This window comes from Corynebacterium incognita, from assembly GCF_014217255.1.
Lineage (GTDB): Bacteria > Actinomycetota > Actinomycetes > Mycobacteriales > Mycobacteriaceae > Corynebacterium > Corynebacterium incognitum.
Genome location: NZ_CP059404.1, coordinates 401868 through 517210, shown reverse-complemented (window position 1 = coordinate 517210; position 115343 = coordinate 401868). Strand labels below are relative to the sequence as shown.

The window sequence follows — 115343 nt, the reverse complement described above, 5'->3', positions numbered from 1 at the left end:
GGCGGGCGCTCCATCGGCGAATTTCTCATGAGCGTGGACGCGGACACCCCGCGCGGCATGGCACTCATGCGCGAGACCCTACACTTGCTGCGCGGCGCGGACTACGCGCGCGTGGGCAGCGAGGAGGAGGCCGTGCACGCGGGCATCGGCGGCTACTACGCCCACGTCACCGCGCCGCTGCGTCGGCTTGTGGACCGCTTCGCCACCGAGGTGTGCCTGGCGCTGGCCAACGACCAGGAACCGCCGCAATGGGTGCTCGAGCGTATCGACGCCGTGCTGGAATCCATGCGGCGCACCACCCAGCTGGCGTCCACCGTGGACAAGGCCTGCCTGAACCTCACCGAGGCCACCGTGCTGCAGCCGTGGGTGGGGGAGAACTTCCACGCCACGATCCTCACCAGCGATGCGGAGAAGCACAAGGCCCGCATCTTCGTGCCCGAGCCGCCCGTGCTCGCCAATTGCGTGGGCGCTCCGCAGCAGGGCGGGGAGGAGAGCGTGTCCTTGGTCAAGGCGGACACCCAGGCCCGCGACGTCCTGTTCGCCTGGCCGGCGGATTAATCCAGGCCCGCCGGGGTTCCGGCTGTGAGCGCGACGACGGTGAAGCCGTCCTCCGCGGCGTCGGCGGCGAAGTTGGGAGCCTTGGCCGCGGGGACGTAGGCCACCACGGCTGCTGACGTCCCTGCGGTGAGCGCGCGGGCCGCTACGGCGCCGCGCAGAGTCAGCAGCTGCGCTAACTCCTCGGTGCCGCCTAGCTGGTAATCCACGTCCACGCTGCGCTGCGAGGCGGCGAGCAGCGGGAAGAGATCCGCGCCGCGGCGCGAGCGCAGGGCCTTGGCAAAGGACTCGGCGCGCTCGGTCTCGGCCTCGTAGAAGTTCAGCCAGCTCGCGGCCTCGTCGGTGCGTGGGGTGCCCTCGGTGCCGTGGACGCGGTGCACGGCTTCGAGCCACTCGACCACGCGCTGCGGGGCATCGGGGAGCAGGCGCAGAGATTCCGCGCCGAACGCGTGGCAGGCCTGGCTGACAAAGCGCTGGCGGCGGCGGATATCGCGGGCGGCCTCCAGGCGCTGCGCGACGGCGGAGGCGTCTCCGGAGCTAGGCGGCGGCACCACCACGAACGCTGCGAGCTCGTCGGTCAGCGGGTGCGGGGCGTGAGTGACCGAATTGTCTGCGTAGTCCACCACGGTGATGTTCTGGCCGTCGCCGCGCAGGGCGGCGGAGTAGCGGGTGCGCAGGGCCGGAAACTCGGAGAAGGTCTCGGCTGAGGACGCACAAATGTCGGCGAGGCGGGCGCGCAGCGGGGCGTCGGAAAGCTCCGGCGAATCGCCCAGCAGCGCCAGCGCCACCGCGGTGTCGACGGCCGCGGCGTTGCCCAGGCCGGCATCGTCCGGGATGTCCGTGACTACCGTGATATCCAGGCCCGCGGTGTCCCGGGAGAGCAGCTGGCGGTTGACCATCGAGTACACCATGCCCGCCAGGCGTTGCACGATGCCGCCGGTGGGATCCGGCGGGGTGATGGTCTGGCCGTTGTCATCCAGCTCCGGCTGCTGCGCGGCGGCCAGCTGTGCGGCCTCCTCCAGCGAGGAGCTGCCGTGGGTGACCTCCGGCTCGACGTCCTTGCCACTAGGATCCACGCGCTGCTGGTGGCAGACGATGGAAATCACGTCATCTTGACGTGGGCTCACCGCGGCCGCCGCGCGCAGATCGCTGAGCCCCACTAGGGTCAGGCCGCCGAAGTGATCCACGTGCTCACCGATGAGCGGCCAGGTGGCAGGGGCGCTGGCCACGTGCGCCGGCGCGGTGCCGGTGTCCTCCTCGTGGGCGCGGGTGACGCGCTGGGCGGCCGATTCTTGCGCGGTGTGCCACAAAGGCATGTGTGACCAGTCTCCTTCAATGTATGTAGGTGCGGCGGTGAGGCAACAGCGGGCGGCGGGGCTAGGCGACCCGGTTTTTTAAGTACCCTAGGACAACACGGGTTGGTGAACACGAGCCGCGCCCAGCGATGGCCCGCGGAACGCAACATCGACCAATATAACCCATATCCCTGAACCGACAGTCTTAAGGAGTCACGACCATGAACGCGATGAACGACGATCAAAAGTGGTACTACAACCCCTCTACCGGCGAGGTTACCCAGGGCAAAGAGGGTTCGTGGGATGACCGCATGGGCCCGTACGATTCCGAGGCCGAGGCGCGCAACGCCATCGACATCGCGCAGCAGCGCAATAAGGCCGCGGAAGCAGAAGAGGAGGCCGACGACAACTGGGGTGAGCCGGCCTCCTGGGAGAGGTAGTGCGCGCCGATGCGCGCCGTTGATTACTTCTTCAGCTTCTTCTTCAGCGGCTTGAACGCCGACTTAATAGCCTTGACGTCCTCGTTGTAGTCCTCCAGCGCCTGCAGGCCAATCTGGCGCTCGCGCTGGTACAGCAGGCCGTAGCCGAAGGTGTCCTCGCCGCGGCGGCGTGCCTGCTCGGTGAGCTCTAGCAGCTTGTCGCGCGAGGTGACGGAGTCCTGGAAGTCGCCCAGCGTGGACTGCAGCTGTTTGCACGCGGCGTAGAGGCGCTTGGTCTTGAGCTTCGTGGCCGAGCCCACGGCCTCCGCAGCGTAGCGCAGCTTCTTCGCCGCCTTGCGCATGTCGTGATAGTACTCCTCGCGCTCGTGCAGCGTGAGCTCCTCGTTGTCCCAGTTCTTCACCGCCTTCTCGTGGCGCTTGAGCAGCTTGGTGTAGGCCTCATTGAGGTGCTGCGCCAGCACGGTCTCCATGTCCGCCTCTGGCTCTGGCTTCGCCTCGGGCTTCTTGTCGTCCTTGGCTGCTGCCTCGGTCTCCGGCTCATCCGTGATGCCCGCTTCGTCCGCGACGCCCGCCTCGGCGACGACGGCGTGCTTCGGCTCGTAGTCGGAAGAGGTTTCGGCGGCGTCCGTCTCTGGGGCGTCGAGGGGCTGCGGCAGCTCGGCGTCCTTCTGCATCACGGGCGGGTTGACCAGCACGCGGTCCAGGGACTCCAGCAGCTCCAGGTAGCGCTCGGAGTTCAGCGCGGCCACCACGTGGCGGTGCGCGCGGCGGTACTCGTCGCCCATGTCCGTGGCGATGTGCTGGCGGGTCTCCTCATCCAGCACCCCGGAATCCTCCGCGGCGAGCAGGGACTGCCAACGTTCCTCCACGACCTCCGCGTCGCGCGCCTTGCCCAGCATGCCGGCCAGCAGCTTGAGCTCGGACTCGATGTGGTCGATGTCCTCGCCGCCGATGACGCCGCGGAACGTCTGCATGTGGCTGCGCAGCTCGCGGGTAGCCACGCGCATCTGGTGCACCGAATCCCATTCGTCGCGGCGCACCTTCGGATCGTATTCCACGAGCTTGTCCCGGTTCGCGCTCAAAGCCGTGATGACCGCCGCGGCGGGGGAGTCCTCGTCCACCTGTGCCACCTGTAGTGATGATGGCAGCGGCGCGGACTGCGCCGAGTCGCCGAGCGCCTGCGCCAGCTTGGACGGCGACGAGGACAGGCGCGCGCCCGCGCCAATCAACAGCGACGTCGCCGCGCGCAGCACCACGTTGCCCTCCTCGGAGCCGTTGTACTCACCGGCCAGTTCCACCTCCCACTCGCGCCAGGTGGTCTGCTGGCCGTCCGGCAGGAAGGACCACGCGGTCACGCGGTCGTCGCAGAACTCACACACCGGCTTGCCCGCGGCGTTCGCGAAGTCGCTTTCAATCCGGTTGTTGTCCACCTGCGCCACCGGGACGAGCGGCTGGTTGCGCACGACGGCGCGGACCTGGGAGAGCAACTCCTCCGGGACCTGGTACTGGCCGTCGACAGGCTCGCCCATCTCCGCGTGTAACTCCACGCGGCCCTGGGTGCCCGGCAGCTTGATGTGCCAGCCGTCGTCCTTGCCGCCCGTGCGGCGGCGCAGGGTGATCTTGTTGCGCGTCAGGCGCAGATCCTCGGTGTCGTAGTAGATGGCCGAGAGCTGGTGAGTGCGGATGGTGGTGACCGCCTCGACGGCGGCCAGGGAGGTGAGGTCGGGAACGATGGTATCTTCAGCCACGCTGAATTTCGCTTCAATTTCCAACGCAGTCTTCAGTGCCATGACGGTGAATGCTCCTTATAGAAAAAGACCGGGTACTCAACGCGATGTTACCTGGCTTTGAATTCCCCTAAGGTTGGAAGGTATGAACAGCCAACACGAATTTGTGCTCAGCACCGTGGAAGACCGCGATATCCGGTTCATCCGCCTCTGGTTCACCGACATCATGGGCTCGCTTAAGTCCGTGGTGATGAGCCCGTCCGAGCTGGAATCGGCCTTTGAAGAGGGCGTTGGCTTCGACGGCTCCTCCGTGGAGGGCTTCAGCCGCATCTCCGAGTCCGACACCATCGCGTTCCCGGACCCGTCCACGTTCCAGATCATGCCTTTCGACGCCGACGAGCCCGACCTGCAGTCCGCGCGGATGTTCTGCGACATCGCCATGCCGGACGGCCAGCCGTCTATGGTGGATCCGCGCAACGTCCTGCGCCGCCAGGTCACCGCCGCCGCGGCGGACGGCTTTACCTGCAAGGTCTCTCCGGAGATTGAGTTCTACCTCATTCAGGCCGGTGGCGGCATCGACAAACTGGTGGCCACTGACAACGGCGGCTACTTCGACCAGGCCACCTACAACGAGGCGCCGCGCTTTCGCCGCCAGGCCATGCGCAGCCTCGAGGCCCTAGGCATCGCCACGGAGTTCTCTCACCATGAGACCGCGCCGGGACAGCAGGAAATTGACCTGCGCCACGGCGACGTGTTGGACATGGCGGACAACATCATGACCTTCCGCTACGTGATCAAGAAGGTCGCCGCGGACCAGGGCGTGCGCGCGACGTTCATGCCGAAGCCCTTCCAGGAGCACTCCGGTTCCGGCATGCACACCCACATGTCCCTGTTCGAGGGGGAGTCCAACGCCTTTCACGACCCGGACGACGAGTTCTCCCTGTCCACTACTGCAAAGCAATTCATCGCGGGCATCCTGGAGCACTCGCTGGAACTCACCGCGATCACCAACCAGTGGGTGAACTCGTACAAGCGCTTGGTGTTTGGCAACGAGGCCCCGGGCGCCGTGACGTGGGGAGTGTCCAACCGCTCCGCGCTGGTACGCGTGCCCACCTACCGCCTGCACAAGGAAGAATCCCGCCGGATCGAGATCCGCAACATCGACTCCGCCGTGAACCCCTACCTGGGCTACGCGGTGCTGCTCGCCGCGGGGCTCAAGGGCATCCGCGAGGGATACGAGTTGGGCGAGCCCGCCGAGGACGACGTTCACTCGCTCACCCGCCGCGAGCGCCGCGCCATGGGGTACAAGGACTTGCCGTCCTCGCTCGATCAGGCGCTGCGCGAGCTGGAGCGCTCCGATTTTATGGCGGATGTCCTCGGCGAGCACGTTTTCGAGTACTTCCTGCGCGCCAAGTGGGACGAGTGGCACGCCTACCAGGAGCAGATCACCCCCTACGAGCTGCGCTACCACATCGACTACTAGACCTTCACGGATTTCTACAGGAGCTGGATTTTCATGGCCGGACGTTCCTCCACCCCGTCCCCGGCGACCCTCGGGCTCAGCAGCCCGCACGCCGCGGCGGATCTTGAGACGCTGGGCTGGACCAGCGCGGACTACCGCGACGTCTTGTTCTGCCTGGCTGCCGCCGGCGATCCCAACCTTGCGCTGAACACCACCTACCGCATCCGCGAGGGCCTCGGCGAGGGCTTCGCCCAGGTCAACGAGAAGCTCCGCAACAACCAGGGCTTCCGCGCCCGCTTCTTCTCACTCCTCGGCGGCTCCACGGCGCTGGGGGATCATCTGGCTGCGAACCCGCACCTGTGGGAGGAGTTGTTGGGCCCGCTGCCCAACGAGGTGGAGATGCACCAGGCGATGTTGGGCGCCATCGACGCCCACCCGGCGGAGTTCGCTGACGCCGGGGAGGGGGACGTCGATAAGCCAGCAGACACCGCGCGCGCGGACCTGTCTACTCCCGGCACCTACGTCTCCACGATGGACGAGACGGAGGCCAAGAAAACCCTGCGCATGACTTACCGCACGCTGATCATGCGCGTGGCTGCCCACGACCTAGCCGGCACCTTCATCTCCCGCAAGGGACTGAGCGCCACCCAGCCGCGCCTGTCGCTCACGCAGGTGACCAAGCTCACCAGCGCGCTAGCCGACGCCGCGCTCACCGCCGCGCTCGCCCTCGCCAACGGCAAGGTCTACGGCACCGAGCCTATCGACGCCCGACTGACCGTCATCGCCATGGGTAAGTGCGGCGCCGAGGAGCTGAATTACATTTCGGACGTGGACGTCATCTTCGTGGCCGAGGACGCCAGCTCCGCCGCCACCCGCGTGGCCGCGGAGTTCAACCGCATCGGCACCGCTTGCTTTTTCGAAGTGGACGCCAACCTCCGGCCCGAGGGCAAATCCGGCGCCCTCGTCCGCACCCTGGAATCCCACATCAAGTACTACAAACGCTGGGCCGAGACCTGGGAGTTCCAGGCGCTGCTCAAGGCGCGCCCGCAGACCGGCTACGTGCCGCTGGGCCAGGACTACCTGGACGCAATCGGCTCCATGGTGTGGTCCGCTAGCGAGCGTGACTCGTTCGTGGAGGACGTCCAGGCCATGCGCCGCCGGGTGCTGGACAACGTGCCCAAGGAGCTCAAGCACCGCGAGCTCAAACTCGGCGTGGGCGGGCTGCGCGACGTCGAATTCGCCGTCCAGTTGCTCCAGCTGGTCCACGGCCGCTCGCACGAATCCCTCCGCGTGCTTTCCACGGTGGAGGCCCTGGACCGGCTCGTGCAGGAAGGCTACGTGGGCCGCGAGGACGGCCACCAGCTCATCGACGCCTACGAATTCCTGCGCCTGCTCGAGCACCGCCTGCAGCTCGAGCGCTTCCGCCGCACCCACCTCATGCCCGCCGACGACGACGAGGACGGCCTGCGCTGGTTGGCCCGCATCTCCGGCTTCGCGTCCACCAACTCGGCCTCCGCCGCCCAGCTCATGCTGGCGGAGCTCAAGACTGTGCGCGTGCGCATCTCCGAGCTGCACTCGCGCCTGTTCTACCGCCCGCTGCTCAACTCCGTGGCCTCCATGTCCGCCTACGAGCTCAAGCTCTCCCCGGAGGCCGCCAAGCTGCAGCTGGCCGCGCTCGGCTACGGCGACCCGTCCCGCGCCTTCGAGCACCTCACCGCGCTGGCCGCCGGCACTTCCCGTAAGGCCCGCATCCAGGCCATCTTGCTGCCCACCCTCATGGAGTGGCTGGCGGGCACCGCCGACCCGGACGCCGGCCTGCTCAACTACCGCAAGCTCTCCGAGGCCGCATACGACCGCAGTTGGTTCCTGCGCATGCTTCGCGACGAAGGCGTGGTCGGCCAGCGCCTCATGATCATCCTGGGCAATTCGCCCTATACCTCCGAGCTCATCATCGCCGCGCCGGACGTGGTGAAGCTGCTCTCCGACGGCGCGCTGCGCCCGAAGTTCATGGAAACTGCCCCACACCAGGCCAACCAGGCGCTGGTCAACTCGTCCAAGCGGCACAAGGACCCGGACAAGGCCGTGGCCATCGCGCGCTCCCTCCGTCGGGTGGAGCTGGCGCGCATCGCCGCCGCCGACCTGCTGGGCTTCATGCCGGTCAGCCAGGTCTGCCGCGAGCTGTCCCTGCTGTGGAACGCGGTGCTAGAGGCCAGCCTCCGCGCCGAGGTGCGCGCCTGGCTGCTGGACGCGGGCGTCGACACGCCGCCGGCCCGCATCGCCGTCATCGGAATGGGCCGGCTTGGCGGCATGGAGCTCGGCTACGGCTCGGACGCCGACGTCATGTTCGTAGCCGAGCCCACCGGGCTGGACGGTTTTGATGACAACGCGGCCATCAAGTGGGCCGCGGGCATCGTGGACTCCATGCGCTCGCGGCTGTCTAAGCCGTCCGGCGACCCGCCCTTGGAAGTCGACCTGGGGCTGCGCCCCGAAGGCCGCTCCGGCGCCGTCGTGCGCACCGTCGCGTCCTATGAGCGCTACTACTCCCGTTGGGGCGAGCCGTGGGAAGTGCAGGCGCTGCTGCGCGCCACCTTCGTCGGCGGCGACGTCGAGGTCGGACGTGCATTCCTGCACGCCATTGACCCGTTCCGCTACCCGGAAGACGGCGCCAGCGAATCCCTGATTCGCGAGATCCGTCGCATGAAAGCCCGCGTGGATAACGAGCGCCTGCCCCGTGGCGCGGACCGCAACACCCACACCAAACTCGGACGCGGCGCGCTCACGGACATCGAGTGGACCGTGCAGCTGCTCACCATGATGCACGCCCACGAACACGAGGAACTGCACAACACCTCCACGCTGGAGGCGCTGGACGTGATCGAAGACAAGGAGATCATTGCGCCGGACAAGGTGCGCACGCTGCGTGAGGCGTGGCTGTTTGCCACCAACGCCCGCAACGCCCTAGTGCTCGTGCGCGGCAAGCGCACGGACCAGCTCCCGCAACCGGGACCGCAGCTCGCGCAGGTGGCAGGCGCGGCGGGCTGGCCGCCGGAGGACAACCAGGAGTTTCTCGATGCGTACCTCAAGACCACACGCCTGGCGCGCCGGGTGGTGGACGAGGTGTTCTGGGGCGAGGCCGAAAGCTTCGAGCACGCCCACTAACGCGGCTTTTCCCTAGACTGGGTGGGGACCGCCGCACCAGCTGCTTGAAGGAGTCCACCATGTCCTACGAGATGTCCATCGACCTGAACACCGCTACCTTCGCCGACCTCGCCATCTTCATGAACGACGCCCAGGAAAACGGCGCGGACCCCCACGAGGAACTCACCATCCGTGACGGCCGACTGACCGTCACGATCTCCACCACCGCCGAGGACCACATCGCGGAAAACCCGTGGCTCTATGACACCGGTGCGGACGAGGACTTCGTGATGCCGGAGGAGTTCATGGACACCCCGTCGTCCCCGCTATCGTCGCCACTGCGAGGGCTGTTTGATTCCTTCGGCGTCACAGAATCCACCAGCCGGCTCTCTGACGAGCTGAGCCGTCTCTCCGACGTCGGCCGCGAGTTCGTGCGCGAGTTGCGCACGGACCTGGACAACGCGGCGTCGGCAAGCAAGCACGGTCACCATTCCGCCTTCCGGGACTTCGATGCCAGCAACTTTGACGAGCGGCTGAAGGCCACCAACTTCGACGACGCCGCCGACGAACCAGAAACCCCCGATACCCAGGACGACCGCGACCAAGAGCAGTGATAATCTATTTCCATGCCTTCCCGTACGAGCGATAAACGCGACGCCACGCGCCTGCCGTACGGAATGATCGCAGCTGGAGTCGTGCTCATCGGAGTGGCTGGTGGCATGGCGATTGACCGTATGCCACCTGACCTGGAAAACCAGCGCACCGTGGGCGACGCCATCGGCACGGGTGCCTATCCGGGGGAGGCCCAGGCGCCCGACGCCCCGGAGAAATCCGCCGGCTCCAAACTCATCGACCTGGCTAATTCTCTGGGCATCCCCACGAAAGACCTCCCGCCCGAGGCGGTCAACAGCGATGACCGCACGGCGCTACGCGAGCTGCTCGCGGACGTCTTAGCCAAACAGGTGGCCAACGGTGAGCTCACCAACGCCGAAGCTGACGCGGTACTCAAAGCCTATGATCTGGGCATCATCGATGTGCCCTTTTTGCAAACCGACACCAAATAAAAAGCCATGTTCTATTCCTCCGCCCGCATCCGAGACCTCAAGCCAGGGGAGCGCGCGGAGGAAGACTTTTCTTTTTCTCTGCCCGCCGTGTGCCACCTCCGCGCGCGGGGGCTCTTGGAGTTCCGCACCCCGGTGACCGTTTTTGTGGGACCTAACGGTGCCGGGAAGTCCACGCTGCTGGAGGCCCTGGCTATTAGTGCGGGCTTCCCCGATGCTGGCGGCCCGCTGGCGGACGGACCCGCGGGATTGTCCGGCCTGCAGTCGAGCCTGCACAAGCGCACGGTGCTGCGGCCGGTGTACCCGGTGCGCCCGCCGCTGCGTGGGTTCTTTCTACGTGCGGACACGCACTCGGAACTCGTGGGCCGCATGGTGAGCCCCAAGGCTCAGGCGGGTTTCAACCGGCTGCCGCCGTCCCACCACCTGCAGCACCGCTCTCACGGAGAGTCCGTGATGGACATCCTCGCCGAACACGTTGACGGCGCCGGGATCTACTTCTTCGACGAGCCCGAATCCGGCCTCTCCGTCATCCGCCAGATGGCGCTGCTCGCGGAGATAGATCAGGCCGTGACCCGCGGCGGGCAGTTCTTCATCGCCACCCATTCGCCGATCTTGCTGGGCATCCCGCGCGCGACGATCCTGGAGGTGGGGGACGACGGCATCGTGCCCATCGCGTTCGAGGACACCGAGGCCGTGCGCGCGACGCGTGAGTTCCTGGCGGACCCGAGCGGCGTTGTGAAGTATGTGACCGCCCCGGACGTGGAATACCTTGGGGATTGACCTGATACTTTGCGTGCACCGGTATAAGATGTGGTGATGGACTACATCTCGACCCGCGATCCCCAGGCCACTCCCGCGAAGTTCACCGACATCCTCTTGGGCGGACTCGCCCCCGACGGCGGCCTCTACGTTCCCGTCGAATACCCCCAGCTGGACGCGGAAGTCTTGGAGACGTGGCGCGAGCTGCTCCACGAACGCGGCTACGCTGCCCTGGCGGCCGAGGTGCTCAAGCTTTACATCGATGACATCCCCGCCGCGGACCTCGAGGCCATCACCGCGCGTGCATATACCCACCCCACGTTCTCCTCACCCGAGATCGTGCCCGCCACCCAGCTTGGCGACGCCCTCTGGGTCGGCCACCTCTCCGAAGGCCCCACCGCTGCCTTCAAAGATATGGCCATGCAGCTTCTAGGTGAGCTGTTTGAATACGAGCTGGGCCGACGCGGGGAATCCCTGAACATCCTGGGCGCCACGTCAGGCGACACGGGGTCCTCCGCGGAATTCGCGATGCGCGGACGCGCGGGCGTGCGCGTGTTCATGCTGACCCCGGCTGGGCGCATGACCCCGTTCCAGCAGGCGCAGATGTTCGGGCTGGACGACCCAAACATCTTCAACATCGCGCTGGACGGCGTGTTCGACGACTGCCAGGACGTGGTGAAGGCGGTCTCCGGTGATGCTGATTTCAAGGCCACCCACCGCATCGGTGCGGTCAACTCCATCAACTGGGCCCGACTGCTGGCGCAGGTGGTCTACTACGTGGCGCTGTGGATCCGCGTGACGGACAAGCTGGGGGCGGCGCAGCCCGTATCCTTCGCGGTGCCCACCGGAAATTTCGGTGACATCTGCGCCGGCCACATCGCCCGGCAGATGGGCCTGCCCATTGACCGCTTGGTGCTGGCCACAAACGAAAACGACGTGCTGGACGAGTTCTTCCGCACCGGCAACTACCGGCCGCGCCCGGCGGCGGAGACCTTCAAGACGTCTTCTCCATCCATGGACATCTCCCGCGCCTCCAACTTCGAGCGCTTCGCTTTTGACCTGCTGGGCCGCGACGCTTCATTGGTAGGGGAGCTGTTCGGCGAGAAGGTCCGCGCCGGCGGCTTCTCGGTGGAGCAGGACGCGGTGGACGCGGCAGCGCAGCGCTACGGCTTTGTATCTGGTTCCTCTACGCACGCGGATCGCCTGGCCACCATCAAGGACGTGTACGAGCGCTATGGTTACTTGGTTGATCCGCATACCGCGGACGGCATCAAGGTGGCGCGCATGGCGCAGGAGGAGGGCGTGCGCTCGGAGATCGTGTGCCTGGAAACCGCGCTGCCGGTCAAGTTCGCGGAGACGATCCGCGAGGCCATCGGCCAGGAACCGCCCGTGCCGCCCCGGTTTGCCGACGTCATGGACGGTGGCCGCTTTGTCACGGACCTGCCCAACGACGCCGCGGTGGTCAAGGACTTCATCGTCCGCTCGATTGAACATAGCGCCTAGACTGAACACCATGTCTACCCCGGAATACATACTGAAACTGCGCGAAAAGATTGGCCACGACGAGCTGTTCCTCCCCGCGGTGACCTGCGTGATTGTCCGCGACGTCCCTGCGGGTGCCCCGGTATTTGAGGTGCCGAGTACGCTGCTGGCCCGCCGCGCGGACAACGGCAACTGGGCGCCGGTGTCTGGCATCTGCGAACCCCACGAAGACGTGCAGGTCACTGCGGTGCGCGAGGTGGAAGAAGAAATTGGACTCAAGGCGCACTGCGAGGCGCTGCTCGGCGTGGGCAAGGTCGGACCAGTGGTGTTTGATAACGGGGACCAGTGCATGTTCATGGACACCGCACTGCGCCTGAGCGTGGATGCGGACGCTGAGCCGCGCCTTAGCGACGACGAGAACACCGACGTCGCGTGGTTCAACGTCTCGCAGCTGCCCACCAGCCTGGCCCCGCGCCACCGCGTTCTCATCGCTGATGCCATCGCGCAGATGAAGCATCCCGCGGGTTTCAAGCCGCGCATGGGCTTTGGCAAGCGCGGCTAGCGCGGCTAGCGCGGCTAGCGCGCTGCGCTTCCAATCCGCTTAATGATGTAAAAAGTTGCTAATGATGCACTGTGCTTACAGAAAAACACTAAGCAAAGTGCGTGATTTGTAGCCTTTTATGCCATTAGCGATTTTCGGGGTTGAACAACTCTTTGAGCTCCGCCGCGAGGGGAGCGTCGCAACCCAGCGCGTGCATGACCGTGGAAAGCGCCTGGAGACTCATCACCTCGCGATACCCAAAGCGCAAGACCGTCAAACCCGCGCTGTTCTGCAATGCATCCGCGCGCATCTTCTCGGCCTCCAAGTTATAAAACTGTTCAGGCCCCTTCTCCCCGTATTTTGCGCGACCATCCAGTTCAATAGCCAACCCAGCATCCCGGACCAAGAAGTCCACGCGGTACCGCATCCCGCCCACCTCGACAACTGCCTGCGGCTCCACCACAAAACTGCCCTGCACCAGCACTTGTGCCAAGAAGATTGCCTCCAGCGCGGAGTCCAAACACAATGGCACCTGGCACACCAGTGAATCGAAGCCCTTGATGCGCCGAAGCTTCAGTTCGCGGGCTTCAGCGAATACCTGCAACGCGTCCGAGGGCGTACATTTTCCCTGCTTAAAGGCTCCGCTCGCGGCCACGAAAGTCGGAAGAAACCCGTAGTAGCGGTAAATATCTAGCAGGGTCCGTGGGATCGTGGTGGCCGTCGCTTCCCCAACATCACAGGTGTGGTGCTCCAGTAGTGCACCATTGAGAGCCTTCTCATTCGGCAGGGGCTTATGACGACCTCCACGTGCTCGCGTATAGGACTCAACGGGGATGTGGGAGTAGTGAACCAGCCACAGTCCCCATGCCACGGCCGCAGCGAAGCCGCCAAGGATTCGTCCTGGGCGAAGTCCCAGCCCGAGCGCTAATAGCCGGTATCTTTCCCACGGCTGCGGCGGTATGTCCGAGGTTCGGATAAAGACTCCGGGGAACAGCTTGAATAGGTCTCCCTGTTCCGTATAGCGGCTAACATGGACTCGAAGGTGAGGAATGTGAGTATTGTTGGCCAAGGTAATAAGGCCTGCAGACGTTGTTTTTAAGGCATCAAGATAGGTCTTCATACCCCGCACGCTAGCCAGCTCCCGCGCCGCGCAACAGACACAAGCACCGCGCCTGTGGACAACCGCACCCGCCGGTCGCCACGGAAGCCGGGTTATTCCACAGCCGCCAAAAATTCGCGCAGCGCGGGAACCGAATCGCAGCGCACCGCAGTCGAACCATAGGTGTCCGACAAGTCGGCCTCCACGCCGCACAGCAGGACCGTCGACTCCCACGTCAGCACCAGCCGCCCCCGCGTACACAGCGCAAACAACAACTCTGCGTCCGCCGCTGACCAGCGCCACGCCGTCGCGTAGAAGTCCGCCGCGCCCGCGCCCACATAGGAAGTTTCCAGCAACAGCGTCGCCCCGCGCACATAGATTCCTTCGCGGGGCAGCGGCGCCAGCACGTCACGCACCGCCGCCACGTCCGCGCGGTCCACCGACACGAGCGTTAGGGGCGTTCCCACGGCTCAATCTCCCCATCAACCACCGCAAACAGAGGGTGCGCAGCAGGCTTATCGACGCCCAGGTGTTCCGCGCACCACTCCGGCGTCCGGGCCGCAGACTTGGCGCGCAGGTGCTCAAGCTCGAAGGCCAACTGCCCAGTAGTCACCGGCAGCGTCCCCGGAAAGTTCGCGTCCACAATCAGCGAGCGGTTGAAGGCATAGCCTCGCCGGTCTGCCTCATCCGCTAGCCCCGTCAAGTAGCAGCCCACCGCCGCCACCGGGTCCTCTGTGGCGCGGAAACGCTCGAGCTGCGGGTGCTGCGTATAGCCCTTGGTGAGCCCACGCAGCACCTTCTGCGCGAGCAGCGTCTCCCGCCAGCCCGCGACCAGCGCGTAGCGGTCCAGCAGGCGGGGATGTAGCGACCAGATTCGCACGGCCTACTTCGCGCGGCCGAAGCGGGAGGAGTCCGCGCGCTCCCAGTCAGCACGCCACTCTTGCGGCGCGGTGCCGTCGAGAAGCGCGCCGTCGTCCAGCCACTGGTACATCTCCGCATATGACGGGTTCTCGGACGTCGAGACGCGGCGGCGCAGCATGTCTGGGGTGAGGTCCTTCGGGTCCGTCACGCCCATCGACGCCATGAGCGCCAGCGCCGAGCGCACCGTGTTCTTCTGGTAGTAGTACACGCGGTCGCCCTTGTCCGCCACGTCCAGGGAGCGGGTGAAGCGCGGGTTTTGCGTCGCGACGCCCACCGGGCACTCGCCCGTGTGGCACACCTGCGCCTGGATGCAGCCGACGGCCATCATCATCGCGCGGGCAGACATCGTCGCGTCCGCGCCCTGGATGAGGCGGGCCACGATGTCCTTGCCGCGGGCAATCTTGCCGGCCGCGGTGACCACGACCTGGTCGCGCAGGCCCGCGCCCTTCAACGCGTTGTGCACGGTGAGCAAGCCCTCGGTCAGCGGGAGGCCCACGTAGTCCGTGAAGTCGCGGTTCGCCGCGCCGGTGCCGCCCTCGCCGCCGTCGACGTCGATGAAGTCGGGGCCGTCGTTAAGCTCGACCATGGCCTTGCAGATAGCCAGCACGTCCACGCGGTCGCCCACGCAGAACTTGATGCCCACCGGCTTGCCGCCGGAGAGCTCACGCAGCTCCGCGCAGAAGCGCACGAGTTCCTCCGGGGTGGAGAATTCCTTGTGGTAGGACGGCGAGATGCAGTCCACGTCCTGCGGGATGCCACGGATGTCCGCGATTTCCTGGGTGATCTTTTCCTTGGGCAGGTGGCCGCCCACGCCCGGCTTTGCGCCCTGGGACATCTTGATGGCCACCATCTTGACGTTGGGGTGCTGCGCCTTCTCCGCGAACAGCTCGCGGTCCAAGCGGCCGTCCTCGGTACGGGCGCCGAAGTAGCCGGAGCCAATCTCCCAGATGAGGTCGGCGTCGTACTTGAGGTGGTACTCGGTGAGTCCGCCCTCGCCGGTGTTGTGTGCGAAGCCGCCCTTGGCGGAGCCCTTGTTCATGGCCAGCACGGCGTTGGCGGACAGGGAACCGTAGCTCATCGCGGACACGTTAAGCAGCGACAAGTCATAAGGTTGCGTGCAGTGCGGGCCGCCGACGCGCACGCGCGGGGCGATCTTGGGTGCGTCGACAGGCGCGAAGGAGTTCACCAGCGTCTCGTGGCCAATCTCCTCGAGCTGGCGCTCCGTACCGAAGCCCGCGACGGAGTCCAGGTCCTTCGCGTTCTCGTAGATCGCGGAGCGGGTCTCGCGGTCAAACGGGCGGCCGTCATAATCCGGCTCGATGAAGTACTGCTGAATCATCGGGCGGGCGTGCTCCATCATGTAGCGGGCACGGCCCACGACGGGGTAGCTACGCAGGATGGAGTGCTTCTTCTGGGTGAGGTCGTAGGCGGTGAGCCCGCTCAGGCCGGCGGCCGCGGCGCCAGCAACGTACTTGAAGATCTTCGAGCTGCTAGAGCCCTTAGAGCTTTGTCCCATGAGTATCGTCAGTGTCCTTGTTTCGGGTGAGAATGGGGGGAATGTCTCGCACTATGGTAGGACAGATTGTTCAACTTGGACGAACTCGCTGCCGATAAAGCTAATTCCACCCCTCAACACACATGTAGACCTGTCCCTTTAGTGGGCACAGGGGCTAATTCGGGGGTAGGTTCAGCGGCGCGATCTCCTCGTCCCGCACCCGCAGGTCATGCCCCGGTTCCAGGGGGCCCACCAGTACGTCGTTGATGGCGTAGTCCAGCGATTCCAGGGCGTCCTCGCCGGCGCTGACTACCTCAATCTCCCCGCTTTCCGACGCCCCGATATACGCCCCGCCCAACGACACCACGTCCCCGTCCGTCGGGTGCGCCGCCCGCAACGCCGACCACAGCCGCGCCGACCAACGCGGGCTCGCCAGCACCACCCGGTACACCACATCGCCCGTCGCGTGCGCGGCCGTCCACTCGTGGCGTGGGGTCCAGGGGTGGTGGGAAGGGGAAGATGGAGAATCGGAAGGAGGCAGGTAAGAGTCGTCCATGAAGGAAAGTATGGCACAGTGTAAAGGGACGGAATGGAGGCCCACGTCACCAGACACGGCCACGATTCACCTCGACATCGTTGGCGAAGTTGAGTAACAAGCAGGGAGCAGTGCGGAATGCCCGTGACCAGGCTGCTAACTTGAGGAAGCCCTTGGGCGCGCGATACCTTCAAAATAGCCAGGTGTTTCGGCGATGAGACCTAAACACTCATCAAGAAAGCCCTCGTGCAAACCCGTTTTGAACAGAAAGTCATCGAGGGCCGCAATAGCCACCAGCACCGAGTTACCGTCGTACTGCCCACACTGCTTTGTGGCCCTTTCTTGATATTCGGTGGTATCGATGCCTGATCTTGGATAAACAGGTTCCACATTCTGGAGTGATGAGTGCATCTGTTTCGGAGAAAAGTAAAAGATTTGAGGTGCCCCGCGAGGTGCGTCTGTTTTACCCCTACGAGGTCACAGGCGTTCTTATAGACTTTGCCTCCGTCATTGCGATAGGCGATGGCTTTGGACAACGTGCCAAAAGACACAACTTCAACCGCTGCCCAAACCGGTACTTGCTTGACAATAGCAAAGCGCCCCTCACATCTTGCGCTGAACTGACGAGAAGCTCGGAGGGGGTATCTGTTAAGTCCTAATAAAACCCAACTTGCGCAATGTGAAATGCGTGATTCGCAGTAATTCAGAGCCGGCGCGGGCTACTTTTGACCGCCCGAAAGTGAGAGTCGTGTGGGAGTGCGCGAAGGCAAAACCCCTCGACGTCACAGGGGAATCGTCGAGGGGTTGCTTGACTTCTAGCGACTAGCAGTCGTAGTACAACTCAAACTCCAGCGGCGTCGGGCGCACGCGCTGGGGCTCGATTTCGCGGTCGTACTTGAGCTTGATGTAGGAGTCGATGAGGTCCTCGGTGAACACGTCGCCCTCGGTGAGGAAGTCCATGTCGGACTCCAGCGCGTTGAGGGAAGCCTCCAGGGAGGTCGGGGCCGTCGGGATGGACTTGGCCTCCTCCGGCGGGAGCTCGTAGAGGTCCTTGTCCACCGGGGCGTGCGGCTCAATGCGGTTCTTCACGCCGTCCAGGCCAGCCAGCATCATCGCGGCGAAGCCTAGGTACGGGTTACCAGAGGCATCCGGGGCGCGGAACTCAATGCGCTTGGCCTTCGGGTTGGAACCGGTGATCGGGATGCGCACTGCGGCGGAGCGGTTGCGCTGCGAGTAGACCAGGTTGATCGGGGCCTCGTAGCCCGGCACCAGACGGTGGTAGGAGTTCAGCGTCGGGTTGGTAAACGCCAGCACCGCGCCGGCGTGCTGCAGGATGCCGCCGATGTAGTAGCGGGCGATGTCAGACAGGCCCGCGTAACCCTCCTCGTCGTGGAACAGCGGCGTGCCGTCCTTCCACAGCGACTGGTGGGCGTGCATGCCGGAGCCAGCCTCACCAGCAAGCGGCTTAGGCATGAAGGTGGCGGTCTTGCCGTTGAGGAAGGCCGTCTGCTTCACGATGTACTTGAAGGTCTGGATGTCGTCCGCCGCGTGCAGCAGGGTATTGAAGCGGTAGTTGATCTCCTGCTGGCCGCCGGTGCCGCACTCGTGGTGGAAGCGTTCCAGCTCAAAGCCAGCCTCAGCGAGGTTGAGCGCCATCTGGTCGCGGACCTCCACCGTCTGGTCGTGCGGTGCGGTGGGGAAGTAGCCGCCCTTGACGCGGTTCTTGTAGCCGCGGTTGAGGCCGCCGTCCAGGTCGGTTTCCTTGCCGCGGTTCCACCAGCCCTCGTCGGAGTCCACGTGGTAGAAGGAGGAGTTCAGGCCGGCCTCGTAGCGCACGGAGTCGAAGAGGTAGAACTCGGCCTCAGCACCGAAGAAGCAGGTGTCTGCAACGCCTGTCGACGCCAAGTATTCCTCAGCCTTGCGGGCGATGTTGCGGGGGTCGCGGCTAAACGGCTCGCGGGTGAACGGATCGTGGACGAAGAACTTGATGTTCAGCGTCTTGGCCGTGCGGAACGGGTCCAGCATGGCGGTCTTCGGATCCGGCAGCAGCATCATGTCGGATTCTTCGATGGTGGTGAACCCGCGGATGGAGGAACCGTCGAAGGCGAAGCCTTCTTCAGCAGTTTCTTCGTTGAACTGCGATGCGGGGATGGAAATGTGATGTTCGGTGCCGGGTACGTCGGTAAAACGCACGTCAACGAACTGGACATCTTCGTCCTTAATGAACTTGACGATGTCCTGCACGGTCTCGAAGGCCACGGGAAGTATCTCCTCTAGGTTTGTGTTGCCAGTCGGTTTTACCCCTCCTAGCCTACAAGGTTGCGGGTTGTGGTTGGGGTAGTCCCTCAAGTTTTGGTGTGGCTCATCCCACAGCTGTGGAGTAGTGGTGGGCGTTCTTTGCCCCGGGGTGTGAAACGGCTAGATTGTTAATCATGTCTGAACACAAGCGCAGTTGGCTCGACGGCCCGGCCATCCCCGGCGAGCATGATGACGGCACCCCGGGCCGGTGGCCGGGGGAGAAGCTCGGTGTGCCGAAGTCGGGCTCGGGGGCGCTGGCGCCGGTGGGTCGCCGTGCGTTCGGCGTTCTCATTGACTGGCTCATCGCCGCCGGCATCGCTGCGGTGATCGTGAACTTCACGGGCGCGCTAGGTGATGTCTACACGGCTACGTACCTTATCTGGCTCCCGCTCGGCATCCTCTCCGGTTGGTTGTTCGCGCGTACCCCGGGCATGGCAATGCTGGGCATGGGCGTGGCGCGTGTCGACGTCCCGTCCGAGCGCGTGGGCTTCTGGCGTGCGGCGGTGCGCACCGTACTCACCGCGTTCTTCTTCCCGGCCGCGATGGTGGATCACGACGGCCGCGGCGTCCATGACCGCGCTACGGGTACTGCGGTCATCTTGTCCTAGCTCTTACTTGTCATTCAAACGATCGCTTGTTTAACAAGCGTTCGTTTGATAATGTCGGGGGCATGGTTCAATCTGCAATCTTTCACCTGCCTTTATCCGATTTAACTCCGCTGGAACAAGCGAAGTTGCTAGCTCCAACTCTCGCGGCCTTGTCCGATGAGAAACGCCTCGGCATCGTGTTGACGCTTGCGGAGCGCCCAATGACTAACCGGGAGGTTCACGAGGTCACCGGAATGAGTCAGGCACTGGTCAGCCACCATCTGGCAGCGCTGCGGAAGTCGGGGGTCGTCGAGTCCGTGCCGAAGGGCCGCGCAACGCTCAACTCGATTTGCTGTGAACAGCTCGCGGAGCCGGTGAAATGGTTGGCTCACATTGCCACATTGACTCCGGAGGGGCAGAAAGCCTGCTGCGTCGAGACGCCCGCTTCGTCGAACTTAGGACCACACAATGTGGCCATGGGGAGCGACGATGCTTGAAGTCGTTCAGACCTTTGCCGTCCTGTTCGCCGAGCTGTTTGTTCTCTTCCTCGGGGTGTCCTTCCTCGTTGCCTTAGTGAATCGACGGTGGGGGCCGCAGCGGATTCAATCATGGCTCGCTGGAGGGAAAGTTCCTGCGGAGGTTAAAGGGCTAGCCTTGGGAATGATTACCCCATTCTGCTCGTGCTCGACGATTCCTATGTTCGTTAACATGCTCAACTCTGGCGTCGGTTTTCGCACAGCAGCGACCTTCCTGATTTCGTCCCCTTTGCTCAACCCCATCATCGTCTCTGGCATGTGGGCGTTGTTCGGTGGGCGAATTGCACTCAGTTACGCGGCGATCATGGTTATTGTTTCTCTGATCATCCCGGTCCTGTGGTCGGTTCTGGGGCTGGAAGGCCACATGAGGCGCGTCAAGGTGCAGGGAGGCAAAGTCGGCGACGACGCCCCCTGGCAGGGCGTGCGGAAAGAATCGCCCGTAGCGCTGCGTACTGCGTGGGAGGATCTTCGCCCGCTCTTGCTGCCCATGACGATCGGCGTGGCAATTGGTGCGTTTATCTACGGGGCAGTTCCCGCGGAATCCCTTCAGTTTTTGGTCGGCGATGGAATCTGGTGGCTCGTTCCGCTCGCTGCCGTAGTAGGGATTCCTCTCTACGTCCGTCTGGAAACCATGCTGCCGATAGGAATGGCGCTTTCTGGAGCCGGGGTTGCTGTAGGACCAATCTTTGCCCTGATGGTCGGTGGGGCGGGGGCCTCGCCGCCGGAGCTGTCCATGCTCTCGGCCGTCTTCAAACCGAAGCTATTGGTCGGCTTTGTGGCATCTATCGTGAGCGCCGCCGTCATCGCAGGCTACGCCATGACGTTGCTTGCGTAACTATGTCAACGCGAAAGAATACGGAAAGGATTAACAAGAATCATGGGATTTAAAGACCTATTCAAAAAGAACCAATCACAGGATTGCTGTGCCGTAGAAATCGTTCCCGACGAAGGGGAGGAACAGGAGACCGGCGGGCAGGCGACTGATTGCTCGACAGAGGAATCAAAAGGCTGCGAATAACCGCTAGGTTGTTGGGCTTTCATGCTCCCATGAAAGATGCACAAAGCCGCAGGTATTCCCGGCGGCTTTGTGTTGAGCTGGTGCGAAGGCGCTTTGGCGCCGTGACGCGCTACTTCTTCTTGCGGTCGGCCATGCGGCGCATGCGGCGGTTCATGCCCGCCATGTTCTGCGCCTGCTTCGGCATCGGGCCCTTTGGCATGCCTGGGGCACCACCGGCGCCCGGCAGGTTGTCCATGGCCTCGATCTTGCGGGCAATCTCGTAGGTCTGGTCCTTGCTGTAGTTGCGCGGCAACTTCATCAGGTGGCGCTGCAGTTTGGAAATCGGGACCTCGTCCTCGCCGGAGCCGACGTAGACCTCGTGGATGGGCACGCCGCCGGCGATGCGGTCAATGCGCTTGCGCAGCTGGCCCATAGTGGGGGCCAGGCGCTTGCGGTCGCCCTCGCCGACCAGGATGACGCCCGGGTTACCGATGACGCGGTGCACCAGGTCCTGCTGGCGGGTGGCGGCGATGCCGGACTTGGCGATCCATACGATGCCCACCGTGTTGCGCATGTTCTCCAGCGCCCAACCAGCCGCGCCCGGCTGGTCTTCGACGCGCTTGTACATGTCGCGCTCCAGGCGGCGGGTGAAGATGAACATAGCCAACACTGCGCCGAGCAGCAGGCCGACGATGAGCATGACCCACTGGCCGTTGAACAGCAGGCCGATGAGGAAGAAGAGAAGTCCCAGGCCCAAAAACGCCAGCAGCATGAGCGGGATGAGCGCCTTGTCCTGCTTGCGTTGCAGGTTGAACGCCTGCCACATCTGGGAGCGGGTCTGCTTGCCTTGCGCGCGCTTCGCGGCGCGCTGTTGCTTCTTGGCAGCCTTTGCTGCTGCCTTGTCATCGCCTTGTGCCATGCGTCCTACTTTAGGCGGTCAGCGGCCGAAAGCAACAACCGCCACCTAGGCGCGTGCGGCGCGGGTGGTGACCGGGGTCTCCTCGGACGGGCCGTACTTCTCCAGCAGGGTGGATGCTTCCTGCGCGGTGGCGCCCTGCGAGGTCTCCTTCAGGTGGCTCAGGTGCTCTGGGATCTCCAGGCCGCGGGCCTCCATCGCCTGGGTGTACAGGCGGCCGGCGCGGTAGGAAGAACGCACCAGCGGGCCGGACATGACGCCGCCGAAGCCCAGCTCCTTGGCGATCTCGGAGTACTCGATGAACTCCTCCGGGCGCACCCAGCGCTCAATGGGGTGGAAGCGCGGGCCCGGGCGCAGGTACTGGGTAATCGTGATGATGTCCGTGCCGGCGTCGCGCATGTCCTTGAGCGCTTCGATGACCTCTTCGCGGGTCTCGCCCATGCCGAGGATGAGGTTGGACTTGGTGATCAGGCCAAAGTCGTGCGCCTGGCGCAGGACGTCCAGGGAACGCTCGTAGCGGAAGGCCGGGCGGATGCGCTTGAAGATGCGCGGCACGGTTTCCAGGTTGTGGGCGAAGACCTCCGGGCGGGCCTCGAAGACTTCCTGCAACAGGTCCGGCTTGCCGGAGAAGTCTGGGGTGAGGTTCTCCACGCCGGTGTTCGGGTTGCGCTCGTGGATCTTGCGGACGATTTCCGCGTACAGCCACGCGCCCTCGTCGGGCAGGTCGTCGCGGGTGACGCCGGTGATGGTGGAGTAGTTGAGGTTCATCTCGCGGATTTCCTCAGCCACACGCCGCGGCTCGTCGCGGTCCAGCAGACCCGGCTTGCCGGTCTTGATGTCGCAGAAGTCGCAGCGGCGGGTGCAGGTGTCGCCGCCGATGAGGAAGGTGGCCTCGCGGGACTCCCAGCATTCGTGAATGTTCGGGCAGCCAGCCTCCTGGCACACGGTGTGCAGTCCCGCGCCCTTCACCTTCTTCTTCATGTCTTCGTATTCCGGGCCAGTCTTGACCTGGTTACGAATCCAGCGTGGCTTGGACTCGATAGGAGTTTCTGCGTTGCGCTTTTCCACGCGGAGCAGCTTGCGTCCCTCAGGGGCTACAGTCACTGGTGCTTCCTGCCTTTAGACAACAATGGTTAAAGATTTTCGGTGTATCGCTTCTTGCAACGCTATCAAACGCCGCGGTATTTCTTTATTTATTCTTCCGGGGGATTTTCGTCGGATCCGGGGCGGAGGCGAACGTATGGTCTGCTACCTGGCGACGGCCCTCGAGGGTCTCAATGAGGGCGTCGAGAAGCGGGTCCGTGGCCGCGTCCACGGTGACGTCGCGGCCCAACTCCAGGGCCAGGGTGGTCACGTCGGCGTCGTCGATGCCGCAGGCCACAATGTGATCGTAGTAATCCAAGGTGTTATTGCAGTTGAGCGACAGCCCGTGCATGGTTACGCCCTGCGTGATGCGGATGCCGAGGGCGGCGAGCTTGCGATCGCGTGTCGACGCCGCGGGGTCCGCGGCCCGGGTGGTGCCCGGGACCCAGACGCCTGAGCGGCCGTCGATACGCCCGGCGGTGGTTACCCCCAGCTGGCGGACGGTATGGATGAGGGCCTCTTCGAGGCGGCGGACGTAGTCCACGACGTCCACGGGGTTGGCGAGCTTGATGAGCGGGTACATGACCAGCTGGCCCTCGCCATGCCAGGTGATGCGGCCGCCGCGATCGACGTCGACGACCGGAAGGCCGTTGGTGGGCCGGTCCTCCGGCTGGGTGCGCTTGCCCGCGGTGTAGACGTTGGGGTGCTCCAGCACCAGGATGGTGTCCGGAATCTCGTCCGCGGCGCGCTGGGCAACCAGGTCGGACTGGAGGGTCCACGCCTCCTCGTAGTCGACGCGGCCGAGGCGTCTGATATCAATCTCGCCGTGCTTAGCGGCAGCGCGGATGGACTTGTCCGCAGGGAAGAAGGGATCGCGGGGTGCAGTCATGGCATCCATCATAGGAGCCTGCACGGCGTGGCTTTGCCCCGGATACACCAAAGCCACCCAGCAGCACGGTGAGCTGGGTGGCAGTGGTAAAAGGAAAGCGGATTAGACGCCGTTGGCGGCGGCGTACTCGTCAGCGGACATGACCTCGCCCACCTCGGAGACCTCCACCTCGAAGAGCCAGCCCTCGCCGAAAGGATCGTTGTTGATAACGGAGTAGTCATCGTGCACGCCCTCGTTGACGGCGGTGACGGTGCCGGTGACCGGGGAGTACAGATCGGAGACCGACTTGGTGGACTCCACCTCGCCACAGGTCTCGCCGGCGGTGATGGTGTCACCTACGGCAGGCAGCTCGGCGAAGACAACCTCGCCCAGGCGCTCGGTGGCCACGGAGGTGATGCCGATGCGAACGGTCTTGCCCTCGATGGCGTCAGCGGCGGCGTTGATCCACTCGTGGTCCTCGGAGTAAGTGAAGTCTTGTGGCAAGGATGCCATGGCGGTAGTCCTCTCTATGAAAGTAAGGGGGATTTCTCTTTTAGGGTAGCAGCGCGGGCGCGCCCGGGCTGCTATTTCTCGCGGGAGTAGAACGGGGTCTGCGCCACGGTGAACGGGTAGCGCTTACCGCGGATGTCCACCTCGACCTCCGCGCCGGGCTCCAAGCCCGCGGAGGTCTCCAGGAGAGCCAGGGCCACCGGGTAGCCCAGGGTCGGCGATGGCTGACCGGAGGTCACGGTGCCCACCAAGGTGTCGCCGACGTAGACCTCGGCACCCGCGCGGGCGGCGCGGCGCTGCTCGGAGGTCAGTCCGGTGATCGTTACCTTCGGCCCCTCCTCCGCGCGCTGGCGCAGCACCTCGGCACCCACGAAGTCCGCTTCCTTCTTGGCGAAGGCGCGGGCCATACCGGCCTCCACCGGGGTGATGCCCCGGGATAGCTCGTTGCCGTAGAGCGGCATGCCGGCCTCCAGGCGCAGGGAGTCGCGCGCGGCCAGGCCACACGGCAGGATGTCGTACTCGGCACCAGCCTTAAGCAGCTCGTTCCACACGGTGGCAGCGACGTCCTTGTAGACGTAAATCTCGAAGCCGTCCTCGCCGGTGTAGCCGGTGCGCGCGATGATCGCGTGCTCCTTGGCCACCTGACCGGAGGTGGCGGCGTAGTACGGCAGCTCCGCGACCTCTTCCTGCTTGGCGTCGTTGACCAGCGGCACGAGGACCTCCATGGCCTTCGGCCCCTGCACGGCGATGAGCGCGACGGTCTCGTTCTCGTTGTTCAGTTCTACGTCGAAGCCCTCGGCGCGGGCGTTGAGCTCGTCCCAGACCACCTGGGCGTTGCCCGCGTTGGGGACCACCAGGAATTTGTCTTCCTTGAGGCGGTAGGAGATGAGGTCATCGATGATGCCGCCCTCGGCGTCGCAGATCATCGAGTACTTAGCCTTGCCCACCTTCAGCGGCTCCAGGTTGGAGATGAAGCAGTAGGACAGGAACTTGGCGGCGTCGGGTCCGTTGACCCAGATCTCGCCCATGTGGGACAGGTCGAACAGACCCACGGAATTACGTACCGCGCGGTGCTCGTCCAGTTCGTTGCCGTACTTCAGCGGCATGTTCCAGGGGCCAAACGCGGTGAAGGTGGCGCCCAACTTCTCGTGCTCCGCGTGCAGCGGCGAGTTCTTGAGCTCGGCGTTGTCGGTGTTGTCGGTCATGTGTTTCTCCTCAGTTGTGGTGGGTAGGAGCGGGAGCGGAGGCGGTGGGGCCCGGTCGCTTAGGCGTCCATCTCGAAGGCCTCTGGCGGCGGGCAGGAGCAAACCAGGTTACGGTCGCCGAAAGCCTCGTCCAGGCGGCGGACCGGCGGGAAATACTTGTTGCCGCGCAGGGACGCCACCGGGTAGGCGGCCTGCTCGCGGCCGAAGGAGTACTCCCACTCGTCGCTGGTCACGGACTCGGCGGTGTACGGCGCGTTGTGGATGACGGATGCCTCGTACTCGACCTTGCCGTCGATGATCTCCTGGATCTCCGCACGGATGGAGCGCATCGCTTCAATGAAGCGATCCAGCTCGCCCAGGTCCTCAGACTCGGTGGGCTCCACCATCAGGGTGCCGGCCACTGGGAAGGCGAGGGTGGGGGCGTGGAAGCCGTAGTCCACCAGGCGCTTGCATACGTCCGCGGCGGTGACACCGGATGCGTCAGTCAGCTCACGCAGGTCCAGGATGCACTCGTGGGCCACCAGATCCTCGTTGCCGGTGTAGAGCACAGGGAAGGAGTCATTGAGGCTGCGCGCGATGTAGTTCGCGCCCAGGATGGCGTGCTTCGTGGCGTCGGTGACGCCCTCGGTACCCACCATGGCCAGGTAGGCCCAGGAGATGGGGAGCACGCCCGCGGAGCCGTACTTGGTCGCGGTAATCGGAACGCCGGTGCCCACAGCCGCCGGGGTGGCGGGGTCGACGTCCGCGGATGCGGCGTCGGTAGGCAGGAACGGAATGAGGTGCTCAGCCACGCCGACCGGGCCCACACCCGGGCCGCCGCCACCGTGCGGGATGGTGAAGGTCTTGTGCAGGTTCAGGTGAGAGACGTCGCCGCCGAACTTGCCCGGCTGCGCCAGGCCAGTCAGCGCGTTCATGTTCGCGCCGTCGATGTAGACCTGGCCGCCCGCGGCATGCACCTTGTCGCACACCTCGCGGACCTCGGGGTCGAACACGCCGTGGGTGGACGGGTAGGTGATCATGATGCCGGCCACGTGCGCGCCGTGCTGCTCCAGCTTGGCATCCAGATCCGCCATGTCGATGGAGCCGTCGTCCGCGGTGGCCACGACGGCCACGCGGAGGTTCGCCAGCGTCGCGGACGCGGCGTTGGTGCCGTGCGCGGAGGCCGGGATGAGCACGACGTCGCGCTCGTTGTCGCCGTTGGCCACGTGGTAGCGGCGAATCGCCAGCAGGCCGGCCAGCTCGCCCTGGGAACCGGCGTTCGGCTGGATGGAGACCTTGGCGTAGCCGGTCAGCTGCGCCAGCCATTCCTCCAGCTCAGCGATGAGCTCGCGCCATCCCGCGGTGGTGTCCTCCGGGGCGTACGGGTGGATACCCGCGAACTCCGGCCAGGAGATCGGCTCCATGGCCGCGGTGGGGTTGAGCTTCATGGTGCACGAGCCCAGCGGGATCATGGTGCGGTCGAGCGCCAGGTCGCGGTCGGCGAGCTTGCGCAGGTAACGCAGCATCTGGGTCTCCGAGTGGATGGTGTTGAAGATCTGGTGGGTGAGCACCTCGCTGGTGCGCTGTACGGATTCGTCCAGGCCCGCGGTTGCGGCGTCGGCAGGCACGAGAGCGCCGGCGGCGTCGGCGTTGAGCTCGGCGCCGAACGCACCGGCCAGGGCGGCGACGTCCGCGGCGGTGGCGGACTCGCCGAAGGCGACGGAGACCTTGTCCGCGCCGATCGCGCGCACCAGGTAACCCGCCTCCTGGAGCGTGGCGACGATCGCCTGCGCATCCACGCCGGTAACGGTCACGGTGTCAAAGAACTGCTCGGCAACGACGCTTACGCCCGCACCCTTGACGGCCTCCGCGAAGGCGACGGCCAGGCCGTGGACGTGGGAAGCGATCTGCTTCAGGCCTTCCGGGCCGTGGTAGACGGCGTACATGGACGCCACGTTGGCCAGCAGCGCCTGCGCGGTACAGATGTTGGACGTCGCGCGCTCGCGGCGGATGTGCTGCTCACGGGTCTGCAGCGCCAGGCGGTAAGCCGGACGGCCCTCGGCATCCTTGGACACGCCGACAATGCGTCCCGGGATCTGGCGCTTGAGCTTCTCCGTCACGGCCATGAACGCGGCGTGCGGGCCGCCAAAGAACATCGGCACGCCGAAGCGCTGCGAGGAACCCACCACGATGTCGGCCCCCAGCTGGCCCGGGGCCTCGAGCAAGAGCAGAGACAGCGGATCAGCCACTACGGAGACCTGCGCGCCGCGGCCGTGGACCTCCTCAGCCAGCTGGCGGAAGTCAAACACGTCGCCCTCGGTGGAGGTGTAGGCCAGCACGACGCCGACGATGTCCTCGCCGACCAAGCCCTCGGTGAGGTTGGTGATCTCCACCTCGAGGTCAATCGCGCGGGCACGCTCGGACGCCACGGCCAGGATCTGTGGGTGCAGACGGGAATCCAGGACGACGCGGCGGCCCTTCTTCACGGTGCGGGACATCAGCCCCACGGCCTCCGCGACGGCGGACGCTTCGTCGAGAAGCGAAGCATTAGCGATAGGAAGGCCGGTCAGATCCTCGATCATCGTCTGGAAGTTCAGCAGCGCCTCCAGGCGGCCCTGCGAGATCTCCGGCTGGTACGGGGTATACGCGGTGTACCAACCAGCGTCCTCCAGCAGACCGCGGCGAATGACGGCGGGGGTGAGGGTGTCGTAGAAACCCTGGCCGTAGAAAGACTTCAGCACCACGTTCTTGGACGCGTACTCCCGCAGGCGGGCCTGCGCATCCGCCTCGGACAGTGCGGGCGGCAACACCGGGGCTTCCTCGGCGCGGATGGACTGCGGGATGGCCGCATCCACCAGGGCGTCAAGGGAAGAGTAGCCAACCGTTTCCAGCATGGTGGCCTGCTCAGCGGCATCGGGGCCAAGATGGCGGGAAATAAATTCCATGAATTGTCTCCTTGGATAAGGGGTGCGAAAGCCGTACTAATGCTCCAGTATATGGGTGCAGAGGGGTGCGTAAATCAAAAGTTCAACATTTGGCATTTTTGGGTGTGGCACCCACGGTGGGGGCAGTGCCTGAATGCATAAAAACCGCCCTCCAAGCCCCCACGAATGCGAGGTCTTGGAGGGCGGTTTCAGCCACGGACTGCGTTTAGAGGTCCAGGTCGGACTCGAAGTCCGCGGTCTCCAGACGGTCCTTGATGGTGGTGATGAAGCGGCCGGCGTCGGCGCCATCAACCACCTGGTGGTCGTAGGTGAACGGCAGGTAGCACATCTGGCGGATAGCGATGGCGTCCTGGCCGTCCTCGGTAACCACTACCGGGCGCTTGGTGATAGCCGCGGTGCCCAGGATGCCGGCCTGTGGCGGCACCAGGATCGGGGTATCGGACAGCGCGCCCTCGGAGCCGATGTTGGTGATGGTGAAGGTGGCACCCATCAGGTCGTTCGGCTTCAGCTTGTTGTTGCGGGCCTTGTCAGCCACCTCGACGATAGCCTGAGCGATCTCCGGAAGGGTCATGTCCTGAGCCTTGTGGATGACCGGGGTCAGCAGACCACGCGGGGTATCGACGGCGATGGCCACGTTGACGTCCGGGTGGTAGGTCATCTCCTTGGTCTCCGGGTTGTAGGACGCATTCACGTTCGGGTGGGAGACCAGGGCCTCGACCGTTGCCTTCACGAAGAACGGCAGGTAGGTCAGGTTGGTGTTGTACTTGTCCATGAAGGCCGGCTTGGACTTCTTGCGCAGCTCTGCGACGGCGGTGACGTCCACCTCCTGCACGTGGGTGAGCTGTGCGGAAATCTGCAGCGCCTCAACCATCTTGGACGCGGTGATCTCGCGGATGCGGTTGACCTTCTGGGTGGTGCCGATGAGCTCAGCCTTGGCCGGATCCACGGACTTGGTGGACCAGTTGGCGCGGGCGCCCTTCGGAGCCTGCTCGGAATCAGCAGCGGTGTCGCCGCCTTCGATGGCAGCCAGCACATCCTGCTTGCGGATGCGGCCGCCCAGGCCGCTGCCGCTCACGGAGTTCAGGTCCACGCCGTGCTTGTCAGCCAGCTTGCGTACCAGCGGGGTGACATAAGGAACGTCGTCGCCGTTGTTGACCTTGGAGGACGAAGCAGAAGCAGCGGCCGGTGCGGACTTCTCCTCAGCCGGGGCCGCTTCCTTCTTGTCTTCGGCAGGCTTCTCTTCGGCCTTAGGTGCTTCTTCCTTTGGCTCTTCCTTAGTTTCTTCCTGCTTCGGAGCTGCGGCGTCGCCGGAGCCGACGCGGGCGATGACCTGGCCGACGTCGACGGTGTCGTCTTCTTCGGCGAGGATTTCAAGCAGGGTGCCGGCTACTGGGGAAGGCACCTCGGTGTCGACCTTGTCGGTGGAGACCTCGAGCAGTGGTTCGTCGACCTCGACGGTGTCGCCGACGGCCTTGAGCCAGGTGGTGATGGTGCCTTCGGTGACGGATTCGCCGAGTTCCGGCATTTCTACGTCGGTGGCATCACCGGAAGCGGCCGGGGCCGCTTCCTTCTTGTCTTCGGCAGGCTTCTCTTCGGCCTTAGGGGCTTCTTCCTTTGGCTCTTCCTTAGTTTCTTCCTGCTTCGGGGCTGCGGCGTCGCCGGAGCCGACGCGGGCGATGACCTGGCCGACGTCGACGGTGTCGTCTTCTTCGGCGAGGATTTCAAGCAGGGTGCCGGCTACTGGGGAAGGCACCTCGGTGTCGACCTTGTCGGTGGAGACCTCGAGCAGTGGTTCGTCGACCTCGACGGTGTCGCCGACGGCCTTGAGCCAGGTGGTGATGGTGCCTTCGGTGACGGATTCGCCGAGTTCCGGCATTTCTACGTCGGTGGCATCACCGGAAGCGGCCGGGGCCGCTTCCTTCTTGCCCTCGGCAGGCTTCTCTTCGGCCTTATCCTCGGCTGGCTTTTCCGCAGCCTCAGCAGGCGCAGCATCGTCCGCAGAAGCGGCCGCGGAGCCACCGGTGGACTCGCCTTCCTCGCCCACGATGGCGATAACCTGGCCGACATCCACGGTGTCGTCCTCTTCCGCCTTGATCTCGAGCAGGACGCCCGCGACCGGAGACGGAACCTCGGTGTCTACCTTGTCAGTAGACACTTCGAGCAACGGCTCATCCACCTCGACGGTGTCGCCGACGGACTTCAGCCACGTGGTAATCGTGCCTTCGGTGACGGATTCGCCCAGTTCGGGCATCTCTACGGAGTGCGCCATGAGATAAAGACTCCTTGATAATCGATAAATACTTGAGAAAGCTTCGCTCCCAGCCTACCGCGTCGACGCAAACTTTGAGTCACTTAGACCCCAAAACGTAGTAGTGCGGTCTGGCGGGCACATATAGAATGGTAAACCGTGTTTAACCCATTCCGTCGCAACAGGTCCTCGTCCACCCTCCGGCCACCCCGTGCGCCCGGCGAGACCATCAGACAACCCGACGCCGTCGCGCTGCAGGAATGGGCAGCCGGACGCGTCATGCTTGAGGCCTTCGTCGAGCCCGAGACCGTGGTCAACGAAATGTCCGTCGTGGTTGTCGACGCCAACGGCGAATTCATCCGCCGCCCCATCGGCGGGCCAAAGGGTATCGACGCCGTCGCCACGCTGCTGGGCTGCCCCATCTACGACGTCGAGGACACCGGCTACCCGCAGCGCATGCGCGACCGCCTGGAGCGCGAACGCATCCTGCGCAAGCGAGAGGAACAAAAACGGCGCCGCGAACGCTTGGAGCGTGGCGACGCCGACTAGCGGCGTTGCCCGCGCGGGGGCGGGCAACGCCGCAGATGACTGCGGTAGAGACTACGCCTGCGCGGCGATGTCCTCCAGCGTGGCAATCATGGTGCGGGTAGGTACGCCAGTGGAGCGCGGCACGGTGTAACCGCGGGCGCCGGAGCCGTTCCAGGACGGTCCCGCGACGTCGATGTGCACCCACTCGATGCCCTCGCCCACGAACTGGGAGAGGTACGTGCCCGCGAACTCCATGCCGCCGTCGCGGCCGATGTGGATGTTGCGGATATCCGCGGTCTTGGACTTGATGTCCTCATCGTGCTCCGCCAGCAGCGGCATGGCCCAGGCGTTCTCGCCGACCTCGCGGCCCAGCTCCGAGACGCGGTCGCGGAACTCGTCGGTGCCCATGACGCCCGCGGTGCGGTTGCCCAGAGCGACGATCTGCGCGCCGGTGAGCGTCGCGGTCTCGATGAGGTAATCCGGGTTGTCCTCGCTCGCGCGCGCGATGGCGTCCGCGAGCACGAGGCGGCCCTCGGCATCAGTGTTCAACACCTCGGAGGTCAGCCCGCCGTAGTGGACGATGACGTCGCCCGGGCGGGTCGCGGAGCCGCTCGGCATGTTTTCTGCCAGCGGCAGGGTAGCGGTGACCTTGATCGGTAGCTCCAGCTGCGCGGCGGCGAACACGGTGGCCGCCACGGCAGCGGAGCCGCCCATGTCAGAAATCATGTCCCACATGCCGTTGCCCGGCTTCAGAGAGATGCCGCCGGTATCGAAGGTGATGCCCTTGCCGACCAGGGCGACGGACTTGGCGTTTTTCTTCAGTTTCTTCGGTTCCCAGGTCAGGCGCACCAGGCGAGGTGGGCGCTGCGAGCCCTTGCCCACAGCCAGGATGCCGCCGAAGCCCTGGGCTTCCAACTCGTTTTCATCCAGAACCTCAACCGCCAGGCCGAGCTTGCCCGCCTTGGCCACCAGGGCATCGGCGTAGGACTCCGGGTACAGGAAATTGGAGGTGGTGTTGACCAGGTTGCGCGCGAACGCGGTCTCGGTGGCGATGATGCGTGCCTTATCGACGACTGCCTGCGCCTCCTTGGCATTCTTGCCCTTGGCGCCCGTGGAAGCAGAATCAAGGAACACCACCTTCGCGGCGGGGCCCTCGCCCTCGCCGGCCTCGGCGGAGCGCACACCGCGATGGGTATAGCCGCCCAGGATGAATCCCTCAACCGCGGCGCCGAGGCCGAAATCGCCCAGGGTGGTCACCACTGTGTCCGCGCCCTTGACCGCCCGCGCTGCGGTGCCGGCCGCGCGGCGAACCGTGTCCTCGGCCAAATCCTCGGCGTCACCCAGGCCCACTGCCACGAGGTAAGAAGCGTCTGCCTTGGACGGAGCGGGCAGCTTGGTGATCTCTTCCGCCTTGCCGGTGGCGCCGACGGCGGTGAGGGCGTCGAAGACCTCGCGGGTCGCCGCGGCGTCGAGAAGCGCGGTGCCCGGGAGCTCCAGGTCTTCCTCGCCCTTGGTGACAGCCACGACCAAGGCGTCGGCGCCCGCAGGAGCGGCCGTGGCGAACTCGACCTCGCTGGTCAGGCCCGCCACGGGAACGGCGACCTCGGAGGGCTGAATTACGGTGCGCTGCGCGGCGGCGTCCTGCTTCTTGTTCTTCTTCATGAGAGCCATGAGTGTGAACTGTCCTTTCTGAGAAAGATTATTTCGTCTATATCACTTCTACCAGTTGTCACGAGGGCGTATGGTTTTTGGTATGACTTTCCCGAACTTTGAGATTAACCGCACCGATTCTCCCACCCCCGCCGAGCGCCGCGCCGAGATACTAGACAACCCCGGGTTCGGCGACTTCTTCACCGACCACATGGTGACCATCGACTGGAACGAGGAAGAAGGCTGGCACGCGCCGCAGGTTCGTCCCTACGGACCATTGGAGCTGGACCCCGCCTCCAGCGTCCTGCACTACGGCCAAGCCATCTTCGAAGGCATCAAGGCCTACCGCCAGCCCGACGGCACCATCAAAACCTTCCGGCCTGACCACAACGCCCGGCGTCTCCAAGACTCCTCGCGCCGGATGGCCATGCCGGAGCTGCCGGAAGAGGCCTTCCTGGAGGCGCTCAAGCAGCTCGTAACCATCGACGCCGACTGGGTGCCCGCCGCCGGCAGTGAGGCCGCTCTCTACCTGCGGCCCTTCATGATCTCCACCGAGGTGGGCCTGGGCGTGCACCCGGCCAACGCCTACCGCTTCGTGGTCATCGCCTCGCCGGCCGGTTCCTACTTCACCGGCGGCCTGAAGCCCGTGTCCGTGTGGCTGTGCACCGACTACGTGCGCGCGGCGCCCGGCGGCACCGGCGCGGCGAAGTTCGCAGGCAACTACGCTGCCTCGCTTCTGGCGCAGCAGCAGGCACAAGAGAAGGGCTGCGACCAGGTGGTGTGGCTCGATGCCATCGAGCACGAATACATCGAGGAAATGGGCGGCATGAACCTCATGTTCGTCTACGGTCAGGGCGACTCCGCTCGCGTGGTCACCCCAGAGCTCTCCGGCTCGTTATTGCCGGGCATCACCCGACTGTCGCTGCTGCAGATTGCCCAGGACATGGGGCTGGAGGTGGAAGAAACCCGCATCTCCACCACGCAGTGGCGCGAGGACGCCGCCTCCGGTGCGATGAGCGAGGCCTTCGCCTGCGGCACCGCCGCGGTGATCACCCCGGTAGGCACCGTGAAATCCGATAGTGGCGAATTCACCGTCGGCGACAACGTGTCCGAGGGCGCCAGCTGGGCGCTAAAGTTGCGTGAGCAGCTTACCGGCATCCAGCGCGGCACCGTGGAAGACACCCACGGCTGGCTCTACACGCTGGTGGCAGAAGCCTAAAGCCGCTGGTTGAGTACTAGTCCGCCAACAGCTCGATGCCGGTGCGCAGCAGCGGAAGTGCCAGCAGCGCGCCGGTGGCCTGGCCGGTGCGCAGCTGCAGATCGAGCAGTGGCTCCAAGTCCATGTCGGCGAGCGCGAAGCGCTGGGAGTGCTCCGGGCCCATGCTCGCGGCCAGCGCCCAGCGATGGACGCCGGGGTACAGGCGATCCGCAATCAGGAGCGCGGCGGTGACAAAGGCGCCGTCGATAAGCAGGGGAGTGCGGCGCTGCGCGGCGCGCACGCACAGGCCCACCAAGGTGAGGAAATCCGCCGAGCCCGCGAGGCGCGCCACGTTCCAGGGGTCGTCGGCAAAATTCCGGACGCGGAACATGGCGTCGCGCAACGCGGACACCTTGGTCTTCCACATCTCATCGTCCGCGCCCGAACCGGGGCCGACGATGGCCACGGGCTCCTTGCTGAGAATCGTGCCGACGATCGCGGCGGCGACGGTGGAATTGCCCACGCCGATATCGCCGGGGATGAGCAGATCGCAGCCGCCGTCGACCTCCTCATCCGCGATGGCCAGACCGCGCTCGAAGGCTTCCTGGGCGGCCTCTTCGCTCAAGGCGTCTTCACGGGTGATGTCCCCGCTTGGAGGCGCCGCCGCATCCGCCACCACCCGCACGGATACGCCCGCGGCCCGCGCTGCCGTAGCCGCGGGGCCAGCGCCCATGTTGAGCTCATTGGCCTGCTCAGCGGTGGCCGCAACGGCAAACGCCGACAGTGGCCCATACTCGGCGGTGGATTCCAGAGCGTGCGCGAGACCGTGCTCGCCAGCCACGATGACAGCACGCGCCGCGGTGATGGGGCGCGCGGGGGCCTGGCCCTGGCAGCTGGCTAACCATGCCACGGTAGGCACGAGCCGACCGAATGAGACCCCGCGCGGGGTCGCGGACGCGCCCGCCACGACGGCGGCGAAAGCGTCACTGTCTGGGGCGGGGAGGGGAGCAGCTGCTGAAGGATCGACCATGATTGTCCAGCCTAGACGCCTTTAAACGGTGTCGCCCACGGCGACGCGAGGCTTCGGTGTGCGCCACTTACGTGGCTGGTTAGCGCGCGAGTAGGCGTACATGCCCAGACCGAAGCCCGGCTCCGTGGAGTTCGGGAACTTCTCGAGCACGGCCTTGTTCGCGCGGCGGCCGATAATGACGCCCTCCGCGCCGAAGACGACGATGACCACAACGCCCAGCAGCGTCGCCACGGTGGACACCTGCGGGCTGTAGATGCCAATGAACATGCACAGCAGCATGACCAGCAACATTGGCATAATCCACTCGTTGAGGAAGCGCTTGGAGTCCACCCAGTCGCGGACATACCGGCGCTCCTCGCCGCGATCACGCTCCATGAGGTAACGCTCGTCGCCAGCCGCCATGCGCTCCTGGGCGCGCTTGGTCTCCGCCTGGCGCTCCGCGCGCTCCTTCTTCTTGTATTCCTTCCACTCCTGCTTGGACATGGAAGCCTTGAGCTCCTTGCGGTTCTGGCGCCGCTGGGCGTCAGTCATGCCGTGGGGATCGCGGCGCACGCCGCGGGCAATTTCCTGCTCCACGCGCTTCGGGGTGGGGCGACCCTTCGGCGGGGTGTAGCCCTTGGGATAAGACTTGTTTTCTTCCATCTCACTCACGTTGACTAAGGTTACAAGGCCTGGCCACGGAAGTGGGCATCAGGCACGGGGCGGGAAATAAATGCAGGGGTGTCAACGTTGCAACCACTACACCAAGGTTTCTCCACCCGTTCCGTTGTTTAATTCGCTTCGAAAACGGAGTAGGGTGGTGCACCATAGAACCGCTAACGCTTTACAAGGAGAGTGTATGACTGCCCCAGCATCCGCCACCGGCGTCATTTTGACCGAGGCTGCTGCCGCCAAGGCAAAGGCCCTGCTAGATCAGGAAGGCCGCGACGACCTTGCACTGCGCATTGCCGTGCAGCCAGGCGGCTGCGCAGGCCTGCGTTACCAGCTTTACTTCGATGACCGCGCCCTGGACGGCGACAAGGCCGACGAGGTCGGCGGCGTGAAGCTCGTCGTAGACAAGATGTCCGTGCCTTACCTGACCGGCGCGACCATTGACTTCGCTGACACCATTGAGCAGCAGGGCTTCACCATTGACAACCCGAACGCCGGCGGCTCCTGCGCCTGCGGTGATTCGTTCAACTAAAACTTTTGCGTTGCGTGCCCGCGGCCCCCTTGGGGTCGCGGGCTTTTTGTTGTGCGCGCGCATTGTGGCGGCGTGGGCATTGTGGTGGCGTGAACATTGTGCAAAAACTGTAAAAGCTCCCCAAGTTTCGCGCTGAAATCGGAGCTCTCGCAGTTTTATACAAGCTGACGTATTCTCGGGGTGTTCCTCGGGGGAGGGACACCAATCACAAGGGGGATTGTGTATCCCTTGGTAGTGACAGGTGTATCTCGGAATACGTTAAGCGCGATGGTGAAGCGTGGCGACGCCGTGCGGGTGGCGCCGGGCGTGGTGTTGCGGCGCGCGCCGTCGGCAGGCGAACTCGTAGAGGTGCTTGCCCAAGCGTGGACTCCCGAGCTTTTGCGCTGGCTGCGCTGGAAGAAGTGTACGCAGAGAAGAATGGCCTTCAGTTCTTGGAAAGGCATGAGGCGGTAGCGCCGCGGCTCACGGCTTGGGCCCGGGAACTCCTGGGGCAAGCGGCGATCGGCGCGGACAGCATGCCCGAGCGTGAGGTGGTCCGCGACCTTAAAGCGCGAGGCCTGAAGGTGCAGTCCAACTACCGCATCGGGGACTACCGCTGGGACATCGTGGTGCCACGCACGAAGGTGGCGGTGGAGATCGACGGTTTCCGCTACCACTCGTCCGAGAACGCGGACACGTTCTTCCGCGACCGGTGGAAGGGCAACGACGCTACGCTGCGCGGGTACACCGTCCTGAGATATACCGGCGCGTGCGTGAAATATCACCGAGAGGACGTGGTGTGCCAGATCATCAGCGCCTGCTCGGGTAAGCCCTTTCTCCCGGCGGCGCTATGGCGATGGCATGTGCGCATAGCGCCGTTGTAGGTGGTGAGGGCCTAAAGACGGACCGGGTAGTCCTTGTCCTCAATCTGGGGATCGATGCGGTGCTCGACGAAGATGCCGTGCCACACCATAAACGCCAAGACAGTCCAGAGGCGGCGGGAGTGATCGGAGACGCCGTCGCGGTGCTCCTTGAGCATCTCCATGACTTCCTTCTTGTTGAAGATGTCTTCGGTCTGCGACTCATTAATGGTGTCCTGGGCCCAGCCGAACAACTCGTCGCCGGCCAACCAGTGGCGCATTGGCACTGGGAAGCCCATCTTCTTGCGGTGCAGCACGTGCGCGGGAACGATTTGTTCCATCGCCTTACGCAGCGCGTACTTGGTGGTGCCGTTGGCGATCTTCAGGTCGTGCGGGATGGTCTCCGCCACCTTGAAAACTTCCTTGTCCAGGAACGGCACGCGCAGCTCCAGGGAGTTGGCCATGTTGATCTTGTCGGCCTTGACCAGGATGTCGCCGCGCATCCAGGTAAACAGGTCCAAGTGCTGCATGCGGGCAACCGGGTCCATGTGGCGCGACTGCGCGTAAATAGGCGCAGTCACCTCCTTGTGATCCCACTCCTCCTCGGCCCACGGGATGACCCGCTGCATCTGCTCGAAGTTGAAGGAACGGGCGTTGCCGTAGTAGCGCTCCTCCATGGTCATCGACCCGCGGTTGAGCAGGGACTTGCCCTTCATGCCCTCGGGCAGGACCTGGGAGAGTCGGCCCAGGCCGCGGCGCAGCGGGGAAGGGATCTTCTCAAACGGCGCGAGCGAGAGTGGTTCCTTATAAATGGTGTAGCCGCCAAACAGTTCGTCGGCACCCTCGCCGGACAGCACCACCTTGACGTGCTTGCGCGCCTCCTGGGCCACGAAGAACAGCGGTACCAGCGAGGGATCCGCTACTGGATCGTCGAGGTACCACATGATTTTCGGAATGGCGTTAGCGTATTCCTCCGGGGAGACAATCTTCACGATGTGCTCCACGCCAATGGCCTCGGCGGACTCGGCGGCCACGTCGACCTCGGAGTAACCCTCGCGCTCGAAGCCGGTGGTAAAAGTCAGCAGATTCGGGTTGTGGCGCTTGGCCAGGGTGGCGATGGCGGTGGAGTCGATGCCGCCGGAAAGGAAGGAACCCACGGTGACGTCGGCGCGCATATGCTTTTCGACGGAGTCCTCCAGCACGCGGGCGATGCGATCGAACAACTGCTGTTCTTCGCCCTTAGTTACTTTCTGGACCGGGAACTGCGGACGGAAATAGCGCTTGGCCACAACCTCGCCGCCGGGGGTGAGGGTAGCGGTGCAGCCGGATTCGAGGCGTCGAATAGCGGAGTGCAGCGACTCCGGCTCCGGCACATACTGCAGGTCGACGTAGTGCTCGATCGCGCGCCGGTCAAGCCCGAGGTCTAGATTCATCGCCTCCGCCATCTCCAGGATGGACTTCTTCTCCGAAGCGAAAACGGTGCCCGCCGGGGTGGTTGCGTAAAACAGTGGCTTGATGCCGAACTGGTCGCGGGCGGCGAACATCGTCTTGGTTTCGGTGTCCCAGATGACGATGCCGAACATACCGCGCAAGTGTTCCACCACCTGCGCGCCCCAGTGATGGTATCCGACGACAATGGGTTCGCCGTCGCCTTCAGTATTAAAGGTGTACCCCGCAGCCTGGAGTTCCTCGCGCAGCTCAATGTAGTTGTAAATCTCACCGTTGAAGGTGAGGGCGTAGCGCTCCGGGTTATCCTCCGGGCCCCAGCGCAGGGGCTGGTGTGAGTGCTCCAAGTCAATGATAGACAGGCGGTTGAAGCCGAACACGGCGTCGCTGTCGTTCCAGGTGCCGGCGGCGTCAGGGCCGCGGTGGCGCATGCAGGGCAGGGCGCCTTCTATGGCGGGCACGAACTGGGAGGCGCTGCCATCGGCGCTGAGGAAACTCAATAGGCCACACATGGGGGAAGTAGTCGCTCCTTAACTATGAAGTATTACCGGGGCACTAGCTTACGGCGCATCGGGGGCGAGAGGGGAACGCGCCACGGATTTCTGCAGCTTCCCCGATTGGGTGCAAACTTTCGGTTGAAGGTGCCGCCATCCTGTTGTGAATTGAGTTACAAACCTGTGCGGAGCGTGGGGGCACTCGTGTGTGTAATAACCGCCTAGCCTGTAACATCCTGTGTGCAGTGAGAAAGCTGAGCGCCGTGGGTGCCGAAACGGTTCCCCATTTCAGTGCGGGAAAAACCCCTGGATCCACTATCCTTAGTGGGTAGGAATGCTCGCAGAGCGTTCAGTTTAAGTTTGTGTGGACAGAAAGGCAGAACACACGTGGGACAGCGAAACAAGCGCACCCTTGCCCGTAAGGCGGGTCTAGCTGGCGTTATCGCTATGGGCGGCTTCGCCTTGGCGGGCTGTGAGGTTGCTCCGCCAGAGGCGATGGCGAACATCCTTGACTTCGGTTGGCCGGATGGCATCACCCCGGAGGCTGAGGCAATGCGCAACTTCTGGATTTGGGTCTGGGTCGCGGCCTGGGCAGTTGGCATCGTGATGTGGGGCATGTTCCTCACCGCGATCTTCCGTTGGAACGCGAAGCGTGCCAAGAAGGCTGGCAAGGGCGAGTTCCCGAACCAGCTGCAGTACAACGTCCCGCTGGAGCTCGTTCTGACCTTCCTGCCGGTCGTGGCCATCATGGTCCTGTTCCTGTTCACCGTCCAGACGCAGAACAAGGTCGTGGCTCTCGATAAGGAGCCGCAGGTTGCTGTGGACGTCACCGCCTACCAGTGGAACTGGAAGTTTGGTTATGCAGAGGTTGCTGGTGACTTTGCGGGTGGCCAGGACTTCAACGGTGCTGACGAAGAGCGCAACAAGTTGGCAGAGAAGTCCTCTAAGGATCCGGAGGACATGAAGAACGCCAACCCCATCCATGGCAAGTCCATGGGTGACCTCTCCTACCTGAACTACAACACCATGGAGACGGTGGGCACCACCGAGGAGGTTCCGGTTCTGGTTCTTCCGACGCAGACCGCGATTGAGTTCCGCCTTGCTTCTGCTGATGTTTCCCACTCGTTCTGGGTTCCGGAGTTCCTGTTCAAGCGCGACGTCTACGCGCACCCGGAGAACAACCAGCAGCAGCGTGCTTTCCAGATTGAGGAAATTACCGAGGAAGGTGCCTTCGTCGGCCGCTGTGCTGAGATGTGCGGTACCTACCACGCCATGATGAACTTCGAGATCCGCGCCGTGAGCCCGGAGAACTTCCAGAAGTACATGCAGTTCCGCATCGACAACCCAGAGGCTCCTAACTCTGAGGCTCTGGCTCACATCGGTGAGGATCCGTACGCCGTGACCACCCAGCCGTTCAACTCTTCTCGTACCACCCGCGACGGCGAGAACTTCGTCGCTCCGAACGAGAAGGCATAGGTTAAGGAGAATTAGCAATGCGCGCAGGTTCTAAAGTCTTCTACGCTATCGCGACGTACCTGGGTATTTCCCTCATCGTCTACATCTTCGGCACTGTCTACGTCAAGGATGATGGTTACCTCTACGGTGCGGAGTGGGCAGGTACCGTTGGTCTGCTCCTAGCCTTCCTGTTGGCCATGATGCTGGCTGGTTACCTCCACTTCACCGAGGCTCGAATGGACATCCTCCCGGAAGACTGGGAGGAGGCCGAGGTTGAGGACAAGGCCGGTATCTACGGCTTCTTCTCCCCGTGGTCCATCTGGCCGTTCTTTATGTCCGTGGCGATTGCGCTGCTGGGCTTCGGCATCATCTTCATGTACTACTGGTTGATCGCCTTTGGCGCGGCCGCTCTGGTCTTCGCCTGTGGTGGACTTTCCCTGCAGTACGGTCTGCCTAAGGAAAAGCACTAAAGCTTCTGTTGTGTCGCTGCCTTTCGCGGCACGTTGGCGCACCCGTCCGGTTTCTCCGGGCGGGTGCTCTGCGTTTTCGGTGTCGGTTCGGTTTGTCGACGTCCCGTGGAGTCGGCCTAGGGCTGTGCTGCATGGTTGAGGGGGAGCGGTGCCGGGGGTCATCCGAAAGTTGCAACCCTGGGAGTTCCTGGCGTGCGGTGAGTGTGAATTAACTCTCATGCGGGAACCGCGTGGGAACTTGCCAAGTGTGTTCCATTCGGGGCGTCGGAAAGCTGAAAAATAGAGGTGCTGAGCACAATTGTGGCGACGGGCTGGTTGACCTGCCAAAACATCACGTCGTATATGTTGCCTAAATAGTTCCCGATGTTTCCAAAAAGTTTTCAACCCGGGCGAGTAGGCTAAGAAAAAGCCGATGACCTCCCTGGAGAAGAAAAATTCGGGGGGAATCGAGATGACTTTTAGCTCCGTACCCGTCATACTAATGGGCGTGACGAGCGCAGTTTCAAACCAAGGTATGGCAGCACCACGAGTGGCTACCCTCAACCGACCCAACATGGTCAGTGTGGGCACCATCGTGTTCCTGTCTCAGGAATTGATGTTCTTCGCCGGACTGTTCGCGATGTGGTTCACTTCGCGTGCTAACGGCCAGGAAGGTGACTGGGCGGAGCAAACCGCCCATTTGAATGTGGTTTACGGTGGCATCATCACCGCAATCCTGATTCTGTCTTCCGTGACCTCGCAGTTCGGCGTCTTCGCAGCTGAAAGGGGTGACGTATTTAAGCTTCGTGTGTGGTACTCGGTAACCATTGCCCTGGGTGTAATCTTCCTGGGCCTGGTCGGATTCGAGTGGTACGAGATGATTCACAATGGTGTGACCATCCAGGCTTCCGTCTTCGGTTCCGTGTTCTACATCTTGACTGGCTTCCACGCAGCACACGTGACGGGCGGCATCATTTCGTTCGTTATCATCATGCTCCGTATTGCTAAGTCCAAGTTCACGCCAGCGCAGGCTACCGCCGCTATGGCAGTGTCCTACTACTGGCACTTCGTTGACATCATCTGGATCGGTGTCTTCGTCGTTATTTATCTGGTCCAGTAGGCCGTAGCCTGCCTCAAGGCCGGCCTACAGCCCTTCACTTTCCAGACACGAAACTTCTCAAAGGAAAATGATGGATACCAATCCGCAGAACGCAGTAGCCTCCGAGGTCACCTCGGACACCGCTGCTGCCAACAAGACCCGTCGCCGCCGCAAGGCGAAGCGCACGCTGGCCGGTGCTTTCGCACTGTCCATCGGCCTGACTGGCGCAGGCGTTTTGGCGTCTGCGCTGTCTCCCGACGCACAGGTCGCCACCGCGCAGAAGGATGACCAGGCACTTATCCAAGAGGGTAAGGACATTTACGACTCAGCCTGCATCACCTGCCACGGTGCCAACCTTCAGGGCGTACAGGACCGCGGCCCGTCGCTCGTCGGCGTGGGCGAGGGCTCCGTATACTTCCAGGTTCACTCCGGTCGTATGCCGATGATGTCGAACGACGCTCAGGCAGAGCGTAAGACTCCGCGTTACACCGAACAGCAGACGCTGGCACTCGCTGCCTACGTTGCTGCTAACGGTGGCGGTTCCGATATTGTCCGCAACGAAGACGGCTCCATCGCCATGGAGGAACTTCGCGGTAAGAACTACGACGGTCGGATTGATCCGGCTGACGTTGCTCGTGGCTCCGAGCTGTTCCGTATGAACTGTGCATCCTGCCACAACTTCACCGGCCAGGGCGGCGCGCTGTCCTCCGGTAAGTACGCTCCGCCGCTGGCGCCTGCCAACGAGCAGGAGATCTACCAGGCCATGCTCACCGGGCCACAGAATATGCCCCGCTTCTCAGAGCGTCAGCTGACCGCGGACGAGAAGAAGGACATCATTGCATACATTAAGTCTGCAGGCGAGACCCCGTCTCCAGCAGGTTGGGACCTTGGCGGTCTCGGCCCGGTTGCTGAGGGCCTTGCAATGTGGATCATCGGCATCACCGCGCTGCTTGGCGCCGCAATGTGGATTGGATCTCGCTCATGAGTAACGACAACAAGAAGAACTACACAGACGCAGAGCTCAATGCGATGAGCAATGACGAGCTGGCTGCCCTGGGCACGCAGCTCGATGAAGTTACTGTGGCGTTCCGCAAGGAACGTTTCCCGGTAGACGGCGACCCAGCCGAGAAGCGGGCCGCTGCTGGTATCTCCATCTGGGCGGCAATTTCCATCCTTGCTGCACTTGCTTTCCTCGGTGTGTACCTGTTCTGGCCTTGGGAGTACAAGGTCCTGGGCGAGGACGGCCTGTGGTGGCACACCTTGTACACGCCGCTGCTTGGTCTGACCTCCGGTCTGTCCATCTTGGCGCTGGGCTTCGCTATCGTGCAGTACGTGAAGCGCATCATGCCGGAAGAGATTTCCGTGCAGCGTCGCCACGACGGTCCGTCCGACGAGATTGACCGCCGTACCTTGACCGCTCTGCTGAACGATTCGTGGAAGACCTCCACCCTCGGTCGTCGTAAGACTCTGCAGGGTCTGCTTGGCGGCGCGGCAGTTCTCTTCGGCCTCACTGTCGTTGCCCCGCTGGGCGGCGCAGTAAACAACCCGTGGAAGAAGCGCCACTCCATGAACTACGCCGGCGACGGCACCCTGTGGAAGTCTGGTTGGTCCCTGCAGGAGGGCGGCGTCAAGCTGTACCTCGCTCGTGACACGGGCACCATCGCGGAGAGCCACGAGGGTGTCACCGGTTCCCACTACACCACCCAGGGCGTCGCCCGCCTGGTGCGCGTGCGCCCGGAGGACCTTGCCGCTGGTGGTATGGAGACGGTCTTCCCGCTGGCCGAAGAGCACGTTAACGACGGCGACAAGTACGACAAGAACAAGGACGTTTACGAGCAGCACATGCACTCGATTCACGGCAACCGTAACGCCGTGATGCTGATTCGCCTGCGTAATTCGGACGCGCAGAAGGTCACCGAACGCGAAGGCCAAGAGGACTTCCACTACGGCGACTACTACGCGTACTCCAAGATCTGTACCCACATTGGTTGCCCTACTTCTTTGTACGAGGCTCAAACCAATCGCATTCTCTGCCCTTGCCACCAGTCGCAGTTCGATGCGCTGCAGTACGGCAAGCCGGTCTTCGGTCCGGCCGCCCGTGCTCTGCCGCAGCTGCCTATCACTGTGGATGAAGAGGGCTACCTCGTAGCCAAGGGCGACTTCATCGAGCCAGTTGGCCCGGCATTCTGGGAGCGTAAGTCATAATGAGCAATAAACTCGCACAAATTGGTGACAACATTGACTCGAGGTACACCGCCTCGGGCATGATCCGTACCCAAATCAACAAGGTATTCCCGACCCACTGGTCCTTCATGCTGGGTGAGATGGCGCTGTATAGCTTCATCATCCTTCTGCTGACCGGTATCTACCTGGCACTGTTCTTTGACCCTTCCATCACGAAGGTCATCTACGATGGCGCCTACACTCCGCTGAACGGCGTGGAGATGTCCCGCGCTTACGCCACGGCCCTGGACCTGTCTTTCGAGGTTCGCGGCGGCCTGTTCGTGCGTCAGATGCACCACTGGGGTGCACTGATGTTCATGATGTCCATGGTTGCGCACATGCTGCGTATCTTCTTCACTGGTGCGTTCCGACGCCCGCGTGAGGCCAACTGGATCATCGGTTGCGCGCTCATCCTGCTGGGAATGGTCGAGGGCTTCCTCGGCTACTCCCTCCCGGATGACCTCCTCTCCGGCGTGGGTCTGCGCATTATGTCCGCCATCATCCTGGGCCTGCCGATCATCGGCACCTGGCTGCACTGGGCCATCTTCGGCGGCGACTTCCCGTCCGACCTCATGTTGGACCGCTTCTACATTCTCCACGTGCTGGTTATCCCGGGCATTATTCTCGGCCTGATTGCCGCTCACCTCATCCTGGTTTGGTACCAGAAGCACACCCAGTTCCCCGGACCGGGTCGCGCTGAGAACAACGTTGTGGGCGTCCGCATTATGCCGGTGTTCGCAACCAAGGCAATCGGCATGGGTCTCATGACCGCCGGTGTTCTGGCTCTGATGTCTGGTCTGCTGACCATCAATGCCATCTGGAACTTGGGCCCATACAACCCGTCGCAGGTCTCCGCTGGTTCCCAGCCGGATATCTACATGCTGTGGACCGACGGTGTCGCCCGTGTTATGCCGGCGTGGGAGCTCTACATCGGCAACTACACCATCCCGTCCGCATTCTGGGTCGCCCTGCTTTGTGGTCTGATGGTTGTACTGCTGTTCGCTTACCCGTGGATTGAGAAGAAGATGACGGGCGACGACGCGCATCACAACCTGCTGCAGCGCCCGCGTGACGTGCCGGTTCGCTCCGGCATCGGCGCCATGGCCATCACCTTCTTCCTGCTGGTGACCCTCTCCGGTGGTAACGACCACTTCGCTCACTTCTTCCAGGTGTCCCTGAACGCCATGACGTGGGTGGGTCGTATCGGCATCATCGTTCTGCCTCCGATTGCTTACTGGGTGACCTACAGCATCTGTGTGGCTCTTCAGCGCTCCGACCACGAGGTCCTGGCGCACGGTATTGAGACCGGCGTTATCAAGCAGCTGCCTAACGGCGCCTTCATTGAAATCCACCAGCCGCTTGGCCCGGTGGACGAGCATGGCCACGCTGTACCGCTTCCGTACGCTGGCGCTCGCGTACCGAAGCAGCTTAACGAGCTCGGCTTCGCCGACTCCGAGACCCAGGGCCTGTTCTCCTCCGATGACGAGTCCATGGTCCACCGCATCCACGAGGTTCACGCGGACAACGCTGCTGAGGAAGCAGAGATGTTCCGTCGCCTCAACGAAGCAAACAAGAAGGAAGACGAGGACAAGGGCCTCATCTAATCCCGCTCCTTATAAATAAGGAGAAACGTCCCTCCCAACGCGGCAGCAATCCAAGCAGCCGCCTGGGAGGGACTTTTGTGCTCAGGGCGCTAAGCACTGGCGGCACTTAGACGGCGTAGCTGTAGCGCTGTAGCGCTGTAGCGATGCTGTTTTGGGGCATTGGTGCGGGAACCAGTTGTTAGAGGCGGAGGGGCATGGCAACGCTGGGGTGCGTCCCGGAGGGCAACAGGCGTAGTGGAGTGTGGGGGCATTGTGGGGTGTTAGGGGAGTGATGGTTGGTAAAAATGTGGCGGCGTCCGTGGGGTGTGTGGTGGACGTCTCAAAAAACTCTTTGTGAAAGTTATTTCGTTTTGCCTTTGAACAACTTTGATGCCCAAAGTGGGTGCTTTATGCATGGTTGGCGCAGTAAGTGGCACTCTTTTTCGGAAATATTCACCATCGTGAGAAAATGGAAACTTAGGTGATTTGTCACCATCGCGGCAATGCAACGTCGAGATAACGGCTTGGTAACGGGGTTAACGGCGCGTGTCGGATGGACAACGCTTGTGACAGTTTCGTAACCTATTCGAGACATTGCGTTGCTAACCGATACGGGAGCGCAATACAACGAAAAGAAATATAGCGTCGTATCCCAATCGTCCGAGAAGGGATGGGTCCAATGCTTCCAGAAAGGGGAGCAGCCCGGAACTTGGATTGGGAGCCAATCGCGGCCCGCACGAGTGGAGTGGCTCCGGCCAGCCATGGGCTAGGAAAGTGTGAACGCCAGTGACCGACACCAGTGGGAAGCATTCCGTGCGAAAGGTAGGCGCGTGGAAAGATTTGGAGATTTTATCGTGGCTAAGCATGTTCGTCAGGGCAATAAGACCCTCACCCGAATTGCAACTGCCTCCGTTGTTGCAGCGAGCGCATCCGTTCTGACCCCTGGTGTCGCAGGCGCAGCCGAGGTTGTCGTTCCTAACACCAACTTCAGCGCCGAGGTCAAGGGCCTGGAGAACGTCCAGGGTATCCGTCAGGTCCCTAACATTGAGCAGTGGGTTCCTGAGTTTCGTGAGGTAAAGGCCCAGAAGTCTTCCCACAAGTCCACCACCGCCAAGAAGGCTGTGAAGAAGTCTGCGACGAAGGCTCGTTCCAACTACTCGGCTAAGGCTTCCGCCCCGCAGACCAAGAAGGCATCTGCATCCAGCTCCACCGGCGCTAAGGTCGTTGCTGCTGTCCGTTCCAAGATTGGTGCTCCGTACGGCTGGGGTGCTGCCGGCCCTCACGCTTTCGATTGCTCCGGCCTGACCTCTTGGGCCTACGCTCAGGCAGGCAAGTCCATCCCGCGCACCTCCTCTGCTCAGGCAGCTGCTGGCACTCCGGTGGCTATCAGCAATCTGCAGCCCGGTGACATCGTTGCCTACTACGGTGGCGCGTCCCACGTTGGCATCTATGTTGGTAACGGCATGATCATCGACTCCCTGAACTCTGGTTCCACCGTTCAGGAGCGTCCGCTGAACTACATGCCGATTCATTCTGCAGTGCGCTTCTAAGATTTAGCTCTGGCGCTGTGAAGCCGGGTAACTGTTGTGCCTTCTGGTGCAGGAGTTACCCGGCTCTCAACTTTTCTTAGGATTATTGCGAAACATATTACTTGCCACCGGCGATAATCTTGGTGAGAGACCTTGTCATCGGCTATAGTTTTTTCTTGATTGATTTAAGAAACGTCTTAGATTTCTGATCCGAAAGTAGTCCCCCGTGACCTCCAATCCCTACCTCTACCGTGGTGCACACCGCGCTTCTCGTCGTCCTGGCTTTTTCACAGCTACCGCTGCAGGAGCCATGGTCGCCGTGGGGCTCGGTCTTGTCTCGCCTGTCGCGGCGCAAGCGGATGACATTGACGAGCTTATGGAGGAGATGGAGGAACTCGCCCGCGAGGCCGGTGCCAAGAACGAGACTGTCAAAGAGCTAGAAGAGGACATTAAGGAATCGCGGAAGGATTTGGCGCGATCAAAGAAAGACGCCAAGCAAGCTAAGTCTGAGGCTACCGAGGCCGAAAAGGAACTGGAGAAGCAGCAAAAGCGCGTTAACGGTTTGGCCAACAAGCGCTACGACGGATTGCGCATGGATCCGCTCACCGCTTCCCTGAACGCTGACGATCCCCACGCGGCGGTGGACCGTATGTCATTTATGGCAGCGTTGACCCGCTCTGCTGATGCTGACCTCAAGCGCCTTGCGCAGGCGGCCAAGGATGCGAAGTCCGAGAAGGAAGAAGCCGAATCCGCCGTCGATGACGCCGCGAAGGCCAAGGCCGATCTGGAAGCAAAGCACAAGAAGCTGAGCGACGAGCGCGACAAGCTGGAAAAGCAGGTCGAGCACATGGAAAAGCGCGTTGACGCCCTCAATGAGCAGGAGCGTGAGGCCTGGGAGGGCCAGCACAACCCAGTGGACCTGGACGAAGAGGACGTCGAGAAGCTCAAGAAGGCATCCTCTTCTGTGGACGCCGAGGGAGTAGTGGGTTCCGCGCTGTCCAAGATCGGTTCACCTTACGGCTGGGGTGCGACCGGCCCGGATGTCTTCGACTGCTCCGGCTTGATGTACTGGTCCTATCAGCAGCAGGGTAAGACCATTCCGCGCACCTCGCAGGCTCAGATCGCCGGCGGTACCCCGGTGGCTATCGAGGACCTGCAGCCGGGCGATATCGTGGGGTACTTCCCAGGTGTCACCCACGTGGGCATGTACATCGGCAACGGCCAGGTTGTTCATGCCTCCACGTATGGTGTTCCTGTGCAGGTGGTTCCGCTGAACTCGATGCCGGTCTCCGGCGTCGCCCGCTACTAGGCCCGAACTGGGTCGGCGCGAAACCATCAGCAGTGCCCGTTTTGTAGCATGGATGCCATGCCCCGGATCCTCTTAGTAACCAACGACTACCCGCCGACGATCGGCGGGATTCAGTCGTATCTGCGTGATTTTCTGGCCACGCTTCCACCGGAAGAGGTGATGGTGTTTGCCTCCACTCAGGACCGGGAGGCGGCACGAATGTACGATGCGGAGGTGCCGCACCGAGTTATCCGGTGGCCACGTCGGGTGATGCTGCCCACCCCGGCTACCGCGCGGGAGATGCAGCGCATCATCCGAGACAACGGCATCGAGGTCGTGTGGTTCGGCGCCGCCGCGCCGCTGGCGCTCATGGGGGCAAAGGCGCGCGAAGCGGGCGCGCGGACGGTCATCGCCACGACGCACGGCCACGAAGTCGGCTGGTCCATGCTGCCCGGTGCCCGCCAGGCGCTGCGCGTCATCGGCAACAACGCGGACATCGTCACCTATATTTCCGACTACACCTTGCGGCGGTTCCGTCGGGCTTTCGGCTCGCATCCTCAGTTTGTCCATCTGCCTTCAGGCGTGGACGTGGACACCTTCCGGCCGCTGGACGCCTCCGGCCGGGCGGCGGTGAGGGAGCAGTGGGGGCTGGGGGAGCGGCCGGTCATCGTGTGCATCTCCCGGCTCGTGCCGCGCAAGGGCCAAGACTCGCTGTTGCGCGCCTTGCCTAGCGTGCACGAGCGCTTCCCAGATGCCCAATTGATAATCGTCGGCAAGGGGTCCTACGCCAAGCGTCTGAAAGAGATGGCCCGCGGCCTGAAACATGTGACGTTGACCGGGCCGCTGGAGTTCGGCGCGATGGTCCGCCTGTTGGGCGCGGCGGACATTTTTGCGATGCCCGCGCGCACCCGGGGTAAGGGCCTCGACGTGGAGGGCCTCGGCATTGTCTACCTCGAGGCCCAGGCGTGCGCCGTCCCCGTGGTCGCCGGCCAGTCCGGTGGCGCGCCGGAGACGGTGACCGCTGACTCGGGCATCGTGGTCGACGGCAGGGATGAGGCCGCGCTTACCGACGCCCTCGTGCGCCTCCTCGGCGATGATGCGTTGCGGCGCCAGATGGGCGCAGCCGGACGTCGGCACGTGGAAGAGTCCTGGACATGGGAGGTCATGGGCCAGCGCCTGCGCGAGATAACTTCCTAGAACTTGGGCCGGAGGCCTGATGGCGTCGCGTGGCTCGATGTGACCGGGGGAGGCTGGCCGGTATATCCTGTCAGTTATGCCCCACGCACTTGACCCCATCACCGTCGGCTTCGATATCGGCGGGACGAACCTCAAAGCAGGTGTCGTCAGTGCCCAGGGAGAAGTTTTGGAGCACACCTATGTGCCCACCCCGCGCACCGAACAGGCGCTGGAGGAAGCCCTTTGCGCCATCGTGCAGGAATTCGGCTCTCGTCATGAAATCGCCGCCGTGGGAGTCGCGATCGCCGGGTTCTTGGACCCCCATTGCGAGATCGTGCGCTTTGCGCCGCACCTGCCGTGGCGGGACGCCCCCGTCCGGGACATTCTCCATCAGCGCCTCGGGCTGCCGGTGCGAATTGAACACGATGCCAACTCTGCAGCCTGGGGTGAATTGCGCTTCGGTGCCGGCCGCGATGCGCGCGACTGGGTTTATTTTGCGCTCGGCACCGGCATCGGCGCCACGCTGGTGATTGACGGTGAAATCTACCGCGGTGCCTTCGGCACCGCTCCGGAGTTCGGGCACCTTCCCGTGGTCGCCGGCGGCCGAGAGTGCCCGTGCGGCAAACGCGGCTGCCTGGAGCGCTACGCCTCCGGCACGGCATTGGTCACTACCGCCCAGGAGCTCGCGACGTCGAAGCCAGAACGTTTCCGGGCAACGCAGCTCGCCGCGGCCCTGGACACGGGCGAGGTCACCGGCAAGACCGTCATGAACGCCGCCGCAGCGGGCGATGAGCTGGGCAAAGCCGTGGTCGCAGACTTCACCCACTGGCTCAACGTGGGCCTGGCTATGGTCGCCGACGTGTTGGACCCAGAGCTCATCGTGGTCGGCGGCGGGGTGTCTAAATCCGCGTCGCTGTTCCTCCCGCAGGTCGCCGAAGGTATGAGCACGCACATCGTGGGCGCGGGCTTCCGGCCCCAGCCGCGGCTAGCTTCCGCGGAATTGGGCTCAATGGCGGGTATTATAGGCGTGGCCGATTTGGCGCGGACCTAGGCAGCGCGAACACAGGCAGTGCGAATACAGAAAAGAGACGAGTGACGATGGCGATCAACCGGTGGTACTGGGCCTTTAAACACGTGTTTTTCGGACCAGCCTTGCGTGTGTGGAACCGCCCGTGGGCCGAGGGCATGGAACACATTCCCGACTCAGGCGCCGCCATCATGGCATCCACCCACCAGTCCGTCATGGATTCTTTCTACTTCCCCCTGATGTGCCCGCGCCAGATTACTTTCTTGGCCAAGAGCGAGTACTTCACCGGCACCGGGGTCAAGGGCGCGGTGCAGCGCTGGTTTTTCAACGCTGTTGGCCAGCACCCCGTGGACCGTGAGTCGGACAACGCCTCCGACGCTTTGTTGAAGGCCGCCAACGAAATTTTCGAAGAAGGTGGCATCTTCGGTATTTATCCGGAGGGCACTCGCTCACCGGACGGCCGCATATACAAGGGACGCACCGGTTTGGCGCGGGTGGCGATGTCCTCTGGTCACCCCGTGATCCCCGTGGCCATGATCGGTAGCCGTAACGCCAACCCCATCGGCACCTGGATCCCCCGCCCGGCACGGGTGGGGATGAAGGTCCATGCGCCCATCATGCCGCACGAGTGGGCGGCCGAGCGCGGCCTTGATCCTGCGGAGCACGCCACTGCGCGCGACTTCACCGACTACATCATGCACTTGCTGGCCGAGATGGCCGACCAGCCTTATATCGACGTCTACGCCTCCACGGTGAAGGAGTCTCTCGCAGCCGGACATGGATATCCGGCGGGGGCCGAAGTCGACGTCGACAAGCGCTAAGGAGGGTGAACACTGCGTGCCGCAACCAACAACACGCCTGGCGTGGCCCGACGTGGCCAAAGGAATTTCCATCATCGGAGTCGTGCTGCTCCACATCACCCTCATGGTGCCCGAAGGGCAGAAGAGCTGGCTGTGGGAGTCTAACGAGCTGATTGCGCCGTTGCGCATGCCGCTGTTTTTCTTGGTGAGTGGCTTCTTCTCGGTGAAAGTGCTGCGTTTTAGCGCAGGCGAGTTGTTTCTGCGTCGTCTGTGGTTCTTCCTCGTGCCGTACCTGGCATGGACACCGGTAGAGATCTGGCTGAACCGCAGGCATTTCCACGTCGTATTTGATGAGCCGCTGTTGACTTGGCCTGACCTCAAACAATCTCTGCTGTTAGGCCACAACATGGGCTGGTTTCTCCACGCTCTGATTATCTTCAACGTGGCGCTATGGGCGTCGAAACGCCTGCCCGCGTGGCTGGCGGTAACGCTGTCCTTCCTTGTACCACTGGCCTGTTTACCCTGGCATCACGAATATCATTTCGCCTCTAAAGCGTGGATGTACCTGCCAGTATTTTTTATCGGAGCGTACTGTCGCCCGCTTATCGCGAAGTTCGCGGCCGAGGTGGAAAAGGGGCCGCGTAACCCGTGGGCCTGGGTGCTATCCGTGGGAGCTGCCGGTCTCTTCATGGTGGGGTATCGCGTGCGTTATCTGTGGGACCTCCGAGACTTCCAAGCGATGCTGCCGTGGCCTTTGGCCAATGCGCCGTGGCTTGGCGACGCCGAGGTGCACTACCTAGTCCAGGCTGCCGAACAGCATCTCAAATTGCCGATCGCGGTGGTGCTGGCCGTCATGGTCGCCCGCATCCCGCAGATAAGCACCATGCTGCAACTTATCGGCCGCAATACCTTGCCCATCTACCTGGCGCACCCCATCGCCCTCACCGTCTGCGTGGGCATGCCGATCTTCTATCAGGGCGTCACCGTCACCTTGGATGGACAGTGGGGAATGGAATCCACGCAGTACTGGATCCTCATCAGCTTCGTGGCCAGCATCCTGGCCTCGCTGGCGCTGTGGGGGCTGGGCAAACTCCCGGTGGTGGGGTGGACCCTGAATCCGCCGTCATTGGTGGCGGTGTGGGAACGGTTACGGGATCGGGCCGAGCTGGGGAAGCCAGATGAAGCCGACCCCATCGCGGCTGAGTGGAAGTCAACCCGCTAGGCTCAAGAGCGTGCGCTACTTCTACGACACAGAGTTTATTGAAGATGGGAACACCATCGAGCTGGTCTCGATAGGGATCGTCGCAGAAGACGGCCGTGAGTATTACGCGGTGTCCACCGACTTCCACGCTTCCCGCGCCAACGCATGGGTGCGAGAGAACGTGTTGGACAAACTTCCCTCACCTCAGCACCCCGCGTGGAAGAGCGCCCGAACCATCCGCGAGGAGGTGTTGGACTTCCTCACCGCGGGAGGGAGGCGCCCCGAGCTATGGGCGTGGGTCGGCGGTTACGACCACGTGGTCCTTGCCCAATTGTGGGGGGACATGGCGGGGCTGCCGCGGCAACTGCCGCGCTTTACCCACGAACTCAAGCAGTATTGGGAATTCGCCGGAAAACCGTCGCTACCTGCGGTGCCGTCAGGGAACCACGACGCCCTGGTGGACGCGCGCCATAACTTGGCCAAGTTTCAAGCCTGCCAGGCGGTGCTGCCAATTGACTCGACAACCCGTGTGGTTGCGGGGTAAACCCGCTGTGTCATAATCCTTGTGGCAATCCTTTGATTCAGGAAGTTTACAGGGACACAAGGAAATAGACGTGGCGGTACCGCGAGTGAAGGCGCGGCATCGGGCACAACCCAAGAGGTTGGCATGGCCTGATGCTGCCAAAGGTGTCTCCATCGTCGGCGTCGTCTTGCTGCACATCTCTCTCGTGGTGCCCGATGCGGACCTGCAGCAATGGCTGGTGACCACCAACAAGGTGTTGTCGCCGCTAAGAATGCCATTGTTCTTTCTGGTCAGCGGCTACTTCTCTACTAAGGTACTGCGGCAAAGTTTTGGCCAGCTGATGCTCAAACGCGTGTGGTTCTTCCTCGTGCCGTACTTCATGTGGATCCCCATTCAGCACTACGCCTCGTCGTGGCACTACCACCTATCAGGTGCGGGCCCTTTGATCACGCTTCCAGCGGTGATGGACAGCATGTTCCGCGGGCACAACATGGGTTGGTTTCTTTACGCCCTGGCACTTTTCAATATTGCCCTGTGGTTGCTCAAGTTCCTCCCACGCTGGCTGGCGATGGTGCTTTCCGTCGTGATACCTCTGGTGTGCCTTCCGTATTACGAGCATTTCCACATGGTGTCCAAGGCGTTGATGTATCTGCCGTTGTTCCTCGTGGGGGCGTTGTTTAAGGACGCCGTCACCACATTCGTGTACGAGGTGCGGCGAGCCTACCGCAGCCCGCGGGGCGCGATCTACGTCGCAATATCCGTTGCGTTGTATGTGGGGGGCCTGCGGCTTCGAGCTTGGTGGGACAGCCTGGAGGGATTGCAAACCGCGGACTGGCCTTTGTGGAACGCTGAGACGCTTGTCGACGTCGAGTTGCTTGTCCTAGTCAAAAGCCTGCAGCAGTACATCACCATGCCCTTCGCCATCATGTGCGCGCTAGTGTTGGCGGCGACAGGCCCGCTGTCGTGGGGCTTCCAGGTCATCGGGCGCAATACACTTCCGATTTATCTCTCACACCCGGTTGCCCTGTCGTTGGCCTACGGTTTGGTGCGTCTGCGCATGGGCGTGGACATCGTCGACGGCGGCGCCTGGCCGTGGGAGAATCCCAACTTCTGGATTATCTATTGCGTTGTCATCTGTGGACTCGTTGGCTTCCTCGTCTGGGGCCTAAATAAGATTCCCGTTCTCGGATGGTTCGTGCAACCTCCTCACCTGTGGATACTCGAGGATCACGTGGATGGGGTAGCAGAACGTCGCGCCGAGCGCCGCCACGCTCGGCAAAAGGCCCGCCAGGCTGCAAAAACAGCGGAGACATTGGCCGCACGGCGTCAGGGCTAACCCACCACGGCGGCGCGGGCCTTGACACGGCGTGGCATAATGGGGCAATGAGCTGGACAATTGACATCGACAAAAGGGTTCTTCCGGACCTGCCCCCACTCCCAGATGGCATCCGCGAGCAGTTTGAGGACGTCATCTCCCGCGACGCCAAACAACAGCCGAAGTGGGACCAGGCTACCGCGGACAACGTCCGCAAGATCCTCGAGTCAGTCCCGCCGATTGTCCTGCCCCCGGAAATTAACGCGCTCCGCCGGAAGATGGCGGACGTTGCGAACGGCAAAGCCTTCTTGCTTCAGGGTGGCGATTGTGCCGAGACTTTTGAATCCAACACCGAGCCGCATATTCGCTCCAACGTGCGCACCTTGCTGCAGATGGCGGCGGTGTTAACCTACGGCGCGTCCACGCCAGTGGTGAAACTCGCGCGCATTGCTGGCCAGTACGCCAAGCCACGGTCCTCGGATCTTGATGGCAACGGGCTGCCCAATTACCGCGGTGACATCGTTAACGGCGTGGAACCTACTGAGGAGGGGCGCCGCCCCGATCCTGCCCGCATGATCCGCGCGTACGCCAACTCGTCGGCAACCATGGGGCTCGTGCGCGCGCTGACTTCCTCGGGTACGGCCGACCTGTACAAGTTGCACGAGTGGAACCGGGAATTCGTGGCCAACTCGAAGGCTGGGGCTCGCTACGAGGCACTGGCTCGGGAGATTGAAAACGCTCTGAAGTTCATGGACGCTTGCGGGGTGTCCGATACCGAGCTTCGCCGCTCGGAGATTTACTGCTCCCACGAGGCACTCCTGGTGGACTATGAGCGCGGTATGCTGCGTCTGGGCCAGGATGAGTTCGGCACTACCAAGCTTTACGATCTCTCCGCGCACCAAGTCTGGGTGGGCGAGCGCACCCGCGGGATGGATGACTTCCACATTGGTTTCGCCGCGCTCATCGGTAACCCCATCGGTGTGAAGATCGGTCCGGGTATCACACCGGAAGAGGCAGTGGCCTACGCCGAGAAGCTCGATCCGCACCGGGAGCCGGGCCGCCTCACCATGGTCGCCCGCATGGGCCACGACAAGGTGCGCACCGTGCTTCCCCCGGTCATCCGCGCAGTGGAGGAGTCCGGTCACAAGGTGGTGTGGCAGTCGGATCCGATGCACGGCAACACCTTCACCTCGTCCAACGGCTACAAAACCCGCCACTTTGACAAGGTGCTGGACGAGGTTCAGGGATTCTTCGAGGTGCACCGCGAGCTGGGCACCCACCCGGGCGGTATCCACCTTGAGTTCACCGGTGAGGACGTCACCGAGTGCCTGGGCGGCGCCGAGGACATCACCGACATCGATCTCCCGGGCCGCTACGAGTCCGCGTGCGACCCGCGCCTGAATACTCAGCAGTCGTTGGAGCTGTCGTTCCTCGTCGCGGAGATGCTGCGTAACTAAAACCCGCGCAACTAGAACAACCGCGGGTATTGGCCGTAGGCGCCGGAACCGAACCACCAGGCGGCCACGGCCACGGCGCCCACGATCACGGCGACGAGGACGAGGAAGAGCAGGAACTTCACGCCGGAGCGGTTGCTGAGTACCTTCTCCGGCGGCTCCGTCGTAGCAGAGCGCGCCGGGGCAGGCGCAGGGATCGGCGCCGGGACGGGTTGCTGTGGTACCGCGCGGGAATCCGCCGCGGGAAACATGTGTGTCTCGCGATTGTCTGGACGATACGCGGTCTGCCGCTCCGGTCGCGGTTCCCACTGAGGTTCGCGGACCGGATCAGACTCGGGCACCGTTTCGGGCTCTGGTTCTGGTTCCTGAAAGCTCAACACCCGGGTCTCATGCAGCGGGGGCTGTGCGGGCGGGAGAACCGTGGTGCTCTCGTCCTGTGGGGCAGCGTGCAGCTCCGTGGTGTTTTCCCCCAGGGGCGGGAGGTCGGTGGGCACCGCCGCGGTGCGCGCCGCCGCCGAATTGCGCGGGATTGGCACGGTAAACGCTGGGAGCTCGAGCTCCGCCGCGACGTCGTCAAGCGCTGCGAGGAATTGACCGGCGTCGGGGAAACGCTCCTCGGGGTCCCGTGCGGTCGCTGAGGCTACGAGGGCGTCGAAAAGCTTCGGCACCCCCTCGATGCGCGACGACGGGGCAGGGACATCGTTCTCCAACCGCGCCATGGCGTGCGCGAGAGGAGTGTCACCGCTAAACGGGGTGGTGCCCGTCAGTAACTCAAAGAAGACTACGCCGGCGGAGTACACATCGCTGGCCGGGGTGATGTCCTCGCCCGAGACCTGCTCCGGGGAAATATAGGACACCGTGCCCACGATGGAGTCGGTGGAATGCGTGGACGCGCTCGTCGCCCGGATGAGGCCAAAGTCCGCCAGCTTGACCCGGTGGTCGCCGTTAATGAGCACGTTATCCGGCTTGATGTCGCGGTGCACGAGCCCGCGGGCGTGGATGACTGATAAGCCAGTCAACACCGCCCGCATCACTGCGGTCGCGGCATGCGGCGGCATGGGGCCGCGCTCCGCCAGAAGCTCGCGCAAGGTACCGCCCGTGATGAGCTCCATGATGAGGAATACGTCATCGCCAGAGGTGGAGAAGTCGTAGACGTTCACCAGGTTGGGGTGGTTCAACTGCGCCATGGCGCGCGCCTCCCGCTTAAAGCGGTTGAGGAAGACCGGGTCTTCCTGGTAGCGCTCCGCCATCACCTTGGCCGCTACCGCGCGGCCCAGGCGCTCGTCCACACAGCGGTAGACCGTGGACATGCCGCCGCGGGCGATCGGGTGATCGATGCGGTAGCGGCCGTCCAAGACGTCGCCAATGGCACTGGGTTTTCCCGCGGTCGTGTGAGACATGCTTTCTAGTATGGTCGAAAAACGTCACGCGATGCCAAACCACTAGAGTGGGTGTCGTGACTAATTTCGACGAAACCCCAGTATCAGTTGAGCAGCTGCTCGCCGAGGAAACGCTTCTCAATCTCCCCGAGGTGGCGGATAAGCTCGGCATCGCGGTGACCCGCGTGCACGACCTGCTGAATGCTCGCAAGATGTTGGCCTGGAAGGTCAACAATGTTCGCGTGGTTCCTGAATCCTTCTTTAACGACAAGGGTGCCATCAACAAATTTGTGAGCGGCACCATCACTGTTTTGACTGATGGCGGGTACGACGACGAAGACATCTTCCGCTACCTGTTCACCGCCGATGACTCTCTGCCGGGTCGGCCTATCGACGCCCTGCACGGCCATCTGGCCCGTGAGGTCATCCGCCGCGCTCAGGCGATGGCCTTCTAAGCCGCGGCAGTCTTTGCAGAGCTCGCGGGTGCTTCGTCGGCGGCGGGGTGGGGGAAGAGAGTTTCCGCGGCCCACCAACCCAGTGCGACCGTTCCGATGATCCACCACCAGTTGTAAAGCTGGTGGTTGCCGTCGCCGGAAAAAGCCAGCGCCAAAAATACCGAGGCACCCACCGCAATCTTGGTGACCAGGCGCGATGGGGAGAACACCCCCAGCAGGGTAATCACCGAGGCGTAGTACCACGGCAGGGTCACCGAGTTGAACAGGAAGGCCACTTGATACGCGGCCGCCGTGCCGGCAATGGCCTCGCGGTCATTCTTGCGGAACAACCACCACACCGTCACCAGGCCCACCAGCATCAATACAACGAAGATCCCGCGGAAGAAGCTCAAGGTCTGGTTATAGGAAAACTCGGGGTTAAAAACCTTAGCGATAGGGACTACGCTGTCCGCGAGGAGAGTAGGCACCGCCAAGGGGTTAATGATCTTGGAGTTGCCGGAGATCTCCGAAATCCAGCCCCACGATGACCCCGACATCCACGTCACCGCCGCCACCGCGGCAATAATCTCAGCCACGGCAATGAAGCCGGCCACCACGAAAGCGCCGAGGCGCTGCGCCACCGAGGAGGCTTCTCGCGGCGCGAGGTGGTTGAGCATAATCCACACCACGAAAGGGACTGCAATGAAGGCGGTTGCTTTGTACGCGACGGCCAGCCCAATGAGAGCCAAGCCGCCGGCACAGCCTAGGACATCGTGGCGGAGGATCATCACCAGCCCGATGCTGACGAGCCCCACCATGATGGACTCGTTGTGCATGCCGCCCACCAGGTGCAGGATGAGCACCGGGTTGGCCACCGATAACCACAGGGCCAGTTTCTCGTCGCCGCCGAGCGCGCGGGCCAGACGCGGCACGGCCCACGTGATCATCGCAAAGCCGGCGAGGGAGATTATCTTGTAGACGATGATGCCGAGCGCGACGTTGTCGCCCACGATCGTCGTGACGCCTTCGCCCACCCACAAGTGCAGGGGGCCGTACGGCGTGGTCGTATTGCGCCAGTCGTGGGAAACCTCGAGCAAGAAGGGGCCAGGGTTGACGGTCGCGCCCTCGGAGTAGGGATCGAAGCCGTCGCGCACCATCGCTCCCTGCATGAGGTAGGAATAGACATCCCGCGAGGCCAAAGGCCCGGCGAAGGCGAGCGGGGTGAGCCATCCCAGGAGCAGGCGGTGGACGTTGACGCCGCGCTTTTCGACGAACAGTTGGTACCCTGCCAGGATCCACGCGGCCACCAGGAGGAACAGGCCCACCCAAAAGAGGAACATCATGATGTTGCGGCCGTGGCCAAAGGCGAGGACGCCGATGTTCCAGGCGTCCAAGATGCCGCCGCGGTTGCGCGAGGCGCCGCCGCCGAAGGACGACAGAGCGAGGATGACGGACCCGACGATGCCGAGGAGGAACGGATCAGGCAGGCGATAGGATCGTATCTCGGTGGGGCGCTGCTGCGCAGCGGCGTCAGGAGGGGTCAAAGAGGGCGGCGGGGTAGGCATTGCTACATCTTTCGCGCGGTGGACTTGATGGCCAGCTGCTCCAGCGTGGCGGTCACGGAATCGTCGATGTCCGCCTCGCGCAGGTGCGCCAGTCCCGACTCCGTGAGCGTGGTGATGCGTTCTTCCACGGCTTCACGGGCCCCGGATTCCGCAATGATGCGTGTCATTTCCGCGATGAGCTGGGGGTCATCGGTCGCGCCAATGTTCTCCCGCAGCAAGGCGGCGGCTGCGGAGTCTTTGTCTTCCGCGCCCTGCAGCGCGAGGGCAAACATGACCGTGCGCTTGCCTTCACGCAGATCGTCTCCGGCGGGCTTGCCAGTGATGGCGGGGTCGCCGAAGACCCCCAGCTCGTCATCGCGCAGCTGGTAGGCGATACCGATGTCGCGGCCATAACCGCGGAAAGCCTTAATGGTGCGCTCGTCCGCCCCGGCGATGGCGGCTCCCAAGTGCAGAGGCCTTTCGATGGTGTATGCGGCCGTCTTGTAGCGGTTTACTGCGTTGGCCAACTCTACGGACTCGGAACCTGTGGCCTCGAGAGAAATGTCCAGCAGCTGTCCGCCGATGACCTCCGTACGCATCCCGCGCCAGGCGTCGCGGGAGCGCTGCAGCGCGGCGGGGCTCAGGCCGGAGTCTTGAAAGAGGTCTTCCGCCCACACCAACGCCATGTCGCCAATGAGGATGGCCATGGACTCGCCGAAAGTCGAAGCGTCGCCACGCAAGCCCTGGTCGCGGTGATGCTGCTCTACAGCGCGGTGGACCGTTGGGTTGCCGCGCCGGGTGTCGGAGGCATCGATGATGTCATCGTGGATCAGGGCACACGCCTGGATAAACTCCAGCGACGCCGCCGCCCGCAGCATGGCCGCGGGATCTTCCGCTGCACCGTGCGTGCCGCCCAGGCCGCCCGCGCCGACGAAACCTGCCCACGCGTACAGAGGGCGGATGCGCTTGCCGCCGCCAAGGACGAAGGCCTCGAGGTGGGCGATGGCCTCGCTGACCGGGGTGCCGATTTCTGCTACCTCGGCATTGCGGGCGTGGAAAAAATCCGAAAGCACGCGATGCACGTGCTCTGGAACGGCCTCGAGGTTGCTGGGGTAGGAGGAGAAATCTGAGTTAGTCACGTGCTCAGGATACCCCGGACCCGCACTGTGACGGGCACGACGGGGAGGGTGGTGGACAGTGAGGCGGGTTCGGGGGCGTTCAGGCGCGATTGGGGCGCTGGAAGTCATGCAGATTTAGGGCGAGGATGGCAAAGGAGCGGGTGTCCGCGGGGTATTCCAGGAAGCGGAGGAGATCGAAGAAGCCGAACGAGCGGTAGAGGTGGAACGCGGGATTGGATTCCCCTGGAACTTCCGGGGTGGACAGTACTGCGAAGGCACTGGGCTGGTTCCACAACAAACCGTGTAGTAGCTGGCGGCCGATGCCGCGGCCCTGGGTCGAGGGGAGCACGTGGATCTCAGCGACCTCGAAGTAGTCCTGCATGACTTTTTCCTGGGACTCGGTGGCGCCTCCGCGTTCGTCGAAGCCGCGACGCACCTGTTTGTCCCACCAGGTGTCACGGGACCCGATGAAGCCATAGGCGAAGCCCAGCGCCCCTGATTCGTCTTCAGCGAGGACAGCGGTAAAGCCGGGACGCATGGTCTCGCCCTTCCAGGCGTGCGCGCGGTCGAGATATTTCTCCCGCGGATAACCCATCGCTTCAATATAGATCTCCACCAACAGGGGAGTCAGCATGCTGAATTCGATGGGGGTCAGTCGGCGAAGGGTAACGGTCACATCTTCTATGGAACCAAACGCGACGCTCTCACGCAGGAAAACATGCAGGGAGCGGCAAAGTCACACGTTGTTCGAAAAGGTGTTCGAGACGGGAGGGGGTGATGTCTGCAGGGTGTTCTAGGTTAGGGGTGTCGAAAGGAACGACAGAGACGTTCGAGGAAGATTAGAAAGGAGCGGCCAGTCATCATGGCTACCGTCATTTCCGCCACTACCAAGTTCGCTGGTCGCCCTTCTGGGGCGGCTGGACGGAAGCAGTCCTATCTTAACAGTGCGTACCACCTCATGAATGACGCGCGTAACCACATCTTTCACGGAAAGGTGGATGCCGCTGTGGAATCTGCCTACCAGGCTGCGCTTCGTTGCGCGGGCGCGCGGGTTGCAGATTCGCCCCTGGCTAAGCGGAAGCGCCTGCCGTCCAGTGCGTGGGACCGGCTGGCCATGGTTGGTGTGGCGGAGAAGGAATGGGCGGACAAGTTCCGCGGCTACTCCCGGATGCGTTCGCGTCTGTTAAGTGGCCTGACCGTTGACGTGGATGCGGCGAAGGCGCGTGAGTTGATGGCGCTGACGGCGGCGTTTATTGATGAGGTTGATCACGCCGGCGGCGCAGCGGATTTCGCGGCGTAGCTTCAAGGTGGTGCGATTGCTCCGTGGGCTGTGCCGGAAACTCGCGTTTGCTGCCGGTAAGGCCGGTACGTAGGGTGGAGGGAACTTTATGGCTTCCTGGTGCGTTGTATTAGTGTGAAAGACACCGAGCGCGGTGAGAAAAGGCACGGCAGCACGCCACGAATAAATGCCCTAAACGTACTTTGGAGGAACAGTGTCGCTATCAGAGCAGGAGCTGCGGACCCTTCGTGAAATGGAGGCGTCCCTGCTCGCAGAGGACCCTAAGTTCGGTGCCTCGGTTGCTGGAGGGTCGAGTTTCGGGGACTACTCCGGCGGACGCATCACCTTGCGTGGTGTTGCTCTCGTGGTCGTCGGCCTGGTCATGCTTATCGGCGGTGTAGCACTTGCGCAGCAGAGTCTGTGGTTCGTAGCCTTGTCCATCGTCGGCTTCCTTGTCATGTTCGGCGCCTGCATCTGGATGCTGCAAGGCGGCCGAGGTGACTCGGCGGGCGGGTCGCTGCGTCTGCGCTCTACTTCTGCGTCGCAGGATTCCGGCCGGAGCCGTGGTGGCCGGACTTCTGGTGGCGGCTCCAGCTTCGGGGATCGCATGGAGGAAAACTTCCGCCGCAGGTTCGACGAACGCTAGGCGCCAGCGGCTAACGTAAGCCGTTAGATTTCGCCCCTTCTCGTAGCTAGCTTTTGAGCTGGTGACGAGGAGGGGCTTTGGCGTTTTCACGGTGCCTCGCACTGGGCCCATGGTGCCCTTTCCGAAATTCCCCACTTCGCCCCACTGAAATTCCCCACTTTGCCCCACTCGGTGTGGGATGGGGTTGGAGGGGAGGTTGTGGGGCTGGCGTTAGGTGGCGTGTGGAGGTGAAAAGCCCAGTTGGTCCGGGGATAGAGGGGGAGAAAATCGCTATTTTGCCCTATGGGGCATAAGTGGGGGAAGTGTCTGGAGGGGCTATTTTGGCGTGTGTAAGAGGGCTGTCAAGGGGTGGTTGGGGATTTCCACCCACAAATTTTTTCGTGTGTGGCCTGCGATTTTGTGGTGAAAATTAGGTTTTGGGCGGTGTTGTGGTGGTGCTGGTGGGGGAAAGTGGGTTATAGTGGGGCGTAGCGGTGGAGAGGTGATCTGATCGCTTCTGTATCGCAAGGACAATTCACACGCCCGTGGAATCGAGTTAAGGAAAGGGGTTCGCCGGGATGTTTCTCGGAACCTACACTCCGAAGCTCGACGACAAAGGCCGCCTGACGTTGCCTGCGAAGTTCAGGGATGAACTGGCCGGGGGATTGATGGTGACCAAAGGGCAGGACCACTCCTTAGCGGTCTATCCGCGTGAAGAGTTCGCAGAACGTGCACGTAAGGCGGCTGCGGTCTCGCGCACCAACCCGAAGGCTCGCGCCTTCATCCGCAACCTGGCTGCCAGTGCGGATGAGCAAAGGCCAGACGGAAACGGGCGCATCACGCTGTCGGCTGCACACCGCGAGTACGCCAACCTTTCCAAGGAATGCGTAGTCATTGGTTCGGTGGATTTTCTTGAGATCTGGGATGCAGAATCCTGGACCGCGTACCAGAACGAGACAGAGGACGCCTACTCGGCGGCCGATGCAGACGACGTTCTCGCGGGGCTGTTATAAGCCGTCGCACCACAGGGCCCGTCGTGTGAATAAAGAACTAGAGAGTGTGTGTACGGACTTCGTTCGAGACCGCGCGCTGGTGTACTTCCCCGACATCAGAAGCGGTTTCGGACGGAGCCCTATACGCACTCTTGGCGTCACTGGGATGAAAGCAGCTACTTCGGGAAAGGGGGACAGATGGACAACTTCGACATTGCGGCGAACCACGGCCACGTTCCCGTCATGCGCGATCGTATGGCTCAGCTGTTGACCCCGGGCGTCGAGAAGCTTGGCTCCAATGCCGTTATCGTTGACGGCACCCTGGGTGCGGGTGGACACACCGAGTATTTCTTCCAGACCTTCCCTGAGGTATCCATCATCGGCGTGGACCGCGATAGTGCGTCGCTGGCCAAAGCCACCGAGCGGCTCGCACCGTTCGCCGACAGATTCTTACCTATCAACGCACGTTTCGACGACGTGTGGCGCGAGGTCGAGGGCTCTGATTCGCCCATCGCGGCGCGGGCACAGCAGCACGGGCTGGCCGGCGCGCTTTTTGATCTCGGGGTCTCTTCTATGCAGCTGGACCAGGTAGATCGCGGCTTTGCCTACCGCACGGACGCCCCGCTCGATATGCGCATGGACGCCTCCCAGCCACTCACCGCAGCGGACGTGCTCAACACCTACGAGCACGGGGACTTAGCCCGCATCTTGAAGACCTACGGCGACGAGAAATTCGCCGGCAAGATCGCCTCGGCCGTTCTCCGTGAGCGGGACAAGGAGCCTTTTTCTACCTCCGCGCGCCTGGTGGAGCTGCTGTATGCCACCATCCCGGCGGCGTCGCGCCGCACCGGCGGGCACCCGGCGAAGCGCACTTTCCAGGCGCTGCGCATCGAGGTCAACCGTGAGCTAGAGGCCATCGAGCAGGTACTTCCCGTCATCACGGGAGAGTTGGCCGTTGGCGGCCGCGCGGTATTCATGAGCTACCAGAGCTTGGAGGACCGTTTAGTCAAGCATGCCTTTGCCGAACTGGCGGCGTCGAAAAGCCCGGCGGGCCTACCGATGGACCTGCCGGGGACGGAGCCGGAATTCTCCATTGTCACTCGCGGCGCTGAGAAAGCCAGCGAGGATGAGATTGCGGAAAATTCCCGGGCGGCCTCCGTCCGGGTCCGTGCCATTGAACGCATTCTCCCCGCTGGGGGTGCGGCATGACCACCACACATCGATACACCGACCGCTTACACCCACAACACGATGCGAAGGGACAGCGCACCATGGGCGCAAGTAGAGATTTCACCACCGGCCACGATTCCAGCGCCAGCACTGCCCTCTTGGAGCGTGGGGCGCACACCGAAAGTCGAGCTTCGCGTCGCCATGTGAGTGATGGGGTAACCTCCGCCTTCGCGCCGTCGGCGCCGGAGCGTCCGTCGCGCACCGATCGCCCTGTGCGGCGAACAGGCCGGCCGGACGGTGGTCGGGACCGGCGCGGTGGGGGTCGCCTAGGCTCCAAGCAGGTAGTGAGCGTCCGTGGGCGCCGTACGGCACCGATCCAGGCGAACTCGAAGCTACCGCGGTTGTCCTTCATTTCCTTGGCGCTGCTTATCGGTGGTGTGGTGATGGCGATGTGGCTGTCGGGCCAGTCCACCATTCAGACTTTTGAGATTCAGAACCTTGCGAGCCAGGAAAAGCAGTTAGACAACCAGATCGAGACCTTGAACCGCGACCTAGAAAACGTGCGCTCGTCCGCAGATGTTGTGCGCCGCGCTTCCGAAAACGGGCTGGCAGTCCCCACCAACCCGGGCATTGTTGCTGAAGGTAAGGACGGCAAGGTCCAGGTGAAGCGACAGGCCACTCCGGAGACTGATCGCATCGTGGACATTAACGGTGCCCCGATCCGTCCGGGCAAGGCCTCGAGTGACCCGGAGGATACCGGCGACGTCTCAGATGAGGTATCTGCTATCCCGCAGAGCAACCGTGGCTCGAGCGAGCGCCCGGCAGAAAGTGGCGCCTCCCGCGGCGACAACTCCTCCCGTGGTAACGGCGATAACTCAGCAAACCGCCAGCGAGCGGGGGAGCAATCACAGGACCTTCCTTACGCGCCAAGCGTGTCGGAATAGCCCCTTTGCGCTGGCAGCGCGTAACAATGAGGGGTAATTGTGTACATTCTGATTCGACTACGGCAGGAGAGCCCATCCCATCATGGCTAATGAGCGCCGGAGTGGCCGCAACCAGCGCAGCGCCCCAGCCCGTCGACCCGCAGGTCGGCGGGCTCCGTCGCCGCAGAAAGCACCCCGCGGACCGCGGTCAACCGCGGTGACGCAGCACGCCGTCATGCGTGGCCGGTTGAAGTTCGCCGGAGCCATCGTGTTCCTCATCGTCGCTTTGCTTATCGGGCGTTTATTCCTCGTTCAGGTGGTGTGGGGAGACGAGCTGTCGGCCAAAGCCCAAGAGCAGCGCTCCCGGGTCTACGTCGAACCTGCGCGCCGCGGCGAAATCACTGACACGTCGGGGCGTCGACTGGCTTACACCATGCAGGCGCGCTCGCTGACCGTGTCGCCGACGCTGTTGCGCAAGGAACTCCGGGAGCAGGAGAAGCTCGAGATTGAGATGTCCGACAAACCGGTGGAAGGCGATGCCCTCAACAAGGAGTTGGATGAGCGCGTCCAGCAGCGTCTGGATGAGATGGCGGAGGGAATCCCCAAGGCCATTGCGGACTCCGGTGCGGCCTCCGGGGACGTCGAGCCCAAGGAAATCATGGACAAGCTCAAGGCAGACACTCAGTACGAGGTGCTGGTGCGTAACGTGGACCCGGATGTCGCCGCGACCATCGCGGAAACCTACCATGGCGTCGCTGCGGACCACCAAGATATTCGCCAGTACCCGAACGGCGCCATTGCGGAGAACGTGGTGGGCAAGGTGTCGATGGACGGCCAGGGCCAGTTCGGCTTCGAGGCCTCCGGCGATGCGAAGCTCACCGGTATTGATGGTCGTTCCACCGAGGATGTGGCAGTGAGCGGACAGGTCATCCCCGGCTCGCTGCGCGACGTGGTGCCCGCCGTCGACGGCAAGGATGTGCAGCTGACCCTTGATCTGGATCTGCAAGCTTTCGTGCAACAGAAGCTGGAAAAGGCGCGTGCTAACTCCAAGGCGAAGTCGGGTGAAGCCGTAGTCCTAGACTCCGCCACCGGCGAGATCCTCGCGATGGCCAATACCGGGACCATCGATCCGAACGAAGACATTGAGAAGCAGCTGGAGAAGGGTAAGCACTTCGAAAACCGCTCCATCTCGCACCCGTACGAACCCGGCTCGGTGGCCAAGATCATCACCGCAGCGGCAGCCATCGAGGAGGGCAAGACCACCCCGACCGAGGTGCACCAGGTCCCTGGCAAGAAGGAGATGGCCGGCGTGACCGTCGCTGACGCGTGGCAGCACGACGTCGAGCCGTACACCACCACGGGCATCTTCGGTAAGTCCTCCAACGTGGGCACCTTGATGCTTGCGGAGAAGCTGGGGGAGAAGAAGTATGACGAGTACCTCAAGGCGTTCGGCCTGGGGCAGACCACCGGCGTGGAGCTGCCGAACGAGTCCTCGGGTCTGGTGCCCGCACAGGAGCAGTGGTCCGGAGGCACCTTCGCCAACCTGCCCATCGGCCAGGGTATGTCCTGGACCACCCTACAGATGGCCAGCGTGTATCAGACACTTGCCAATGGCGGCGAGCGCATTGAGCCGCGCATCGTGAAGTCCATCGGCGAGCATACGGGCCCCACTGATGCGGGCGATAATGACGAGAATTCCGACAAGGAGACCTCCGCCAAGTCAGAGGACACCAAGGGCCCCGACGCGAAGAAGACCCGCGTGGTAAGCGAAAAGACCGCCAAGGAAGTGGTCAACATGTTCCGTGCGATCTTCCAGGATGACCCGGCAGGGATTCAAAACGGTACCGCCTCTGGAAACAATATTGAGGGCTATCAACTCTCGGGCAAGACGGGCACCGCGCAGAAGGTCGATGAGAAGACTGGCGCGTATTCCAATTCCGAGTACTGGATTACCTTCGCTGGCATCGCCCCAGCCGATGATCCTCGGTTCGTGGTGGCCATCGTGCTCGATGACCCGAAGTCCGGCGTGGGTGACGACGGCCAGGGCGGTCAGTCCACCGCGCCGTTGTTCAAGGACATCGCTTCGTGGCTGCTCTCGCGTGACAACATTCCGCCGTCCCAGCCGGTCAAGGAGCCGCTGGTGCTGCGCAAGCAATAAGCCTTGCGTGGCCCCGCGCCACCTTAAGAACACGGTTGAGAACTGAATAGCATTATTAGTTTGAGATTGCACCGAACAATAGCTTGACCTGAGAATAAGGAACGATATGACTACTACACTCTCTCACCTCGCGGAACTGGCGCAGGGCCGCTTGGCGCTTGCCGACGCCGCGTCGACCGAGGACGTCGATAAGCACGGAGCCGTAGCGGTCGGTTCCATTAGCCTGGACTCCTCAGCGCTCCGCGAGGATTCGATCTTCGCGGCACTGCCGGGCACCCGCTCGCACGGGGCACGCTACGCCGCCGGCACCCCGGCGCTGGCCATCCTCACTGATGAGGCAGGCCTCGAACTGCTGAAAGCCGCTGGGGAGACCCGCCCGGTCATCGTGGTGGAAGATATTCGCGCGATACTCGGCAATGTGGCCGCGGAAATCTATGGGCATCCCACCCGGGAACTGACCGTTCTCGGCGTCACCGGCACCTCAGGTAAAACCACCACGAGCTACCTCATCGAGGAAGGGCTCCTGGCCGCAGGGCACAGCGTGGGCCTCATCGGTACCACCGGTACGCGGATCAATCGGGAACCGGTGCCGACCTCGCTGACTACGCCGGAGGCACCGCGCCTGCAGGAACTGTTCAAGCAGATGCTGGACTCCGGCGTGAGCCACGTGGTCATGGAGGTATCCTCCCACGCGCTCGAGCTGGGGCGCGTGCAGGGGACTCAGTTCGCGGTGGGCGGATTTACCAACTTGTCCCAAGACCACCTGGATTTCCATCCCACCATGGAGGACTATTTCCAGGCGAAGAAGAAGCTTGTCGACGGCCCCGTGGCCGCCGACAAGGCAGTTATCTGTGTGGACGACGAGTGGGGCCAGCGCTTGGCCGACGAGGTCGACGGCGCGACTTGCGTTGCCACCAAGGGGAGCGGCCACGCGGTCAATGCAGGGGTGAGCGCCCGCATGGTCTCTACTCAGCCCACCGGCGAGCAGCGCGTGGCCTTGAGCGTCGGCGACGCAGAGTGGGAGTTCGATCTGCCGTTGCCGGGGGATTTCAATGTGGCTAACGCCGCCGTGGCGACCGCCATGGTTGCGGCCGTGGGCGTGGACGCGCAGGACTTTACCCAGGCCCTCTCGCAGGTCGCGGTGCCTGGACGCATGCAGCGCGTGGACGAAGGCCAAGGCTTTATCGCCGTCGTGGACTACGCGCACAAGCCCGCGGCCGTCGCGGCGGTGCTGGACACCTTGCGTGAGCAGCTGGATAACGCCGGGCAAGGCGGCCGCATCGGCATCGTGGTGGGAGCCGGCGGCGACCGCGACTCCTCCAAGCGCCCCATCATGGGCGCCGCGGCCGCCGAGCGCGCGGACTACGTGGTGGTGACGGATGACAACCCGCGCACCGAGGACCCCGCGGCAATTCGCGCCGCCGTCATCGCCGGTGCCCGTGAGGTCGCCGAGAAGGCCGGGGCGACCGGCCACCAGGTGGAGATTGTGGAGGAGGGCAGCCGCGCGGCTGCCATCGATGCGGTGGTTGCCTGGGCGCAGCCGGGTGACGCGGTTATTGTGGTGGGCAAGGGCCACGAGGTCGGGCAGATCGTAGGCACCGTGACTCACCACTTCGACGACCGAGAAGAACTTTCCCGCGCACTTCAACAACGCCTGGCAACGGACGAGAGCGAAAAGTAGGTTCCTCATGATTGAATTGACCCTCAACCAACTGGCCGACATCACCGGTGGCCGCCTCGCCGACGTAACGGACCCTGAGGCAGTGGTCACCGCTTTCCCCGAATTCGACTCCCGCAAGATTACCCCGGGAGGGCTGTTTATCGCGCTGCCCGGCGCCAAGGTGGACGGGCACGACTTCGCAGCCACCGCCGTAAAACAGGGCGCCGTGGCGGTGCTCGCCGCCCGTGAGGTGGGCGTGCCCGCCGTCGTCGTCGAGCCCGTGGGCAAGCCCACCGGCGACGGCGCGAACGCTGATATCTACGCCCACGACGAAGACGGGTCCGCCGCCGCGGTCGTGCAAGCGCTCGGCAAGATCGCCAGCCACGTCACCCACAATCTGGCGGCCAAGGGCCTGAGCATCGTCGGGATCACCGGCTCGGCGGGAAAGACGTCGACGAAGGACCTGGTGGCCACCGTTCTGCGCACCGATGGCGAGACCGTCGCGCCCCCGGGCTCCTTCAACAATGAGATCGGCCACCCCTATACCGCGTTGCGTGCGGACGAGAACACGAAGTACCTCGTGGCGGAAATGTCCGCCCGCGGCATCGGACACATCCGCCACCTGGCGTCGATCGCGACCCCGTCCATCGGCGTGGTCCTCAACGTCGGCACGGCGCACCTCGGCGAGTTCGGCTCCCGAGAGAACATCGCTAAGGCCAAGGGCGAGCTCGTGGAAGCGCTTCCCGACGCCGCAGAGGGCGGCGTCGCCGTGCTTAACGCCGACGACGCGTTCGTCGCCGCGATGGCCTCGCGTACCACGGCGCGGGCGGTGACCTATTCTGCATCCAACCCGCCTGCCTCGGGGGCGTCCTACTACGCCACCGATATTGAACTCGATGATGTCGCGCGGGCGTCGTTTAGCTTGCATACGCCGGGCAACGCCCCGGTCCCAGTGACCCTCCAGGTCTTTGGTGCTCACCAGGTGTCCAACGCGTTGGCAGCAGTAGCCGTGGCCATGGAGTCCGGAATTCCGGTAGAGCAGGTGGCGGCGGCACTCAATGCCCACACGAATGCCTCCGCCCACCGCATGGACGTGGTCACGCGCAAGGACGGACTAACGGTCATCAATGATTCCTACAATGCCAACCCGGACTCGATGCGCGCGGCCGTCGCCGCGCTCGCCTTTACTACCGCCGCGCGCAGGGATGCGCGTTCCATCGCGGTGTTGGGCGAGATGGCGGAGCTTGGTAGCGACGCTCTGACCTCGCACGAACAAGTCGGCGTGGAATTGGCCAAGTACAACGTTAACCATCTCATCGCCGTTGGCGATAGTGAAAACGTGCGCGCCATGGTGGCGAAGGCTGAAATTAATGGCGTATCAACTAAACTTGCTCGCGATGTCTATGAGGCCGCGGCCATAGTGGACGACATCGTTGCTCAGCCACCGGCCGGTGCCCAAGACTGGGTAAACCAGGACGCCAAGGACGTCGTGCTGCTCAAAGCCTCCAATTCGGATGCGCTGTGGCGGGTGGCAGACGCCTTGCTTCACGGTGAATAGTGGATAGAACTAGAAAGTAGCTTGACAAACATGACGCAGATTATCGTTGCGGGAATCGTTGCCTTCCTCGTAGCTATCTTCACTACACCGTTGCTGATCCGCTATTTTTCGGACTCCGGCAAGGGCCAGGAGATCCGCGAAGACGGTCCGCAATCCCACCTGCGTAAGCGGGGCACCCCGACGATGGGTGGTCTGGCCATCATCGCCGGCATTGTCGTCGCCTATGCGTCCGTCAATATCTGGGGAATGGCCACCGGCCGCGGTGGCTTCACCGTGTCGGGTCTGTTGGTCCTGGGACTGACTCTGGGTCTGGGCCTCCTGGGATTCTTGGATGACTTCATTAAGTTGTTCAAGGAACGCAACCTGGGTCTGAATAAGAAGGCCAAGTTGATCGGGCAGGCCGCGCTGGCGCTGGCATTCGGCATTCTCGTGCTGCAGTTCCCGGATGACCGTGGCATCACCCCGGCCAGCACGCACCTGTCCTTCCTCCGCGACATTGACACCTTCGATATCGCCATCGGGGGCGGCGTCATTGGCATCATCATCTTCCTGGCGTTCATGTACATCCTCATCGCTGCGTGGTCTAACGCGGTCAACCTCACCGACGGGCTCGACGGCCTCGCGGCTGGAGCGACCGCGATGGTGATGGGCACCTACGCGGTGATGACCTTCTGGCAGTTCCGCAACTCCTGTGAGCAAGAAGTGACCGCCGGCTGCTACCAGGTGCGCGATCCGCTCGACTTGGCGATTCTCTCCGCAGCCGGTCTGGGCGCCTGCCTTGGCTTCTTGTGGTGGAACGCGGCGCCGGCGAAGATCTTCATGGGCGATACCGGCTCCCTGGCACTCGGTGGCCTGGTGGCAGGTCTGTCCGTGACCTCCCGCACGGAGCTGCTCATGATTGTCATCGGCGCCCTGTTCGTGATCGAGGCGGCCTCTGTGGTCATCCAGATCATTGTGTTTCGTACCACCGGTAAGCGCTTCTTCCGCATGGCACCCATCCACCACCACTTTGAAAACGGTGGCTGGGCGGAAACCACGGTGGTCATTCGCTTCTGGCTGCTCTCAGCCATGGCGGCCTTGGCCGGCGCGGCTATCTTCTACAGCGAGTGGCTCATGTCCACCGACGCCTCGCTTCTGTAACGCTGTTGTCCGTTCTCCGTTCTCCGTTTTTAGCCCGGTCTGAAATGTATTAAGCACCGCGACTGCAGCCGCGATGCAGATGTGAAAGAAGGATTACTGCATGGAACCCAACGCTGGAGTCGCTGCGGCGGATAAGGCCACCGCAACGCAGGTGCTCTCAGGACACATCTTGGTCGCTGGTGCCGGCGTAAGCGGTAAGGCCTGCGCGCGTTTTATTTCTTCGCTTGGGGCTCGGGTCACCGTGGCCGACGGCAGCGCCGAGGCCCGCGAGACCGTCGCGGCGGAACTGGGAGTATCCACTGCGGATCCGGAGGTACTTATCGCCGGTGGGGTAGCAGACTACTCCCTGGTAGTGACCTCGCCGGGCTGGCGCCCAGACTCGCCACTGCTCGTGGCCGCACAGGGCGCGGGCATCGAGGTCATCGGTGACGTCGAGCTGGCCTTTCGGCTCGACCGCGCGGAGGTCTTTGGCCCGCAGCGCACTTGGCTCGTGGTCACCGGCACCAACGGCAAGACCACGACCACGGGCATGTTGGCGTCCATGATGGAGCAGGCTGCGGTGCGCACCGGTGACACGGCCGCTGCGGTGGGCAACATCGGGGTCTCGCTGTTCGACGCCCTGGAATCTCCCGAGCGCATCAGCGTACTCGCTGCGGAGCTCTCCAGCTTCCAGCTGCACTGGTCCTCCACGCTGACCCCGGACGTGGGCGCGCTGCTCAACTTGGCCGATGACCACCTAGACTGGCACGGCAGCTTTGGCCACTACGCCGCGTCAAAGGCCAAGGCCTTGACCGGAGCCGTGGCGGTGGTGGGCGAGGACGCCGCCGTCGTCGCGGAATGCGAGCGCCTGCAGCAAGCAGGCACCTTGGCCCCGCGCGTGGTGCGCTTTAGTGACACCGCCCCGGAGGCAGGCAACGTCGGGGTCGTCGATGCCACGCTGGTGGATCGTTCCACTGGTCAAGACCTTCAGCTGTGCAGCGTCGCAGGTATTGAGCCGCCGGGGCGCGCGGGGACTTTGGACGCCGCGGCGGCCGCGGCTATCGCCCGCCAGGCAGGCGCCACGCCGGAGGAGATCGCCTTAGGCCTGGCCGCGTACAAGGTCGCGGGCCACCGTGGCGAGGTCGTGGCGAATATCAATGGCGTGGCCTACATCGACAACTCCAAGGCCACCAACCCGCACGCGATGGGCGCTGCTCTCGGCGGGCTCGACAACGTCGTGCTCATCGCCGGTGGCCAGCTCAAGGGCGCAGACGTGGTCCCGGAACTGCGGGCGCATGCCCACCAACTCAAGGCCGTCGTTGCCTTTGGACTAGACCGCGAACTCGTCGCCGCTGCCGTCGCCGCGGCCGCGGCGGACGTGCCGGTCGTGGTGGTGGAGGGCACGGAGCCCGCCGGGACCATGGACGACGTCGTCAAGCACGCAGCGCAACACGCCGAAGCCGGGGATACCGTGCTTTTGGCACCGGCTGGTGCATCGTTGGATATGTACACGGGCATGGCGCAGCGTGGCGATCTTTTTGCTGCGTCCGCACGCGCATTGGCATAAAAACCCAGGCGAGGCAGGGAGAACGCATTGAGCGCACCAACAACGAACCGCTCCCCGCAAGGCGGTACGCCGCAGTCACAAGCGGCGCCCCGACGCGGGTTCCTCAGTAATGTCGCCAGCACCTGGGACTACGTCCGCCAACGCCCGGGTTTTGACTATTTGATGCTCCGCATCATCATCTTCCTGCTGGTGGGTATCGGCCTGGCTATGGTGTATTCCGCCTCTATGACCTGGTCACTGGCAGAAAACACCAGCCTATGGGCGCAGGCCCTGCGGCAATCCATCATGGTGTTTGCGGGCTTCATCGGTTTCGTGATGATGCTGCGCCTGCGGCCGTCGTTTATCCGCAAAGCAGTGCCTTGGTTGCTGGGTATTTCCATCCTTTTGCTCGTGCTCGTGCTCATTCCGGGCATTGGCACCGGCCGTGAGGAAGTGGGCTCACAGTCGTGGATTGTTCTCGGTCCGCTGTCCCTACAGCCGTCGGAGATTGCCCGCGTGACCGTGGGTATTTACGGTGCGGCGGTACTTGCTGACCGCAAGCAGGCGCGGTTGTCCTTCAAGGATCCATTCGCCATTTACGGCTATATCGCCAGCGCGATGTTCCTGCTCATCATTTTGGAGGGCGACGTTGGCATGGCGGCCTCCTTCGCGGTCGTCGTGGTGCTCACCATGTTCTTCGCTGGCTTCGACTGGCGGGCGCTGGCACTCATCTTCTTCCTCGGCGCGCTGGGACTGGTGGGCCTGTTGCTGGGCGGCGGCTTCCGCTCGCATCGTTTCCACACCTACTTCGATGCCCTGCGCGGCAATATCGAGGACACTCAGGGCACCGGCTTCCAGGCCTACCAGGGCTTTTTGTCGCTTGCCGACGGCGGCGTGTCCGGCGTGGGCCTCGGCCAGTCCCGCGCCAAATGGTTCTATCTCCCGGAGGCCAAGAACGACTTTATCTACGCCATCGTCGGCGAGGAGCTGGGCCTGTGGGGCGCGGCACTCGTGGTCATCTTGTTCGGCGGGCTGGGATGGATTGGTATTCGCACGGCCTCGCGCGCCCAAACCCAATTCCAGGCGCTCCTGGCTGCAACGCTCACCGCGGGCGTCGTGTCGCAGGCTTTCTTCAACATCGGCTACGTGGTGGGCCTGCTGCCCGTGACCGGTATTCAGCTACCGATGATCTCCGCGGGCGGTACCTCGGCGATCATTACGATTACCTCAATGGGGCTACTCGCCTCGGTGGCGCGCCACGAACCGGAGAACATCTCGGCCATGCAAAACTACGGCCGCCCACTGTTTGACCGCCTTTTCTTTATCCCGGAGCCGCGCCCAGCGCAGTCGGCTGGCTCCCGGGCCCGCGGTCGCCGCGGTGAGGTGCGGGGTGACCGGCCCGCCGACGTCGACAGGCATGCACCACAGCGTCGCCGGGGCCCTGGATCCGGCGACAGGGACACGCGCGGGCAGCGCACCGCCCGTGGGGCACGTGGGAGCCGTTCTGCTCGCGGCGGCCGGGAAGAGTACGGGCGCCCGGTAACTTCTCGACGCTCCCGCGCGCAGTTCCGCGATGACCGGGGACAGCGCTGGTAGCGTAAAGGCCATGACTACATCTTCCCCCAGCGTCGTCATCGCAGGTGGTGGCACCGCTGGCCACATTGAGCCTGCCCTCGCCGTCGGCGAAGTCCTTGCCTCCCAGCACGGGGCGCGCATCACCGCCCTCGGTACCACGAAGGGACTGGAATCCGACATCATTCCGGCCCGCGGCGTAGACCTGCGGATGATTACCCCGGTTCCGATCCCGCGCAAGCCCTCCCCGGCACTGTTCGCCGTGCCGTGGAAGGTGCTGAGCTCCGTCCGCGAGACCCGCGAGATCTTGAAAGACGTGGGTGCGGATGCGGTTTTCGGCACCGGTGGTTACGTGTCCGCACCGGCCTACCTGGCGGCGCGTTCGTTGGGCTTGCCGTTCTACGTGCTGGAAACCAACGCGCTGGCCGGTATGGCCAACAAGCTCGGCGTGCGATTGGGTGGCGTGGGCTTTAACGCCCAGAAGGAGTCGGGCATGCCTGGCGACGTCGTGGGCATCCCCGTGCGCCCGGGCCTGGGCCACGACCCGGACGGCAGCGCCCGCCACCGCGCCCAGGAGCAGTGGGGCTTGGACTCGGAGCGCAAGGTCATCCTGGTTACCGGCGGCTCCCAGGGGGCGCAAAGCATCAACAAGGCCGTGTCCGGCGCCGTGCCGGAGCTCGTGGAGGCGGGATTCCAGATCCTGCACGCCTACGGCAAGAAGAACACCAAGCCGCTGGAGCATGAGCACTACCACGGCGTGCCGTATATCGATGACATGGCGGCGGCACTGGCGGTGGCGGACATGATCGTTTGCCGCTCGGGTGCGATGACGGTGGCGGAAGTAACCTCCGCGGGGCTGCCTGCGGTGTACGTCCCGTTGCCGCACGGCAACGGCGAGCAGGCGTTGAACTGCAAGCAAGTAGTGGAGGCTGGTGCCGCGGTCATGGTGCCCGATGCGGAATTGAATCCTTCCCGTCTGGTGGAAGAGGTTCTGAAGATCATCGGCGACGGTGGCGTGGCGGAGACGATGGCGGGAGCTGCCGCGCGCAACGGCGTGGGCGAGGCCGCCGCGGTCATCGCGGAGCGCATCATCGCCGACATCCGCACATAGCGGCAGCCTCCTCGCGCAGCGGGCGCCGCGGGGCGTGCGCACAACACGATTTCACAACGCAATAACCTACATCGCAACAACCTATATTCTTAAGATTTTAAACGGCAAAGGGATACCTCACGTGACTTACGATTTGGCTCGCGTCCACTTCATTGGCATCGGCGGCGCAGGAATGTCTGGCCTGGCGCGCATCATGGTGGCGCGCGGCGCCGTGGTGACTGGCTCTGACATGGTGGACTCCACCCCGGTGGAAGTGCTGCGTTCCATGGGCGCGCAGGTTGCCGTGGGCCACGATGCCGCGAACCTGTCGCTCGCCGGGGAGCTGCCCACCGTGGTGGTCACCTCGTTTGCCGCGATCCCGCAAGACAACCCGGAGCTGGTGGCCGCCAAGGAACAGGACATCCCGGTTATTCGGCGCTCTGACCTGCTGGCGGACATCATGGAGGGCTGCACCCAGGTGTTGCTGGCCGGCACCCACGGCAAGACATCCACCACATCCATGACCGTGAGCGCACTGCAGGCCGCGGGGGAGGACCCTTCCTTCGCTATTGGTGGGCAGCTCAACCGCGCCGGCACCAACGCACACCACGGCACCGGCAATGCTTTCGTGGCCGAGGCGGACGAATCCGACGCCTCGCTGCTGCGCTACCGCCCTGACGTGGCGGTGGTGACCAACATCGAGCCCGACCACCTCGACTACTTCAAGACCCACGAGGCGTATTTCCAGGTCTTTGATGACTTCGCTGCCAGAGTGGCGGACAACAATGGCGTGCTCATCGTGTGCTTGGAGGACTCGAACACGGCTCGGCTGGGCCAGCGCGCCATCGCTCGGGGGGAGCGCGTGGTGGGCTACGGTTCCGCACAGGCGGCGGCCCAGTACCCGGAGATCCCCCTGGCCGCTCGACTGGACTCCGAGGACGTCTCCGCCGCCGGCACCACGGTGACCGCGTCCCTGCGTTTGGCCCCGTTGCGTGGCGAGAGCAGCGAGGCGGGAAAGTCCGGCGAGGCGAACAACGAAACCATTGACGTCACTTATACCGTGGGCACGCCGGGTCACCACATGGTTCTTAACTCCTTGGCCGCGCTGCTGGCGGGTATTGCCGCGGGTGGTCAGCCCATCGCCGTGGCCGAGGGGCTCGGAGAGTTTACCGGTGTGCGCCGCCGTTTTGAGTACCGCGGCACCAGCCCTGCTGGCATTCGCGTGTACGACGACTACGCGCACCACCCCACGGAGGTCAATGCGGTGCTAGGCGCCGCCCGTGAGAAGGTTAACGCCGAGGGGGAGGGCGCGCGGGTCATCGCGTGCTTCCAGCCGCACTTATACTCCCGCACCATTGAATTCGCCGAGGAGTTCGCCGCTGCATTGTCGCTTGCTGACGCCGTGGTGGTGTTGGACATCTACGGTGCCCGAGAGCAGCCGGTGGAGGGCGTGAGCTCCCGGATCATCACCGACCGTATGGCCGACGACGTCGCAGTGGTCTACGAGCCCGACTTCGCGACAGCCCCGACGACCGTAGCCGGGTTGGCCCAGCCCGGTGACCTGGTGATCACGATGGGCGCGGGCACCGTGACGATGCTGGCGCAAGAAATCCTCGCAGAGCTTGACACGCTCGCGGAATCCGACGGCAGCGTTGGCGCCGATGGGGACGAGGGAGCTCGCTAAGACTTATGACCACCAACTCGCACTTTGAGGCTCGGGTGGCGGCGCGCCGCAAGGAAGTCGCCGCACAAGAAGGGCAGCGCCGCAACGGCCGCAAGATCGTCGCGATCATCGCCGGGGTGCTCGCCCTCCTGCTGATCGCCGGTGCCGTGCTGTATATGGCGCCCGTCTTCACTGTGCGTGAGTACAAGGTCACCGGCAACAACATCGCCACAGTTGAAGAGATCCAGGAGGCCGCGCAGGTCCCTGAGGGTGCGAACCTCCTGCATGTTGACACTAACGCCGCCGCGCGGTCGGTGGCGAAGGTGCCGTGGGTCCAGTCGGTGACCGTCGATCGGGCGCTGCCGTCGACGCTCAGCATCGAAGTCACCGAGCGCGAGGTCGTGGCCTTCGTGAAGAGTCGGGACGGCGATAGACTCATCGATTCTCACGGCAATGAGTTTGTGATTGCCGCCCCTCCCAAGGGTGCAGTGGAGATCGCTGGGCTGGACGGCGACGCCGCGAAAGGGGAGAAGCAGCGCGCCTCCGCTGTGGCGATTCTCGCCGCGGTGAGTGAGAAGGTACGGGCCAAGGTTGACCGTTTGGAAGTCGAAGGCGATTACAAATATGTTTTCCACCTCAAAGACGGCCGTTCCGTCGTGTGGGGCGCCAATGACAATAACGAAGCTAAGGCCGCGGCGATGGACACTGTGCTCAAGATGCGCGGCAAGGATTGGAACATCACCAACCCAGAAATGGTGACCAAGAAATAGCCGCCACGCCCAGCGGCGTGTGTGGTCCGCGATTTCTGATTTTTTTCGGCTGAGTTATCCGGTGGGTAAAGCGGGTGTCAAGGGCTGTGTACTGCGGTGTTTTCCCAGCTCATAACCCTAAAGTAAAGGTTGAGGGTAAAGACACGCGGCAAAATGAACCGCTAAATTACACGCGTGTCAATCATGATGGTGGGTACAACATCCTCGTTTGAACGCAAGCACCCCAACTAAGATCCTGAAAGGCGAGATCCGAAGCTTATGACCTCCCCGAACAATAACCTGGCCGTCATCAAGGTCGTCGGCGTCGGCGGCGGTGGCGTCAACGCCGTCAACCGCATGATTGAAGAAGGCCTCACTGGCGTTGAATTTGTGGCCATCAACACTGACTCGCAGGCCCTGCTGTTCTCCGATGCGGACACCAAGCTGGACATCGGTCGCGAGGCCACCCGCGGCCTGGGAGCTGGCGCCAACCCGGAGGTAGGCCGCACCTCCGCAGAGGATCACAAGTCTGAGATTGAAGAGACCCTCAAGGGTGCAGACATGGTCTTCGTCACCGCCGGCGAGGGTGGTGGCACCGGCACCGGTGCGGCTCCGGTCGTTGCTTCCATTGCAAAGAAGCAGGGTGCGCTGACCGTTGGCGTTGTCACCAAGCCTTTCAGCTTCGAAGGCCACCGTCGTACCAAGCAGGCCATTGAAGGTATCGACGCGCTGAAGGAAGTCTGTGACACCCTCATCGTCATCCCGAACGACCGCCTGATGGAGCTGGATGACTCCAACTTGTCCATCATGGAAGCCTTCCGCGCCGCCGACGAAGTCTTGCACAACGGTGTCCAGGGCATCTCCAACCTCATTCTCACCCCGGGCATGATCAACGTCGACTTCGCGGACGTTCGCTCCGTGATGTCCGACGCTGGCTCCGCACTCATGGGCGTGGGTAACGCTCGTGGCGACAACCGCGTGCTGCAGGCTGCTCAGCAGGCCATCAACTCCCCGCTGCTGGAGTCCAGCATGGACGGCGCCAAGGGCGTGCTGCTGTCCATCGCCGGCGGCTCCGACCTGGGTCTCGGCGAGGTGCACGAGGCCTCCTCCATGGTCACCGAGCGTGCTGACATGAATGCCAACATCATCTTCGGCACCATCATCGACGACAACCTGGGCGATGAGGTCCGCGTGACCATCATCGCCACCGGCTTCGACGCGGTGGCGAACCGCGTAGACAACGGCGGCGCATCCGCTGTGGCCCAGGAGGGCGGCAACAGCGCCGTCAACGCCTCCGAGGTTGCTGCCTCCCGCGAGGCAACCCGCGGTTCCTTGTTCGAAAGCCGCAACCAGAACACTGCATCGGCTACACCGGCGCCGTCCGCCGCGGCGTCGGCTACCGAGGCCCCGCGCGGCAACGAAGGCCGCACCGAGACCTACCGTGTGGGCCAAAACGGTGGCCGCCCGGCACCTCGCCGCGAGGCTGAGCGCTCCGACCGCGGCGACCGTGGACTGTTCACCACCCGCGGTGGCGACGATGATGACCTGGATGTGCCGTCCTTCATGCGCTAGTTCGCAACGCGCCTGTCCTAGCCAGGTCAGGCGCTCGTTAGCTCAAGGAGCGTGCAGCTCCCACCGCTAGCGGTGGAGCGGTTATATTGGAGTGCATGTCAGTAAACGAGGAATCTACCCACGACGTGCAACAACGCCCCGTCCGCATGGTTTTTACAAGCCGTGCAGGCGGGGTTTCCGCGTCTCCCTATGACTCTTTCAACCTCGGGGACCATGTTGGTGACGCACCCGAATCCGTTGCCGCGAACCGCCAGCGCCTCCAGGACATCCTGGGGCTGGAACACATCGTGTGGATGGAACAGTTGCACACCCCTAACGTCACGGTTGTCGATGGCACTGAGGAGCTGCCTATCCCGGCCACCGACGCCGTGGTGACCACCACCCCGGGCGTAGGGCTGGGAGTGCTGGTCGCGGATTGTGTTCCGGTCCTGCTCGCGGACAGCACCGCCAAGGTCGTGGGCGCGGCCCACGCCGGAAGGCTCGGCGCGCGCAATGGCATCGTGGCCAAGACCGTCGCCGCGATGCAAGCACTCGGCGCGACGCCCGCGGGAATCACTGCGCTGCTGGGCCCTGCGGCCAGCGGTAAGCACTATGAACTGCCCAAGGAAATAGCGTTGGACGTCGAGTCCAAGCTGCCGGGTTCGCTGGCGACGACCGCGAAAGGCACCACCGGTCTGGACTTGCGTGCCGGTCTGGTGCGCCAGCTGCTGAGCCTCGGCGTGACCAACATCGATGCCGACCCGCGCTGCACGATTGAGGACAAGGACTTCTTCTCCTATCGTCGCGAGGGCACGACTGGACGCCAGGCAGGGGTGGTGTGGATCAATGACCAACGCTGAACCTACTCAACCTGAACCCACTCAACCTGGAGGGCCACAGTCCGAGGCTCACCAGTCCGAGTGTGCCGTGGCGCGGAAGGCGGAGCTGGCCGCGAATCTGGACAAGGTGCGGGACGAGATCGTGCGTTTGGCTGCCGCGGCGGATCGGGAGCCACCACGGTTGTTGCCGGTGACCAAGTTCCACCCGGCCGCTGATCTCGGACTGTTGGCGGAGCTGGGGGTGACGGACGTGGCCGAGAATCGCGAGCAAGAAGCTCGTGCCAAGGCGGCGGAGTTGCCGCAGCTGCGCTTCCACATGATTGGTCAGGTACAGACCAAGAAGGCCAACCACGTGGCGCGGTGGGCTGCGAGTGTGCACTCGGTTGATTCGGAGAAGCTCGCGCTGGCATTAGATCGCGGCGTGGGCCGCGCGCTGGAGGCAGGGGAGCGAAGTACTGGTTTGCCGGTGTATATCCAGGTTTCTTACGACGGTGACACCAGCCGGGGCGGGGTGGAACGCGGCGACGTCGAGAAGCTGGCGCGTACCATCGAGGACTGTGCACACGTGAGCCTCCGTGGCCTGATGGTGGTGCCGCCGCTGGACGCAGACGCCGCCGAAGTTTTTGACACGGTGCGCCAGCTCGCGGACGCCCTCGGGCAGCAGCTCGGTCGCGGTATGGAGTTGTCCGCGGGGATGTCCGCAGACATGGCAGACGCCATCGCTCACGGCAGTGATGTCGTGCGTGTCGGTACTGGCATCATGGGAGCACGCCCAGTAGCTTAAAATTCACCTACTGCATCGAAGAATTGCAAGCATAACCGCACTATAAACCACATAAATTACCTTCTTTCACAACAGTCACAGCAGTGGCGGTGGGAGTGGTGATTAGAGGAGACAACGGAGACATTATGTCCTTCAAGAACGACTTCATGGGCTTCTTCGGCCTGGGCCCGGCGAACGACAACGAAGACGACGCGTACTACACCGAGGACGAGCGTTACGACCGCGTGGCGGAGGGCGACTACCGTCGCGGTGGCGAGCGTGCCGCCGCCCCCGCAGACCGCTACGCGGACCGTCGTTACGGCGCCGATGTAGCCGACGCTCGTGAGTACGCCCCGACCATCGTTGAGGTGTCCTTGGTGTCCTACGCAGAGGCGAAGAAGATTGGTGAGCCCTTCCGCGACGGCGACGCCGTGGTCTTTGAACTGACTGACGCCGACCGCGGCGAGGCTAAGCGCATTATCGACTTCGCTGCTGGCCTGTGCTTTGGCCTGTCCGGCCAGATGACCAAGCTCACCCGCGGCATGGACACCGAGCGCAACGTATTTGCGATCGTTCCGACCGGCGCCGGCATTTCCAGCCTGGAGCTGGAGCGCGCCGCTGGCCTGCGCTAGTGGCCACTTCTCGAACCATCTACATTAGAAACTGGCCTGAACTACAGTGATTCAAGTTGGAATAATCCTCAGCGTGCTCTTGCGCCTGTTTTCCTTGGCGCTCATTATCCGCATCGTGGTGGAAATGATTGAGTCTTTCTCGCGGCGCTTTACGCCGCCACGCTGGTTCATCATGCTCGTGGAGCCCATCATGGCTCTTACTGACCCGCCGGTGAAGGCGCTGCGGCGCCTCATTCCGCCGCTGCGCTTGGGGAACATCGGGCTGGACGTCTCCGTCATCGTGCTGTTCCTCATCATCTGGGTGCTGCAGATTATCGTGCGGATGGTCTTCTTCTAACCGGAAGATTGTCTTGTCGCTCGTTAACGGTGTGCTCATTCGCTGAACGGGCACACCGTTGTCACACAGTGTTGCGGTGGAAATCTGCAGGAAAAGCAGGCCCCGTGGCCCACTTACGTATCACTTTGGCTACACTGTACGAAGAAAACTATTAGAATTGTGAAAGCCCATCCTCTTGGTTCACTATGAACCTGAGGTTCAACGACTTGAAGGGGAAGTAAAGTCAATGCCTTTGACACCAGCGCAAGTACACAACGTCGCTTTCAACAAGCCGCCAATTGGTAAGCGCGGCTACAACGAAGACGAGGTTGATCAGTTCCTTGACCTCGTAGAGGACTCCCTGGCGCAGCTCCAGGAAGAAAATGAGGATCTGAAGTCTCAGCTGGAGAAGGCACAGTCCGGCGCGGGCGCGGGCGCTGCTGGCGCTGGTGCTGCGAAGGCTGACGAAGCTGCTATCCGCAAGGACGTCGAAGCCCAGTTGCGCAAGGAATACGACGCGAAGCTGGCTGAGGCCAAGAAGGCCGCTGACGACGCAAAGGCCGAGGCCGCCAAGGCCAAGGAATCCGCTGCGAAGCCTGCGGCCGCGCAGCCGGCAGACAACCAGGAGCTGAACAAGGTCAAGGGCGACAACGAGCGCCTGTCCAAGGAACTGGAAACCGCGCGCAAGGAACTCGAGGCTGCCCGCAAGGACAACGCGGACCTCAAGAAGAAGGCCGAGCAGGCTGGCGACAACAACACTGGCGCCAAGGCTGCTGCCGCTGGCCTGGCCGGCGCTGGCGTGGGCGCTGCTGCCGGCGCTACCGCTGACGGCATGGCAACCCCGGCCACCCATATGCAGGCCGCTAAGGTCCTGGGTCTGGCTCAGGAGATGGCTGACCGCCTCACCGGCGAGGCTAAGTCTGAGTCCGAGTCCATGCTCTCTGAGGCACGTGCCGCAGCCGAGAAGCAGCTCAACGACGCTGATACCAAGTCCAAGAACCAGCTCGCCGAGGCTATGACGAAGGTCAAGGAGCAGCTGGCTGACGCGGACACCAAGTCCAAGAAGATGATCGCGGACGCTGAGGCTAAGGCTAAGCAGACTGAGACCGAGGCCAACTCCCGCGCGGAGGCTTCCGTCCGCCAGGCAGAGGAGAAGGCTACCGCCCTGCGCGAGGACGCGGAGAAGAAGCACACCGAGATCATGACTACCGTCAAGCAGCAGCAGCAGGCGCTGGAGACTCGCATCCAGGAGCTGCGCACCTTCGAGCGCGAGTACCGCACCCGCCTGCGCAGCATGATCGAGTCCCAGCTCGAGGACCTCGATGCACGCGGCTCCGCCGCACCGGTCGGCAACGCTGGCCAGCAGGCACAAGGCAACCAGGAGCAAAAGAACAACTAGTTCATATCCAGGCAGTCACTGCCAAGGCTTGAAGCCCCGCACCAGTACAATCAGTTGGTGCGGGGCTTTTTGTCAGCCCATATTCAGGAAGAAAGGACTAGTGAGTTACCCACCATGCTGCTCGGCGCCATCGTCTTCGCCCTTGTGGCCTTCCTCGCGTTTGTCGCTTTCGTCGGCACCGCCAAGGTCATTTGGCTCTACGTTCTTTTCGGCTCCGCCATCGTGGGGTTGGTCCTGTTCGTTCTGGATTGGAAAGAAAAGCATCGAGCCTCCCGCGTCTCCGGTCACGACGTCGAAGTGGATGATTAACAACGGCACTGAATAGTTGCCACCGACTGACACTATGGGTCAAGTGCGACGAATTTTTAACAGCCTTCTGTAGGCGTCGGGTGCCGCTCGGGTATAGTGTTGGCTTATACGCAGCGATCCGGCCATCACCGGGGAGCGTTCCGGAAGAACGGGTGTCGGGCCTTGGTTGGCTCGGCGCCTCAGTAGAACCGGACGGGTAGGAGACGTTAACTCCTTCACTAAGAAATGAAGCGGAGTCTTCACTGTGGCTGCCGGCGGCGGGCAGAGTGGGGCTCAAGCGGGGTGGTACCGCGCAAGGGTCGTGTTGATAAGACACGGGGTTTGCGTCCCCGCACAGTGCAATCGCCTTGGGCTTTTGAGGCTTAAAGAACTTAGTGGAGGACAAACGAATGGCTGAGCAGACCCCCGACACCGCAGCCGAGCAGGTCGGTGGCGCCGCGTCCCAGGTGGGCAAGGTGTACCCGAAGGTAGACATGAGCGGTGGCTCCAACCGCTTCCCGGACATGGAGCAGGTTGTCCAGAAGTACTGGAAGGAAGACGACACCTTCCAGGCGTCGTTGGAGCAGACTAAGGACAAGCCCGAATACATCTTTTACGACGGCCCGCCGTTCGCTAACGGCCTGCCGCACTATGGCCACCTGCTGACCGGTTACGTCAAGGACATCGTGCCGCGTTACCGCACCATGGCGGGCAACTACGTCCCCCGTGTATTTGGCTGGGACTGCCACGGCCTGCCCGCAGAGCTGGAGGCGGAAAAGCAGCTCGGCATCACCGATAAGGGCCAGATCGAAGAAATGGGCCTGGAGAAGTTCAACGAGTACAGTGCCACCTCCGTGCTGAAGTACGCTGACGAGTGGGAGGACTACGTCACCCGCCAGGCGCGCTGGGTGGATTTTGACAACGGCTACAAGACCATGGACCAGGACTTCATGGAGTCCGTCATGTGGGCGTTCAAGGAGCTCTACGACAAGGGGCTTATCTACCAGGGTTTTAGGGTCCTGCCGTACTCCTGGGCGGAGCACACCCCGCTGTCCAACCAGGAAACCCGCATGGATGATTCCTACCGCATGCGCCAGGACCCCACGCTGACGGTCACCTTCCCGGTCACCGGCGCCCGCGAGGGCACGCGCGCCGTCGAGACGCTCGCTGCGCACCCGGAGCTTGCCGACGCCGCGGCACTGGCCTGGACGACGACCCCGTGGACCCTGCCGTCCAACTCCGCTCTGGCAGTTCACCCGGACGTGGACTACGCCCTGGTCAAGGTAGGGGAGTCCGGCCTTGAGGAATTCGTTGGTCGCACCTTCCTCATCGCCGAGGCACTGGCCGGCACCTTGGCCAAGGAGCTGGGCGAGGACCGCGAAGTTCTGGGGACCTTCAAGGGCGCGGACCTGGTCGGCCTGACCTACCAGCCGATCTTTGACTTCTTCAAGGACCTCGAGAACGGCTTCCAGATCCTCGCCGCGGATTACGTCACCACCGAGGACGGCACCGGCATCGTCCACCAGGCTCCTGCCTTCGGTGAGGACGATATGAACACCTGTGCTGCGCACGACATCGAGCTGGTTATCCCGGTTGACGACGACGGCAAGTTCACCTCCCAGGTGCCGCCGTACCAGGGGGAGTTGGTCTTTGATGCCAACAAGAACATCATCAAGGACCTCAAGGCCGCGGGCCGCGTCGTGCGCCACGTGACCATCGAACACTCCTACCCGCACTCCTGGCGCTCTGGCGAGCCGCTCATCTACAAGGCGATGCCCGCCTGGTTCGTCAAGGTTACCGAGTTCCGTGACCGCATGGTCGAGCTCAACCACAACGAGATCGAATGGATGCCGGAGCACATCCGCGACGGCCAGTTTGGCAAGTGGCTCGAGGGCGCGCGCGACTGGAATATCTCCCGTTCTCGCTACTGGGGCTCGCCCATCCCAGTGTGGATCTCTGATGATGAGAACTACCCGCGCGTGGACGTGTATGGCTCCCTGGACGAGCTGGAGCGCGACTTTGGCGTGCGTCCGAAGTCCCTGCACCGCCCGCACATCGACGAGCTGACCCGCCCGAACCCGGACGATCCGACGGGCAAGTCCACCATGCGGCGCGTGCCGGAGGTTTTGGACTGCTGGTTCGAGTCCGGTTCCATGCCGTTCGCGCAGAAGCATTACCCGTTTGAAAACAAGGACTGGTTCGATACCCACCACCCGTCCGACTTCATCGTGGAGTACTCCGGCCAGACCCGCGGCTGGTTCTACGTGATGCACGTGCTGTCCACCGCACTGTTTGATCGCCCGGCGTACAAGAAGGTCGTGGCCCACGGCATCGTGCTGGGCGACGACGGCCTGAAGATGTCCAAGTCCAAGGGCAACTACCCGAACGTCAACGAGGTCTTTGATCGTGATGGCTCGGACGCGATGCGATGGTTCCTCATGTCCTCGCCGATCCTGCGCGGCGGCAACTTGATTGTCACCGAGCAGGGCATCCGCGACGGCGTGCGCCAGGCCATCCTGCCCATCTGGAACGCGTACACCTTCCTGCAGCTGTACTCCGCGAAGGAAGCGCAGTTCGACACCTCGTCCACCCATGTGCTGGACCGCTACATCTTGGCCAAGACGCACGATCTGGTGAAGAACGTGGGTGCAGCGCTGGCGGGCACGGACATCGCCACCGCCACCGAGGAGGTGCGCCTGTTCGCTGACGCTCTGACCAACTGGTACGTGCGCCGCTCCCGCGATCGCTTCTGGGAGGGCGACCTGGAGGGCCAGCACCCGGAGGCCTTCAACACGCTTTACACCGTGCTGGAAACAGTTTCTCGCGTGGTAGCGCCGCTGCTGCCGCACGTGGCAGAGGTCATCTACCGCGGCCTGACCGGCGAGCGCTCCGTGCACCTGGCGTCCTACCCGAAGGCGGAGGACTACCCGGCGGACGACGCCCTCGTGGAGGCCATGGACCTCACCCGCGCGGTGTGCTCCTCGGCATCCTCGGTGCGCAAGTCGAACAAGCTGCGCAACCGCCTGCCGTTGCCGAAGCTTACCGTGGCGGTGGAGGATTCCGCGCGCCTGGAAGACTTCAAGGACATCATCCGCGACGAGGTCAACGTCAAGGAGGTCATGCTGACCGATGACGTGGACTCCGTGGGTACCTTCGAGGTGGTCTGCAACGCGAAGGTTGCGGGCCCCCGCCTGGGCAAGGACGTGCAGCGCGCCATCAAAAACCTCAAGGCGGGTAACTACGAGCGCCGCGGCGAGGAGGTCGTGGTCGACGGTGACATTGTGCTGGCACCGGAGGAGTACTCCGAGCGCCTGCAGGCCGCCGATCCGAAGAACACCTCCCGCGTGGAGGGGCTCAACGGCCTGGTGGTGTTGGACACCACCGTGACAGAGGAACTTGAGGCCGAGGGGTGGGCCGCCGACGTCATCCGCGGCATCCAGGACGCCCGCAAGGCCGAGGACTTCCTCGTGACCGACCGCATTACAGCGGTACTTTCCGTACCAGCCGAAAAAGAAGAATGGGCCTTTCGGCACGCAAACCATATTGCCGCAGAAGTCTTGGCAACCTCATTGACTATTTCAACCCAGCCCCTATCAGGCGAGATCCATAACGTGGTCTCCGGTGTCAATGTGCGGGTGACCAAGAATTCCTAGTTTGCGAATTCCTAGTTTGCGTTGAGCGCGTTTTACATCCCAAAGTGGCGGCAGCACATAAATGGTGCGCCGCCGCTGCGTTAACCGGGCTGTGTTTATCGCTGCGTGCCGGGCAAATGCGCACGCCACGCGACGATAACATTAATGAGACAAATGATGGAAAGTACTGCGCCAAGGGCAAACAGCATGGCAAAACCAATAGTGGGAGCCAGCGCACTAAAAGCCATGGGTATGAAAAACCCAGTGTAGGATATTGAATAGTACACCGCGGTTAGTCCCGCCAATTCACGCTCTCCGGCGATACGTTGTACCTCGGATAGCCCCGCTACAAGTGCTAGGCCGTAGCCCGCGCCCATGGTCGCTGCGGCAGCAATGCCTAATCCCAAGGAAAGTGAATGGGCAGCGCAGGCGCCAAGTATAGTTCCAACAGTGATCACGCCCATTGCAAGTGCGGAAGCTCGGGCCGATTTGTGGGTATCGAGTATTCTACCTATCAATTGGACGCCGACACCGCAGCCTAACGTCACGACTGTCATTAGCCCAGAAAATGCAATAGGCGCCTGCCCAGCTGAATCGGACAACAGTTGGGGCAGTAGTGCGTACGCGGCTCCGGCACAGCCGAAAACCCAGGGGGCAACTGGGATGACTACACGTAAGAACCGCTTGTGAGCGACCGTGGGGATGTGCAGCATCTCGAGCATGTCTCGCACCCGCAACTCCAAGATCGTGGTCCGTACTGTGCCGTGCAATGGGGGGCGCGTTTCGGGTGATCGGGTTAGCCAGTAAGCTGTGCCTACTGTGAGCAGCATATGCAGGATATACGCTAGGTGTGTTGGCCAAGGTCCCCATTGCGCGAGAACGGAGGCTATCGCTGCTCCAAGCAAAAACCCGAGAGTCAGGCACATCGACGCTTTACGGGCTCCGGCTCCAGCATCTCCGCCACTACGCGATATCAATTCGGTAATCCATGTTGAGCCTATGGCCATGACGAGGCCAAGCGCGATTCCACAGAAAACGCGGCCCAGCGCGATGATGAGAGGCTCGTGGGGCGCAATTGAGAGCAAGAATGAACCGGCCAATGAAAACGGCGCTGCTGGTAGCAATGCTGGCTTACGTCCAATGAGATCGGACAAAGGACCTCCGATGAGGAGGGCAGGGACAATTCCGATGACGTAGGCAGCGAGGAGGCCGTTGACGGTTATTTGGGAAAAACTAGAGGTTTCCCGGTACATCACGAGTAGAGGGGTGAACTCGTTACCACCCCATGCCACGGCTACCATCGTACCGGCCACAGGAAGCCATGCATTGTGCGCTATGCGGGGCGCCGGAGAGCCGTTGTCGGCACTCGTTTTTGTTTCTATCATCTGTGATTGTTGTGGCTGCATGCCGTTGTGTTTCGTTTCTGTGGCCGTCATCAAAGTTGCTTTCTCGAAGAGGAGAGGTGTGCGGTGATTACGTCGTGGTAGTTCTCGGCGTTACCGGTGCGTAGGGCGGAGGCCAGGTGTTCATGTTGGGCCACAAATTTAGAGGCTTTCTTAGCACTTCGTCCGATGGCCCGTTGTGTAAAGCGCTGTTGTCGCTCACGCAGCGTGTGGCCGAAGTTGGCTAGCAGGGAGTTTCCGCCGTAGTCCATTACTTTTTGATGAAAGGCTGCATCCAGTTGGGCGTACGTGCCTAGGTCGTTGGCGTCCAATGCAGAGCGTTGATCATTAATAATGCTGTCAAGATAGTCACCGATGCTGTCCCGCTCCTCCTGCGAAAGGGCACAGATATATTGTGCGGCGTTGTATTCGATGAGTTCACGTGCCTCGTAAACTTCTCGGATCTCGGTGGGGCTAATCGGAACGACGAGCGCACCTCGTTTGGGGTAAAGGTTGATGAAACCTTCAACCTCCAGTCGCGAAAAGGCCTCTCGCATGGGGGTGCGGCTCATTCCAATTTCGTTGGCCAATCCAACCTCAGAGAGCATTTCTCCTGCGTCGAAGCGACCATCTAGGATTGCTGCCTTGACAAATTTATACGCTCGCTCAGCAGCGGGTGGTGGGGCAGTAGTCGGGGAACTCTTGCGAGTTGAAGGCTCCTGAATCGTCATGGGATACATCATGCATGCATGTTGTATTCCGTGTCCAATCCTTGTGTGAAGAATACTTCGGTCGCCCAGACATGATATAAGTCACCGCTTGGTTCCTACGGTCTGTCACCAATTATTAGGTGGTTAAAAAATGGTGAGGTCTGTTTCATCAACGAGCACAGCACCACCAAGCCGGGCCTGCCCTTCGGCGGCGTCGGGCGTTCCGTCTACGGACGCGAGCTAGCGCGGTGGGCGTGGCGGAGTTCGCCAAAGAGCACCTCTACCGCGTCAACCGCCAGCCGGAGAACTAGAGCTCGGCGAGGAGCATGTCCAGGGTTGCCTCCGCGCCCTGGTTGTGCAGCGAGGTGAGAACGCGGGCGTATTCGGTGGTGAACTTCTCGTTGTCCACGAGGTCGCCGAAGACGTCACGATCGCGGAGGAAGGCGAGGACGTCCGTGCGGTTGTTTTGCGCGGTGGCCTGGAGGCGATCCGCCATGCGGTCGTTGATAGCAATCGGTTCACCCTGCTCGTCGACGCCCTCGGCGTAGCGAGCCCAGCTGGCAACGATCGCCGCGGACAGCGTCACAGGGGCGTTGCCAGTGTCAAGGTTTTCGCGGACCACGGGCAGCAGCCATTTCGGGATGCGGTCGGAGGATTCCGCGCACAGGCGGGCGACAGTGTCTTTGACCGCGGAGTTACCGAAGCGGGCAATCAGCTCGTGGCGGTAGGCATCCAAGTCCACGCCCGGCAGCGGGCGCAGGGAAGGAGTGGCTTCCCGTTCCATGTAGGCCAACAGGAAATCCGCGAAGCGCTGGTCCGCCATCACGTCGTGGACCATGCGGTGCCCGGCCAGGTAGCCGAAGTAGCACAGCCCCTGGTGGGAGGCGTTGAGCAGGCGCAGCTTCATGAGCTCATATGGCACGACGTCATCGACGACCTCCACACCGACCTCCTCATAAGGCGGGCGGGGACCAACAAACTTGTCCTCGAGTACCCACTGGGTGAAGTCCTCACACACCACTGGCCACTCATCCACGTATTTATGCTTGGATACGATGTCGGCGCGGTCGGCGTCAGTGGTTTCCGGGGTGATGCGGTCCACCATGGAGTTAGGGAAGGCGACGTTGGCGTCGATCCATTCCGCCAGCGCCGGGTCAATAGCAGCGGCGAAAGAAAGGAACATGCGGTGTGCCATCTCGCCGTTGCCCTGGATGTTATCGCAGCTCATCACCGTAAACGGTGCGATGCTCGCGTCTTTGCGTTCCAGTAATCCGGCGGTGATGAGCCCGTAGAACGACCGCAGGCCGTCGCGCTTGCCAGCCTTGAGATCGGCGATGTCGTGGGCGATGATCTCGTTGCTGAGGTCGAATTCGCCGCGGACGTGGTCGAAGTTGTAGCCACCCTCGGTCACGGTCAGCGACACGATCTTGATGCGCTCGTCAGTGAGTGCGGAGACAGCGGCGGCCGGATCCTCGGGCGCGAAGATATAGTCCACGATGGAGCCGACGACCCGGGCGTTCTCCGTGCCGTCGGGAGCCTTCTCCGTCAGGGTGTACAGGTGATCCTGGGAACGCAGGGCGTCGCGCATGCGGACGTCGCCAGGCATAACGCCCATCCCGACGATGCCGAATTCGAGCGCCTTGCCCTGAGACATGAGCTTGTCTAAGTACAACGCCTGGTGCGCGCGGTGGAAGCCACCGACGCCGAAGTGGATGATGCCGGGGGTCACTTGCGCGCGGTCGTAGGCAGGCACGGTGACGTCCGTGTTAGCCGCGATGGACTGGAGTGCCGTGGTGGAGAGGTGTAGTTCAGACATGGTGTTTCTCCTTGTATCAGTGGGAGGGATGAGTAGGACTAACGATGTGCGGAATCGGGGGTGAGATCAGCGGCGTCTAGCTCTTCAAACGAGGTGTCGTCGTCTACGGCGGGGACACCGTCAAAGCCGGGCTGGGTGCCCTTGAGCTGCAGGGCCATGACGCCAGAAAGAAGGTAAAGTGCCACGAAGATGGCGATGAGTCCGGTAGAGCCAACCAGCGGGTAGAAGATGGCCACGAGCAGCGGACCGGCCGCCACGGCACCGCCGACGCCTAGGTTGTACGCGGCCATGGCCGCGCCGGGGCGCGCCGGGTTGAGTGAGACGGAGAGTGGGGAAAGCGGCACAAAGCCCGCGAGGGAGACGCCAAAGAGAGCGCCGGCGACAAGCGTGAGACCAAAGCCCACCTTGTCCGGGAGATCCAGGGACTCCGAGAGCATGGGGACGAAGTACACCAGGGACAGCGTTACCGCGCAGGCCACTGAGCCGGCCCAGAAGCAGGTCTTTGCCCATCCGTGGCGATCACCCACGCGACCGTACATCGGGTTGAACGGCAGGTTCACCGCGTAGATAGTGGTGGTGAGGATGAGGAACCAGGACAGCGGCCAGTTGAGTACTTCGCGGAAGTAGGCGGGGAAGAACACCGCCATGGCGTAGGTAGGAATGGAGTTGATGGTGCGGATATAGGCCACGAAGCGGGCACGGCGGTCGTGCGCGAGCATCTTGAACGAGGCGCCCAGGGTGGCGGCGACGTCATCGGCGTCTTCCACGAGGGGCTTACGGCCGATGCGCTCCTTCACGCCGATGAGGGCGCAGGCGGCGCCGATGATCACCAGGACCAGAGACACCCACAGGGTCTGGTAGAAGGAGAGGTCGAACAGCGAGATGGTGATCGTCGCGGTCAGTGCGCCCAGGGTGGGAAGGCCCGCGGAGAAGGCGACGTAGAACCAACCAGTGCCCGTGCCCAGCTTGTTAGCGGGGGAGACCGCGGTGATCCACACCAAGAAGCCATAGGCGAAGAGTGGGTATCCGAATCCGCGCAGTCCGTAGGACAAGAAGATGAGCGCGTTGTTGGAGGCGGTGAGAGCCACGAGGAGGAAGAGGAGCTCGAAGACCACCCAGATGCCGGCGCCGAGCATCATGACCTTGCGTGGGCCCCATAGATCCGAGAGGGCGGCGGCGAAGAACGCGGCGATGGCAACGGCGATGCCGTACACAGTCACCAGCGTTCCCGCACGGGAAACGGAGAAGCCGTGTTCTCCGGAGAGGAAGGGCTCGAGGATGTTGGTTTCCACGCCGTCGCCGATCATGAAGATGGCGAGGCCGATGAAACCCCAGATGAGTGGGCGTGGAAGCCCGAGACGGTCGGCGAGGGAGTTATCCGCCATGGGGTGCTCCATTTCTAATCCATAAGTGATCGCGGCGGCCACGCTAGCGTGGTGTTCGGCGAAGAAAACACAGTTTGTGAACTATGCTTCAAAATCTAACACTCTTAACATTGGGGTGTGAAGTTTATGTGAGAAAGTTCCCGAAATTGCCCCTTTAATTGGGAAGTATGTGATACTTGATGGGAAGATATATCAACCTCGATGTGAAGAAACAGGGGTGCCGCGTGTCAGAAGAACCCGCCACGCAACTGCGTCCGGCCCAGCGCCGCACAGAGATCCTTTCCCTAGTGCAGTACCACGACCGCGTGAGTATCGATGACCTCGTGCAGCGCTTCGGCGTCAGTGTCATGACCATTCACCGTGACCTGGAGGCGCTCGATAAGGCCGGAAAATTGGTCAAGATTCGCGGCGGCGCGCGCCGGGTGGCCACCGACATCGTCGAGCGCGACGTCACGCTCCGCCGGGCCACCAATACCCACGTCAAGGAGGCGCTGGCCCAGGTCGTCGTCAAGCTCATCGAACCCGGCAGCATCATCGCGCTGGACGATTCCACGACCGTCGCCACTCTTCTTCCCTTGGTCATGGACACCGAGCCCGCCGGCATTATCACCCACTCGCTCGACCTCATGCGCACAATAGGAGAGCAGTACCCCTCGGTTTCGCTCACCGGTATCGGCGGGCGGTACGTATCCGCTACCGATTCCTTCCTCGGGGCGTCGACGAACGCGGCGATGGCCAACCTGAGCGCCACCTATTCCATCGTGTCCACCACGTGCATCGCCCGTGACGGCCTCTATCACCCGGACGAAGACGCCGCGTCCACCAAACGCGCCCTGTGCGGCGTCGGCGCGCACAAGATCCTGGTCAGCGACAGCTCCAAATTCGACAACCTGGGCATGCACTTCGTCGCCGGCCTCGCAGAATTCCGCGACATAGTGGTAGACAGCAATCTCAGCGCTGAACAACGCGACATGCTCGAATACTCCGGTGCCACCGTGCACCTCGTGGACACCCCGCCGCCCACACCCACGGCGCCGAGCGCCAGCAAGCTACTGTGAGTGACACACGCCCTGTTTCCCGCGCCCCTTTTATTCGCACGCTCAGTTAACGCATACAACCTGACAAAAGGAATCCCTCATGGCAAAAGTTTTGGGAATTGACTCCTCCACCCAGTCCTGCAAGGCCGTGCTTGTCGACGCCGCGACGGGCACGGTCCTCAAGGAACAACGCGTGGCTCACCCCACGGGCACTCAAGTAGATCCGACTCGGTGGATCTCAGCGATGGAGGAGGTTACCGTCGGACTTATCGAGCAGGCCGACGCCGTTGCGGTCGGTGGCCAGCAACACGGCATGGTGGCGCTGGACAGCGATGGCCAGGTGGTGCGCGACGCCATGCTGTGGAATGACACCTCCTCCGCTGCGCAGGCCGTGACGCTCAACGAGGAGCTCGGCGGTGACCAGGCGGCCGCTGAGCTGACCGGGAGCGTCATGGTCGCCTCCATTACCGGCACCAAGCTGCGGTGGATGAAGGACAACGAGCCCGACAACGCCGCGCGGACCGCCGCGGTGGCGCTGCCGCACGACTACCTCACCTGGCACCTTGGCGGCCGGAAGGAGCTCACCACCGACCACGGCGACGCGTCTGGCACCGGCTACTACTCGCCGTCCGCGCGCGCCCTGCGCCCCGACTTGGCCGCGCAGTACCTCGGTCACGAGGTCGCGTTGCCGCGCCTTCTTGGCCCCACCGACATTGCTGGTTACACGGCGCACGGTGCTGTTATTGCCCCGGGTACAGGTGACAATATGGCCGCCGCCCTCGGCCTGGAATTAGCGCCTGGTGACGTCGCGGTCTCGCTCGGCACCTCCGGGGTGGCGAGCACCGTGACCGACCATGCGATCCATGACGGCACCGGGCTGGTGAACGGCTTCAGCGACGCCACCGGGCGCTACTTGCCATTGGCGTGCACGCTGAACGGCGCGCGGGTTGTGGACTTTGCCGCCCGCATGTTGGGGGTGGATCACCAAGGATTGTCCGACCTCGCGCTGGCCGGCGAGCCGGGGGCACACGGCGTGCGCCTCCTGCCGTACTTCGACGGCGAGCGTACCCCGAACCGCCCGCACGCGACGGGCATTTTCGCCGGTCTGCGCACGACCACCTCCCGCGAGGACATTGCCCGCGCCGTCTTCGAAGGCTTGCTGTGCTCCATGGCGGATGCGGTCTCCGCGCTGACCGCCGCTACGGGGGAGTCCGCGAACCGCATCCTGCTCATTGGCGGTGGCGCCCGCAGCGAAGCGATGCGTGCCATCGCGCCCACCATCTTCGGCGTGGACGTCATCGTCCCTGCCGCCTCCGAATACGTGGCCCTCGGCGCCGCCCGCCAGGCCGCTTGGGTCTTAAGCGGCGAAGCCACCCCGCCACACTGGGAGGCTTTCGCCTCCGAGACGTACCGCGCCGAGCATCGCCCCGAAGTCATGGAGGAATACGCAGCGTTGCGCGATAAAACTACCGACTTCTAGAAAGAGGAATTCCATTATGCCGACGCCCCTGCTTAACGCGAGGAACTCTGCATTTATGCGCCACCTGAAGTAACGCAGAAGATCGCGGTCGAGTTTTGGGACTCCTTCGCCTCGCGCGAGCCGCTCGCAACGGTTCCTGTCATCACGACCACCGCATTGGTCAAGGATGAGTTTGAAGTCATCTCTCATTGGAAGCTGCTGTGGGGCGGGAAGATTGATAACAGTGACCACGCGCTTTCTTTGGTTGAGCTCCGTTTCGCTCTTTCCACGGAGGTTGCCCCTGACCTCGAAACGCTGAGCATGAAGGCATATGCGGCGATTCGGGAAGTCATTCGTGGTTACAAAGGGGTGGAGTATTTCAGTATGTTCGGCGAAGACTTAGAAGTCGGCGGCGATCCTTGGGGAGAAAAGTGAAAGTGGGCCGTCAATCCTCACTGGTCGAGTGACTGAAGAAGCTTTGTTTCGGGGTCGAATACGAGGGCATTTCCCATTCCAACCCAACGCACCGGTGGGTGGGTACTTTCGATTATGGGTTGGTGGACATGCCCTAATGCCCAGGCGTCGTAACCGCTGCTGTTGAGTGTTTCCAGTGAAATGGGCAGACATTCCGATTTGCTGTAACTGCCATTGAGCGAAGTATGGAGGATTCCCAAGTTTGCCGGCGCGTTCGGCGAAGGGGAGGGCATGCGGTCGGAGACGTCGCGCGGATCTGGATCGGAGGACACACCAACGGTGTGGACGCGCGTGCCGTCAGGGAAATCTAGCGATATGAACTCGTCAGGAGCGACGATGAATTCCGCGGGAAGACTTAGTTCCACGTGGGCATCATGATTGCCGGGGACGAACAGACACTGCTGGAAAAGCTGCACAGCTACAGCGTTGAGGTCAGCAAATTGACCATAAGTCGTTTCCGAAATACACCGCCGGTCAATAACGTCGCCGGCAAAGATGAGCCCCGTGCATCCTTGCTTGGCTGCGCGGTGCATTGTCTCTAACATCCAGTCATGACCAGGTGCTTTCGGAAGGCCAAGATGCAGGTCGGAGAGTATCAAGATGGTCATGGTGCTGTGCTCTTTTGCTAGAATTCTTAGGCGCTAGTGAGTGCGGATAGACGGTGGTTGCGGTGTGCTTGCCACGCCAGTAGCGCGACCATCACGATGGTGGAGCTGCCGACTCCGATGAGTGTCATGGCCATCGCCTCGGCCCTGTCACCTTGCTCAAAGGCATTCATGATCCACGGCGACATGAGATTGATGTTGGTGGGCCGGACCAAAGATGACATCACGAGTTCTCGGATGCCGACAAGGAAAGCGAGGAGCCAACCAGCGAAGATTCCCGGTGCCATAAGCGGAAGCGTGATACGCCAGAGAATGTGCCACGTAGTGGCTCCAGAGACCGCGCCGGCGTCGCGAAGTGAATTGGGGATGGCTGCGGCGGAGGTTTTCACATTTTGGATCGCAGTGGGCAAGAAAAGGGTCGTGTAGGCCAACAACAAAATGAAATAGGTGCCGTAGGGCGACCAGGGGAGATCAGGGTTGTTCCACAGCAGGATGAAACCGATGGCCAACACAATGCCGGGAACTGTGTCCGGTGCGACCGAAAGGAAGTCAGTCACTCGCGCACTCGGGGAGCGGCGTTTGAACGAGGAAAGAGTGATGACGACGGCTAGAAATGCGGTGCATGTTGCGGCTAACGCGCCCAGAATCGCCGACGTCGTCAAAGCATCCCTTGCAATTGGGTGGGACAGTACCTTGCCGAAATAGTCAAAGGTGAGGTTATAGGGGCTAGGTGGTTTGGACCGCAGGATGGTCATCGCTGACAGCGTGATGGAGATATATGGAATGAACACAGATAATGCGGTGATAGTAGCGATGGTGAGCCACCCGCAGAGTGCCTGCAATCCTCGCAACCGCAGGTGGATTGGCCGGGATAGCCGTCCGCCACTGGTTAAGTCTTTACGGGACACCCACTGTTGAAATGCCCATGCCGTTACACCCAAGGTGAAAAGGACACTGGAGGAGGCTGCGGCTTCAGAGAAGTTGAGCGGGGCGATGGTGACGTCCTCATAGATTGAAGACACAAGGACTTGGTAACCAATCGCATTTCCCAGCGTGATTGGGGTGCCGAACTCGCCTGCGGCTTTGATGAAAACGATGAGTGCGCCCAAGGAATAGGGGCCAACAACCATCGGGAGGATGACCTTTACCAAGATCCTCAGCTTGGAGGCTCCGGACACCTCTGCCATTTCAATAAGCGACGCGGGAATAGAGCGAAGGCTGTTTCGCATTATCAAGTAGAGGAAGGGGAATAGTTCTGCCGCCATGACGAAGGCCATTCCCCATACAGAATAAATGAAGTCGTGTACAACCTCACCGGCGGCGGGCCCCAACAGCATATAGGTCAAGCCACGAACTCGGGTGAAATCCATCCATGCCATCGCGACCGCAAAAGGTGGTGTCATGAATGGAACCATAATCAGTAGTTCTAGCCATTCAATTTTGGAGAATTGAGTCCAGCTGCGCAGAAAAGCCAGCGGCGCGGCGAAGAGCGTAGTGAAGACGACGACAAGAAAAGAAAGCCATACGGTATTCGCGATGATGCGCACCATCGCCGGGTCCGCCAAGTTTCCAAGGGCAGACGGCTCGCCCCGGTAGCCTGTCACTGCATTGATGAGCACAGCCAGAAGGGGTGCTGCGACGAGAATGAGGAGAACGAGCAGAGCTGCCCAAGTACTCATTCGGGTTGAGGTGGTGGTGCGCATATCCGAACTTTCGTGGCTTTCGTCTTAACTACTTCAGGTAGCGCTTAACGAACTCTTCCTTGACGTCCTTGGAGTTAGCGACGATTTCATCCCAGTCCTCGGACAGCTGCTTGATGTCCTTCAGCTCAGGACCGTTGGCCGGAGAAACCTCAGCGTTTGCCGGAATCATGTTGTTGTCTGCGGAGATTGCTTGTGCCTCGTCAGAGAACATGAAATTGACGAAGGCCTCGGCGGCTTCCTTGTTGTCGGAGTCCTTCAGCACCATTACTGGCCGTGGCGATACGGTCGTACCGGACTTGGCAATCTTGACCTCAAGCGGCTCGCCCTTGGACTGAGCCTTGTATGCGCTGTAGTCAACGCCTCCAAAGACAACACCCTTGGAACCGGAAGTGACTGCGTCCAGCGCTGGGCCGTTGGCGCCCTGTACAGTCATACCGTTGTCAAAAAGCTTGTCGAACAGCTCCCAGGTCTTGTCCTTGCCGAAGTTGGCGACCATGCCTGCGACAAGATCTCCCGCGGTACCGGACTCACGTGGGTCCGGCATGATGACCTTGTCCTTGTACTTTTCGTCAGTAAGGTCCTCCCAGTCTTCGGGAACCTCGTCAACAACGTCGGTGTTGGTGACCAAAGCAAGCGCGGAGCCGTCACGGCCGTTGAACGTTCCAGTCTCAGATACCCAGTTCGAGTGAATGGCGTCCACGCCCTCTGGCTTGAACTCTTCGAGCACGCCAGCCTTGTCCTGCTTGGTAGCTGCCGTCCAGGAAGCCAGGTACACAACGTCTGCCTGTGGATTGCCCTCTTCGGCCTTCAACTTTGCGGTGACTTCACCGGTGGAACCCGCGAAAACGTTCACCTTCACCTCGGTCTTGTCCTCAAAGGCTGCGACAAGGTCATCGGTCAGGCCCTGCGGGTTAGCAGAGTAGTAGGAGATTTCCCCCTTGAGACCTTCCGGTGCTTCCCAGCTATCGGCAGAGGCTGCTGCGGAGCCGGAGGCGCCTTCGGACTTGGAACCGGATGCGCCTTGGTCTGCCGAACCGCAGCCGGTAAGGGCCAAAGCGGAAACCGCAACGCCGGCGATAATGCCGGAGATCTTGTTGAAATTCTTCATGGTTGTTTCCTTTCGAGAAAGTGGGTGCACACTACGTCGCGGGAGCGACAAGGATTGAGTCGCCTGCAGAAAACGCCTGTTCGGCGTAGACAAGCCAAGGATCTGCAGCGCCCTCTACCGTGCAGCGGATTTGGTAGCGGCCACCGACGTATTGCGAGTTAAGGACTGTTCCGTGGAACGCCGCGGGAGCATTGTAATCCTGTGGGAGCTGGCCCTGCTGACTAACGACGCATGCCTCGGGACGAAGAGCCAGCCCGCTACTGTGGCGGTTCATCGTGCCTACGAAGTCTCCTACGAATGTGTCGGTGGGTGATTCGTAAATCTCAACGGGGGAAGCGAATTGATGGACGCGACCGTCGTTCATGACAACGACCCGGTCCGACATTGCTAGCGCTTCATGCTGGTCGTGCGTCACGTAGATCATCGTGAGTCCCAAGTCGCTGCTGAGCTGCATTAGTTCTGCACGGATTTGCACACGAAGTGCTGCGTCCAGTGCTGACAAAGGCTCGTCGAGAAGCAAGAGATCAGGATTGGACACTAGTGCACGGGCGATAGCAACGCGTTGCTGTTGACCGCCAGACAGTTCATGCGGACGGGCTGCGGCTTTTGCACTGATGCTCACCATGTCGAGGGCTTGCTGGACCTTGGCCTTGCGTTCAGTTGCGGACATACGCGGTGTCTGCACGGTCAAGGGAAACTCGACGTTTTGGGCGACGGACATGTGGGGCCACAAAGCAAGATCCTGGAAGACCATCGAGAAGCCGCGCTGATTCACGGCAACGTTAGTTTTACTCTCGGAGGCAAAGACCGTCCGATCCCCAAGGTTTATGGTGCCAGTATCTGGAGTTTCTAACCCTGCGATGCACCGCAGTAGCGTGGATTTACCACAGCCCGAAGGGCCAAGAATTGAAACGAATTCACCAGGATCAATATCTAGCGTCGTCGGTTGAAGTCCAGTTCCATCCGGAAACACTCGCGATACGTTCTCGAGGAAAACGGCAGCTCCTGTCAATTGAGTCAAAGAACTGCCTCCTAGAACCGAGCAAGAACGTAATCGGTCTTGAAAGCGTCTTGTTTAAGCAGAATTCCGTCTTCGGTCAGTGAGTTAATGAGTTCTTGCTTCTTCCGGGCGGCGTCTTTGCGCGAGCTGTCTTCTTCGCTAACTTCAACCCAAAAATCACCGTTTATATTAGTTACTTCGAAATCTGTATCAATGCCGTCGACGTCGATTCTCCAGGTGCGCTGCTCTACCACAGGAGACATTTCTAGCGATTGGGGATCGATGTGGGTACCTGAGGCTTTGGTGAGTTTGCCAGGTTCTTTGTCTGCAATAAGTGTGGCGGCGAGCTCATCGCTTGGAAATACGCAGTTAAAAGGTTGGCAATTAGTGGACTTCTTATTGCTAAAGTCCAGCGTGCTTGTGAAAAAACTTGTGTTCACTTGAGCATCGTAGTTTGTGTCAGATTCGTCGAAGTTGTTGTCATTTGCGAATTCGAGGGCATCGTTGACAGTTTCTTTATCGAGAGAATTTTGTGCCAAAGGATGTCGGTACTTATACGTGAGGTCATATTCGCGTGATTTCTCTTTTAAGCGAATCCGAAGAGACCAACCTCGATTCTGGTAAAAGTTGTCAGCAGTGTCTAAGTACGCAATTTGTTCGGTGCCTTTCAAATCGCTGAGTTCGTATTTGTCGGCAAAATCTTGAGTGGGATTGCCCTCAGCATCCAGAACTTCAGGAGATATGCGGAGCTTGATCTGGTAGGTCGGGTCGGCAATATCGGCAGCGAACGCTGGAGAAGCGCCAAGAAATGCGAAAATTGGAGTTAACGAAACGGCAACGGTGGCACGAAACTTTTTTGAGCAGAGCATGGTGTCCTTTTGTTGTTGGCATCATAAACGTGGGAGTTCGCGAACTTGGAAGCTTCACTGAGGATATAGGGTTTTCGCAGAAAGCAATGGTGAAGTGTTTGTTAACTGGGTGAACACGGCGCTAATGGGCGGTAAATTGTGCAGCGTATGAGGTTGGTCTAGCTGTGAGGCGTCCCGAAAATGCATGTAAAGACGGTGTGGGTGGCCCCCTATCGAGGGGGCTACGGAGTGCACAAGGAGAGGGAATATACTCGGTAGCTATGCAACGCTGGGTGCTCCACATCGACATGGACGCGTTCTTTGCCTCCTGTGAGCAGCTGACGCGGCCGACGCTGCAGGGGCGGCCGGTGCTCGTGGGCGGCGTGTCTGGGCGTGGCGTGGTCGCGGGCGCGTCGTACGAGGCACGTGCCAAGGGGGCGCACTCGGCGATGCCGATGTTCCGTGCGAAGCAACTCGTGGGCCCGCGCGGCGTGGTGGTGACCCCGCGGCGGGTCATCTATTCCACCGCGTCGAAGCGGGTCTTCGAAGTTATCGGTCAACGCGTGGATCTCGTGGAACAGCTGTCCATCGACGAGGCATTCATGGAACCCGCCGAACTAGTGGGGGCCACCCCGGAAGAAGTCACGGAATGGGCGCACCGACTGCGCGCGGACATACGAGAACAGACCGGGCTACCCGCGTCCATTGGCGCGGGGACCGGTAAACAGTACGCCAAGATCGGGTCCGGGGAGGCTAAGCCCGATGGGGTGTTTGTCATGCCCGCCGGGCGGCAGCTGGAGTTGCTGCACCCCATGGACGTCGCCAAGCTCTGGGGCGTAGGGCCGGTCACCGAGGCGAAGCTCAAGGGCATGGGCGTGGAGACCATCGGAGACCTTGCCGCGCTCAGTGAGAAGGAAGTGACCATCTCCCTCGGCAGCACGATCGGGCTGTCGTTGTGGGCGCTCGCCCGCGGTGTCGACGATCGCCCCGTGGCGCCGCGCGCGGTAGCCAAGCAGATCTCCGCGGAACATACGTACCCGAAGGATCTGATGACCGTTGCCGAGGTAGACGCGGCGGTCACCCGGGCCGCGAAGGATGCACACCGCAGGCTACTCAAGGACGGCCGCGGTGCGCGCACCGTGACGGTGAAACTGCGCATGGCGGACTTCCACATCGAATCCCGTTCCGCGACGCTGAGCTACGCCACTGATGACGCCGAGATACTTCAGGCCACGGCTTTCCGCCTGGTCCGCTACCCCGAGGAACTGGGGCCCATACGGCTGGTGGGCGTGAGCTACTCCGGGTTGGAGATCGCGCGCCAGGACGTGTTGTTCCCCGAGTTGGACAAGGAAGTGGTGCGTCCGCCCGCGCCGGACAACGACTACGAGACAGGCGTGAGTGACGGCGGGGCTCGTGGTGGAAACAGCGGCGAAGGCAGCGCGGGCGATGATGCTGGGGGAGGCGTTGATGCGGCAACTGGCCTGCAGGTATCAGAGGCCAGCCCGGGTCGGTGGCAGCCCACGCAAGACGTGTACCACCCGCGCTACGGGCACGGTTGGGTGCAGGGCACCGGGCATGGCGTGGTGAGCGTGCGCTTTGAAACGCGGGCGACTGGCCCCGGCAAGGCGTTGAGCTTGCCTGCCGACGACCCCGAGTTAGAACCGGCCGATCCGCTGGGCTCGTTGGGCTGGGACGATTGGCTGGGCAGCTAGACCAGCTCGGCGACGTCCGTGCCGGTGGCCAGCGCGGCCGCTAAAGCGATGCGGGCCTGGCCCGCGCGCAGTCGCCCAGAACCCACGGCTCCCAAATCCGCGAGCGTCGCGCCACCGCCGGCACCGCCGTAGCTGAGTTTGATATCGCCCTCGGCAACGCGGCTGGAAATGACCACCTTCACGCCCTCGCGGAGGGCATCGGCGACCGCGGCGCCCATGTCCGGGCCCATGTTGCCCGAACCCATGGCGCTGACCACGAGGCCCTGGTAACCGGCCGACACGGCGGCGTCGATGAGCAGGCGTGCGCCGCCGGGATAAGCGGCGATGGTGGCCACCTTGTTGCCCGCCAGCGGGGTAACGGGAAGCGGCAAGGCCGAAGGACGGTTGACGGCGATGCTGCTGAAGGCACGCAGTTCCGTCGTGTGCTTCTTGTACGCCCCGCGCGCCGGGATGGTCTGCGAACCGAACTGAATCACCACGTCGGAGACGTTACCGCGGGCCGCCAGGCGCAGGGCATCCACGAGATTGGTCAGGCCGTCCGACTGCGGGTGGTCGAAGGCGCGCTGCGCGCCAGTCATCACCACCGGTTTCGAGCGGTCATGGAAGAGATCTAGCGCCATCGCGGTTTCTTCCATGGAGTCGGTGCCGTGGGTGAGCACCACACCGTCAATGGAATCGTTGCGCAGCTGCTCGTGCACCGCGGAGACGATGAGGTCTAGATCCGCCAGGGTGATGGACGAGGAATCGAGCTGGACCAAGTCAACCGCTACGGTGTCGATGCCCTTGAGGGCGGACGCCACGGCGTCAAGAAGCCCGGCACAGTCCACCGTGGGCACGAGCGCGCCGTTGGCGTCTGCCGTGCAGGCAATGGTGCCACCGGTGGCGAGTACAGCGATGCGGGGGCGGTGGGAACTGTGGTTCACGGGGTGCGCTCCTCAGCGGGCTCAAGACGAGATATAAAAATGGACAAGACTCAAGGTTAATGAAAACTTAATTCACGCGACCGAATAATCAGTATTCTTTATCCGAAATTAATCGTGGAACGGAAGTTTTGCACCACCTTGTTGCTGCCACCATCGGTGTTTTCCTTGGACTTGTTTGTGGCGGAGTCTTTGGTGCCGTAGACCACCGCGGTGGCCACATCCACGAAGCCTCCGGTGGGCAGAGGCTTGGTGGTGTCCACGGTAATGGACCCGGTGGTCGCAGACGCGGAATCCAAGACCTCAAGGTTTTGCTTGGCCAGCTCCGGGTCGTCGGTGCGGCCTTCCAGGGACAGCGCGCCAAGGGCGGGGCGCTGTGCGATGTCAACGTCCAGCTCTACCACGGAGCCCTCCATCTTCTTGATGGTGTAGGTGGTGGTCTGCAGCATGGTCGAATCGCCCGTGACGCGGGAATCCACGGACCACGACGCGCCCTTGCCCACGGCCTCGTCTGGAAACACGACGGGGAGGGCGGGGAGCTTCATCAGCGCCTGCTCGACCTCGGCGCGGGCGGTGTCGCGGGCTTCAGTAGGGGCGGCGAGGCGGATGCTGTTCATTTGGCCGTTGTCCAGGCCGCGCCAGCCCACCTGGAAGCCGTCGGCTGAGGGCATGGCCTCGTTGTTATCGCCGGTGGTCTCCGGGTTGCGCACGGTAAAGAACGCGTTGCGGGTGGCCGGGGCCTGCCCCTCGACGTCTTGGGTGGCTTCCTCGACCTTGCCTTCGAGCGGCAGCGTGACCTCGTCGCCCCCATTGTCCTTGGCGAGGTTGTCCGTGGCGTAGTCTTTAGCCTTCGTCGCGGCGGTGGGCTTGTCCGGGATGGTCTGGCTGAAGTCGCTGCGGGTGGTGAACGTTAGGTTCTGCTCCGCGCCGATGTCGGCAAAGGACAGGACCTTCTTCTCGCCCTCGCCGGTGGATTCAACGGATACCCGCGGGGCGTCGAGAGGCAGCCCCACCGCCTGTTCTACAGGCGGAGACGCAGGGCCGGTCTCACACGCCGACAAAGTCAGTGCGGTCGCCGTCAGGGCTGCCGCCGTGGTCAGAAACACTCGAGTTAATCGTCCAGGTTGCACGCCCTTTAAAATACCCGAGCGCGTGTCACTTACAATGGTGCGGGTGAGCACAAAGACAGGCACCGCAGATAGGGAAGGTGGCGCAGGGCGCGCACAGGGAGTCCCCCGCAAGGGCAAGCTCTGGCCGCTCATGGCCGCGGTCATCGTCACGGTCGCTGTCGTGGATCAAGCCACGAAGCAGTTGATGCTCTCGTGGCTGGAGCCGGGCATCCCGCAGCCGGTCCTCGGTGATTGGTTCCGGTTCTACCTCCTGTTTAACCCCGGCGCCGCGTTCAGCATGGGCGGCGAAGGTTCCACCTGGTTGTTCACCACGATTCAGCTGGCGTTCGTCGTCGGCGTGGCGGTGGCGGCGCCCCGGGTGCGCGACAAGGGGATGGCCATTGGTCTGGCGCTTCTTGCCGGCGGCGCGCTGGGCAACCTCACGGACCGCCTTGTCCGCGAGCCAGGGTTCTGGTTCGGCCACGTGGTGGACTTCATCTCTGTGGGGAACTTCGCGGTGTTCAATATCGCGGATTCGGCCATTACAGTCGGAGTGGTGATCTTCGTGATCGCGATGTTCCTGGAGGAGCGTCGCAACGACAAGGTAGCGCCGGGCAACGGCGGTGGTTCGAGTGAGGGAGGCGATGTTTAACTATGCGCGAGGCACACGAGTTAGCTGAGTCTGCTGAGTCTGCTGGGTCTGCTGGGTCTGCGGCGTCTGCTGGGTCTGTGGCGCGGGAAAACCGTCGCCTCCCCGTGCCCGAGGGACTCGAGGGCATGCGGGTGGACGCGGCCCTGGCCAAAATGCTGGGCCTTCCCCGGACGGTGGTGGCGCAGCTGTGCGCCGACGGCGACGTGCTGGTGGACGAGCACCCAGCAGGCAAAAGTGATCGCCTGCCCGCGGGGGTGTGGGTGGACGTGACGCTGCCGGCGCCCGAACCGACGCTGGTCCCGAAGGAGGAATTAGTAGAGGGCATGGACGTGCTCTACTTCGACGACGACGTCATCGTGATCCACAAACCAGTGGGCGTCGCGGCCCACCCGACGGTGGGGTGGGAAGGCCCCACTGTGGTTGGTGGGCTGGCCGCCGCGGGCTTCAGGGTGTCTACCTCCGGGCCGACGGAACGCAAGGGCATCGTCCAGCGCCTAGACGTGGGTACCTCCGGAGTCATGGTGGTGGCCGCCAGCGAGCGTGCCTATTCCGCGCTCAAGCAGGCGTTTAAAGAACGCACCGTGAAAAAGACCTACCACGCCATCGTCCAAGGGTTGCCTGATCCCATCGAGGGCACCATTGACGCGCCGATTGGCCGCCACCCGTCCTCCGGGTGGAAATTCGCCGTCGTCGACGACGGCAAGCCCGCGGTCACCCACTATGAACTCGTGGAGGCCTTCCGCGAGGCCAGCCTCCTGGAGGTACACCTAGAAACCGGCCGCACTCACCAGATCCGTGTGCACATGTCTGCCACGGGGCACCCGTGCGTGGGCGATCCGATGTATGGCTCCGACCCCAACTTGTCTAAGCGCCTCGGGCTCATCCGCCAGTGGCTGCACGCGGTCAAGCTCGGCTTTACCCACCCCGGCACGGGCAAGTGGATGGAAGTGGAAGCGCCATACCCCGCTGACTTGGAGCACGCCCTCGGGGTGCTGCGCGGCGAACGCTAGGCGGTGGCCGGGGTGACCGACGGGGCAGCTGCAGGGGCGTCGCCAAGCTCGTACCGCGACGTTGTAGCGGCGTTGGTGGCAACGGCCGTCGCGGTGGGCGCAGTGCTAGCTGTGGGAACGTTGCCCACGCCGGAGGAATCACCCGCCGCTGCCAGCATTCCGGAAGGCTACGTCCTGGGCCCGGAACGGGGGATGAGCGAAGAAGAATACGCCGCGGTGGCGCGGGAATCGCTAGCCGACGTCGGCCCAGAACCGGCCTTTGGCCTAGTGCGTTTTACCCGGCCGCTGCGTCCTGAGGAGGTAGACACCCTGTTCCCGGCGGGCTCGGTGCGCCTCAACGCCGTTATTTTAGGTCACGCGCAACCGCTGGAGATCCCCGAACCGGTTCCGGGATCCGCTGGGCACGACACCCGTGCTGAGGTCATCACCGCGGCACTGGACCGCGTCAACGCCAGCATGGGAGGGCTTGGCGACGTCCCGCGGGCCAAGGCCGTAGACGCCGTCGTGGTGTACGCGCCGGGGGAGGCGTTGCGGCAGATCGCAGGGGAGAAAGCGGTTAAGACTCTGGAGCTGGCCCCACCCGACGCAGTGTGGGGCCACGTCGCCGTTCACGCATGAGGCTGGACAGGTAGATGGCCACCGCGAGCCAAATGAGCGCGAAACCGATCCACCGCTCGGTGGAGATGTGTTCGTTATTGACCAGGACCGCCCACAGCATCTGCAACGTGGGCGCGATGTACTGCAGCATGCCAATCGTGGACAGGTTCAGCTCGCGGGCGCCGCGGGAGAAGCACAGCAGAGGCAGGGCGGTAATCACGCCGGAGACCACCAACAAACCGAAATGGCCAGGACCTTCGGAGAACGCGGTCGACGTGCCCTGGGCTTCCAGGTACGCGATGTAACCCAAGGCGAAAGGGGTGATGGCCAGCGTTTCCGCGGCCACGCCCACCTGCGAGGAAACATCCACCTGTTTCTTGATGAGTCCGTAAATGCCGAAGGAGAAAGCCAGCGCCAGGGAGATATACGGCGCCTGCCCGGTCATGATGGACATCCACACCACCGCCACGGTGGCCACCAGCACGGCGACGATCTGCTGCCGGGGAAGCGTCTCGCGTAAAATGACAATGCCCAGAGCAATGGAGACCAGCGGATTGATGAAATAGCCCAGCGCGGCGTCAGCCACATGCCCAGAGTTCACCGCGAGCACGTAAGTTCCCCAGTTAACGGTGATCACCGCACCGGCTACCGCCAACAGGGCCCAGGTGCGCAGACTCAGCGCTTTGAGCTTGCGCCAGTCCCCGGTAACTACCAACAGCGCCGTCACCATCACGGCGGTCCAGACGATGCGGTGGGCGAGGATCTCAAGCGGATCCGCCGGTTTCAACAGTGGGAAGAAGGCAGGAAAGAGCCCCCACATGAGGTAGGCAGCAACCGCGTAAAACATGACTGGCACTTTAGTTCATCGAGGTAACGCGCGGGTGAAAAATATCCACCTTGGGTTTTTCGATTGGGGTCTTTTGAGGCCTGAATGAGGGCCCGGGGACTGACTTGCCAGGGACTGTAGGATAAGCCGCATGGCAAAGAAATCCTCGTTCGTTCATCTGCATAATCACACGGAATTTTCCATGCTGGACGGCATGGCCAAGGTGGATATGTTGGCGGATGAGGTCAACCGGCAAGGGATGCCAGCGGTGGGCATGACGGACCACGGCAACATGTACGGTTCGGATGCTTTCTACCGCCGCATGACTGGCGCGGGCATCAAGCCCATCATCGGTATCGAGGCCTACCTGGCGCCGGAATCGCGATTTAATAAAAAGCGCGTGCTCTGGGGTAATCCGGACCAAAAGCGCGACGACGTCTCCGCATCTGGTGCGTACCTGCACCAGACCATGATTGCGGAAAATGCCACAGGTTTGCGCAATCTATTCAAGCTGTCGTCATTAGCTTCTTACGAAGGCCAGCTGGGTAAATGGCCGCGCATGGATGCAGAACTTATCGCAGAGCACGCAGAGGGAATTATTGCTACCACGGGTTGCCCATCCGGGGACGTGCAAACCCGATTGCGCCTAGGCCAGTTCGATGAAGCCTTAGAAGCAGCCGCGATGTGGCAGGACATCTACGGCAAAGACAACTTCTTCCTCGAACTTATGGACCACGGGTTAGATATCGAAAAGCGCACCCGTGATGGCCTGTTGGAAATCGGACGCAAATTAGATCTGCCACCGCTAGTGACCAACGATTGCCATTACGTGCTCGAATCCCAAGCACCCGCGCACGAGGCAATGCTCTGCGTGCAAACCGGAAAAACGTTCATGGACCCTGATCGGTTTAAATTCGGCGGCTCGGGTTACTACATTAAATCTGCGCAGCAAATGCGCGAGATTTGGGATGAGACCATCCCTGATGGCTGCGATAACACCCTCTGGATTGCAGAGCGCGTGCAGGACTACGGCGAGATTTGGGAAGAACATACCCACGACCGCATGCCGATTGCGGACGTGCCGGAGGGCTACACCCCAACTACATGGCTTACCCATGAAGTGATGAAGGGTCTCGAGGACCGTTTCCCTGGTCAAGAGGTGCCGCAAGAGTATATAGACCGCGCGGAATATGAAATTTCGGTCATCGATATGAAAGGCTACCCGTCTTACTTTCTTATCGTTGCTGAGCTCATCAAGTATGCGCGCTCAGTGGGTATCTGGGTAGGTCCTGGCCGTGGTTCCGCAGCGGGCGCCTTGGTTGCATACGCGTTAACCATTACAAATATTGACCCGATCGAGCACGGCCTACTCTTCGAGCGCTTCCTCAACCCGGAGCGCCCGTCCGCACCCGATATCGATATCGACTTCGACGACCGTCGCCGCGGCGAAATGATCGATTACGCCGCTGAGCGCTGGGGCGAGGACAAAGTGGCCCAGGTGATCACCTTCGGCACGGTGAAGACCAAGCAAGCCATCAAGGACTCCGCCAAGGTGCATTTTGGCCAGCCGGGCTTCCAGATGGCCGACCGCATCAACGGCGCGCTGCCCCCGGCGATCATGGCCAAGGACATCCCGCTCAAGGGCATTACTGACCCGGAGCACGAGCGCTATGACGAAGCGACCGAGGTCCGCACCATGATTGAAACGGACCCGGACGTGCGGAAGATTTACGAGACCGCGCGCGGTCTTGAGGGCGTGGTACGCCAGGCGGGCGTGCACGCCTGTGCGGTCATCATGGCGTCGGTGCGCCTCATGGACCACATCCCCATGTGGAAGCGGCCTGCCGACGGCGCGTACATCACCGGCTGGGATTACCCCGCCTGCGAAGCCATCGGTCTGCTGAAGATGGACTTCCTGGGCCTGCGCAACCTCACCGTGATCGGCGACGCGCTGGCGAATATCAAGAAGAACCGTGGCGAGGAGATTAACCTCGAGGAACTGCATGCCGACGACCCGCGGGTGTCCAAGGTCTACGATCTCCTGTCCCGTGGCGAAACGCTCGGCGTGTTCCAGCTGGACTCTGGCGGCATGCAGGAGCTGCTCAAGCGCATGAAGCCCACGGGCTTCAAGGACATTGTTGCATCGCTCGCACTGTACCGCCCGGGTCCGATGGGTGTGAACGCCCACTGGGACTACGCGGACCGCAAGAACGGCCGCAAGGAGATCACGCCGATCCACCCGGAGCTGGAGGAACCGCTCAAGGAAATCCTGGAGGAGACCTACGGCCTCATCGTGTACCAGGAGCAGATCATGCGTATCTCGCAGAAGGTGGCCAACTACACCGCCGGTGAGGCTGATGGCTTCCGTAAGGCGATGGGTAAGAAGAAGCCTGAGGTGCTGGCACAGCAGTACGAGAAGTTCTCCAAGGGCATGTTCGACAACGGCTATTCCAAGTCCGCAGTCGACGCCCTCTGGGGCACCATTGAGCCCTTCGCGTCCTACGCGTTCAACAAGTCCCACGCCGCGGGTTACGGACTGGTGTCCTTCTGGACCGCGTACCTCAAGGCCTACTTCGCTCCGGAGTACATGGCGGCGCTGTTGACCTCGGTGGGCGACAAGAAGGACAAGTCCGCCATTTACCTTGCAGACTGCCGCCACCTAGGCATCAAGGTGCTGCCGCCGGACGTCAACGAATCCTCCGCGGACTTCCAGGCGGTAGGCGAAGACATTAGATTCGGCATGGGCGCGGTGCGCAACGTGGGCGTGGACGTGGTGGAATCCATTGAACGCGCCCGCAAGGACAAGGGAAGGTTCACCTCGTTCGGTGACTACCTGGACAAGATTGAGCTCGCGGCGTGCTCGAAGCGCGTGACGGAATCGCTCATCAAGGCCGGTGCCTTTGACTCGTTCGGCCACCCGCGCAAGGGCCTCATGCTTATCCAGGAAGACGCTGTGGATTCCGTCCTGACCACGAAGAAGGCCGCCGACAAAGGACAATTCGATCTGTTCGCCGGCTTCGGCGGCGGGGAAGACGACGAGGAAGCTACCCCGGTGTTCAGCCTGGACATCCCGGACGAGAAGTGGGACCGCAAACACGAGCTGGCCCTGGAGCGCGAAATGCTTGGCCTGTACGTCTCGGGGCACCCACTGGACGGCTTCGAGGACGCCCTCGACGCGCAGACGGACACGCCACTGACCCGCGTGCTCTCGGGCGAGCTGCGGCACGGCGCGGAGATTGTCATCGGCGGCATCATCGCATCGGTGGACCGCCGCTACTCCAAGAGGGACGGCTCGCCGTGGGCCATCGTGACCATTGAGGATCACCATGGTGCGCAGGTGGACCTGCTGGTATTCAACCAGGTGTATTCGTTGGTGGCGCCACAGATCGTGGAAGACAACATCATCCTGGCTAAGGCCACTGTCCGCATCAAGGAGGACCGCACCTCGCTGTTCTGCCACGACATCCGCGTGCCGGAGCTGGGGCCGGGCAACGGCGCCGGTCTGCCGCTGCGCCTGACCATGCGCACCGAGCAGTGCACGATGGAGAATCTGGCGAAGCTCAAGAAGGTCCTGGTGAGCAACAAGGGGGAGTCCGACGTGTACCTCAACCTGGTCAACGGTGACGAGTCCACGACCATGATCTTGGGCGATCACCTCCGCGTCAATCGCTCCAGCAGCCTCATGGGCGACCTCAAGGCGAACATGGGGCCGGGCATTCTCGGCTAGGAACGGGCGCGGGTGCTTACAGCCCCGCCCAATTCAGCCCGGCCCCATTTCTCACGCGTTTGCCTGAGCGGCGGTGAGTTTTCGGGCCACATGCGTCAAAGTTGGGGAAGCGAACCGCACCTCTGGCTTCGCGCACTCTCCAACGTCGTGAAAACTAAAGGTGCCCCACTCCATGCGGAGTGGGGCACCTTCAGTAATCAAGCAAGGCGTGACGGGACTTCACGCGCCAGGCTACCTATCGGCGGCCGCCCAGAGCGTTCTTCAGCATCTTCTGCAGCGGTGGGAAAGCCTTGACCGCGATGACAGCTACCTGCATCAGTGCGGCCACGGCAGCCAGCACGGCGCCCGCAATATCAATGCCGTCGACGGTGCTCTGGGAAGACTTCAGGTGATCCGGAAGCTTGTCGTTCCAGTGCTCATCTTCCTTTTCTTCCTCTTCAGCAGGATCCGCGGGAGCAGTGGTCGTAGGGGTTGCGGTGGTGGTCTTAGACGAGCCGCTGGACAGATCAACGGCGTTGGCAGCAACCGGGGTGACCAAGCCAGTGACGGTAGCGGTGGCGGCTACGAGGGCGAGAGGAAGGCGACGACGCATAGTTGAAGAACTCCTTGAAATTGGCGTGGGCTGTATACAGTTAATGAAACTTAGCAGGTGGGGGTGGGATGCGAAACCCCTTCGAAGAAAAAGATGCCGCGGCGGGGTGCCCCCGCGGCGCGGGCCACAGCCTAGAAGAGACGCTCCTCAACCTGCTTGCGAATGTCCTTCGGAAGCATCGCCAGGTAGGGCTTGAGGAAGTCCGGGTTCATGTTCGCCACGGCGCCGACACCGGCTGCCAGGCCGACGACAGCCAGCAGCATGGCGAAGAAGCCGCCCACCGAGGAACCGCCGTTGGAGGACGAGGAACCGTCGGAGGAATCAGAGGAGCCAGAAGAACCAGAGGAACCGTCGGAGGAATCATCCGCGGGCTCCGGGAGCAGGTTGGTGATCTCAAAGACGGTGGTGGTGCCGGAGACCTCATTGCCGGCCACCAGCAGGTACTCGCCGTTCGGGGAGTCGTCTTTGTGGATGAACTTCAGGCCTTCCGGGCCCAGGTCGCCGGCATGTTTTGCCTGCTCGTAGTCCACGTCCTCGACCTCCTGGGAGAAGTCGCGGTTGTTGACGTAGGTGACAAACTTCGCTGCCGCCGGGTCGGTGATGTCGTAGACGAAGACGCCGCCCACGCGCTCAGCGCCGACGAAGGCGTAGGTGCGGTCGCCCACCTGGCCCACGGTCAGGGCTTCCGGCTCCGGGCCTTTGTTGTCGGAGCGGTCATCTGTCTCGTTGCTGTCGTTGGAGGCGTTGAAGTTCAGCTTGCCTCCATCAGCGAGCTCCTTGGTGATCTGCTCCAGCTCGGCGCCGGAGTTGAACACCACGTTGCCCTCGGCATCGTAGATGGTGAAGCCGCGGCCGCCGAAGGAGTAGAGCTCCTCGTAGCAGGAGCCGTCCTCGCTTAGGCCGGAGGCGCGGGTGAGCTTCAGCTTGCCCAGTGCGGTCTTGTCGTCCAAACCGTCCTTCTCAATCGTGGCAGCCAGGTCCTCACACAGGGGCGCGACGCCGTCCTCGCCCATATCACCCAGGTTGATCTCCTCGGCATAGATGCCGGCCTCAGAGTCCTCGTCCCCCCACTCGCGGGCGTCGCCTTCGTTGGCGGTAACCAGGTAGGTGGAGCCGTTAGCCTCGTAGGCTGCGATGGAGTCCGGCATGGACAAGCCCTTGACCGGTGCGGTGCGCAGTTCTGCCTTGTCGTCCTTGTTGGACGGATCCAGCGGCACCTCGTTGTGGTCGATGACGTGGGCGGGCAGGATCTTCTCCACGGTCGCGGAAGCGATGTCGATGACCGCGATGGCGTTGTTTTCCTGGAGGGTGGCGTACGCCTTGCCGTCGCGGGTAGCGATGTACTCCGGCTCGAAGTCCTGCGACGGCAGGTTCTTGGAGCCCTCCGGGCCGAAGACTCGCACGCCCTCGGGCAGTGCGCCCGGGGCGTCGAAAGCCTTGAAGTCGGCGATCTTGGTGTCAGCCTGGGACGCCGCGGCGACGTCGTCAGGCAGGGCGATGACGGCGACGGAACCCTCCGGGTCCACGGTGTAGTCCTTGGTGGCGGCATCGAGCTCGTTGGCCGGCTCGCCTTCGTTGGCGATGAGGGCGTACTTGCCGTCCTCGGTGATGGTCACCATGTCCGGCAGGGAACCGACGGTGACGCGGCCCAGTTCCTCGCCGGTGGCGGCGTTGAAGAACAGGGCTTCGCCCGCGGCAGTCTTGTCGTCCTGCTGCACGGCGGCAACGGCCAGACCGTCCTCGCGCACGGCCACGGAGTTGATTTCCTGGTCGCCGCCGGCCTCGATGGTGCCGGCCGGCTTGAGGTTGGCCGGGTCGGTGGCGTCGATGATGTCGATGCGGCCGTTAGCGGCGTTCACAGTGAGAATGCGCTTGGAATCGGCGTGAAAGGCCACGATCTCGGCGGCGGAGTCATCGCCGAAGATTCCGGACATGTGGACACCGACGGGCTTCATTTCCAGGGAGGCGTCTGGCGCGGAGTGAATGATGGGGTTGGCGACAATCCCGTTGAAGTCGCCCTCCTGGGCGGTAGCGACGGGGGCGAGGCCGACGGCGGCAGTGGAAGCCGCCACGCACAGGGCAAGAGCGCGGTTGCGAATACGCACAGTGTTCTCCTTGGTTGAGAAGTTTTCTTTAAGCAAGCATGAGAGCTTTGAACAGCTTGGCGAACCAAAATGAGAAGTCGGTGGCGGCCGCGTGTCCGCCAGGTTTCTAGCTGGTTAATTCTTGGTGAAGGTTAGCGTTGTTCCATGTCCCGCAATGTGGGAATTTTGCGCACACTGTGGGAAATGGGGGTGCTGTGGAGTAAACTCAGCCTAATGAACACCTCAGCAACCGAGAATGAAGCATTGTCCCCGAGCGATACCACCATCACTGCCGCCGCCATCGAGCACGCGCAGGAGGCTATCGCTGCGGAGATTACGCCGACTCGGCTGCACTACAGCCCGCGCCTGTCCGCCGAAACCGGGTACAAGGTCTACCTCAAGCGCGAGGATCTTCA

The 115343-nt window shown here is 62.6% G+C and carries 102 protein-coding genes and 1 pseudogene (2 of these 103 cut by a window edge); 64 read left to right on the top strand and 39 right to left on the bottom strand.

Annotation, left to right across the window (positions count from 1 at the left end; genetic code table 11):
• Positions 1-558 carry the end of an RNB domain-containing ribonuclease gene (locus H0194_RS02430; RefSeq protein ID WP_185176290.1) on the top strand. Its footprint begins 852 nt before the window's first position, so only the last 558 of its 1410 coding nucleotides appear in the window; its start codon lies off the left edge, out of view; the stop codon is at positions 556-558.
• Here H0194_RS02430 and H0194_RS02425 read toward each other — a convergent pair.
• On the bottom strand, positions 555-1871 hold the full coding sequence (locus tag H0194_RS02425; RefSeq protein WP_185176289.1) for a galactokinase family protein: 1317 nt from the start codon (positions 1869-1871) through the stop codon (positions 555-557). The genes H0194_RS02430 and H0194_RS02425 overlap by 4 nt on opposite strands.
• Before the next feature lie 200 nt (positions 1872-2071).
• On the opposite strand from H0194_RS02425, the gene H0194_RS02420 reads away from it, so the two are divergent.
• Positions 2072-2290, top strand: coding sequence for a hypothetical protein (locus H0194_RS02420; protein ID WP_246389016.1), 219 nt, complete (start codon positions 2072-2074; stop codon positions 2288-2290).
• 23 nt (positions 2291-2313) lie between these two features.
• Here H0194_RS02420 and H0194_RS02415 read toward each other — a convergent pair whose 3' ends face one another.
• Positions 2314-4080 carry a CYTH and CHAD domain-containing protein gene (locus H0194_RS02415; protein WP_185176288.1) on the bottom strand — a complete coding sequence of 589 codons (1767 nt, stop codon included), beginning with the start codon at positions 4078-4080 and terminating at the stop codon, positions 2314-2316.
• Positions 4081-4162: 82 nt separating this feature from the next.
• Here H0194_RS02415 and H0194_RS02410 point away from each other — a divergent pair, with 82 nt between their 5' ends.
• From H0194_RS02410 to H0194_RS02380, 7 genes are read left to right on the top strand one after another with little or no spacing between them, the layout of a single operon-like run.
• Entirely contained in the window at positions 4163-5500 is a 1338-nt protein-coding gene (locus H0194_RS02410) for a glutamine synthetase family protein (protein WP_185176287.1), read from the top strand.
• Between the two features lie 33 nt (positions 5501-5533).
• Complete coding sequence (locus H0194_RS02405) at positions 5534-8638, top strand: bifunctional [glutamine synthetase] adenylyltransferase/[glutamine synthetase]-adenylyl-L-tyrosine phosphorylase (protein WP_185176286.1); 3105 nt, start codon at positions 5534-5536, stop codon at positions 8636-8638.
• A 59-nt stretch (positions 8639-8697) separates the two neighbouring features.
• Positions 8698-9231 (top strand): hypothetical protein, encoded by a 534-nt coding sequence (locus tag H0194_RS02400; RefSeq protein WP_185176285.1) that lies wholly within the window; start codon positions 8698-8700, stop codon positions 9229-9231.
• Positions 9232-9243: 12 nt separating this feature from the next.
• Positions 9244-9681 (top strand): hypothetical protein, encoded by a 438-nt coding sequence (locus H0194_RS02395; RefSeq protein WP_185176284.1) that lies wholly within the window; start codon positions 9244-9246, stop codon positions 9679-9681.
• Between the two features lie 6 nt (positions 9682-9687).
• Entirely contained in the window at positions 9688-10458 is a 771-nt protein-coding gene (locus tag H0194_RS02390; protein ID WP_185176283.1) for an AAA family ATPase, read from the top strand.
• A gap of 36 nt (positions 10459-10494) precedes the next feature.
• A complete protein-coding gene (gene thrC, locus H0194_RS02385; protein WP_185176282.1) occupies positions 10495-11940 on the top strand; it encodes a threonine synthase in 1446 nt (481 codons plus the stop codon).
• Between the two features lie 10 nt (positions 11941-11950).
• Positions 11951-12481 carry an NUDIX hydrolase gene (locus tag H0194_RS02380; protein ID WP_185176281.1) on the top strand — a complete coding sequence of 177 codons (531 nt, stop codon included), beginning with the start codon at positions 11951-11953 and terminating at the stop codon, positions 12479-12481.
• Between the two features lie 124 nt (positions 12482-12605).
• Here H0194_RS02380 and H0194_RS02375 read toward each other — a convergent pair whose 3' ends face one another.
• The 8 genes and pseudogenes from H0194_RS02375 to glnA form a co-directional block, all read right to left on the bottom strand.
• Positions 12606-13580, bottom strand: coding sequence for a PDDEXK family nuclease (locus H0194_RS02375; protein WP_185176280.1), 975 nt, complete (start codon positions 13578-13580; stop codon positions 12606-12608).
• A gap of 92 nt (positions 13581-13672) precedes the next feature.
• Positions 13673-14026 (bottom strand): hypothetical protein, encoded by a 354-nt coding sequence (locus H0194_RS02370; protein WP_185176279.1) that lies wholly within the window; start codon positions 14024-14026, stop codon positions 13673-13675.
• Complete coding sequence (locus tag H0194_RS02365) at positions 14011-14439, bottom strand: pyrimidine dimer DNA glycosylase/endonuclease V (protein WP_185176278.1); 429 nt, start codon at positions 14437-14439, stop codon at positions 14011-14013. Before H0194_RS02365 ends, H0194_RS02370 begins: the two co-directional genes overlap by 16 nt.
• A 3-nt stretch (positions 14440-14442) precedes the next feature.
• Positions 14443-15996, bottom strand: coding sequence for an FMN-binding glutamate synthase family protein (locus tag H0194_RS02360; protein WP_185176277.1), 1554 nt, complete (start codon positions 15994-15996; stop codon positions 14443-14445).
• Positions 15997-16150: 154 nt separating this feature from the next.
• Positions 16151-16531: a hypothetical protein gene (locus H0194_RS02355; RefSeq protein WP_185176276.1), complete on the bottom strand. Its 381-nt coding sequence runs from the start codon at positions 16529-16531 to the stop codon at positions 16151-16153.
• Between the two features lie 135 nt (positions 16532-16666).
• The gene (locus H0194_RS10920; protein WP_246389014.1) at positions 16667-16900 is read right to left on the bottom strand and encodes a hypothetical protein; all 234 of its coding nucleotides are present in this window, start codon (positions 16898-16900) and stop codon (positions 16667-16669) included.
• A 53-nt stretch (positions 16901-16953) separates the two neighbouring features.
• A pseudogene (locus H0194_RS11125) lies at positions 16954-17061 on the bottom strand (Abi family protein); the annotation flags it as partial.
• 271 nt (positions 17062-17332) lie between these two features.
• Entirely contained in the window at positions 17333-18769 is a 1437-nt protein-coding gene (glnA, locus tag H0194_RS02345; protein WP_185176274.1) for a type I glutamate--ammonia ligase, read from the bottom strand.
• A gap of 173 nt (positions 18770-18942) precedes the next feature.
• Here glnA and H0194_RS02340 point away from each other — a divergent pair, with 173 nt between their 5' ends.
• From H0194_RS02340 to H0194_RS02325, 4 genes are all read left to right on the top strand, one after another.
• Positions 18943-19416, top strand: coding sequence for an RDD family protein (locus H0194_RS02340; protein ID WP_185176273.1), 474 nt, complete (start codon positions 18943-18945; stop codon positions 19414-19416).
• 62 nt (positions 19417-19478) lie between these two features.
• Complete coding sequence (locus H0194_RS02335; protein WP_185176272.1) at positions 19479-19892, top strand: ArsR/SmtB family transcription factor; 414 nt, start codon at positions 19479-19481, stop codon at positions 19890-19892.
• Entirely contained in the window at positions 19885-20766 is an 882-nt protein-coding gene (locus tag H0194_RS02330; RefSeq protein WP_185176271.1) for a permease, read from the top strand. Before H0194_RS02335 ends, H0194_RS02330 begins: the two co-directional genes overlap by 8 nt.
• A gap of 42 nt (positions 20767-20808) precedes the next feature.
• Positions 20809-20949, top strand: coding sequence for a hypothetical protein (locus tag H0194_RS02325; protein ID WP_185177017.1), 141 nt, complete (start codon positions 20809-20811; stop codon positions 20947-20949).
• 109 nt (positions 20950-21058) lie between these two features.
• On the opposite strand, the gene H0194_RS02320 is transcribed toward H0194_RS02325, so the two are convergent.
• From H0194_RS02320 to sucB, 7 genes are all read right to left on the bottom strand, one after another.
• Positions 21059-21847, bottom strand: a complete 789-nt coding sequence (locus H0194_RS02320; protein ID WP_185176270.1) for a DUF4191 domain-containing protein — start codon at positions 21845-21847, stop codon at positions 21059-21061.
• 45 nt (positions 21848-21892) lie between these two features.
• Positions 21893-22948, bottom strand: a complete 1056-nt coding sequence (lipA, locus tag H0194_RS02315) for a lipoyl synthase (protein WP_246389012.1) — start codon at positions 22946-22948, stop codon at positions 21893-21895.
• An 85-nt stretch (positions 22949-23033) separates the two neighbouring features.
• The gene (lipB, locus tag H0194_RS02310) at positions 23034-23816 is read right to left on the bottom strand and encodes a lipoyl(octanoyl) transferase LipB (protein WP_185176269.1); all 783 of its coding nucleotides are present in this window, start codon (positions 23814-23816) and stop codon (positions 23034-23036) included.
• A gap of 102 nt (positions 23817-23918) precedes the next feature.
• Complete coding sequence (gene gcvH, locus H0194_RS02305) at positions 23919-24308, bottom strand: glycine cleavage system protein GcvH (protein ID WP_185176268.1); 390 nt, start codon at positions 24306-24308, stop codon at positions 23919-23921.
• A gap of 71 nt (positions 24309-24379) precedes the next feature.
• Positions 24380-25510: a glycine cleavage system aminomethyltransferase GcvT gene (gene gcvT, locus H0194_RS02300; protein WP_185176267.1), complete on the bottom strand. Its 1131-nt coding sequence runs from the start codon at positions 25508-25510 to the stop codon at positions 24380-24382.
• A gap of 59 nt (positions 25511-25569) precedes the next feature.
• Positions 25570-28434 carry an aminomethyl-transferring glycine dehydrogenase gene (gcvP, locus tag H0194_RS02295; RefSeq protein ID WP_185176266.1) on the bottom strand — a complete coding sequence of 955 codons (2865 nt, stop codon included), beginning with the start codon at positions 28432-28434 and terminating at the stop codon, positions 25570-25572.
• A 205-nt stretch (positions 28435-28639) separates the two neighbouring features.
• Positions 28640-30703, bottom strand: a complete 2064-nt coding sequence (sucB, locus tag H0194_RS02290; protein WP_185176265.1) for a 2-oxoglutarate dehydrogenase, E2 component, dihydrolipoamide succinyltransferase — start codon at positions 30701-30703, stop codon at positions 28640-28642.
• A 138-nt stretch (positions 30704-30841) separates the two neighbouring features.
• On the opposite strand from sucB, the gene H0194_RS02285 reads away from it, so the two are divergent.
• Positions 30842-31231 carry an oxidoreductase gene (locus tag H0194_RS02285; RefSeq protein ID WP_185176264.1) on the top strand — a complete coding sequence of 130 codons (390 nt, stop codon included), beginning with the start codon at positions 30842-30844 and terminating at the stop codon, positions 31229-31231.
• A gap of 51 nt (positions 31232-31282) precedes the next feature.
• Here H0194_RS02285 and H0194_RS02280 read toward each other — a convergent pair whose 3' ends face one another.
• Positions 31283-32872 carry a leucyl aminopeptidase gene (locus H0194_RS02280; RefSeq protein WP_185176831.1) on the bottom strand — a complete coding sequence of 530 codons (1590 nt, stop codon included), beginning with the start codon at positions 32870-32872 and terminating at the stop codon, positions 31283-31285.
• Positions 32873-32963: 91 nt separating this feature from the next.
• On the opposite strand from H0194_RS02280, the gene H0194_RS02275 reads away from it, so the two are divergent.
• Positions 32964-34079 (top strand): branched-chain amino acid aminotransferase, encoded by a 1116-nt coding sequence (locus H0194_RS02275; protein WP_185176263.1) that lies wholly within the window; start codon positions 32964-32966, stop codon positions 34077-34079.
• A gap of 16 nt (positions 34080-34095) precedes the next feature.
• On the opposite strand, the gene H0194_RS02270 is transcribed toward H0194_RS02275, so the two are convergent.
• Together H0194_RS02270 and H0194_RS02265 are read right to left on the bottom strand one after the other, a co-directional pair.
• Entirely contained in the window at positions 34096-35088 is a 993-nt protein-coding gene (locus tag H0194_RS02270; RefSeq protein ID WP_185176262.1) for a nicotinate-nucleotide--dimethylbenzimidazole phosphoribosyltransferase, read from the bottom strand.
• Positions 35089-35109: 21 nt separating this feature from the next.
• Positions 35110-35730: a DUF3043 domain-containing protein gene (locus H0194_RS02265; RefSeq protein ID WP_185176830.1), complete on the bottom strand. Its 621-nt coding sequence runs from the start codon at positions 35728-35730 to the stop codon at positions 35110-35112.
• Positions 35731-35926: 196 nt separating this feature from the next.
• Between H0194_RS02265 and H0194_RS02260 the strand changes: the two genes are divergently transcribed.
• Together H0194_RS02260 and H0194_RS02255 are read left to right on the top strand one after the other, a co-directional pair.
• Positions 35927-36271 (top strand): HesB/IscA family protein, encoded by a 345-nt coding sequence (locus tag H0194_RS02260; protein WP_185176261.1) that lies wholly within the window; start codon positions 35927-35929, stop codon positions 36269-36271.
• Positions 36272-36633: 362 nt separating this feature from the next.
• Positions 36634-37134, top strand: coding sequence for an endonuclease domain-containing protein (locus H0194_RS02255; RefSeq protein ID WP_185176260.1), 501 nt, complete (start codon positions 36634-36636; stop codon positions 37132-37134).
• Between the two features lie 11 nt (positions 37135-37145).
• Here H0194_RS02255 and asnB read toward each other — a convergent pair whose 3' ends face one another.
• The gene (gene asnB, locus H0194_RS02250; protein WP_185176259.1) at positions 37146-39068 is read right to left on the bottom strand and encodes an asparagine synthase (glutamine-hydrolyzing); all 1923 of its coding nucleotides are present in this window, start codon (positions 39066-39068) and stop codon (positions 37146-37148) included.
• 369 nt (positions 39069-39437) lie between these two features.
• On the opposite strand from asnB, the gene ctaC reads away from it, so the two are divergent.
• The 15 genes from ctaC to H0194_RS02175 all read left to right on the top strand — a co-directional run bounded on the left by ctaC (position 39438) and on the right by H0194_RS02175 (position 56175).
• Positions 39438-40526, top strand: a complete 1089-nt coding sequence (gene ctaC, locus H0194_RS02245) for an aa3-type cytochrome oxidase subunit II (protein WP_185176258.1) — start codon at positions 39438-39440, stop codon at positions 40524-40526.
• Between the two features lie 17 nt (positions 40527-40543).
• Positions 40544-40975 (top strand): aa3-type cytochrome oxidase subunit IV, encoded by a 432-nt coding sequence (gene ctaF / locus H0194_RS02240; RefSeq protein WP_185176257.1) that lies wholly within the window; start codon positions 40544-40546, stop codon positions 40973-40975.
• A 487-nt stretch (positions 40976-41462) separates the two neighbouring features.
• The gene (gene ctaE / locus H0194_RS02235) at positions 41463-42074 is read left to right on the top strand and encodes an aa3-type cytochrome oxidase subunit III (protein ID WP_484482081.1); all 612 of its coding nucleotides are present in this window, start codon (positions 41463-41465) and stop codon (positions 42072-42074) included.
• A 70-nt stretch (positions 42075-42144) separates the two neighbouring features.
• Entirely contained in the window at positions 42145-43038 is an 894-nt protein-coding gene (gene qcrC / locus H0194_RS02230; protein WP_185176828.1) for a cytochrome bc1 complex diheme cytochrome c subunit, read from the top strand.
• Entirely contained in the window at positions 43035-44258 is a 1224-nt protein-coding gene (qcrA, locus tag H0194_RS02225; protein WP_185176256.1) for a cytochrome bc1 complex Rieske iron-sulfur subunit, read from the top strand. Before qcrC ends, qcrA begins: the two co-directional genes overlap by 4 nt.
• Complete coding sequence (gene qcrB / locus H0194_RS02220; RefSeq protein ID WP_185176255.1) at positions 44258-45880, top strand: cytochrome bc1 complex cytochrome b subunit; 1623 nt, start codon at positions 44258-44260, stop codon at positions 45878-45880. The genes qcrA and qcrB overlap by 1 nt, the downstream gene beginning before the upstream one ends.
• 833 nt (positions 45881-46713) lie before the next feature.
• Complete coding sequence (locus H0194_RS02215; protein ID WP_185176254.1) at positions 46714-47409, top strand: C40 family peptidase; 696 nt, start codon at positions 46714-46716, stop codon at positions 47407-47409.
• Between the two features lie 205 nt (positions 47410-47614).
• Entirely contained in the window at positions 47615-48697 is a 1083-nt protein-coding gene (locus tag H0194_RS02210; RefSeq protein WP_246389009.1) for a C40 family peptidase, read from the top strand.
• Between the two features lie 57 nt (positions 48698-48754).
• Positions 48755-49873 (top strand): glycosyltransferase family 4 protein, encoded by a 1119-nt coding sequence (locus H0194_RS02205; protein WP_185176253.1) that lies wholly within the window; start codon positions 48755-48757, stop codon positions 49871-49873.
• Between the two features lie 76 nt (positions 49874-49949).
• On the top strand, positions 49950-50903 hold the full coding sequence (locus H0194_RS02200; RefSeq protein ID WP_185176252.1) for an ROK family protein: 954 nt from the start codon (positions 49950-49952) through the stop codon (positions 50901-50903).
• A gap of 47 nt (positions 50904-50950) precedes the next feature.
• On the top strand, positions 50951-51700 hold the full coding sequence (locus H0194_RS02195; protein WP_185176251.1) for a lysophospholipid acyltransferase family protein: 750 nt from the start codon (positions 50951-50953) through the stop codon (positions 51698-51700).
• A gap of 16 nt (positions 51701-51716) precedes the next feature.
• Positions 51717-52901, top strand: coding sequence for an acyltransferase family protein (locus tag H0194_RS02190; RefSeq protein WP_185176250.1), 1185 nt, complete (start codon positions 51717-51719; stop codon positions 52899-52901).
• A 10-nt stretch (positions 52902-52911) separates the two neighbouring features.
• Positions 52912-53424 carry a polyadenylate-specific 3'-exoribonuclease AS gene (locus tag H0194_RS02185; RefSeq protein WP_185176249.1) on the top strand — a complete coding sequence of 171 codons (513 nt, stop codon included), beginning with the start codon at positions 52912-52914 and terminating at the stop codon, positions 53422-53424.
• A gap of 70 nt (positions 53425-53494) precedes the next feature.
• Complete coding sequence (locus tag H0194_RS02180) at positions 53495-54739, top strand: acyltransferase family protein (protein WP_185176248.1); 1245 nt, start codon at positions 53495-53497, stop codon at positions 54737-54739.
• 47 nt (positions 54740-54786) lie between these two features.
• Positions 54787-56175: a class II 3-deoxy-7-phosphoheptulonate synthase gene (locus H0194_RS02175; RefSeq protein WP_185176247.1), complete on the top strand. Its 1389-nt coding sequence runs from the start codon at positions 54787-54789 to the stop codon at positions 56173-56175.
• 11 nt (positions 56176-56186) lie between these two features.
• Here H0194_RS02175 and H0194_RS02170 read toward each other — a convergent pair whose 3' ends face one another.
• Complete coding sequence (locus tag H0194_RS02170; RefSeq protein ID WP_185176246.1) at positions 56187-57572, bottom strand: protein kinase domain-containing protein; 1386 nt, start codon at positions 57570-57572, stop codon at positions 56187-56189.
• Positions 57573-57628: 56 nt separating this feature from the next.
• On the opposite strand from H0194_RS02170, the gene H0194_RS02165 reads away from it, so the two are divergent.
• Positions 57629-58006, top strand: a complete 378-nt coding sequence (locus H0194_RS02165; protein ID WP_185176245.1) for a helix-turn-helix domain-containing protein — start codon at positions 57629-57631, stop codon at positions 58004-58006.
• Here H0194_RS02165 and H0194_RS02160 read toward each other — a convergent pair.
• From H0194_RS02160 to H0194_RS02150, 3 genes are read right to left on the bottom strand one after another with little or no spacing between them, the layout of a single operon-like run.
• Positions 58003-59550 (bottom strand): alpha-(1->6)-mannopyranosyltransferase A, encoded by a 1548-nt coding sequence (locus tag H0194_RS02160; RefSeq protein ID WP_185176244.1) that lies wholly within the window; start codon positions 59548-59550, stop codon positions 58003-58005. The genes H0194_RS02165 and H0194_RS02160 overlap by 4 nt on opposite strands.
• Positions 59551-59552: 2 nt before the next feature.
• Positions 59553-60776: a polyprenyl synthetase family protein gene (locus H0194_RS02155; RefSeq protein WP_185176243.1), complete on the bottom strand. Its 1224-nt coding sequence runs from the start codon at positions 60774-60776 to the stop codon at positions 59553-59555.
• Positions 60748-61323 (bottom strand): GNAT family N-acetyltransferase, encoded by a 576-nt coding sequence (locus H0194_RS02150; protein WP_185176242.1) that lies wholly within the window; start codon positions 61321-61323, stop codon positions 60748-60750. Before H0194_RS02150 ends, H0194_RS02155 begins: the two co-directional genes overlap by 29 nt.
• Before the next feature lie 186 nt (positions 61324-61509).
• Here H0194_RS02150 and H0194_RS02145 point away from each other — a divergent pair, with 186 nt between their 5' ends.
• From H0194_RS02145 to ileS, 22 genes are all read left to right on the top strand, one after another.
• A complete protein-coding gene (locus H0194_RS02145; protein ID WP_185176241.1) occupies positions 61510-61947 on the top strand; it encodes an SAV_6107 family HEPN domain-containing protein in 438 nt (145 codons plus the stop codon).
• A 193-nt stretch (positions 61948-62140) separates the two neighbouring features.
• Complete coding sequence (locus H0194_RS02140) at positions 62141-62572, top strand: DUF3040 domain-containing protein (protein ID WP_185176240.1); 432 nt, start codon at positions 62141-62143, stop codon at positions 62570-62572.
• A 557-nt stretch (positions 62573-63129) separates the two neighbouring features.
• A complete protein-coding gene (gene mraZ, locus H0194_RS02135; protein WP_185176239.1) occupies positions 63130-63564 on the top strand; it encodes a division/cell wall cluster transcriptional repressor MraZ in 435 nt (144 codons plus the stop codon).
• Positions 63565-63741: 177 nt separating this feature from the next.
• Entirely contained in the window at positions 63742-64752 is a 1011-nt protein-coding gene (gene rsmH / locus H0194_RS02130) for a 16S rRNA (cytosine(1402)-N(4))-methyltransferase RsmH (RefSeq protein WP_185176238.1), read from the top strand.
• Positions 64749-65657 carry a cell division protein FtsL gene (gene ftsL / locus H0194_RS02125; protein WP_185176237.1) on the top strand — a complete coding sequence of 303 codons (909 nt, stop codon included), beginning with the start codon at positions 64749-64751 and terminating at the stop codon, positions 65655-65657. The genes rsmH and ftsL overlap by 4 nt, the downstream gene beginning before the upstream one ends.
• A gap of 214 nt (positions 65658-65871) precedes the next feature.
• Entirely contained in the window at positions 65872-67794 is a 1923-nt protein-coding gene (locus H0194_RS02120; RefSeq protein WP_185176826.1) for a peptidoglycan D,D-transpeptidase FtsI family protein, read from the top strand.
• A 106-nt stretch (positions 67795-67900) separates the two neighbouring features.
• Positions 67901-69475, top strand: coding sequence for a UDP-N-acetylmuramoyl-L-alanyl-D-glutamate--2,6-diaminopimelate ligase (locus H0194_RS02115; RefSeq protein ID WP_185176236.1), 1575 nt, complete (start codon positions 67901-67903; stop codon positions 69473-69475).
• Between the two features lie 7 nt (positions 69476-69482).
• Positions 69483-71012, top strand: a complete 1530-nt coding sequence (locus H0194_RS02110; protein ID WP_185176235.1) for a UDP-N-acetylmuramoyl-tripeptide--D-alanyl-D-alanine ligase — start codon at positions 69483-69485, stop codon at positions 71010-71012.
• Between the two features lie 30 nt (positions 71013-71042).
• Positions 71043-72152: a phospho-N-acetylmuramoyl-pentapeptide-transferase gene (mraY, locus tag H0194_RS02105; protein WP_185176234.1), complete on the top strand. Its 1110-nt coding sequence runs from the start codon at positions 71043-71045 to the stop codon at positions 72150-72152.
• 100 nt (positions 72153-72252) lie between these two features.
• Positions 72253-73698: a UDP-N-acetylmuramoyl-L-alanine--D-glutamate ligase gene (gene murD, locus H0194_RS02100; protein ID WP_185176233.1), complete on the top strand. Its 1446-nt coding sequence runs from the start codon at positions 72253-72255 to the stop codon at positions 73696-73698.
• Positions 73699-73725: 27 nt separating this feature from the next.
• On the top strand, positions 73726-75273 hold the full coding sequence (locus H0194_RS02095; RefSeq protein ID WP_246389007.1) for an FtsW/RodA/SpoVE family cell cycle protein: 1548 nt from the start codon (positions 73726-73728) through the stop codon (positions 75271-75273).
• Between the two features lie 10 nt (positions 75274-75283).
• Positions 75284-76360 carry an undecaprenyldiphospho-muramoylpentapeptide beta-N-acetylglucosaminyltransferase gene (gene murG / locus H0194_RS02090; protein WP_185176232.1) on the top strand — a complete coding sequence of 359 codons (1077 nt, stop codon included), beginning with the start codon at positions 75284-75286 and terminating at the stop codon, positions 76358-76360.
• 172 nt (positions 76361-76532) lie between these two features.
• Positions 76533-78023: a UDP-N-acetylmuramate--L-alanine ligase gene (murC, locus tag H0194_RS02085; RefSeq protein WP_185176824.1), complete on the top strand. Its 1491-nt coding sequence runs from the start codon at positions 76533-76535 to the stop codon at positions 78021-78023.
• Positions 78024-78028: 5 nt separating this feature from the next.
• Entirely contained in the window at positions 78029-78772 is a 744-nt protein-coding gene (locus H0194_RS02080; protein ID WP_185176231.1) for a cell division protein FtsQ/DivIB, read from the top strand.
• Positions 78773-79030: 258 nt separating this feature from the next.
• Positions 79031-80323 carry a cell division protein FtsZ gene (ftsZ, locus tag H0194_RS02075; RefSeq protein ID WP_185176230.1) on the top strand — a complete coding sequence of 431 codons (1293 nt, stop codon included), beginning with the start codon at positions 79031-79033 and terminating at the stop codon, positions 80321-80323.
• 95 nt (positions 80324-80418) lie between these two features.
• Entirely contained in the window at positions 80419-81162 is a 744-nt protein-coding gene (pgeF, locus tag H0194_RS02070; protein WP_246389006.1) for a peptidoglycan editing factor PgeF, read from the top strand.
• Positions 81149-81925 (top strand): YggS family pyridoxal phosphate-dependent enzyme, encoded by a 777-nt coding sequence (locus tag H0194_RS02065; protein WP_185176229.1) that lies wholly within the window; start codon positions 81149-81151, stop codon positions 81923-81925. Before pgeF ends, H0194_RS02065 begins: the two co-directional genes overlap by 14 nt.
• A gap of 125 nt (positions 81926-82050) precedes the next feature.
• Entirely contained in the window at positions 82051-82536 is a 486-nt protein-coding gene (locus H0194_RS02060) for a cell division protein SepF (RefSeq protein WP_185176228.1), read from the top strand.
• Between the two features lie 46 nt (positions 82537-82582).
• Complete coding sequence (locus tag H0194_RS02055) at positions 82583-82873, top strand: YggT family protein (protein WP_185176227.1); 291 nt, start codon at positions 82583-82585, stop codon at positions 82871-82873.
• A gap of 226 nt (positions 82874-83099) precedes the next feature.
• On the top strand, positions 83100-84251 hold the full coding sequence (locus H0194_RS02050; RefSeq protein ID WP_185176226.1) for a DivIVA domain-containing protein: 1152 nt from the start codon (positions 83100-83102) through the stop codon (positions 84249-84251).
• 69 nt (positions 84252-84320) lie between these two features.
• Positions 84321-84560, top strand: coding sequence for a zinc-binding dehydrogenase (locus H0194_RS02045; RefSeq protein ID WP_246389005.1), 240 nt, complete (start codon positions 84321-84323; stop codon positions 84558-84560).
• Between the two features lie 389 nt (positions 84561-84949).
• Positions 84950-88192 (top strand): isoleucine--tRNA ligase, encoded by a 3243-nt coding sequence (gene ileS, locus H0194_RS02040; protein ID WP_185176225.1) that lies wholly within the window; start codon positions 84950-84952, stop codon positions 88190-88192.
• 95 nt (positions 88193-88287) lie between these two features.
• Here the strand turns inward: ileS and H0194_RS02035 are convergent, their stop codons facing one another.
• From H0194_RS02035 to H0194_RS02020, 4 genes are all read right to left on the bottom strand, one after another.
• Positions 88288-89472, bottom strand: coding sequence for an MFS transporter (locus tag H0194_RS02035; RefSeq protein WP_246389106.1), 1185 nt, complete (start codon positions 89470-89472; stop codon positions 88288-88290).
• Between the two features lie 134 nt (positions 89473-89606).
• Positions 89607-90296, bottom strand: a complete 690-nt coding sequence (locus H0194_RS02030; protein WP_246389004.1) for a GntR family transcriptional regulator — start codon at positions 90294-90296, stop codon at positions 89607-89609.
• 274 nt (positions 90297-90570) lie between these two features.
• Positions 90571-92079, bottom strand: a complete 1509-nt coding sequence (locus H0194_RS02025; RefSeq protein ID WP_185176224.1) for a mannitol dehydrogenase family protein — start codon at positions 92077-92079, stop codon at positions 90571-90573.
• Between the two features lie 38 nt (positions 92080-92117).
• Positions 92118-93464, bottom strand: a complete 1347-nt coding sequence (locus tag H0194_RS02020; protein WP_185176223.1) for an RbtT/DalT/CsbX family MFS transporter — start codon at positions 93462-93464, stop codon at positions 92118-92120.
• Positions 93465-93688: 224 nt separating this feature from the next.
• Here H0194_RS02020 and H0194_RS02015 point away from each other — a divergent pair, with 224 nt between their 5' ends.
• The 3 genes from H0194_RS02015 to H0194_RS02005 all read left to right on the top strand — a co-directional run bounded on the left by H0194_RS02015 (position 93689) and on the right by H0194_RS02005 (position 96395).
• The gene (locus H0194_RS02015; RefSeq protein WP_246389003.1) at positions 93689-94522 is read left to right on the top strand and encodes a DeoR/GlpR family DNA-binding transcription regulator; all 834 of its coding nucleotides are present in this window, start codon (positions 93689-93691) and stop codon (positions 94520-94522) included.
• Between the two features lie 79 nt (positions 94523-94601).
• Positions 94602-95981, top strand: coding sequence for a xylulokinase (xylB, locus tag H0194_RS02010; protein ID WP_185176221.1), 1380 nt, complete (start codon positions 94602-94604; stop codon positions 95979-95981).
• Between the two features lie 156 nt (positions 95982-96137).
• The gene (locus tag H0194_RS02005) at positions 96138-96395 is read left to right on the top strand and encodes a hypothetical protein (RefSeq protein ID WP_185176220.1); all 258 of its coding nucleotides are present in this window, start codon (positions 96138-96140) and stop codon (positions 96393-96395) included.
• Between the two features lie 17 nt (positions 96396-96412).
• Here the strand turns inward: H0194_RS02005 and H0194_RS02000 are convergent, their stop codons facing one another.
• From H0194_RS02000 to H0194_RS01980, 5 genes are read right to left on the bottom strand one after another with little or no spacing between them, the layout of a single operon-like run.
• Entirely contained in the window at positions 96413-97042 is a 630-nt protein-coding gene (locus H0194_RS02000; RefSeq protein WP_185176219.1) for a metallophosphoesterase family protein, read from the bottom strand.
• Between the two features lie 26 nt (positions 97043-97068).
• Positions 97069-98742, bottom strand: a complete 1674-nt coding sequence (locus H0194_RS01995) for an ABC transporter permease (protein ID WP_246389002.1) — start codon at positions 98740-98742, stop codon at positions 97069-97071.
• Positions 98743-98770: 28 nt separating this feature from the next.
• Positions 98771-99850, bottom strand: a complete 1080-nt coding sequence (locus H0194_RS01990) for an ABC transporter substrate-binding protein (protein WP_185176218.1) — start codon at positions 99848-99850, stop codon at positions 98771-98773.
• Between the two features lie 31 nt (positions 99851-99881).
• Positions 99882-100823 (bottom strand): ABC transporter ATP-binding protein, encoded by a 942-nt coding sequence (locus H0194_RS01985; protein WP_246389103.1) that lies wholly within the window; start codon positions 100821-100823, stop codon positions 99882-99884.
• 59 nt (positions 100824-100882) lie between these two features.
• Positions 100883-101719, bottom strand: coding sequence for a CYTH domain-containing protein (locus tag H0194_RS01980; protein WP_185176217.1), 837 nt, complete (start codon positions 101717-101719; stop codon positions 100883-100885).
• A 260-nt stretch (positions 101720-101979) separates the two neighbouring features.
• On the opposite strand from H0194_RS01980, the gene H0194_RS01975 reads away from it, so the two are divergent.
• Positions 101980-103410: a DNA polymerase IV gene (locus H0194_RS01975; protein WP_185176216.1), complete on the top strand. Its 1431-nt coding sequence runs from the start codon at positions 101980-101982 to the stop codon at positions 103408-103410.
• On the opposite strand, the gene H0194_RS01970 is transcribed toward H0194_RS01975, so the two are convergent.
• Together H0194_RS01970 and H0194_RS01965 are read right to left on the bottom strand one after the other, a co-directional pair.
• Positions 103407-104333 (bottom strand): asparaginase, encoded by a 927-nt coding sequence (locus H0194_RS01970; protein WP_185176215.1) that lies wholly within the window; start codon positions 104331-104333, stop codon positions 103407-103409. The genes H0194_RS01975 and H0194_RS01970 overlap by 4 nt on opposite strands.
• A 98-nt stretch (positions 104334-104431) precedes the next feature.
• A complete protein-coding gene (locus tag H0194_RS01965) occupies positions 104432-105436 on the bottom strand; it encodes a hypothetical protein (RefSeq protein ID WP_185176214.1) in 1005 nt (334 codons plus the stop codon).
• 58 nt (positions 105437-105494) lie between these two features.
• On the opposite strand from H0194_RS01965, the gene lspA reads away from it, so the two are divergent.
• From lspA to H0194_RS01950, 3 genes are all read left to right on the top strand, one after another.
• Positions 105495-106091, top strand: a complete 597-nt coding sequence (lspA, locus tag H0194_RS01960) for a signal peptidase II (RefSeq protein ID WP_185176817.1) — start codon at positions 105495-105497, stop codon at positions 106089-106091.
• A 125-nt stretch (positions 106092-106216) separates the two neighbouring features.
• Positions 106217-107101 carry an RluA family pseudouridine synthase gene (locus H0194_RS01955; RefSeq protein WP_425486452.1) on the top strand — a complete coding sequence of 295 codons (885 nt, stop codon included), beginning with the start codon at positions 106217-106219 and terminating at the stop codon, positions 107099-107101.
• 12 nt (positions 107102-107113) lie between these two features.
• A complete protein-coding gene (locus H0194_RS01950; protein ID WP_185176213.1) occupies positions 107114-107719 on the top strand; it encodes a hypothetical protein in 606 nt (201 codons plus the stop codon).
• Here H0194_RS01950 and rarD read toward each other — a convergent pair.
• Positions 107658-108545, bottom strand: coding sequence for an EamA family transporter RarD (gene rarD, locus H0194_RS01945; protein ID WP_185176212.1), 888 nt, complete (start codon positions 108543-108545; stop codon positions 107658-107660). The two genes, H0194_RS01950 and rarD, sit on opposite strands and share 62 nt — an antisense overlap.
• 130 nt (positions 108546-108675) lie before the next feature.
• On the opposite strand from rarD, the gene dnaE reads away from it, so the two are divergent.
• Positions 108676-112251: a DNA polymerase III subunit alpha gene (gene dnaE / locus H0194_RS01940; protein WP_185176211.1), complete on the top strand. Its 3576-nt coding sequence runs from the start codon at positions 108676-108678 to the stop codon at positions 112249-112251.
• A gap of 235 nt (positions 112252-112486) precedes the next feature.
• Here dnaE and H0194_RS01935 read toward each other — a convergent pair whose 3' ends face one another.
• On the bottom strand, positions 112487-112843 hold the full coding sequence (locus tag H0194_RS01935; protein WP_185176210.1) for a hypothetical protein: 357 nt from the start codon (positions 112841-112843) through the stop codon (positions 112487-112489).
• Positions 112844-112974: 131 nt separating this feature from the next.
• A complete protein-coding gene (locus H0194_RS01930) occupies positions 112975-114948 on the bottom strand; it encodes a choice-of-anchor I family protein (protein ID WP_185176209.1) in 1974 nt (657 codons plus the stop codon).
• 213 nt (positions 114949-115161) lie between these two features.
• Here H0194_RS01930 and ilvA point away from each other — a divergent pair, with 213 nt between their 5' ends.
• Positions 115162-115343: the start of a threonine ammonia-lyase IlvA gene (ilvA, locus tag H0194_RS01925; RefSeq protein ID WP_185176208.1), read on the top strand. The gene runs 1135 nt beyond the window's last position; only the first 182 of its 1317 coding nucleotides appear in the window; it begins with the start codon at positions 115162-115164; its stop codon lies off the right edge, out of view.

Coding starts and splice junctions, on each gene's coding strand:
- H0194_RS02425 (WP_185176289.1), bottom strand. CDS start 1,871: ATGCCTTTGTGGCACACCGCGCAAGAATCGGCCGCCCAGCGCGTCACC.
- H0194_RS02420 (WP_246389016.1), top strand. CDS start 2,072: ATGAACGCGATGAACGACGATCAAAAGTGGTACTACAACCCCTCTACC.
- H0194_RS02415 (WP_185176288.1), bottom strand. CDS start 4,080: ATGGCACTGAAGACTGCGTTGGAAATTGAAGCGAAATTCAGCGTGGCT.
- H0194_RS02410 (WP_185176287.1), top strand. CDS start 4,163: ATGAACAGCCAACACGAATTTGTGCTCAGCACCGTGGAAGACCGCGAT.
- H0194_RS02405 (WP_185176286.1), top strand. CDS start 5,534: ATGGCCGGACGTTCCTCCACCCCGTCCCCGGCGACCCTCGGGCTCAGC.
- H0194_RS02400 (WP_185176285.1), top strand. CDS start 8,698: ATGTCCTACGAGATGTCCATCGACCTGAACACCGCTACCTTCGCCGAC.
- H0194_RS02395 (WP_185176284.1), top strand. CDS start 9,244: ATGCCTTCCCGTACGAGCGATAAACGCGACGCCACGCGCCTGCCGTAC.
- H0194_RS02390 (WP_185176283.1), top strand. CDS start 9,688: ATGTTCTATTCCTCCGCCCGCATCCGAGACCTCAAGCCAGGGGAGCGC.
- thrC (WP_185176282.1), top strand. CDS start 10,495: ATGGACTACATCTCGACCCGCGATCCCCAGGCCACTCCCGCGAAGTTC.
- H0194_RS02380 (WP_185176281.1), top strand. CDS start 11,951: ATGTCTACCCCGGAATACATACTGAAACTGCGCGAAAAGATTGGCCAC.
- H0194_RS02375 (WP_185176280.1), bottom strand. CDS start 13,580: ATGAAGACCTATCTTGATGCCTTAAAAACAACGTCTGCAGGCCTTATT.
- H0194_RS02360 (WP_185176277.1), bottom strand. CDS start 15,996: ATGGGACAAAGCTCTAAGGGCTCTAGCAGCTCGAAGATCTTCAAGTAC.
- H0194_RS02355 (WP_185176276.1), bottom strand. CDS start 16,531: ATGGACGACTCTTACCTGCCTCCTTCCGATTCTCCATCTTCCCCTTCC.
- H0194_RS02340 (WP_185176273.1), top strand. CDS start 18,943: ATGTCTGAACACAAGCGCAGTTGGCTCGACGGCCCGGCCATCCCCGGC.
- H0194_RS02335 (WP_185176272.1), top strand. CDS start 19,479: ATGGTTCAATCTGCAATCTTTCACCTGCCTTTATCCGATTTAACTCCG.
- H0194_RS02330 (WP_185176271.1), top strand. CDS start 19,885: ATGCTTGAAGTCGTTCAGACCTTTGCCGTCCTGTTCGCCGAGCTGTTT.
- H0194_RS02325 (WP_185177017.1), top strand. CDS start 20,809: ATGGGATTTAAAGACCTATTCAAAAAGAACCAATCACAGGATTGCTGT.
- H0194_RS02320 (WP_185176270.1), bottom strand. CDS start 21,847: ATGGCACAAGGCGATGACAAGGCAGCAGCAAAGGCTGCCAAGAAGCAA.
- lipB (WP_185176269.1), bottom strand. CDS start 23,816: ATGACTGCACCCCGCGATCCCTTCTTCCCTGCGGACAAGTCCATCCGC.
- gcvH (WP_185176268.1), bottom strand. CDS start 24,308: ATGGCATCCTTGCCACAAGACTTCACTTACTCCGAGGACCACGAGTGG.
- gcvT (WP_185176267.1), bottom strand. CDS start 25,510: ATGACCGACAACACCGACAACGCCGAGCTCAAGAACTCGCCGCTGCAC.
- gcvP (WP_185176266.1), bottom strand. CDS start 28,434: ATGGAATTTATTTCCCGCCATCTTGGCCCCGATGCCGCTGAGCAGGCC.
- sucB (WP_185176265.1), bottom strand. CDS start 30,703: ATGGCGCACTCCGTAGAGATGCCCGAACTGGGCGAATCCGTCACCGAA.
- H0194_RS02280 (WP_185176831.1), bottom strand. CDS start 32,872: ATGAAGAAGAACAAGAAGCAGGACGCCGCCGCGCAGCGCACCGTAATT.
- H0194_RS02275 (WP_185176263.1), top strand. CDS start 32,964: ATGACTTTCCCGAACTTTGAGATTAACCGCACCGATTCTCCCACCCCC.
- H0194_RS02270 (WP_185176262.1), bottom strand. CDS start 35,088: ATGGTCGATCCTTCAGCAGCTGCTCCCCTCCCCGCCCCAGACAGTGAC.
- H0194_RS02265 (WP_185176830.1), bottom strand. CDS start 35,730: ATGGAAGAAAACAAGTCTTATCCCAAGGGCTACACCCCGCCGAAGGGT.
- H0194_RS02260 (WP_185176261.1), top strand. CDS start 35,927: ATGACTGCCCCAGCATCCGCCACCGGCGTCATTTTGACCGAGGCTGCT.
- asnB (WP_185176259.1), bottom strand. CDS start 39,068: ATGTGTGGCCTATTGAGTTTCCTCAGCGCCGATGGCAGCGCCTCCCAG.
- ctaF (WP_185176257.1), top strand. CDS start 40,544: ATGCGCGCAGGTTCTAAAGTCTTCTACGCTATCGCGACGTACCTGGGT.
- qcrC (WP_185176828.1), top strand. CDS start 42,145: ATGGATACCAATCCGCAGAACGCAGTAGCCTCCGAGGTCACCTCGGAC.
- qcrA (WP_185176256.1), top strand. CDS start 43,035: ATGAGTAACGACAACAAGAAGAACTACACAGACGCAGAGCTCAATGCG.
- qcrB (WP_185176255.1), top strand. CDS start 44,258: ATGAGCAATAAACTCGCACAAATTGGTGACAACATTGACTCGAGGTAC.
- H0194_RS02205 (WP_185176253.1), top strand. CDS start 48,755: ATGCCCCGGATCCTCTTAGTAACCAACGACTACCCGCCGACGATCGGC.
- H0194_RS02200 (WP_185176252.1), top strand. CDS start 49,950: ATGCCCCACGCACTTGACCCCATCACCGTCGGCTTCGATATCGGCGGG.
- H0194_RS02195 (WP_185176251.1), top strand. CDS start 50,951: ATGGCGATCAACCGGTGGTACTGGGCCTTTAAACACGTGTTTTTCGGA.
- H0194_RS02175 (WP_185176247.1), top strand. CDS start 54,787: ATGAGCTGGACAATTGACATCGACAAAAGGGTTCTTCCGGACCTGCCC.
- H0194_RS02170 (WP_185176246.1), bottom strand. CDS start 57,572: ATGTCTCACACGACCGCGGGAAAACCCAGTGCCATTGGCGACGTCTTG.
- H0194_RS02160 (WP_185176244.1), bottom strand. CDS start 59,550: ATGCCTACCCCGCCGCCCTCTTTGACCCCTCCTGACGCCGCTGCGCAG.
- H0194_RS02155 (WP_185176243.1), bottom strand. CDS start 60,776: ATGACTTCCAGCGCCCCAATCGCGCCTGAACGCCCCCGAACCCGCCTC.
- H0194_RS02145 (WP_185176241.1), top strand. CDS start 61,510: ATGGCTACCGTCATTTCCGCCACTACCAAGTTCGCTGGTCGCCCTTCT.
- mraZ (WP_185176239.1), top strand. CDS start 63,130: ATGTTTCTCGGAACCTACACTCCGAAGCTCGACGACAAAGGCCGCCTG.
- rsmH (WP_185176238.1), top strand. CDS start 63,742: ATGGACAACTTCGACATTGCGGCGAACCACGGCCACGTTCCCGTCATG.
- ftsL (WP_185176237.1), top strand. CDS start 64,749: ATGACCACCACACATCGATACACCGACCGCTTACACCCACAACACGAT.
- H0194_RS02120 (WP_185176826.1), top strand. CDS start 65,872: ATGCGTGGCCGGTTGAAGTTCGCCGGAGCCATCGTGTTCCTCATCGTC.
- H0194_RS02115 (WP_185176236.1), top strand. CDS start 67,901: ATGACTACTACACTCTCTCACCTCGCGGAACTGGCGCAGGGCCGCTTG.
- H0194_RS02110 (WP_185176235.1), top strand. CDS start 69,483: ATGATTGAATTGACCCTCAACCAACTGGCCGACATCACCGGTGGCCGC.
- mraY (WP_185176234.1), top strand. CDS start 71,043: ATGACGCAGATTATCGTTGCGGGAATCGTTGCCTTCCTCGTAGCTATC.
- murD (WP_185176233.1), top strand. CDS start 72,253: ATGGAACCCAACGCTGGAGTCGCTGCGGCGGATAAGGCCACCGCAACG.
- murG (WP_185176232.1), top strand. CDS start 75,284: ATGACTACATCTTCCCCCAGCGTCGTCATCGCAGGTGGTGGCACCGCT.
- murC (WP_185176824.1), top strand. CDS start 76,533: ATGTCTGGCCTGGCGCGCATCATGGTGGCGCGCGGCGCCGTGGTGACT.
- H0194_RS02080 (WP_185176231.1), top strand. CDS start 78,029: ATGACCACCAACTCGCACTTTGAGGCTCGGGTGGCGGCGCGCCGCAAG.
- ftsZ (WP_185176230.1), top strand. CDS start 79,031: ATGACCTCCCCGAACAATAACCTGGCCGTCATCAAGGTCGTCGGCGTC.
- pgeF (WP_246389006.1), top strand. CDS start 80,419: ATGTCAGTAAACGAGGAATCTACCCACGACGTGCAACAACGCCCCGTC.
- H0194_RS02065 (WP_185176229.1), top strand. CDS start 81,149: ATGACCAACGCTGAACCTACTCAACCTGAACCCACTCAACCTGGAGGG.
- H0194_RS02060 (WP_185176228.1), top strand. CDS start 82,051: ATGTCCTTCAAGAACGACTTCATGGGCTTCTTCGGCCTGGGCCCGGCG.
- H0194_RS02050 (WP_185176226.1), top strand. CDS start 83,100: ATGCCTTTGACACCAGCGCAAGTACACAACGTCGCTTTCAACAAGCCG.
- ileS (WP_185176225.1), top strand. CDS start 84,950: ATGGCTGAGCAGACCCCCGACACCGCAGCCGAGCAGGTCGGTGGCGCC.
- H0194_RS02035 (WP_246389106.1), bottom strand. CDS start 89,472: ATGGTAGCCGTGGCATGGGGTGGTAACGAGTTCACCCCTCTACTCGTG.
- H0194_RS02030 (WP_246389004.1), bottom strand. CDS start 90,296: ATGATGTATCCCATGACGATTCAGGAGCCTTCAACTCGCAAGAGTTCC.
- H0194_RS02025 (WP_185176224.1), bottom strand. CDS start 92,079: ATGTCTGAACTACACCTCTCCACCACGGCACTCCAGTCCATCGCGGCT.
- H0194_RS02020 (WP_185176223.1), bottom strand. CDS start 93,464: ATGGCGGATAACTCCCTCGCCGACCGTCTCGGGCTTCCACGCCCACTC.
- xylB (WP_185176221.1), top strand. CDS start 94,602: ATGGCAAAAGTTTTGGGAATTGACTCCTCCACCCAGTCCTGCAAGGCC.
- H0194_RS02000 (WP_185176219.1), bottom strand. CDS start 97,042: ATGACCATCTTGATACTCTCCGACCTGCATCTTGGCCTTCCGAAAGCA.
- H0194_RS01995 (WP_246389002.1), bottom strand. CDS start 98,742: ATGCGCACCACCACCTCAACCCGAATGAGTACTTGGGCAGCTCTGCTC.
- H0194_RS01990 (WP_185176218.1), bottom strand. CDS start 99,850: ATGAAGAATTTCAACAAGATCTCCGGCATTATCGCCGGCGTTGCGGTT.
- H0194_RS01980 (WP_185176217.1), bottom strand. CDS start 101,719: ATGCTCTGCTCAAAAAAGTTTCGTGCCACCGTTGCCGTTTCGTTAACT.
- H0194_RS01975 (WP_185176216.1), top strand. CDS start 101,980: ATGCAACGCTGGGTGCTCCACATCGACATGGACGCGTTCTTTGCCTCC.
- lspA (WP_185176817.1), top strand. CDS start 105,495: ATGGTGCGGGTGAGCACAAAGACAGGCACCGCAGATAGGGAAGGTGGC.
- H0194_RS01955 (WP_425486452.1), top strand. CDS start 106,217: ATGCGGGTGGACGCGGCCCTGGCCAAAATGCTGGGCCTTCCCCGGACG.
- rarD (WP_185176212.1), bottom strand. CDS start 108,545: ATGTTTTACGCGGTTGCTGCCTACCTCATGTGGGGGCTCTTTCCTGCC.
- dnaE (WP_185176211.1), top strand. CDS start 108,676: ATGGCAAAGAAATCCTCGTTCGTTCATCTGCATAATCACACGGAATTT.
- H0194_RS01935 (WP_185176210.1), bottom strand. CDS start 112,843: ATGCGTCGTCGCCTTCCTCTCGCCCTCGTAGCCGCCACCGCTACCGTC.